Origin of the sequence: Hyphomicrobium zavarzinii ATCC 27496 (genome assembly GCF_000383415.1) — a bacterium.
Lineage (GTDB): Bacteria > Pseudomonadota > Alphaproteobacteria > Rhizobiales > Hyphomicrobiaceae > Hyphomicrobium_C > Hyphomicrobium_C zavarzinii.
This window is the reverse complement of sequence record NZ_KB911258.1, coordinates 144267-255597: the sequence shown is the minus strand read 5'-3', so window position 1 is coordinate 255597 and position 111331 is coordinate 144267. Positions and strand designations below refer to the sequence as shown.

Here is a 111331-nt window from a genome sequence, read left to right as displayed (position 1 = left end):
CGCTGGTTCCGAGCCACAACGATCCGGTTCCGGAGAACTTCATCAACACGCCGAGCAAGCTCTATCTGCTGGATTGGGAGTTCGCGGGCAGCAACGATCCCATGTGGGATCTCGGGGACCTCTCCGTCGAAGCCTACTTCGACGAGGCGCAGGATCGCGCCATGCTCACCGCCTACAACAAGGGCGAATTCTCCGACAAGCTCTACAGCCGCATGATCCTGCAGAAGGCCATGGTGTTTCTGCTGTGGACCCTTTGGGGCGCGCTGCAGGTGGCCAACAAGAACCCGCTCAAGCCCTCCGACATCCACTATCCCTTCGACGACTTCTGGCAGTACACGATGGACCGCTTCAACCGGTGCAAAGAAATCATGGAAAGTCCTGATTTCGGCAAGCACATCGACCGCGTTCGCGGGTAGGCGCTCGGGGGCGCTCCGCCGGTCGGCCGGGACATATCTGCGATCGTCCCGGCCGACTGCCTCTTTCCGCTCGCGGCCACAACAGATCGTCAGCTCAGCGCGACGATGACCTGGGCAGCGCGCCCCGAGTAGTATATCTCCCGTCGAGAAGCGACACACACGGGAGCTCGAGTTTGACCAGTGAGGTACAATCCGTTCCGATCATCAAGGTGATCTGCGACGACATCGCAGGCCAGATCAGATCCGGTGCGCTTGCGCCCGGCACGCGGTTGCCTTCGGAGCGCGAACTCGGCGATGTGCGCAACATCAGCCGCATGACCGCGCGGCGCATCTACGAGCGGCTCGAAAGCGAAGGGCTCGTCTCGCGCTCGCACCGGCGCGGCTGGTTCGTCTCGGAAGCGCGCCTGCAATTCGCGCTCATGAAATCGGTGAGCTTCATCAACAGCGCGGCCGTGCGCGGCAAAGAGGCCGGCTCTGTGCTGCTGCACGCCGAGAAGGTCATTCCGCCGGAGTTCGCCCGCGAGCCCTTGAAGCTCAGGAGAAACGAGGACGCCTATTTCGTGCGCCGCCTGCTGCAGCTTGGCGGCAAGCCTGCGGCCATCGAAACGATGTATCTCGGATGCGCGCGCTTTCCCGATTTCTTCTCTCACACGCTCACCGGATCGATCCTCTCGCTGTGGGAGGATACGTACGGCATCTCCGTAGGCCACGCCGATGCCACGCTGCGGGGCGCGTTTCTCTCCGATGAGGATGCGAGCGTGCTCGGTGTCGCCAAGGGCTCGCCGAACATCGCGCTCACGCAGACGATGTTCGACGCGGACGGCGAGCCCTTCGCCTACGACAGGCAGGACTGGCGCTTCGAGCTGGCCGAGTTTCTCATCTCGGCCGACTTCGCGTGAGCCAGCCTGCCTTCGCGCGCTAGCCTCGGAATTTTTCGTTTTCCGGATCGTAGGCGGCGCCGATCACGAGCGTCGCGGGAATGCGCTCGCCCGCCACCTCGAGCTCGTACTTGCCGCTCCGCAGATCGTCGTCGGTGACACCCGCAGCATTGCGAACGTAGCCGAGGCCGAGCGGCTTGCCGATGGCATGGCCGTAACCTCCGCTCGTGAGCCAGCCCACCGGCCGGCCGTCCCGGTAGATCGTTTCGCGGCCAAGCAGAATTGCGCCCGGTGCCTCGGCGATCAAAGTCGCGAGGCGTTTCGTCGGAGCAGTGCCGCGTTGAGCAATGAGCGCGTCGCGTCCCCTGAAGGGCATGGGCTTGTCGAAGGCCACGGCGAAACCGAGCCCCGCTTCGAGCGGCGTGTTGTCGGGGCCGACCTCGGCACCCCAGACACACAGTCCTTTTTCCAGGCGCAAGGAGTCGATCGCGCGATAGCCCGCGTCGCGGAGGCCGAATTTCTCACCGGCCTTCTTGAGCGCGTCGTAAACCGTGAGCATGTACTCGGTCGGAATGTGCAGCTCCCAGCCCAACTCACCTACGAACGTCATGCGCAGGGCCCGCACGGGTGCGCCCGCGACGATGATGTCGCGACAGTGCCCGAACGGGAATGCCTCGGAGGAGAGGTCGGCTTCTGCGATCTCCGCCAGGATCGCGCGTGAATTCGGCCCCATCAGCCCCAGCACGCCGAAGGCAGACGTGACGTCCACGCAATAGGCGTTCTCGCCCTGTCCGATGTGCCTCTCGATGTAGCTTCGGTCGTGCTCACCCACCGCTGTTCCGGTGACGACGTAGTAGCTGTCCCGAGACAAACGGGTCACGGTGAGATCGCATTCGATGCCGCCGCGATCGTTCAGCATCTGTGCATAGATGATCCGGCCCGGCTCCTGGCTCATATCGGCCGCCGCGATGCGCTGCAAAACGCGCTCGGCATCCTGGCCGATCAGCATGAACTTCGAGAACGAGGACTGGTCGAATACGACCGCCTGCTCGCGGCAGGCGCGATGCTCCGCGCCCACGTGCTCGAACCAGTTCGGCCGGCCGAAGGTGTAGACATCCTTGGCTTCGACACCTGGAGGCGCGAACCAGTTCGGCCGCTCCCATCCGGCCTTGCTACCGAAGCACGCCCGTTGCTGACCGAGGCGATCGTAGAGTGCGCTGCGCCTCAGCGGACGGCCCGCCTCGAACTCGTAGTGGGGCCAATGCATCGCATAGTGATGGCCCTGCCCTTCGAGCGAGCGCACAAGCACGCCGCGGTCGGAAGCGTGGAAAGCCGAGAAGCGGCGGATGTCGACGGGCCAGAGATCGAACGGCGGCTCGCCGTGGACGACCCAGTGCGCAAGCGCCATGCCCGCCCCGCCGCCGGCCGCGATCCCCATGGCGTTGAAGCCGCAGGCGACGAAGAAGCCTTTCAGCTCAGGCGCCTCGCCGATGACGAAGTTCGTATCCTCGGTGAAGGACTCGAGGCCGTTGTACCACTTCTTGATGCCGACGCCCGAGAGCGCTGGAAAGCGCTTCATCATGGCGGGCAGGAACTGCTCGAAGTGATCCATGAACTCGGGGAAGAGCTTGAACTGCTCATCGTCGAGCCCAGGCCTCGGCGCATAGCCGATGGGATTGGCTTCATATCCGCCGGCGATGAGACCGCCGACCTCCTCCTTGAAATAGGTCTTGTTGTCGGGGTCTCTGATGGACGGCATGTCGCGCCGCAGGCCGTCCATGGTCTCGGTGACGAAGTACTGATGATGCGCCGGCTGGATCGGCAGGCGCACGCCGACGCTGCGCGCCAGCTCTCTCGACCAGATGCCGCCGCAGACCGCGACCGCCTCGCACGCGATCCGCCCGGCCGCGGTGATGACGGCGTCGACCTCGCCGTCGCGAACCTCGATGCCGGTGACGGGCGTGTCCTCGAAGATCCGCACACCCTTCATCCTGGCCCCCTTGGCGAGGGACTGAACGAGATCAGAGGGGTTGGCGACGCCGTCCGAGGCCACGAAGAGACCGCTATCCACATCCGATGTCACGATGCCCGGACAGAGCGCCTCGATCTCGCGCGGTGTCAGCAGGTCCATCTCCAGGCCGAAGGAGCGCGCCGTGGTGAGCTGGCGCAGGAACTCGATGCGCCGCTCCTTCGTGCAGCAGAGCCTTAGCGAGCCGTTGGCCTTCCATCCCGTGGCCAGTCCCGTCTCCTGCTCGAGGCTGCCATAGAGCTTGACCGAGTAGCGCAAGAGCTCGGTGATATTCGAGCTAGATCGAAGCTGCCCCACCATTCCCGCCGCGTGCCAGGTGGAACCCGACGTCAGCTTTCCCCGCTCCAGAACCACCACATCGGTCCACCCTAATTGGGCGAGGTGATAGGCCGTGGAACAGCCCGCGATCCCTCCCCCGATAATCACGACACGCGCTGTTTGCGGAACCGCACCCATAACTGAAGCCCCCGGATTCTGATAGCTTTATTGGTATATACCAAATGGTATATACCAGATTCCAAATGGCGTAAAGGTGCCCGCGAGCGAAGCCATGCGGGACCGCGGTCGCGGGGCAATGCGAGGCCATTTCGAGCGAGGGCGAGGGGGCGGGGATTGTCGCCGCGGGTTTTGGCCGGCCATCCAAACGATGGCGGCAGCGGGCGTGGGCCGGGAACGAACCCGGCGCTTGCCTTTGAGTTGGTCTGGATGGGCGGCGAGATTCACGCGAGATGCAGCACGGGCAGCGCGGCCTGTGCCACGCTGCCCGTCGAACGCGATACCGTCGCCTTACCAGCCGAACGAGAGCTTTCCGTAATAGAGGGACGGGCTCGGCTCCGTGCTCACCGTCGTGCTGTCGACGGCCCCGCTCGCATCGCGGATGACGAGGGTGCGCACGTCGTCGGGACGCAACAGGTTGCTCGCGGTGAGCGTCAGCACGACCTCTTTGTCGAGCGAGATTCTCACCGAGGCGTCGAGGCGATCGAGGTCCGAGAAGCTGGTCTGCTGTCTTGTTCCGTCCACCATCAGGATGTCCTGGTCGTAGGCGTAGGTGCGGTTGTAACCAAGCCCGAACGTCGTGGCCAAGGCCGGGACGTAGTAGTCGAACCCGATGTTGGTGACGAATTCCGGCTGCTCGTCGAACGGCCTCGTCTGGCCGGTCAGCCGATCGGTCAGCTCGGATTTCATCGCCGTGGCATTGCCCCACAGCGTGAGATCGGGAAGCCCGATGAAAACGAAGGGAACGCGCGCTTCGAGTTCCACGCCGTAAAGCTCGCCGTCACCTGCGTTGCGCAAGGTGTCGACCCAATCGCCGCCTTCCAGCGACAAGGAACCCTCGATTTTATCCTGGAACGAGCGTGCGAAAAAATTCGCCGACAGAAGGCCAGTGCGATTGAACAGGAAGTAGTCGCCACCGACGTCGAGCCCCCAAATCTTCTCGGGCGTGAGGTTGGGGTTGCCACGCGTATGGGGCGCAGAGAGCGTGCCGTCCTCCTCGACCAGCGTCGGCGTCAGGTCGCCGAGATCAGGGCGTCGCAGCGTCCGCGCCACGCCGAAGCGGAAATCGAGGTCGGACGTCGCGGAGAGCCGGTAGTTGATGGTGGGATTGAGGTCCGTGCTGTCCTGCTCCGTGCCTGTTTTGGTCACGTCGACAGTCTCGGTCATGCTGTGCTCGAGGCGCAGGCCGATCGTCAGGAGATCGTTGCCGATGAGCGATACGCTATCGCTGATGTAGGCGTGGTAGATGTCCTCGGTCACCTCGTACGTCCGCTCGGGCACGGGCCGTGGCGTGAAGCCGATGATGGCGTTCTCCTCATGGCCCCTCTGTGCCCAGCCGAAGCCGGTTTCAAGGGTGTGGCGGCCGAGGCGGGCCTTGAGGTCGGCGCCGGTGGCGATCCGGTCCAGATCGATCGGGACATAGCGGGGCTCCTGAACTGTCGGGCCGCTCGTGATGACGCCGGACGAATTGTAGCTCGTGCGGGTCGTGGCGCGCGTCGTGTCCTCCCTGCCCTGCTGGTAGTCGAAGAAGACGCGGGAGGCGATCTGGTTGCCGAAGTCATGCTGCCATTCGACATTCGCGCCGTACGTCTCGCGGATGCGCTCGCGAACTTCATGCGTGTCCCGGTTCACGTAAGTCTGAGCACCGTTGAGGCGCAGCGAGTGCTGATCGCGATCCTCTGTCGTCTTGAGGTAGCTCGGCGAGAACACGATCGTGTTCGCCGGATCGATGGCGAGCTCGAAACGCGACAGGAACGTGTACTCGTCGAATTCCCGTTGCTGCGGAACACGCTGGCCGCCGTCTGGTCCGCCCGCTCCATCGAAGACGTACTCGGTCTTGCTTTCCTGCACGAGGCGCCGCTGGTACCCGCCGCCCAGGAAATACCGCAGCGGCCCCGCCTCTCCGCCTTGCCACCCGGACAGCTCGCCCGGGGTGCCGTTTCCTTCGAGGTGTCCGCCACCGACCGTGACCTGACCTCCGGAGGGTCCGAATGCGCGGCGCGTGATGATGTTGACCGTTCCGGCCGCGCCCTGCGACTCCATGCTTGCGAGCGGCGTGCGCGTGATCTCGATGCGCTCGACGAGCGAGGCGGGAATGCGATCCACCTCCATGTTGCGGCTCGTGTCGCCATCAAGGAGAGGGCGGCCGTCCAGCAGAACCTGAGTATACTCCTTGCCAATACCGCGGAGCTTGATGTCACGCGAGCGGTTCACACCGGGGAACGTCACGCCCGGCAACCGGCGGACCACATCGCCGATGCTCAAATTGTTGTACTGCTGGAGCTGCGCACCCTCCATGACGACCGTTGCGTTGGGCGCGTTCGAGCGAACCTGCAGCGCGCTCACTCCCGATGCGCCGATGGCATTTCCGCCATCTTTCGACGCCGTGCCCTGAGGCGGTGCCTCGGGTTCGAAACTCGGCGCAGGAGGCGCAGCGGCCGGCACCAGCTCGGGAGACTGCTTCTTGACGGCCGCCTTCTTGGCGGGCTTGGCCTTCGGAGTTGTCGTGACGTTTACGGGAGGCAGCGGCGTGGCGGCTTGCTGTTCTTGAGCTTTCGCGAGCGATCCAAGCCCAACCAATACGAGAACTGAGCATGCCGTGCGTGCGCTTGTCTTAACCGCCATCCATATCCCCTTTCAAGACTACGGAGGGTACTCTATCGAGGGATGTTACACTCGCAAGATTGTATACTTTTTTTTGAAGCATTATGCGCGTTGAAGCGGCACAATTGCCACACGGCAGCCTGCGCGCCGCAAAGTATCGCTGCGCACGGACACCGCACCTCAACTATTATCTGTTGACTGAAAACTGTTGCGCGGCATGCTTTCGCCTTCGCAACCTTCTGCCGCTCCAAATCGCGATTCCGGTTCCGAGCAGCAGCATCTGCACACATACGATCGCTGCGTTGCCGACAGCAGACCAGACGCCCGCCCAATTGCCTTCATGAAGCAGCTTCGGCCAGTTGCGCGGCTTCTCGACGAGACCGGCAGCCGTCACCTCATAGGAGCGATGCTCGCCGTCCACGAGGAGCCGTGCCTCCGCTCTCCCCTTGCGCTGCCGGAGAGACAGAAGGCTCCCCACGTCTTTCTCGCGCGCAACGATGCGTAGCGCCTCGGCGAGCGATTGCACTGGCGCCTCGGGCGTGCGCGTGGGCTCAACCGAAACGAACGTCACTTTATAGAGCATGAGCAGCCCGGTGACCGGCGGCATGATGATCAGCGGCAAGGCCATCCACGCAGCGCCCGTGTGCCACCCGCTCAAGGAGTTGCGGAACGGCCTCGGCCCCATCGCCAGGCCGAGTGCGACGAGCAGCAAGAGTACACCGGTGGACGCCGTGACGAAGACCTGCCCCTCGTCTACGAGCAGCGTCTCGTGAATCCGCCGCGTCTCCGCGAAGAGCGCGAGGAGGACGCTTGCCGAAGGGCGCGGCTCGCCCGTAGCGAGATCGATCTCGGTTCCGCCGCGTTTACCGAGCACGACCGTATCGATGTGGGAATGCAGGAACAGCCGCTCGAGTTTGCCGTCGGGGTCTTGCCTGGACAAAATTGCCTCGAGCTTCGACAGCTCTAAAGGCGTGCGCTCCCGGGGTGCTGCCTGCAGGAACGGCTCGAACGCGAGAATAAGCCCGGTCGCAAAAAGGGCGAGGAGCGGAAGCGCAAAAACCAGCGCCGCCCACCTGTGCAGACGTTGGATCCAGAATTTGTACATCGCAATCCATCACAGCTGCGCACGGCCCGCCCTGCGAGCGCGACACCGAGGCCCGGCGGCTCGCGGTCTCACGCAAGCGAGGGCGTGGGTATTGGAACAAAGCCGGGCGAGAATTCAGAACGGCGGCGAAGCCGAAATTCAGAACGGCGCCACGAAAGGCGGCTAAATACATCGATACAAGTGGTCGGGGCAGCGGGATTCGAACTCGCGACTTCTTGCTCCCAAAGCAAGCGCTCTACCAGGCTGAGCTATGCCCCGACGAATTTTGTTGCCCGTTTCTACGGGCATTTGCGCGTTGCGGTCAACGCCCGCTCAAGCGGTGCGACATTCGCAAGGGGCCCCGGCGCTCGCAGCCAGCGGCTTCAGCGCGCCGCCGCCGATCCGAAATAAGGATGGCGGACCTTGTCGCCGGGCTTCAACCCCATGCGCTCGGCGGCGCCGCCAGCGATCTCGAGCACTGCCGTCACCGGGCCTTCCGACGATATGATCCGCTCCGACAGCGGCTCCGTGCGCGCCTCGATGCGATGCACGGTGCCATCGGCGCGGATGAAAACCATATCGAGGGGAATGTAAGTGTTGCGCATCCACATCGTCAGCTCGCGCGGAGAGCTGTGCTGGAACAGCATGCCTTTCGTGTCGGGCAGGCTGGTGCGGTACATGAGGCCGAGCGCCTGCTTCTCTGGCGTCGCGGCGATCTCGACGTCGAGCGCGTGAACCCCGCTCTGGGTAACGAGCTCCAAGCGTTCCTCTTTGGCAGCAGCGGACTGGCCAGGGGCTTCTTTCGAGCCCCCTGGATCGGCCCGGAGGGCAGCCCCCATGCTCGTGCCAACAAGAACGAGAAGGGCCGCCCCGAAGGCAGCCCCTCTTCCATACCGTATCTCAATCATCGATGCATCCGTCCCCGAGGAGCTGACGAACCTGCAGTCCGCCAAAAGGCTGACCTCAAACTCCGCCCGCGCGCGGTAGACTAGCATCCGGCGATCCGGAAGGGCAGCGCCGAAGCGCTGCTCCCGGACCGAATGCCGGTCAGTGGGACGACGTGATGCCCGTGGTGGAGCCGTCGGGCTTCAGTTCGGCTGCCATGCAACCCTTGGAACCCATGCCCCAGCGGACCTGGACGGTCTGGCCAGGACGCAGCTCGGTGAAGCCGAAGCGGCGCAGCGTCTCCATATGGACGAAAATGTCCGGCGTGCCCTCGCCCTTGGTCAGGAAGCCGAAGCCCCGGACCCGGTTGAACCACTTTACGATCACGCGCTCCCAGTCGCTCTCTGGTTGTACGTGAACGTGAGTCCGCTGCGGAAGCAACGACGGATGAATGGCCGTCGACTCGTCCATCGAAAGAATGCGGAAAGCCTGCATGCCCTTCGGGCGGCGCAGAACCTGGCAATGGATCCGCGCACCTTCGTAGGCGGTCTGGTACCCGCCAGCCCGGAGGCATGTGACATGCAAAAGCACGTCCGTCAGCCCGTTGTCGGGAACGATGAAGCCATATCCCTTCGCTACGTCGAACCACTTAATGGTTCCAGCGATCTCGAATACTTCAAGACCACCCTCTTCCAGGCGCTCAAGATCGCCCTCAGCCAATACTCCGCCGCCCGGAAACTCCGGAGGTAGCTTGGAATCCCCCATAATTTTACCCCGCCTAACTTGGCCTACGTTGAACATTTATGCATCCCGGCCGCGGGAATACAGTCTTTGCCCTCAACATCGACTGCTCACGCGACTGGAACGAGCGAAGAATATCACCTGGGCTGTTCGAGGCTAGCCCCCCGTCCCATTGCGACACATCTGGAGGAGAGCCACTCACGGGGTGTCCACATGAGATCCTATCTGTAAACAACTGAGTTGATTAACCCTTTTTTAGTATTCCAATGCTGCAGAAAAAATCTTTCCGGGCTTTGACGGCTGCTATCCCGCAGCACTGCGGACGTGGAATAATCACTCCAAAGCGGCGCCGACCGGCGTGAGTGATTCGCGTCAGGAGGCCCGCCGATGGGGCATTGAACCCGCCCCCTGGGATGATTTGATGATGGGCTGGATGGTCGCCGCGGCCTGGGGATAAATTGCCCGAAACCAGGTCAGTCTCGAAATTCGAATGATCCTTATGACTTGCCGTGCTCAGCTCCGAACGTTCACCGGGTGTTCCCGTGGCCGTTACGCAACACAGGGAGATCGTCATGCGCTATCTTCATACGATGATCCGCGTCCGCAACCTGGACGAGAGCCTGGCGTTCTATTGCGGATTGCTCGGTCTGGTTGAAGTCCGCCGCATCGAGAACCGGGCCGGACGCTTCACACTGGTGTTTCTCGCCGCGCCCGCCGACCAGCCGAAGGCGGGTGCCGAGCGGGCGCCTCTCATCGAGCTCACATATAACTGGGACCCCGAGGATTACGGCTCGGCTCGGAACTTCGGGCATCTCGCCTTCGAGGTGGACGACATCTATGCCGCCTGCGCCAAGCTCGCAGCCGGCGGCGTCACCATCAACCGCCCACCGCGCGACGGTCGCATGGCGTTCGTGCGCTCGCCCGACCTCGTTTCCATCGAGCTTCTGCAGAAGGGCGCGGCGCTTCCGTCCGCCGAGCCCTGGGCCTCCATGGCCAACTCCGGCACCTGGTAACTCCCATCTTGGGAGGGCGAAAAGCGTATCGCGGTTCGCTCCCATGCTGCTCCGCAAGAAACCGTTCCCACGATGGCGCCCTGGAGAACAATTTTTCTGCATCTCATGCATACTGGAATGATATCCTATTTTTATTTCTCCATACCCCTTTATTTAAGAAACTCATTTTATTAGCTTCCGGCCATCGGAGGACTTCCATGTCTCAGTCACAAGTTCGGGCGCGCGCCGGTGGCATCGCCGGGGCGACGAAAGATCTTTCTGCCTTCAAAGACGAGGGCGAAGGGCGGGCGGCAGCCCTCAACGAGACGCTTGCGGCGATCGACAGCCTCGAAGGCCGTCTTCATGCCATCGCGGACGCTATCCCCGGACGGGTCACCTTCTCGACCAGCCTCGGCCTCGAGGACCAGGCGGTACTGCACGCAATCGCCGCCACGGGACGCCCCTTCGACGTTTTCACGCTCGATACCGGCCGCCATTTCCCCGAAACGCTCGAAACGCTCGACGCGAGCGAGCTGCGCTATGGCCTCAAGATCCGCGTCGTGTTTCCGGAAGCGAGCGATGTGGAGATGCTGGTGGCCCGCGACGGCATCATGGGGTTCCGCCAGTCCATCGAAGCTCGCAAGGCCTGCTGCGACGTGCGCAAGGTGAGACCGCTCAACAAGGCGCTGGCTGGCGCGGACGGCTGGCTGACCGGCCTCAGGCGCGATCAGTCGGCGGGCCGCGCGCTTGTGCCGTTCGCGGTCTGGGACGCCGAGCACAGCCTCGTGAAGCTCAACCCGATCGCCGACTGGAGCCTCGAGACGCTCGAAGCCTACATCGCCGAGAACGGGGTTCCGGTGAACCCGCTGCATGCGCGCGGATTTCCGTCCATCGGCTGTCAGCCGTGCACGCGCGCCATCCGCCCCGGCGAGGACATCCGCGCCGGCCGCTGGTGGTGGGAGAACGAGGACGGCAAGGAATGCGGGCTGCACAATCGCCCGAAATCGAAAGAGACGCAGGCATGACGCAGCCCATTTCCCATCTCGACCTGCTCGAGGCCGAGAGCATCCATATTTTCCGCGAAGCAGCGGCGCAGTTCCGCAAGCCGGTGCTTCTCTATTCCATCGGCAAGGACTCGACGGTTCTCCTGCATCTCGCCCGGAAGGCTTTCTGGCCGGGCAAGCTGCCCTTCCCGACGCTGCACATCGATACCGGCTGGAAGTTCCGGGACATGATCGCGTTCCGCGACAAGACAGCTCGTGACTTCGACCTCGATCTCATCGTGCACACCAACGAGGACGGAGCGGCCAAGGGCATCAATCCGATCGACTACGCGCCGTCCGTCTACACGGACGTGATGAAGACGGTGCCGCTCAAGCAGGCGCTCGACAAGTACGGCTTCGACGCCGCTTTCGGCGGGGCGCGCCGCGACGAGGAGGCGAGCCGCGCCAAGGAGCGCGTGTTCTCGTTCCGCGCGGAAGGTCATCGCTGGGATCCGCGCCGCCAGCGGCCGGAGATGTGGCGGCTGCTCAACGGCCGCCTCGGCGCAGGCGAGACGGTGCGCGTGTTTCCGCTCTCCAATTGGACCGAGCGCGACGTGTGGCGCTACATCCTGCGCGAGAAGCTCGACGTGGTGCCGCTCTATTTCGCCAAGGAGCGCCCGACCATCATCCGTAACGGCCAGCTCCTGATGCGCGACGACGATCGTCTCGCGGTGAAGCCCGGTGAGGCCATCGTAAACCGGCGCGTTCGCTTCCGCACGCTCGGCTGCTATCCGCTCACGGCAGCCGTCGAATCCGATGCCGACACCATCGAAAGCGTCGTCGCCGAAACGCTCGGCGCGCGCACGTCCGAACGGCAGGGCCGCCTCATCGACCACGATCAGGCCGGCGCCATGGAGAAGAAGAAGCAGGAAGGGTACTTTTGATGTCGGCACATCCCAACGCCCTTCAGGACGCGAAGGTCAAGAAATCGAAGACGCTCAAGGTCGTTTCCGACCAAGCCGCTCCCTCGTCTCCCCCTGCCGACCTGTCGCGCATCGCGCCCGAGCTTTCGGGCATGCTGCGCATCCTGACGTGCGGCTCCGTCGATGACGGCAAGTCGACGCTGATCGGCCGCCTCCTGTGGGACGCCACCGACCTTTACGACGACCAGCGCGAGACGCTCGCGCGCGGCAAGAAGGTGGATGGCGGCAATCCCGATTTCAGCCTGCTCATGGACGGCCTCGTGGCCGAGCGCGAGCAGGGCATCACCATCGATATCGCCTGGCGCTATTTCGACACCGCGCATCGCCGGTTCGTCGTGATCGACAGCCCGGGCCACGAGCAGTACACGCGCAACATGGCGTCGGGTGCCTCGCACGCCGATGTCGCCATTCTGCTGATCGACGCGCGCCACGGCATCAAGAAGCAGACGCGCCGTCACGCGGCTATCCTCGATCTCGTCGGCGTGAAGCGCGTGATCCTCGCCGTCAACAAGATGGATCTCGTCGGCTGGTCCGAGGACTCCTTCCGCAAGATCGAGGCCGACTTCCAGACGCTCTCCTGGCGCTTCGGCTTCTGGGAGGCGATCGCCATTCCGGCGGCCGCCGTTTCCGGCGACAACGTCGCGCGGGCTTCCGAGAACATGCCCTGGTACAAGGGGCCGACCCTTCTGCAGCATCTCGAGGAGCTGCCGAGCCGCGGCACCGAGCCCAAGGGCCCCTTCCGCTTTCCCGTGCAGACCGTGCTGCGCGACAGCCGCAACGATTTCCGTGGTCTTGCCGGCACCGTGAGCGCGGGCAGCGTGCGCGTGGGCGAGACGGTGGTCGACGCGCTTTCGAAGCGCAGCGCCAAGATCCTGCGCATCGCCACCATGGACGGCGATTTCGAGCAGGCCTCGCAAGGCCAAGCTGTCGCGATCCAGCTCGACACCGATATCGACGTGGCGCGCGGCGCCGTCCTCTCCAAAGCCGATGCGCGGCCCGTCGTGGCGCGCAGCCTCGAAACGCGCATGGTGTGGCTCAGCGAAACGCCGTATGATCCGCGCGGCTCCTATCTCTTGCGCACCGCAACAGATCTTACGCCGGTCTCCAACCTCAAGATCCGCGCGCTTCTCGATCTCGAGACACTCGCAACCACGCCTTCGGCGGAGTGCGGTGCAAACGACATCGCGATCGCCGACATCGCGCTCGGGCGGCCGGCGGCCATCGACACATTCGGCGAAGCGCCGGAAACCGGCAGCTTCATGCTGGTCGATGCCATCACTGGCGCTTCCATCGCAGGGGGCGTCGTCACCGAAGCGAAAGCGCAGGCGGCCGAAGCGGACGAGAACACCTTCGTGCTCACGCGCGCCATGCTGGAGCGCGGCCTCAACGCCGATCTCGGCGATCGTCCGGAGACGGAAGCCGAGTTCCGCAGACGCGCAAACGAGGTCGCACTAATCCTCAGAGCGGCCGGCATAAATGTCGAGATCGAGAGTGCTCCCGACTATTCGATCTGATCTAAATTTGCTATCAGTTGGCGGCAATAACGGAGACGCCGCCCATCATCATGGATGACATCCTTCTTTACGTCGCCATCGGCTTTGTCGCCCAGATGATCGACGGCGCAATCGGCATGGCTTACGGCGTAACGACGAGCTCTGTTCTGCTCGGCATGGGCGTTCCGCCAGCCACTGCGAGCGCGTGCGTGCATGCCGCCGAGACGTTCACCACGGGCGCCTCGGGCCTTGCGCACTGGAAGCTCGGAAACGTCGACCGGCGGCTGCTGTGGCGCCTCGCGGTGCCCGGAATGATCGGCGGCGCGATCGGTGCCTACGCGCTCTCCGAGTTTCCGGGCGACACGTTGAAGCCCTTCATCAGTGCCTACCTCCTGCTGCTCGGTCTCGTCATCATCTGGAAAGCTCTCGCGAGGAAACCTCTCGCCGCACCCGCTCCGCGCTCCGTCGCGCCGCTCGGCTTCTTCGGCGGCCTTCTTGATGCGATCGGCGGCGGCGGATGGGGACCGATCGTAACGTCGAGCCTGCTCGGACAGGGCGCGACGCCGCGCTACGCGATCGGCTCCGTCAATCTCGCGGAGTTCTTCGTCACCCTGACGATCTCGACGACTTTCTTCCTCACGGTGGGGCTCAGCCTCTGGCCTATCATTGCGGGGCTGATCGTCGGCGGCGTGATCGCGGCTCCGTTCGCCGCGCTCGCGGCCAAGCACGTGCCCGCCAAAGTGCTGATGCTGGTGGTCGGCTGCGTGGTCGTGCTGCTCTCCGTCCGAACGATCTACCTCACCCTCCAGTAGCTTACGAGCGACGTGACCCGATGTTCGATCCCTCCATCCTCGCTCAATGGCCGCATATCATCGCGGGCGGTTTCGGCGTGGGCTTCCTCGTCGGCATGACGGGGGTCGGCGCGGGCTCGCTCATGACGCCGTTTCTCATCACGCACGTCGGCGTGCAGCCCGCGCTCGCAGTCGGCACCGATCTTCTGTTCGCATCGATCACCAAGGCGTCGGCCGCCGCACCTCACCACAATTTCGGAAACGTGAACTGGCGCATCGTCCGCTGGCTCGCCGCGGGCAGCGTTCCCGGCGCGCTTGCGATGCTCGCGCTGATCGAATGGCTCGAGCCCAACCTCGAGGTGATGGCGCACGTCATCAAGAGCGCGCTGGTTACGGCACTCCTCATCAGTTCCATCGCCATCCTGATCTATCCGTTCATCACCCGCGGCAAGTGGAAGGAAGGCGCGGAGCTCAACCATCCGATCCGTCCGCTTCCGACGTTGCTGCTGGGCCTGCTGCTCGGCTCGATCGTGACGCTGACCTCGGTCGGCGCGGGCGCCATCGGCGTCGTGGTGCTGACGCTGCTCTATCCCGCGCTCAAGACCCGGCACCTGATCGGAACCGATATCGTGCACGCGGTTCCGCTCACGCTCGTCTCCGGGCTCGGCCACCTCGGCATGGGGAACACAAATTTCACCCTGCTCGGCCTGCTGCTGCTCGGCTCACTGCCCGGCATCGCGATCGGATCGCGCCTCACCGGCAAGCTGCCGGAGTGGTTCCTGCGCGCGTCCCTCGCAGCGATCCTCGTGTTCGCGGCGTCCCAACTCTACGCGAAGCTCTGAGCGCTGCTCAGCCGACCCCACATTGCCTTGTGCCTGGATCCCGGCCTCCGCCGGGATGACGTCCAGGTGTGGAAACGCGTGCACGGCCCGCTCCAACGGCAGACGGGCGCCTCTCCCGCACGGGAGAGGACGCTTCGTTGCTGGCCGCTAGTGAATAGTGCCGCTCAGACGAGCGTCACATCGCTGTGGAAGGTGTTGCCGCCGAGAGTGGCCTTCACGACACCGGCGCGGATCACGAAGTCGCCGAAGCGTTCGCCTTCCTGGCGCTCCTTTGCGTAGCGCAGAAACAACGGCTCCAGGAGCTCCACGATGCGGGCCTTGCCGACATCCTGCGCATAGAGCTTGTTGAGGCGTGTGCCTTCGTGCGCCGCGCCGAGGTAAAGGTTGTAAAGACCGGGCGCGCGGCCGACAAAGCCGATCTCCGCCATGTAGGGCCGGCCGCAGCCGTTCGGGCAACCGGTCATGCGGATGACGATATCGTCCTCGCGCAGGCCCGCCTTGTCGAGGCTGTCCTCGAGCGTCGTGATCAGCTCCGGCAGAAAGCGCTCGCTCTCGGCAAGCGCAAGCGCGCACGTCGGAAGCGCCACGCACGAGATCGAATTGCGGCGCAGGCCCGATGACGTCTTGATGTCGATGCCGTGCGCCTTGAGCGTAGCCTCGATCTTCGCCTTCTGCTTCGCACCGACGTTGCAGATAATGATGTTCTGGTTTCCGGTCAGCGAGAAGGTGATCCCGCCTGCCTGGGCGATTTCGCGGAGTGCCGTGCGCAGGTGCCGGTCTGGCGTATCCTTGATGCGGCCATTCTCGATGAAGAGACCCAGGTGCCACTTCTTGTCGGGACCCTGGTGCCAGCCGATGGGATCGCCCATGGATGTGAACTTGAATGGCCGCGCGTCACCGAGCTTGTAGCCGAGGCGCTTCTCGACCTCGGCGCGGTAGGCATCGGCTCCGAAGCGTTCGACCGTGTACTTCAAGCGGGCGTTCGCGCGGTTCTCGCGGTTGCCCCAATCGCGCTGCACGAGCATCACCTTCTCGGCCACGTCGATTGCCTGATCCGGCGTGCAGAAACCTATGACGTCGCCCGTGCGGGGGAAGGTTGCGGTATCGCCATGCGTCATGCCCATGCCGCCGCCTATGGAGACGTTCCAGCCCGCGAGCGCGCCCTTGGCATCGGTGATGGCGATGAAGCCCAGATCGTGCGCGAACACGTCCCCATCATTGTGCGGAGGCACGGCGATGACGATCTTGAACTTGCGCGGCAGGTAGTGGACGCCATAAAGCGGCTCGGTGTCGGGCACGGCGGGGCGCGACATGTCCGAGACCTTCTCACCTTCGAGCCAGATCTCGTGATACGCGCTGGTCTTCGGGAGCAGGTGATCGCTCACCTTGCGCGCGAAATCGCCAGCCGCTGCGTGCACGGGCGACATGAATGGATTGGCGACGCACATGACGTTGCGGTTCACGTCTCCGCACGCCGCGATGGTGTCGAGGCAGGCGTCGTTGATGGCCTGCATGGTGCGGCGCAGGTTCGACTTGATCACGCCGTGATACTGGAAGGTCGCGCGCGTGGTGAGGCGCAGCGTGCCGTTGGCGTAGTTCCCGGCGATATCGTCGAGCTTCAGCCACTGCTCGGGCGAGACGAGGCCGCCCGGCAGACGCAGGCGGATCATGAAGCTGTACGCCTTTTCGAGCTTCTTCTTCGCCCGCTCGCCGCGCACGTCCCGGTGGTCCTGCATGTAGGATCCGTGGAACTTGATGAGCTGCGTGTCGTCCTCGGCGATAGCGCCAGTCTCCACGTGCGAAAGACCATCGGCGATGGTTCCGCGGAGATAGTGGCTCTCTTCCTTGAGGAACTCGTTCTTCGAGCGTTTGTCGGTCATGGGGGTCCTGGGCAGTGAGACGGCAAGCGATGCGGCAGCAGGGAAGGAAAAAACGAAACCGCTAGTTCCATCCGCCTGCTGCGCGCTGCCTTAATATACGTCGCGTTGATAGCGGCCGGCCTTGGCGAGATCCTTGAGCTTGGCGCGCCCTGCTTCCTCGTCGCCATTGGCCGTTTCGGCAAGAATGCGCGCAAGCGTGACGTCGACATCCTTGGCCATGCCCTTCTCGTCGCCGCACACGTAAATGTGGGCGCCTTCGTCGAGCCATTTCTGAAGCTCCGCGCGGCGCTCCCACAGGCGCGTCTGGACGTAGATCTTCTCCGGCTGATCACGGGAGAAGGCCACATCGATGCGCGAAAGCGTACCGGAGGCGAGGTGGTCCTGCCATTCGAGCTGGTAGAGGAAATCGTTCGAGAAGTTGCGCTCACCGAAGAACAGCCAACTCTTGCCCTTGGCGCCGGTCTCGGCACGCTCCTCGATGAAGCCGCGGTAGGGCGCGACGCCGGTGCCGGCGCCGATCATGATGATCGGGCGGTCTCCGTCGGCGGGCAGGCCGAAGTGGCGGTTCGGCTTGACGTAGATGCGGGCCTTGCCGCCGACCTTGCAGCGGTCGGCGAGATAGGTGGAGGTCACGCCCTTGCGCGCCCTGCCGTGAGACGACCAGCGCACCGCGCCGACCAGAAGATGCGCTTCGCCGGGATGAGCCTTGAGGCTCGACGCCACGGAATAGAGACGGCCCGGGAGCGGACGCAGCAGCTTCAGGAATTGATCGCCTGCGAGCTTCTCCGGGAAGCTCTCGAACAGGTCGATCAACTGGCGATCGGCGGCGAAGCGCGCCAGTTCTCCCTCTTCCAGCAGCTTGGCGACGCCCTTGCTGCCGGTGAGCTTGGCATAGGCGTCCACCAATGGACGCGAGAGCGTGGTGATGTCGTAGCTCTCGACCAGCTTCTTCTTGAGAGCCGCGTCGCCTGCGAGGCCGACGGCCTTGAGCAGGTCTTCGGCCAGCTCCGGATCGTTCTCCGGGAAGAGGCCGATGGCATCGCCCGGCTTGTAGATGAAGCCCGGGTCCTCGACCGCAAACTCGGCGTGCCACGTCTCACGGGTGGAGCCGGTGCCGTTCAGGTTGATCAGCTCCGAGATCTCGGCCTCGGCGGGGTTCTCCGCGGTGAAGCGCGGCTCGTCGTCCTCGTCGGCGGCAACAGGCGTCTTGAAGTCAACATGCACGACCGTAGCCGATCCGGCGGGCTCGGCAGGCGCGATAGTCTCGAGCGCCTTGTCGGTCCAGGCAGCAGCGGCCTTCTGGAAGTCGAGGTCGAGGTCCACCCGGTCGGCCGCGCGGATGCCGCCCAGCGCTTCGAGCCGTTTGTCGACCTCGCGGCCGGTCTGGCAGAAGTTGACGTAGGCGGTGTCGCCAAGGGCGAGCACGGCAAAGCGCACCCCATCGAAGCGGGGTGCGTCCTCCGACAGGATCGCTTTATAGAAATCGGCCGCGCGCTGCGGCGGGTCGCCCTCGCCCCAGGTCGAGATATAGACGATGAGATTCTTGGCCTTCGCGAGCGTGGCGAGGTCGGCGTCGGCCATATCGACTACGCGCACGTCGAAATTCTGCTTTGCGGCCAGCTTCTTAGCCTTCAGCGCCAGGGTTTCCGCGTTGCCGGACTCGCTGCCATAGAGAATGGTGAGCGGCTGGCGCGGGCGGGGCGCCTGGGCAGCAGGGGCCACAGCGCCGACTGACTGTCCGTGGGCGGCATCCAGGCCGGCGAGGAACCCCGAAAGCCAGCTCCGCTGCAGCGGCGTCGAGCGCTGCACGAGTTGGTTCAGCACGTTGATATCCTCGGCCGCGAACGGCGCGTTCTTCGGCAAAAATGGAACCGCGGTCACCCGCTCCTCCTCCATCACCCCTGGGAAACCGGCGCTTCGAATTGGCCTCGCGCTGCCGGTCTGATCATCCTAGCGGCCATTCGTAAAATTCGATCTACGGAGCCGCCGGCATTTGATTGCCGGAGATACACCAACGTAGAAATTTTTTCCATGGCTTTAAGGTCGCGATGCCGTAATCGCAATGTCATTCCCCGTGATGCTTCTGTCTTAGACAATCATTGCGGACATATATCCGAAATCGTATCGCTTTTATGCCCCGGCCGCGGTTCGGGGCACAGGCTCACGAAGAGACCCGCCGACGCGCTCCTCATCCTTTGGTACGGCCAGGCCCCAGGGCCTCCTGCACGCCGTTAAGACCTCGCCCCGTCACACGAACTCGTGACGCACTGTTACTTTGCTCCGCAGGCGGCCTGTGGTTACTTACGGGCAAGGGGATCGTGCTTGACAAGCAAGGCTCGATCCGCAGACTGAGGCGGTCATAAAACGAAGACTGACGACCTCAGTGGGGGGCTCTTGGCGGAGCGCTCTTTCTGTAAAGCAGCTTGTCGCATTTTAAGGAGGAACCATCATGAAGACCTGGACCAAGCCCGCAGTTCGTGAGCAGGAAGTCGGCCTCGAAGTCACCAGCTACCTGCCGGCTGAGATCGACATCATCTAAATCGATCCGCTCGCAACGCGTTTGAGCAGTTCTGGCGCGGCGGTCGAACCCATCGGCCGCCGTAGTCATTTGGGGGCTTAGTCCGTTGAGGATCTAGTCTTTTCAAGGACTTTGGTCCTCCCCACTCTCACTCGCGTCCTCCGGCCGATGCTCTTCATTTGCGGCGCCGCTTTCGGCGAGGCACGCCGCCCAAAAAGCGAATAAGTCATGATCATCAGGATCCTGGGGGCGGCTGCTGGCGGCGGCTTTCCTCAGTGGAACTGTAACGGTCGCAACAGCGCTGCTGTCCGCGCTGGCAAACCGGGCTTCCGCCCGCGGACCCAGTGCTCGCTCGCGCTGTCTGCGAACGGCTCGGATTGGGTGTTGCTCAACGCCTCGCCCGATCTCCGCCAGCAGATCAACGAGACCCCAGCCCTCGGCGCCCGGGCGGACGGACCTTTGCGCAACAGCCCCATCACCGCCGTGGTTCTCACCGGCGCCGATGTGGACTTCATTGCAGGCCTCCTGAATCTCCGGGAACTGCAGCCGTTTTCGATCTACGGATCGTCCCGCGTTCTCGATACGCTGGCCTCCAACTCGATCTTCAACGTGCTCGACGCGTCGGTGGTCAAACGCAACGTGCTCTCTTTCGGCGAGCCGACGCCCATCACGGGCGCGGGCCGCGACACGGGGATCGTGGTCGAAGCCTTTCCGGTGCCCGGCAAGATCGCGCTCTATCTCGAGGCGGGAAGCTCAACAAACAACTACGGCAGCCGCGAAGGCGATGCGATCGGGCTCAAGATCACGGAAGCGAGCACGGGCAAGAACTTCTTCTTCGTGCCTGGATGCGCGATCGTGGACGAGGAGCTCGCCGGGCGGCTCAAAGGCGCGCCGCTCGTGTTCTTCGACGGCACGCTCTACACGGACGACGAGATGATCCGGCAGGGCCTGATGCAGAAGACAGGCGCGCGGATGGGGCACATGAGCATCTCGGGCTCCGAGGGCTCGATTGCCGCGTTCGAGCCGTTGAACGTCGCGCGCAAGATTTACGTCCATATCAACAATTCCAACCCGGTGCTCGACGACAACTCGCCCGAGCGCCGCGCAACGGAAGCGGCCGGCTGGGAGGTCGGCTATGACGGAATGGAGATCCACCTATGAGCGAGCGTCGCGCGGGCCCTGATACGCAAGCGCTGTGGAGCCCCGAGGAATTCGAAGCGGCCATTCAAGCCGTGGGCGCGGAGCGCTATCACGACAAGCATCCGTTCCATAAGCTTCTGCACGGTGGCAAGCTCAACAAGGGCCAGGTGGCGGCCTGGGCGCTCAATCGCTACTGCTACCAGTCGGCCGTGCCGCGCAAGGATGCGGCCCTCGTGAGCCGCGTTCTCGACCGGCAGCTCCGCCGCGACTGGATCCATCGCGTGCTCGAGCACGACGGTCACGGCGAGGATCCCGGCGGCATAGAGCGCTGGCTGGTTTTGACGGACGGGCTCGGCCTCGACCGCGACTACGTGCAGAGCATGGCCGGCGCGCTTCCCGCGACCCGGTTCGCCGTCGAAGCCTATGTGCGCTTCGTCTACGAGCAGCCGCTCACGGTTGCGGTCGCCTCCTCGCTCACCGAGCTTTTCGCGCCCAAGATCCACAAGGAGCGCATCGCGGGCATGCTCGAAAACTATGACTTCATCGACGACAAGGTGATGGCATACTTCAAGAAGCGGCTCGTGCAGGCGCCGTTCGATGCGGACTTCGCGCTCAATTACATCAAGACGCACGCGAAGACCCGCGAAGAGCAGGAAGCCTGCGTAGATGCCGTGCGCTTCAAATGCAACGTGCTTTGGGCGCAGCTCGATGCACTGCACCATGCTTACGTGACCCCGGGCTGGATTCCGCCCGGCGCTTTCAGGCCGGAGACGCTGAATGTCTGAGACGTCCGAGCCCCGCAGCATGCCGACCCGCCTGATCGTGGCGGGCGACACGAAACTCGTGCTGCCACGGCATATCAAGCTCCGGCACGATCCCGGCCGCGGCCGATGGATCATCCTGGCGCCGGAGCGCGTGTTCAACCCCGACGATACGGCCGTCGAAGTGCTCAAGCGCCTCGACGGACAACGTTCCGTGAGCGAGATCGCGGAAGCCTTGTCTCAAGAGTATCAGGCCCCACTTGAGGTGGTGACTGAAGACATTCTGGCCATGCTCCAAGACCTTACCGACAAGGGTGTGCTGGCCAAAGCCTAGTGCGTGGCCGGCTGAGAGAGGATAGCGACGCATGAACGAGATCGCACCGACCCACGTGACCGAGACGGCGATGCCCGTCTGCGCCCGCAACGCCGACGGGGCGCCGGTTGCCGATCCAGGTCCGGACCCTGCGCTTTGCGCCCGCGCGCCGATCGGCATGCTGTGCGAGCTGACGCATCGCTGCCCGCTCCAGTGCCCCTACTGCTCGAACCCGGTCGAGCTCGAGCGCGTGAACGCAGAGCTGACAACGGAGGAATGGCAGGATGTGATGCGCCAGGCCGCATCGCTCGGCGTGCTTCAGATCCATCTCTCCGGCGGTGAGCCGACGGCGCGGAAGGATCTCGAGGACATCGTGAAGGTGGCGGCCGAGGTGGGTCTCTATACCAACCTGATCACCGCCGGCGTGACGCTGACGCGCGACCGCCTCGCGAAGCTCGCGGAGGTGGGGCTCGATCACGTTCAGCTCTCCGTGCAGGACGTCGATCCGGACAACGCCGACCGCATCGCCGCCTACAAGGGCGGCATGGCGAAGAAGATCCAGGTGGCGGGATGGGTGCGCGAGCTCGGCCTGCCGCTGACGATCAACTGCCCGATCCATCGCCAGAACATCCACAACGTTCCGCGCATGATCGATTTTGCCGTCGAGATGGGCGCCGGGCGCGTGGAGATCGCGCACGTGCAGTATTATGCCTGGGCGCTCGTGAACCGCGCCGCCCTGATGCCCACGCGCGAAGCGTTCATGACGGCTGCCCGCCAGGTGGAAGAGGCGCGCGCCAAGTACAAGGGCATCATCGTCATCGATGCCATCGTGCCGGACTACTACGCCAAGTTCCCGAAGCCCTGCATGGGCGGCTGGGCGCGCGGCATCGTCAATATCACTCCCTCGGGACGAGTCCTTCCGTGTCACGCAGCCGAGTCGATCAAGGGGCTCGAGTTCGACAACATCAAGACGCGGCCGCTTGCCGACATCTGGCTCAATGGCGAGGCGTTCCAGAAGTACAGGGGCACCTCCTGGATGAAGGAGCCGTGCCGGAGCTGCCCGCGCAAGGAGATCGACTACGGCGGGTGCCGTTGCCAAGCGTTCGCCCTCACCGGCGATGCGGCCAATACCGATCCGGCCTGCTCTCTTTCTCCACTGCACGCACAGTGGCAAGCCGTTGCAGAGGTGGAGAGCCACAGCCCCAACGCTCCGGAGTTCATCTACCGGCGCGTGGGCGGTGCAGCAAAGAAACCGGAAACGCACAACGCATCTTGAGCCGCTGACTAGGGTCAAGTACAGCTAGTGGATGAGCCTGGGTGCGGCAACTTGTTCACTCCAGGTTCAGGCAAACTTTGCGAGTATGGGCCGCTTGCCAGGTAGTGCGGGAGGCCGCCCGGCAGGACGGTTAGAAGAAGGTTTCGGAGGATTCGGAAGATGCTCAAGTGGGTTATTGCGGCCGCCGCGCTCGTGGCTGCACCTGTCGCTGCGTCGGCGCAAGATGCAGAGGCGGGTGCCGCTGTATTCAAGAAGTGCGCTGCCTGCCATCAGATCGGCCCTGATGCGAAGAATGGCCTTGGCCCGGCACTCACCTGCGTTGCAGGTAAGGCTGCTGGCCATCATGAAGGTTTCAACTATTCCGACGCGGTGAAGAACTCGGGCATCACCTGGACGGACGAGAACCTGCTTGCATGGTTCGAGAAGGACGACGCCGTCGTCAAGGGCAACAAGATGATCTTCCCGGCCGGTATCAAGAACGAGGACGATCGCAAGAACCTGCTCGCCTACATCAAGTCGCAGTGCAAAGAGTAATCTGCACGCGCGCGAGCTGATCTAAGAAGACGCCGCGGATCTTGCATCCGCGGCGTTTTTCTTTTCAGAGGGGGGTGACGTCGCTCGCGTCGAGGTGCGTGAGCCAATGGGCGAGCGGATGGCCGGCGACAACGGCTTCGGGCGCGATCTCGGCCAAGGGCACCAGCACGAACGCGCGCTCCGTGATGCGCGGATGAGGCAAAACGAGATCGCTCTCGGCAAGCACCGCATCCCGGTAGATCAGCACGTCGACGTCGATGACGCGCGGTCCCCAGCGCCGCTCGCGGACACGCTTCATCTCCTCCTCGATGCCGAGGCAGCGGCGCAGCAGATCCTGCGGAGAAAGGTCCGTCTTGACCGCGATGCAGGCGTTGACGAACCAATCCTGATCGAGCACGCCCCACGGAGCCGTGCGGTAGAGGCGCGAAGCCCGCACGAGTGCGATATCGCCCTTCGCGGTCAGAAGGGCGATCGCCTGATGGATGTTCGCTTCCTTGTCGCCGACGTTGGATCCGAGCCCGATCAGGGCATCGAACGCGGGTGTTGCGTCAGAGGATGACGTTGTGGCGGGCGGCGTCATGGGCGGGCAGGACACTGCTTGCCGGCGCGTCTGGACACAGGCCGTCGCCCGCGCGACGAAGAGGCCGGGCTGCCGGTCCGAATCCCAGAGGCGTCATCCCGGCCAATGCCGGGATACGCCAGCCGCATCACGCGATCAGTCATACTTGATGTAAGAGAAGCGCATGTCGCCGGCCGGCGTGCCTTCGAGAACGCCCTCCTTGCCCGGCTGCCAATGGACGACCTCCTCGATCTTCTTGGCGAGGGCCAGGTCTTTCTCGGTGATGCCCTTGGCGGAATGCGTCACCAGCCGGACCTCGACCCAGGCGTAAGAAGCGGTGATGTCGGGATGGTGCCAGGCCGCCTCGGCGAGGTGGCCGACGGTGTTGATGACCATCAACGTGCCCTTCCAGCTCGACGTCTTGTATGTGCGGCGGATCCATCCGTCCTCGAGGCGCCATTCCGGTAGATTCTCGGCCAGCCACTTCGTGACCTCGCCATCAGAAAGTGCCTTGTCCCGGGGGCTGCTCATATTGCTCTCTCCTCGCCTTTCGTGGACTATTGCGCCTGCCCTGCGCGCGGGCCTGCTCGGGCGCCTTGGCTTTGGATACCGCTTGCCGCATTTTCCGCGACGAACCGGTTTCCACTTCGCGGCAAAATGCTCTAGAGCACGTCTGCCCTCAAGGGAATCCTGCCCTCGGGCGCAATCGGGCTCCCTCGTTCTTAATTTTGAGATTTACTCATGCTCTCGATGCGCGATGCCGCGCGCCTCGCTGAGACCAGGCTCCAACCCTCGCAGAGGCGAGATCCGGCGGCGAACGTCCCCCACCAAGGAAGCGCTCTCAGATGCACGACACACACCCGGTCAGAGGCTGCAGCGTCTCGGCACCCGCTCGGCTTCATCTGGGGTTTCTAGATCTGAACGGGGGGCTGGGGCGCCGCTACGGCTCGATCGGGCTTGCCCTCGACGCACCCAGCACGGACATCCGCGTGGAGCGGGCCGAGACCATGTCGGCCTCGGGCCCGGAGCGCGAGCGTGTCCTCACGGTGCTCGCCCGCTGTTCGGAGGCCTTGAAGCTCAAAGGGGCCTACCGCGTGGAAGTCGCCCGTGCGATTCCCGCCCATGCGGGGCTCGGCTCGGGCACGCAACTCGCGCTTGCCATCGGCCTTGCGCTCATGCGGCTCGAAGGGCTTTCGCTCTCGCCGCAGCAGATCGGTGACCTCGCCGGACGCGGCGCGCGCTCGGCCATCGGCATGGCGGCCTTCGAGGCCGGCGGCTTCATCGTGGATGGGGGACGCGGCGCCATCGACCAGCCGCCGCCGGTGCTGATCCAGAGCCCTTTTCCCGAGGACTGGCGGGTGCTGCTGGTGCTCGACCCCAAGGCGCAAGGGGCACATGGAGACCGCGAGACCAAAGCCTTCGCGGCCTTGCCTCCGTTCCCTGCCGAGCTTGCGGACCGGCTTTGCCGGCTCGTTCTCATGCAGCTTGCCCCGGGCCTGAAGGAAGCCGACATCGGCGCGTTCGGCGCGGCGTTAACCGAGATTCAGCGGATCGTGGGCGGCCATTTTGCGGCGGCACAGGGGGGCAGCCCCTGGACCTCGCCTCCTGTCGGAGCGCTGCTCAAAAAGGCGTCAGAGCTCGGTGCAACAGGTATCGGCCAGACCTCGTGGGGGCCGACCGGATTCGGGTTCGTACCCTCTCCGGATGTGGCAGACCGCCTCTATCATTCTTTAGTCGAAGACGCTAAAGCGATGGGCCTTGAAATCGCGGTGGTGCGAGGGCGCAATGCCGGAGCGACGATCGCGGCCGATTGAGACGAGCACGCCGACACTCAAGACAATGAGCGGCCAAGCCTTTTGTGAACGGGAGACGATTTTATGAGTGAAGCCACGCCGATTCTGCACATGCTCTCGCCGCAGAAGCACATGAGCCCGTTCGACGTGAACATGGCGGCCGACGCCGGTTACAAGGTGATCGTTCCCTACATCAACGTGACCCAGGAAGAGGTCACGGGTCTCGTTCAGGACGCGATCTTCTCGCGTCCGCCGGATTACGGCGTCCGCACCGGCTTCTTCGTCGGCGGCAAGGATGCGATCCTCGCTCTCGACTTCCTCGAAGCCGCGCGCAAGGCGCTGGTTCCCCCGTTCCAGCTTTCCGTGCTAGCCGATCCCGCCGGGTCGTTCACGACGGCGGCCGCGATGGTGGCTTGCGTCGAGCGCGTGCTGAAGCTCAAGTTCGGCCGCGGCTGGAAGGGCACCAAGGTCGCCGTGTTCGGCGCTACCGGCGTCGTCGGCTTCGCCTCCTCGATCATCGTCGCGCTCGAAGGCGCAGAGGTTAAGCTCGTCGCTCACCGCGGCGTCGATCGCGTCATCAAGTCGGCGCAAGTCTCGAAGGAGCGCTTCGGCGTCGACCTCGAGGCGGTGTCCGGTGAAACGGAAGATCAGAAGCGCGAGATCATCTCCAACGCCGAGGTCATCTTCGCGGCCGCAGCCGCCGGCGTGCAGGTGATCTCGAAGGAGCAGAAGGCCTACGCCGACAAGCTGCTCGTCGTCGCCGACGTCAACGCCGTGCCGCCCGCAGGCGTAGAAGGCATGGAGCTGTTCATGGACGGCGCCCCGCTTCCGGGCTGCAATGCCCTCGGCGTCGGCCCGCTCGCGATCGGCGACATCAAATACAAGACGGAGTCCGGCCTCTTCAAGCAGATGATCAACTCGCAGGAGGCCCTTTCTCTCGACTTCCGTCACGCCTTCGCGCTGGCCCGCCAGCTCGTGGCTTGACCGGCGAGACCGTCCTCATTGCCGCCTTTTCCGCGCGGGCGCTTGCGGCGTCCGCGCGGAGGGCTGGCTACGAGCCATTGGTCGTCGACTGCTTCGGCGACGAGGATACGGTGGCTCTCGCTGCCGCCTCGCGCTGCCTTCCTGCCCGCGTCCAGGTCGGCTTCACGGCGCGCCCCCTGATCGCAGCCCTCGAAAGCCTCGTGGCGGAGGCCTCATCCCCGCCGATCGGGCTCGTGCTCGGCTCGGGCTTCGAATGCAATCCGCGCCTCGTCTCTAAAATCGCAGCACGATTTCCTCTCATCGGCAACGATGCCGAGACCATCCAGCGCACGAAAGATCCTGCGCACTTCTTCAGAATTCTCGACGAGCTCGGCGTTCCCCATCCCGAGACGCGGCTCGATGCTCCGTCCGACACCGACGGCTGGCTGATGAAGCGGATTGGCGGCAGCGGCGGCCTTCACATCCACATCTGTCCCTCCGAGCCCCGTCGCGACGCGCGCCGCTATTTCCAGCGCCGCATCGCAGGCGAGGAGATCTCGCTCATGGGGCTCGTCTCCGAGAAAAGCGCCGCATTCGCGGCTAGCCGCCAGTGGACCAGCCCGCTTCCACGCCGTCCGTTCCGCTACGGCGGGGCCACCGGCTCGCTCCCGCTCGAGGAAGATCTCGAAGCGCGCCTCATCGAAATGTCTCTTGCGGTCTCCGAAGCGCTCTCGCTTCGCGGTATCGTCTCGTTCGACTATCTCGTACGCGACGGCGAGCCGTTCCTGCTCGAGGTCAATCCGCGCCCCGGCGCGACACTCGACGTGTTCGACGACGCTGCGGGCACGCTTTTCAAGGCTCATGTGGAAGCCTGCGGCGGCGGCGATCCCGCGGCTCTTCTCGCCTCCGGCTGGCATCCGCCCGTCGCGCGCGCCGCCGCCTTTCTCTATGCGGACAAGGGCCCTCTCTCCGTTTCCTCCATCGACTGGCCGGACTGGGCCTCTGACCGGCCACGCCCCGGCAGCGTGATCGGCGCGGGCCAGCCGCTTGCGACGGTGATCGCCGAAGGACTTTCGGTTGACGAGGTGCAGGCCGCGTGCGTTCAACGCTTGGGCGCCCTCGAAACTTTGCTGTATGACCATTCAAACAAAAAGGGAGCTCAACAATGAGCAGCACTCAGGGCTTCGCGCCGAGCGTCAACGCACGGGCGGGCATTCTGGTCGACGATCTGGCCGCGAACGCCCAGGCCTTGCGCGTGTCCGTCACCACCGGCGCGGCGGGTGAGCGGTGCATCGACCTGGGCTCAAACGTTCCGGGCGGCCTCGAAGCGGGCCGGCGGCTCGGAGAGATCTGCATGGGCGGCCTCGGAACGGTGACGCTCACCTCGTCCTCGGGTCTCGAGCGCTGGCCGCTCGGCGTCGTCGTGCACTCGTCCAACCCCGTCGTCGCGTGCCTCGGCAGCCAGTACGCAGGCTGGACCATCACGGACGACAGCGGCTTCTTCGCGCTCGGCTCGGGTCCGGCGCGCGCACTCTCGCGCGTCGAGGAGCTCTACAAGGAGCTCGGCTACATCGATCATCACAACAAGGGCGCGCTCGTGATCGAGGGCGACAAGGCGCCGCCGCCGGGCGTCGCCACCAAGGTTGCAGAGGCTTGCGGCATCAAGACCAGCGATCTCACGGTTCTCTACGCGCCGACGGGCAGCCTCGCGGGCACGGTGCAGATCGCCGCGCGCGTGCTCGAGGTGGCGCTTCACAAGGCGCACGCGCTCCATTTCGATCTCGGCAACATCGTCGACGGCTACGGCGTGGCGCCGATCGCGCCGCCGATCCCGGATTTCGTCAAGGCGATGGGCCGCACCAACGACGCCATCATCTACGGCGGGCGCATCCATCTCTTCGTGCGCGGCACCGACGAAGCCGCCAAGAAGCTCGCAGATGCGCTGCCCTCCAACACCTGCTCCATCTACGGCAAGCCGTTCGCGGAGATCTTCGCCAGCGTCAACGGCGACTTCTACAAGATCGACGCCTCGCTGTTCAGCCCCGCGGTCGTCACCGTGTCGAACCTCGACACGGGCTCCTCCTTCCACGCCGGCAAGCTCGCGCCCGACATCGTCGACGCGAGCTTCCGCTAAACTTCGGCCCTCTCCCGGCCAAGGGAGCGGGAAAGGCTCATGAACAAGCTCGTCACAGCTTCCGACCTCGACGACGCGGCCCCTCGCGGGCCGCGCATCGTGCTGTTCGTCGAGGACGGCTCCGGTGACTGGCACGCGCGCCGCCTCAAGCGCGCGATGGAGGCGCGCGGCGCGCAGGTAGTGACCACCACGCTGAGCGCCTGCGCCTTCGATACGTCTTGCCCGAGCGGCATCGAGATTCCGGGCTTCGACGGGCTGCTGCCGGACGGCGCTTTCGTCCGCTCGGTTTCAACCGGCACGCTCGAGCAGATCACCTTCCGGCTCGGCATTCTTCATGCGCTGCGCGAAAGCGGCATCCGCGTCTGGAACGACGCCCGTGCGATCGAGCGCTGCGTCGACAAATCGACCGCGACGTTCCTGTTCCAGAAGGCAGGCCTCGCCACACCGCCGACGCGCGTGGTGGAGACCCGAGCGCGCGCGCTCGCGCACGCGATGCGGGATCCGCGTCCGCTGGTGGTGAAGCCCTTGTTCGGAAGCCAGGGTAACGGCGTGCGCCGCGCGCAAGGTCCCGAGGAGCTGCCGCCGCCGGAGGACGTGGGCGACGTCTATTACATGCAGCACTATCTGAGACGGCCCGAAGCCACTCAGTTCGAGGATTGGCGCGTGTTCGTCTCGCAGGGGCGCATTCTCTCGGCCATGGTCCGGCGCGGCAAAAGCTGGATCACGAACGTGCATCAAGGCGCTGAGCCGGTGGCGCACGAGCCTTGCGACGAGATGCGCCAGCTCGCACTCGGTGCCGTCTCGACCATCGGCGCCGACTACGCCGGCGTGGATCTGATCCGCGACCAGGGCGGGCGCCTCATGGTGCTCGAAATCAATTCGAACCCGGCCTGGAAAGGCCTCCAGAGCGTGACATCGGTCGATATCGCCGACACCATCGCGGCGGATTTTCTATCGGCGGTGACGAAGGCCAAGGCGTGATGGCGTTCCCGCTCTCCCGCGACACGATCGAGGCCGCCTTTCTTTCGGCATGCCGTGCCGAGCTCACTGCGCTGAAGCCCGGCAACGTCCATATCCATGCGGCAGGGCATGGCATGGAGACGCTGCATTTCGAGCGCGCCGCGCTGGCAGCGGCCCCCTTCCTCGGCGATCCCGCACGCGGCGTCGGCGCGCGTATTCTAGGTGCCGTCGGCGCCAGCGTCGCGGCGGCGGGGTGCAACACCAATCTCGGGATCGTGCTGCTCTGCGCGCCTCTCGCGGTCGCTTCGGGCGGGCGAGAGGAGCCTTCCGACCTTCGAGACCGTCTCGGCCGCGTGCTCGATGGACTCGACCGGGCTGACGCGGATCAGGCGTTTCAGGCGATCGTCATCGCCAATCCTGCGGGACTTGGCCGCGCGGATGCGGGCGACGTTAACGGCCCTCCGAGCATGACGCTCAAGGACGCGATGGCCCTCGCCGCCGATCGGGACCGGATCGCGCGGGCCTACGTCACACGCTTCGATGACATCTTCTCCCACGCGCTGCCCGAACTTTATGCAGCCCGCCGCAGTGCCGAAAGCGAAAGCATGGCCATTACTGCACTGCACATGAGCCTGCTTGCGTCGTTCCCGGATAGTCATATTGCGCGCAAATATGGTGACGATGCCGCAGAGGCCGTGCGCAGGGAGGCGGCCGACTGCGCAGCCCTCTGGCGTCCCGCACCGCGGCAGGAGACCTGGCAGGCACTGCTCGATCTCGACAGCAGCCTCAAATCGCGCGGGCTAAACCCCGGAACGACCGCGGACTTCGTCGTCGCGACGCTTTTCGCAGATGCGCTCATCGCCGCAGGCCGAGAAACCATGTCCCCTTAGGTTGTGTCTCCCTTCGGGAGAAGCCGGCGGCGCTTTTCTTCTTTCCTTGTATTGCTGGGCGTCAGCGCCTCGGGGGCTTGTTCGTCCCCCTTCGAGGCGGGCTTTTTCCGATTGCACTCTAGCCCCTTGTCGAAGTCGCAATCCTAGGGCTATTAAGGGGCGGCTCGCGAAGCGTGCCGCTATCTGGCCAACCGGACCGGTGACCCACATCACCGTTCGCTGCAACTGGGATAGCTTCGGACTGCAGCCCTCGCACCCTGGGCAGGACGCTCCAAGCGAACGTCTCAGAATGGACGCTCGGGGCGCGTTGTTTTTCGTTCAATTGAAGGAAGGGAACCCCCTAATGGCCAAGATCAATCGCGTTATGGTCGGCGAGTCGCTCGTCGGCGACGGCAACGAAGTCGCACACATCGACCTCGTCATCGGACCGCGCGGCAGCGCTGCTGAGACGGCGTTCGTGAACGCGCTCTCCAACAACAAGGATGGCTTCACCACGCTCCTCGCCGTGATCGCGCCGAACCTGCCCTGCAAGCCGAACACGATCATGTTCAACAAGGTCACCATCAAGGACGCCCGCCAGGCCGTCCAGATGTTCGGACCGGCTCAGTACGGCGTTGCCAAGGCCGTTCAGGACTCGGTTGCCGAGGGCGTGATCCCCGCCAACGAAGCTGACGACCTCTATGTCCTCGTCGGCGTGTTCATCCACTGGGAAGCGGCCGACGACGCCAAGATCCAGGACTACAACTACCGCGCCACCAAGGAGGCTCTCGCCCGCGCCGTTGCTGGCAAGCCGACCGCTGCTGAAGCTACCGCTCAGCGCAACTCGGTCTCGCATCCGTTCGGTGCGAAGACTTGAAGCGGAAACCGTCCACAGCAGGATAATGCCCCTCCATTGAAGGGGGGTCTGCTGCAGCGATTGGGAAGACTACTCTCTGGCCGTTGGAACGGCTGATCTACACGGGTGGACCTTCACTATCCACTCGCAAAGTGGACTGAAACTTTAGAGCCTGGTTGCGATTTGAGCTTCGCAATCAGGCTCTAATTTTTTTGACCGGCGGTTCAGGCGATCGCTTCGATGTCGCGGCTCGTGATCGCGCCGCCATGGAGCGCTGTGGCTACGAGCGCGCCCGCGACGCCGATGTCTCGCAGGGACGCGAGATCAGCGACGCTCCGCACACCGCCCGCCGCATAAACCGCGCGATGTGCCGCGCGCGAGACGACCGCATCGAGGCGCGGAAGATCCGGCCCCTCGCCGCTGCCCACGCGGGCGAGCGTCATGACGATCACGCGGTCCGGCCAGAGCGCGGCATCTTCGAGCAGGCCGGGCGGGCCAATGAAGTCATCGCCACGGAAATCGAGCGACAGCGGCGCCGCCGGACCTGCTGCCTTTCGCGCGCGCTCGTAGTCATCGATCGAGCTGAGCGACTCCGATCCGAGCACGTGACTTTTGATGATGGCGGCTGGCGGGCCATTGTCGCCGAGCGGGGCTTGCGTGCCTGCTCCCCCGTCGTCGATCCAGAGCTCGGTGCCGGGCCAGGATGCGGCGAGCCGCTGCTGCATCCGGTAATCAGCTCCGCGCGCTTCGATCCCTTCGAGATCGGCGACATAGAGCTTCCGGAACGGAAACAGGCGCGAAAGCCCCAGCGCGACCGCGACCGGATCGGCGCTCCCGGCAAGCGGCGTCACGAGCGGGCGATAGTTCGCGCGGTCTCCGCGACTGGCTGCAACGGCGAGACCGCCACGCACGTCGATGACCGGGATGATCTCCATCAGCTCACTGCTCGCAGTTGGGGTCTAGACAGGATGGGCGAGGCATACTCTCCATGGCCCGGCGGGTGATGTACCACAGGCGGCGGCTGTGTGCCGCGCCACGCGAGCCCCTGCGCAGCCCATCTTCGCCGTGATAGGGAGGAGCGGGCAACGCGTAGTGTACGCCGAAGCGAGGAGCAGGTTTGGCATGGGCATGACGGCGGGTCTGGATGTGGGCGGCGCGCACCTCAAGGTGGCGCTGGTCGAGGCTGCGCGCACCGTTGCCGTGCGTCAGATCGCCTGCCCGCTCTGGCAAGGCCTCGACAAGCTCGACACCGCGCTGGCGGAGGCCCATGCCCTGATTTCCAGCGCACGCTCGGTTGCGATCACCATGACGGGTGAGCTGTCCGATCTCTTTCCCGACCGGGAGACCGGCGTCGCAACCCTCGTCGCGCGCCTGTCGCGGGAGTTCGGAGACAAGGCGCGATTCTGGATGGGGCCGCGCGGCTTCGGCCGTGCCGAAGAGGCATGCCATCATCCGGGCGACGTGGGCTCGACCAATTTTCTTGCGACGGCGGCCTTCATCGGCAGCAGCATGGCGGACGCGTTGCTGATCGATTTCGGATCGACGACGGCCGACATCATTCCGATCTCGTCCGGCTCACCGGCCCCGCGCGGCTTTACCGACGCCGAACGGCAGATTTCCGGAGAGCTTGTCTATACGGGCTTCACGCGGACGGCTGTAATGGGGGTTACGACCGAGGCACCGTTCCGCGGCGAGCGCGTTGGATTTGCGCGCGAGTATCTCGCGACCATGGCCGACGTGCGCCGCATCCTCGGTTACGACCTCACGGAGATCGACCAGCACGCGACGGCGGACGGAAAGGGCAAATCGCTCGAGGAGAGCGTTGCGCGGCTAGGGCGCATGCTGGGGCGGGATGCGCGAGACGGCAAGGCCGAGGACTGGCGCCAGACGGCGGCGTTCGTGCGCGAGTGTCAGCTCCGTTCGATTCATGACGGCGCGGCACGCGTTCTTTCCGCGGCACCTCTGCTTGCAACGGCTCCGATCGTAGCTGCAGGCATCGGCGCTGGAGAGATCGAGGAGATCGCCCGGCGGTTGGGACGGCCCGTCGTGCGCTTCGGCACGCTCGCCAATGCCGATCAATCGTGCGAGGCGTGGGCGACGGGATGCGCGCCTGCGGTGGCCGTGGCGCGGCTGCTCGGCGCCGCAACGCAATAAGACATCGTTGAACATAACTGCGGTGCATGCGCGCTTCGTGCCTGCGTGACTGCGGCTGCGCTGCAACTCCTTACAAAGGTCTTAAAAGTTTTCCTCTGATACATGCGGCCATCTGAAGCGGCCTCTAATGCGTTGCTGCTAGACTCAACCCATAATGAACAACAAGCCTCAATCGGGGAGAGGCCATGAAAACGGCGCTCACAATTCTTGCAGCTATCGTCATGCCGGGGGGCCTCATCGTTCTGGCCGTTGGCATCACGACGTTCCTGGTCGCACGTCACCGCGCACGCGCAAAAGCGGCGCAACTGGCTTCGGCTGTCTAAGCGCGGAAGGTTTTCTTTACTTTTTGCTCGCGGCTTCCGCATTGCCGCTGCGATAGGCGCGAATACGCTCCATCAGCCACTCCCAAGCCTCCATCTCGCGCGGGCCTGCGGTCTTCGAGATCGCGATCTCGAGATACTTCAGTTCGGCATCGATCTTTTCCGGCGGCAGCATGGACAGCCGGGTCGACAGCACCGCAAGCTCCAGAACGGCGGCTTCGGCCCTGTTGTAGCCGCTCCAAACGGAATGGCTTGCCGCGTGCACGATGCGGCAGTGAAACCGGGGCCGCACATCATCCTCGCTGATGCGCTCGACGGCCAGCTCCCAGTGGGAGACCGCATCCTTCAGACGTACGCCTTTGACCACGTCGGCCGGCACGGTGGGCCAATCCCTGCGGCCGGTGATGCAGCCCGCGAAAACCCGCACATCGCCCGTGTGGCTCGCCACCGCCGCCGGATTGGCCATGAGATTGTCGAGCGTGCGCGACGGCTTGAAGGGCGCGATGATCCAGCCCGCGCCATCCTCGATGAGGCCCAGAGGGGCGATGTGGGGCACCCCCGCGGCATTTGTCGTCGTGACGATGGCCTCGACGATGCGTGGCATTCGCGCCTCCCCTCGGCTTGGTGTCGTGCGGATTACTTCGGCCTGCCCGCTGCGGCCCTAGCACGGATGCCGCGCGCCGTCGATCTCAGCGCGCGGCGGCTGGGAGAAGGCGTGCGCGGCGCTCTCTGAGGAGCGACGTCGAGGAGGGCCGAGAGCGCGGCGTCCTCTCCCGGGCCGAGCACCCGCCAGGCCAGATCGGCCCGTTCCACGATGACGGGAAACACGGGATCGACGATGCCTTGGCGAGCGAGCGTTTTCGCCGCCATCGTGCGGCGCACCGTCCGCGATTTGACGAGGGCCACCTCGACGTTCCCCAAGCGCTCGGCGAGGCGCGCGGCCAAACCATCGGAGGTAATGCTCCAGTCGCGCGGAATGCGCCGGTCGCCCGCGCAGAGCTTCGCAGGCAGCCAGACCGGGATGCGCCTGCAGCGCCAGGCGCGCTCCATGCCAATCAGCGTGTCGGCCGCGACGAGGCGCGGCTCGATGGCGATCATCGCCTCCGCCATCTGGTGCATGGCGAGAAGCGCCATGTCGTGAGCCGCTTCGTCGGAGAACCGGAGAAGGGCCTGCGTCTCGCGTACGGCATCCGCGAACGGGCCGCCGCCCGGCACCACGACAACAGAGCGGCGCGCACGGCGCACCAGGCCCAAGAGCGCACGAAGCCGCCCGCTTTCCGCGAGGCTGCCTCCGATCTTGAGCACGAGCGCGGTCACGGCCCGGTCTACCTCGTTCGATAGATCTCGACGCCGCGCACAGGGCCGCGCTCCAGCTTCTCGATGCGGACGCGCATGGCCTCGATGCGGCGATCCTGGAGGCCGCGCTCGGCGATCTGCTCGGCGAATGTCTCGAGGAGATTGATGTGTCCGGCGCTCGTGATGTCGTTCACCGCATCGATGATGTCGGTGTAGGACGGCACCGTGTCCATGTCGTCCTCGGACGCGCGGACGGCGGGCGCAAGATAAGCATCGACAGTCAGGCGCACCTTCTGCGTGACGCCCTTCTCCTCGGCATAGACGCCGATGTTGCAGTCGATCACCCAATCCTTGAGGAAGATGCAGTCCCGCCCCAGCGCCTCGGACGCTTTTTGCGTGGGCGATGCCGTTGCGGCGCGTGCCGTCTCGATCGTAGTCACGGTGTGGTTTCCAACTCTAGGCCAGCCGATGGGCCGGCTGGATTCTTTGGTTGCGGGATGGCGCGGCGCACGGCGGCGAGCGCGGTGGCATCGAGGGCGGCACGACGGTCGGCCGCGCGGCAGAGCGCGCCCCGGAACCCGAGCACGTCTGGGCCGAGCGTCAACAGGACGGGAACCTGCGCGAGGCGAAGCGATCCGGCGAGACCAGCCATGAGCCCCGCGGCGCGGGCTTCCGCGATGAAGGCGGACAGCTCGGCGGGCGTGCGATGATCGAGCAGCGTGCGGCCGTCTTTCGTCGCGGTGTCGAGCATAACGCCCGCAAAGCCCGCCTCACCCAACGCCGACACGAGCCCCAGATCGAGCGGTGCATCCGCAAGGAGAACGGCCACGAGCGGTGTCGACGGCGCGAGATCGCGGCCAAGCGCGTCGATGGTCGCGCGCGCGTCGCCGCCCGGGAAGATGCCGATCTTGACGATGTCGCACCCCGTCGCGGCCATGGCGCGCGCGGCCTCCACCACGGGCGAAGGCTCCGGCGCGAGATCGCCGATGGTTGCGCTGACCGGCACATGGGCGGGCAGCGCCTTGCGGACCGCCGCCACAACCTCATGAGGAAGGGCGCCTAGCGCTCCAGCGGCCGGATCTTTGCAGTCGACGATGTCGGCGCCATGGGCGGCGGCGACCCGCGCCTCTGCCTCGGACGTCACGCTTGCAAGGAGGCGGACGAGCCGATGCTTCGTCGTCGTCATTTGGATGGGCTCACGTCTCGCGAAAAATGCGTCTTTGCTCGGCCAGCACCTTGTCCCGATCGGTCCGCTCGGACGGGGAGAGGCGCACGGTCTCGTCTTGGACAATAGTCGCATTTGTACCGGACATGCGCAAGATACGGGTGCCCAGCATCACGGATTCGGCGCGGTCGTGGGTGACAAAGATCACCGTGGTCGGGCGCCGGTTCCAGAGGCCGATCAGAAGCTCGCGCAGCCCCTGGGCCGTGGGATCGTCGAGGGAGACGAACGGCTCGTCCATCAGCAGCACGTCCGGCTCGGTAATAAAGCCTCTGGCGAGCGCGGCGCGCCTTTGCATACCGAGCGAAAGGCGTTCCGGATACTGGGAGGAGAAGCCTTCGAGACCGACCTGGCGCAGCATGTCCTCGATGCGGCCGTGACGGGCGTCACCATCCGGAAGCGCGAGCGCGATGTTTTCGTAAACGGTGCGCCAGGGCAGAAGCCGGGGCGACTGGAAGATGTAGCCGAGCCTGGTGTCGGGGCCGCCCAGCGCCACCTCGCCCTCGTACTCGCTGTCGAGCCCGGCAATGATGTTGAGGAGGGTCGACTTTCCGCAGCCCGAAGGTCCTGTGAGCACCACGAACGAGCGCGGCTCTATGTCGATTGCGATGTCCTTCAGCACCGGCTGCTCTGCGCGCACGCCGGAGGCGGGATAGATCTTGCGTTTCACGCGGATTTTCAGCGCGCCTGCCGGCGTGTCGTTCAGCGGCGCCATCTGTTCACCCGTGCGGCGATCGGCTGAAGAATGCCGAACTCGATGAGCTGGACGAGAATGATGAAGGCCAAGGCGTAGGCCAGGATCATCGAGACGTCGAACATCTGAAAGTAGGTGCCGAGCTGAAAGCCCACACCGTTGGAGCGCCCGAGCAGCTCGACGACGAGCACGATCTTCCAGACGAGAGAAAGACCGGTGCGGGCGGAGGCGAGGAAGAACGGCGCCAGCTGCGGAAGCGTGACGTGGCGCAGCGTCTTCCAGCGGCCGAAGCGATACATGTGCGCCATCTCTGCGAGATCGCGCGACAGACTGCGCGCGCCTTCTCGCACCGTGACGGCGACGTTCGGAATCTTATTCACGGCGACTGCGGTGATAGCGGCCACTTCCGTGCGGCCGAACCAGACGTAACAGAGAATGATGATGACGAGCGCCGGCAGGTTCAGAAACAGAATGAGCCAGCTATCGAAGAAGCGGTCGGCCCGCGCGTTGCGCCCGAGAAAAATACCGATGCTGGAGCCGATCAACATCGCCACCGCGAAGGCGATGACCACACGATAGAGCGTGACGCCGATATGATAGAGCAGCTCGCCGCTCGCAAGCTCGCGCATCATTGCGGAGAACACCACCGTGGGCGTCGGCAAATGGCGATGCTGGATGATCAGCGCCATCACCTCCCAGAACAGGAGGAAGCCCGCAATGGAGCCGAGCCCCCATGCGACCCGCACGAGGAGAGACTGATCGGATCGTGCGCGGGAGGCTGTGTTAAGTCGCTGCATGGTGGAAAAGCTTGGGATCGAATTCAGTACCGCGGCCCATCAGCTCGGCATCGCCGGCCTCGACCAGAACCTGCATGAGCCTCTCGGCCGCCTTCAGCTCCTCCAGGCCCCAGGGCTTCGGAATTCCCGCACGATAGGACGCGATGATGGAGCGGAACTCGCCTTCGGATGCGGGCTTCACCAGCGGACGCAACGGCTCCCAGGCCGCATCGTCGGTCGCGAGCACGTCGTTGGCCTGCTGCACCACCGAAAGAAGCTTCGTGATCTCGGCGCCGTGCGTCGCCTCGTAATCCTCCTTCCAGATAAAGCCAACGAGCGAGGGTACGGGATCGATGCCGAGATCCTTCATGATGTCGCTCACCGTGAGAAGTTGCTTGAAGCCGCTTCCGGTGAGACGCGCCGCGTAAGTCCAGAAATTCAGCACGGCGTCGATGCGGCCGGAGCGGATCTCCTCGGCCAGAAGAGGCGCGGCGCCGAACGACGGGTGCGCGTATTCTGCCATGTCGCGCCCGAGGCGCTTCTTCGAATAGGCCCTGAGAAGGAGCCAGCTCTTGTCGATGGCGGAGCCTGCAACGCCGAGCGCTTTGCCTTCGAGCCCCGAGATCCCGGAGATGTCGCTCTTCTCAGGGACGACGAGAGAGCCGAGAGCCGAGGAATAGGGAGAGAACTTGAGCTTCTCGCCGAGCGAGCGCTGGCGCATGGCCCAGGTCCAGTCGGAGACGATCACGTCGGCGCCGTCACCTAGAAGCGCGATGGGGCCGGCCTGGTTGGACGCGACGTCCACCACCTCGAACGACAGCCCCGCCTTCTTGTCCAACTCCAGAAGCTGGATCGTCTTGATGACCCAGGACAGCGATCCGTACTTGACGGAGGCGAGGCGCAAGGGATTGCCCGCAGCGAAGAGCGGCCACGGCGACACGGCGGCAACAAGGGCAACCCCCGTGCTGGCCAGAAGCCGGCGGCGATCGATCATCTGGGCTTTTCCTCTGCCAACAGTCGATTTTTCGTCAGCCACCGAACACCGTGCATCCACGCTTCGTCCGTATTGCCCTGAATGAGCACACTTGAATTGCTCACCAGCTTGCTTTTGGCAATGTCTACGATCGCGACAGTAAGGCTCAAGTGCGTTTCCGAGATCTTGTCGATGACGCCGGTCATGACGAGGTCCGCCTTGGACTTCGCCGCGATGTCGACCTCGCATCCGTTGCAGTTGTAGATCGGCTGCGCGGCGGTGATCTCGCTCGAGAGCGGCGCGATGTCTACGATCTCATAGCGCCCGCTCGCAGCCAGCAATTTCTGAAGCTCCGCGTGGGCTTGGTCCAGGCGCCGCTGCTCGTCAGGGCTGGGGCCGCGGGTTCCCAGGAAAAAATCGTCCTCGCTTCGCGGAAACGACATATCGATCGGGAAAATTGCCAACTTCTGGCCGGCCGCCGCGGCGCCGGAAAGCGCCACGCTCGTCACCATTGCCACCGCCAGCCAAGCCGCCACTCGACTTCGTGTCATCTCACCTTACCGTTCTCAACAAGCACGGAGTGCTTACACTATAACGTGCGTTTGATGACGACGGATTTGCAAGTGCTATGTCCCCGAGGCTGCCTTCACGGCGTGTAACAAAAGCGCGAGGGCCAAAGCCGGTGAGCTTGACAATTGGCAATACGATGCGATCTTCCCAGGGAACATGTTACAATATACCCGGCAATTCCGCATTGCCGGAGGGTCCGCCGGGAGGACAACGCATGAACGTTTCAACTGGGCCGCGGCCACGGCCCGCCCGGTCTGTTTTCTGCCGCCCGCACCGCCCCTTCCTTAGGGGTTTACCCTTCCTTGCCGCTGCGGCGGTCGCCTTGCTGATCTCGCCGCTCGCCGGCTATGCCCAAGAGGGCGCGCCTGCGGCCTCACCTGCAGAGGCGCCCGCGCAATCGCCCGCGGCTGCGCCGGCCGAGGTACCCAAGGCGGATGCCGCCGCCGATCCCTCGGTGCTGAAGATCCGCATCCTGATGGCACGCGAGATCCGGGAGGACCGGCTTCCGCCGCTGTCGCTGCTCGACATCCCGCCCCCCGATGACGGAGTGGCCGGCGCGAAGCTCGCGATTGCCGACAACAACACGACCGGCCGCTTCCTCAAGCAGGAGTTCGCGCTCGATATCGTGCAATCGGCCTCGCCGGACGAGTTGGTCGCCGAGGTGAAGAAGCGCGTCGACGAGGGCATCGCCTACGTCGTGGCAGACGCTTCGGCGGAGACGCTGCTCGCGCTCGCCGACGCTCTCAAAGACAAGGATGCCGTCATTTTCAACGCATCCGAGCCGGACGAGCCGCTTCGCGAGGAGCAGTGCCGCATCAACATCAAGCACACGGCTCCATCGCGCTCGATGCTCGCGGACGCGCTCGGCCAATACATGGCGTGGAAACAGTGGCGCAAATGGCTGCTGGTCGTCGGCCCTACTCCCGAGGACAAGGCCTACGCGGAGGCAATCCGGCGGACCGCCAAGCGCTTCGGGCACAAGATCGTCGAGGAGCGGGAGTTCAAGTACGATCCCGGCAGCCGACGCTCCGACGGCGGGTTCGAACAAATTCAGCAGCAGATTCCTGGCTTTATGCAGGGCGCCCCCGAGCATGACGTTGTCGTCGTGGCGGACGAGGGCGAGCTCTTTGGCGACTATTTCCCCTATCGCACATGGCAGGCGCGTCCGGTGATCGGAACCGCCGGCCTGTTCGCCACCACGTGGCATCCGGCTGTCGAGCTCTGGGGCGGAACGCAGTTCCAGAACCGCTTCAAACGGCTCGCCGGACGGCAGATGCGGCCGCTCGACTACAACGTCTGGATGGCCGTGCGGTCGGTGGGCGAAGCGGCGACGCGACGGAAGACGGCAGACCCCAAGGACCTCATCGCCTACATGCGCTCGCCCGAGTTCGAGCTTGCGGCCTTCAAGGGCCAGAAGCTCACCTACCGGGCTTGGAACGGGCAGCTTCGCCAGCCGATCCTGATCGCAACGGCCAAGATCCACGTAACAGTCTCGCCACAACCGGGCTTCCTGCATCAATTCACGGAGCTCGACACGCTGGGTGTCGATCAGCCGGAAACCAAGTGCACGGCCTTCAAGAAATAATGCGAGCGAACCACCAAGGAGCTTCGACGTGACAAGACAACGGAAAGGCCTCGTATTCGCGCTCGCCGCCTCGGCGCTGGCGTTCACGACCTCGAATGCGCTGGCCTACAAGGTGTTCGTCTCGAACGAGAAGGAAAACACCATCTCGGTGATCGACAGCGAGACGCTGCAGGTGGTGCACACGATCAAGACGGGCAACCGGCCGCGCGGCATCATTCTCGCCAACGAGGGCAAGTGGGTGATCGTGTGCGCGAGCGACGATCATAAGATGCAGGTGTTCGACACGAAGACCTTCGAATACGTCAAGGATCTTCCTTCGGGACCCGATCCCGAGCTGCCGATCCTTCACACCTCTGGAAACCCGCTCTACGTCTCCAACGAGGACGACAATCTCGTCACCGTCGTCGACGTGTTCAAAGGCACCATCATCACCGACGTGCCGGTGGGCGTGGAGCCGGAAGGCATGGGCATGAGCCCGGACGGAAAGGTGCTCGTCAACACCTCGGAAACCACCAACATGGCGCATTTCATCGATGCGCATACCTACAAGAACATCGACAACGTGCTGGTGGACAACCGTCCGCGCGTCGCCGAGTTCTCCTCCGACGGCAAGCAGGTGTGGGTCAGCGCCGAAATCGGCGGCACCGTGACCGTGATCGACGCGGAAACGCGAAAGGTCATCGGAAAGGTGAATTTCGAGATCCAGGGCATCACCAAGGATGCGATCCAGCCCGTCGGCGTGCGCATCACCAAGGACGGCAAGAAGGCCTTCGTGGCGCTCGGGCCGGCCAACCGCGTGGCCGTGGTGGATACGGCGACCCTCAAAGTCGAGAAGTATCTGCTCGTGGGACAGCGCGTCTGGAACCTCGGCTTCACGCCTGACGAGAAGCTGCTGTTCACGACCAACGGCACCTCGAACGACGTCTCGGTGATCGATGTCGAATCCCTCAAGGTGACTAAGTCAATCAAGGTCGGCCGCTATCCGTGGGGTGTCGTCGTCGCCCCGTAATGACGCGGCTCTTGCAAGGACCAGGGTTCGGCGCTCCCTAGTCCCTCCACCAACCGTCGCGGGCCAACTCGTGCCCGTCGACACGATGTGATCGTGCTTTCCCGCATCTCCGGAAGCACCTCAGATGGAGCGATCCGACATGGCGCGAAGACTTGCTTTTACGTTTGCCGCTCTTGCCGCAATTCCGCTTGCGACACACTCCGCCTCCGCCGAAGGCTACCTTGCAGGCAAGGCGGAGGCCCTTCCCGATCTCGAAATCGGCCTCGGAGATTCGGGGCTCGAGAAAAAGGGCGGGGACTATTCAATCGTGACGGGGAAAGGTTACTCGCTCAAGATCAAGTCGACTGGCAAGCACGAGTGCGCGATAGTCGCCCCGCAGTTTTTCGCAAACATTTACATCCGCAAGGTCGAGATCAACAAGGTCGAGGTCAAGCTCTCGGGACTGCACGAGATCGAGATGGAGGAAGAAGGCGAGGCCGAGCTATACTTCGTCGCCATCCGCCCCGGTGAATATACCTGGGCCTGCCGCGGCCTCGAAGCCAAGAACCTGACCGGGAAGTTCAGCATCAAGTGACGAGCAGCCAGACAGATCAGAACATGCCGGCAGCGTCCGGCGCGTCCGCTCCGGACGCGCTCGTCGTAAACGGCGTGAGCCATGCCTTCGGCGACAAAGTCGTCCTCGACAACGTCTCGCTCACGGTCCCGCGTGGCACGTTCGCCGTGCTCCTGGGCCTCAACGGCGCAGGCAAGTCGACGCTGTTCTCGCTGATCACGCGCCTCTACGACAACGTGTCGGGCGAGATCCGCATTCTCGGCCACGACGTTCGCAGGAAGCCGGGCGCCGCGCTGCAACGGCTTGGCGTCGTGTTCCAGTCGAAGACGCTCGACGCCGATCTCTCGCTGCAGCAGAACCTGCTCTATCACGCCGCGCTCCACGGCATCGGGCGATCGGAAGCCAAGCGCCGGGCCGTCGAGTCGCTGGAGACGGTCGGGCTTGCCGACCGGGCTCACGAGAAGGTGCGCAATCTTTCCGGCGGCCAGGCGCGGCGCGTAGAGATTGCCCGCTCGCTGATGCACCGCCCGGGATGCCTGCTGCTCGACGAGCCGACCGTCGGCCTCGATATCGGCTCGCGCGAGAGCGTGATCGGCATCGTGCGCGGCCTCGTGCAGAAGCAGGGGCTTGGCGTGCTCTGGGCCACGCACCTCATCGACGAGATCTCCGATACAGATCTCATTGTCGTGCTGCACAAAGGCAAAGTGCTGTTCACCGGGCGCCTGCCCGCATTTCTGGCCACAACGGGAGCCAATTCGGCCCGTGATGCGTTTCGCATTGTCACGGGCACCTCATCGACGGCGGAGGCCGCATGAACGTGAACATCGTGCGATCCGACGCCCCGCCGCAGGCGCAGGCTGTTCCTGATGTCGAGGCGCCGCGCCTCGGCCCCCTCGCCTATCTCGCCTGCTTCCGCGGAATCGTGTGGCGCGAGGTGCTGCGGTTCCTGCACCAGCGCGAGCGCTTCTTCTCCGCGCTTGTGCGGCCGCTCGTGTGGCTCTTCATCTTCGCGGCCGGGTTCCGGCAGGTGCTCGGCGTCTCGATCATTCCGCCTTACGAGTCCTACGTGCTCTACGAGACGTTCGTGACGCCCGGGCTCGTCGGCATGATCCTTCTGTTCAACGCCATGCAGTCGTCGCTCTCGATGGTGTACGATCGCGAGACGGGCGCCATGCGCACGCTTCTCGTCAGCCCGTTTCCGCGCTCGTTCCTGCTGCTCTCAAAACTCATCGGCGGCGTCGCGGTGGCGCTGCTGCAGGCCTATGCGTTCCTGGCGATCGCCTACTACTGGGAGATCGAGCCTCCCCTCATCGGCTATCTGACGGTGGCTCCGGCCCTCATCCTCGCGGGCCTGATGCTCGGCTCGCTGTCGCTCTTCATCTCGTCCGTCATCAAGCAGCTCGAGAATTTCGCGGGCGTGATGAACTTCGTGATCTTTCCGATGTTCTTTGCGTCATCCGCGCTTTATCCGCTGTGGCGCATTCGCGAGAGCAGCCCCCTGCTCTACGAGATCTGCCGGGTCAATCCGTTCACCTACGCGGTGGAGCTGATCCGCTTTGCGCTTTACGGACAGATCGGCCCGCGCCTGGAGGACGGCTCGCTGGACCTTACGAATTTGTATGTCGTGATCGGCTACACCGTGTTCTTCCTTGGTGCGGCGGTCTATGCCTATAACCCATCGAAAGGGCTCATTGCCCGGCGTGGCGGTCCCGGCGGCGGGGGCTGAGACGCGACGAGATTTCGGCGAACCTGGTGACACACGAGAGACAATAAAAAATGACCAGACCCGCTTACTGCATCCGCGTGCCGTTCCTGATCGGAGCGCTCGCGCTCACCTCTTCCGCTTTCGCGGGCGCGCCCGAGACGACGATCCAGGGTGAGGCGGAGGCGGCGCCTCCCCCCATCAACATGAACGTCGACTGGCCCTGCGTTCAGCGCAAGATCGAGAGCCTCACCGCATCACAGATGTGGGACGGGCCTTCGGTCGATGGCGTGAAGGGGTGGTACAAAGACAAGGCCATCTCAGACCTGATCGAGCTTTTGTCGAGCCGTCGCGTTCCCGTCGAGGAGGGCGAGGCTGCCATTCAGAAATTCGCCGAGGCGCAGCCCGAGGACAAGCGCGACGCGCAGCTCACACTGCTGTTCGCCGGTCTGTTCGACAAGATCAACAGCCAGCGGCGCGGCGTTCTCTCCGGCATCGAGAAGTATCAGAAATCGCAGAAGGAGCGCGCGAAGGAGCTCGAGCGGCAAAGCACCGAGATCGCGCGCCTCGAAGGCGAGGCCGGCTCGAACGAGAGTGTCGCGCTCGATCAGGCACGCGAGCATTACAATTGGGCGCAGCGCATTTTCCAGGAGCGCCAGTCGAGCATCCCTCTCGCTTGCGAGCTTCCGGTGCTGATGGAGGAGCGGCTGTACGCGTTCACCCGCTCGATCCGCGGCTTGATGAAGAGCTGACGGCGGGGCCGGTTTCGCGGGATTTTCCCTAAGGAACCGGCGTTGCCTTCACGAGGTCGAAGCCTGCCTGCTGCCAGGCGTCGGTGCCTTCCGGAAACCAGATGACATTGGTGTAGCCGAGGCTCAGCGCGCGCTTGCCGGCGTTCCACGACATCCAGCAATCCTTGAGGCAGAAGAACACGACGGGCCGCGTCTGATCGTTGCCCGTCAGCTCTGCCAAGCGCGACTTGAAATAGACCTCGAAATCCGCCGAGAGAACGCCGTAGCCGACGTTGGGGAGCCAGTGCGCGCCGTCGATGGTCATGTGCGTAGGATCGCGCCAGACGGTGCCCTCAGGCAAATTCGGCGGCTTCGGCGCACGCGGAAAGACATCGACGAAGACGGTCTTGCCGTCCTTGATCAGGACCTCGGCCTCATCGGCGCCGATGACCCGCGCGCCTTTCAACGTCTTCGGCACCGGCGAGCGATACTCGTCGATGCGGTACGCTTCGGGCTCCGCAACCTCGCCTTCCGCGCCGTAGGAGGCTGCCGTCCCGAGCACCAGACAAAGAGAAAGCGCGGCGCCGGGAAGCATCCCGTAACATACCGCGCTCCAAAACTTCGATGTCGTGAAATCCGATAGCCGCACGCCGTGCTTCCGTTGCTTGCCCTCGCCGGAGCATGATCCTAGCAAACCGAGGCGGATCAAGCTCCGGAATTTTCGGCGTCAGTTGGTGCCTTTCTCGGGCTTACGCGGCTCGGTGATGAGCTTGTTGTCCTCGTCGATGATCGGCACGCCGTAATCGAGGAGGATCTTGTCGATGTCGCCCTGGCGCTTGGCGATCACGTTGTTGATCTCGTGCTTCCAGGCCGTTTCGCCCGAGCGCACACCCATCGTGATGCGGTATTCGAGCCGGGGGAGGCCCGGCTGCTTTTCCTCGAGCATGGGAGACACGTGCAGCTTCTCGCCGCCGTGGGCCGCGTACCAGCCCGCGTGGGGTCCCCACAAGACGCCGACGTCGATCTCGCCGGACCGCACGTCGTTGGCCATGTCCTGCATGGGGTTCTGGTAGCGCGTATCAACGATGAAGAGATACGACTTGGCGTTCGGCATCAAGCCAGCCTTGGCCACGTAATCGCCTGCGGGAGCGCCGGCCTGAATGCCGACCTTCTTGCCCTTGAGCCTCGGGTCGAGGATGGACGTGATGCCTTCGAGTCCGGACCCGGGCTTCGTGATGAGCGCGTATGTGGTGCGATAATAGTGGTTCGTATTGAGCGTGAACTCGTCGGCCTGCACCGTACCCATGATGAGGTCGCAACGCTTCTCGGACAGCGTCTTGCGGACGAAGCCCAGACCTTGCGGGAACCACGTGTATTCGACCGAGGGACGCTTCAGCTCATCGGCGACGAGCTGGGCAATCTTGTTTTCAAAGCCCTCGCCCTTCTCGTCGGAATACGGAAGGTTGGCGGGCGTGGCGCAGACGCGGAGCACCTTTCGGTTCACCGCGTCCGCAAGATGGCCTTCGGCAGCCCCGGCGCCGCCAGGGGCGGCGAGGAGACTTCCGAGGATAAGAGCAAGTACGGCGCGCGTTCTCATGTCTTTTTCTCTCTCTTAGCAAGAGCAGCCGCCGAACTGCCGGCTGTCATCAGCCTCCGGTGCAGCTCTTCTCGTACTCCTGAGCCTCTTTCGGCTTCTCAGCACGCTGGTCGGCGCTCAAGCGGCCGCCCTGCAGCGCATCGGTCGAGCGAGCGCGGAGATACGTGTAAAGATCGTCGATGTAGCACATGACGTTCGGGTTATCGCCGAGCGCGGGCATGATGTATTTGGTGCCGGCGACGTCACGCTCCTGGCCGCTCGAGACGACCTGCAGGAACTTCTCGTAGGTCATGGTCTTGAGCGAGTCTTTCAAGGCCGGAGCGAAGGTCGAGCCTTCTGCGTTCGGGCCGTGGCAGACGTGGCACTCGGCGTGATAGCGGCGCCAGCCGGAGTAGGTGTACCAGTCGACCTGGATCACGTGGTCGGTGTTGGCAGGATCGCGCTTGACGTCATAGGTCGGCGTACCGTCGGGGAGAACCCACTTGCCGTCTACAAGCTTCTTGCCTTCCTGAAACTGTTTCTCGAAAGCCGGATCCGGGACGGGAGCCTTATCGTCGTTTGCAACCGCTGGGCTTACCGAGAGAGCCGCAAGGCTCAAGCCTGCGGCAACAACCAAACCAAAACCAATCCTGTCCACGCGCGTCCCCTTGTTCGTTGAAGTTCTGCCATATCCTCCGACCCGGGAAAAAACAACTCTCAAACCGGGAATATGGACCTCACAAAATGGTGCTTCATCCTAGCTCAATCTTCAAAATTTGGTGACGTTCCCCAGTCACGCAAGCTTTTTCGAAGATTACTTTCCAGCAACAAACCGGCGCGGGTTTCCCCGCGCCGGTCCGGTTTTCCTAACGACCCTGATTAGGGAAGCGAGTAGACCGTCAGCGTACCGCCGAGATCGGTGTACGACTTCAGGCCAGCGTAGTTACCGACTGCACCGAGGCCGTCCGTCGGCTTGTCGAGGCCAGCGGCGAGACCGATGCCGGCCCAGCCACCAACGCCCGAGTAGAGGCCGATGTACTGCTTGCCCTTGTGAGCGTAGGTGAAGACGTTACCGATCGAGCCGGAGGGCAGACGGTGCTTGAACAGCTCCGCGCCATCCTTCTGATCGCGGCACTTCACGTAACCCTCGAGGGTACCGTGGCAGGCAATGCCGCCAGCGGTCGTGAGCACGCCCGACCAAACCGAGAAGGGCTCGTCGATAGCCTTCACGATCTTGCCTTCGGATGCATCCCAGATGGTGAACTTGCCGGTGTTCGTCTGACCCTCAGGCGGGAACATCGACAGCGTCGCGCCAACGTACGGCTGGCCAGGCGTGTACGAAACCTTGAAGGGCTCGTAGTCCATGCAGACGTTGTTGGTCGGGATGTAGAAGTGGCCCGTCAGAGGCGAGTAGGCGGCCGGCTGCTGGTCCTTGAAGCCAAGCGCTGCAGGGCAGACGTTCTTGGTGTTCACGTCGGGACCGTTGAGGAACGTCGACTTCGAAGCGACGACGGTCGGACGACCGTAGTTGGGCTTCGACTTGTCGAGCTCAACGCCCGTCGACCAGTTGAGGGCCGTGTTGTAGGGCTCAGCAACGAGCGGCTCACCCGTCAGACGGTCAACCGTGTAGCCGAAGCCGTTACGGTCGAAGTGGACGAGAACCTTGCGGTCCGCACCCTTGACCTTCAGATCGGCGAGGATCGACTCGTTGACGCCGTCGTAGTCCCACTCATCGAACGGGGTCATCTGGTAAGCCCAGGCGGCCACGCCGGTGTCGGGGTTACGGGCGAACAGGGTCATCGACCACTTCTGGTCGATCTGCTTGCCGTCCGGTCCAGCGCGCTGAGCCGGGTTCCAGGTCGAGGGGTTGCCCGTGCCGTAGTAGAAGAGGTTGGCTTCCGTGTCATACGACGCGTAGCCCCACGTGGAGCCGCCACCGATCTTCCACTGGTCGCCGGTCCAGGTCTTCAGAGAGGAGTCCTTGCCGACCGGCTTGCCGAGCGACATGGTCTTCTCCGGGTCGACGAGGATGTCGGCGTCCGGACCCATGGAATAAGCGCGCCATGCACGCTTGCCGTCCTTGAGGTTGTAGGCGGTGACGTGGCAGCGAACGCCGAACTCGGCGCCCGAAGTGCCCATGATCACCTTGTCATTGACGATCAGGAGGAAGCCCGTGTGGGTCTCGCCCTTCTTGGGATCGCCGTTGACAGCCTTCCACTTCTCCTTACCGGTCGCGGTGTCGAGCGCGACGAGCGTGGTGTCGGCCTGGCCGAGGATCAGCGTGTCGCCTGCCACCTGAACGCCACGGTTAACCGTGTCGCAGCACATGACGGGGATGACCGACGGATCCTGCTTCGGAGAGTACTTCCAGAGGATCTTGTTGTCGTTGTCGAGGTCGAGAGCGAATACGTTGTTCGGGAATGCCGAATGGACGTACATGCGGTTGCCGATCACGATCGGCGAGCCCTCGTGACCGCGAAGAACGCCGGTCGAGAACTGCCAGGCAACCTTGAGATCCTTGACGTTCGACGTGTTGACCTGGTCGAGCTCAGAGTAACGCCATCCGGCGTAGTTACCCTGCTGCAGCGCCCAGTTATTCGGATCTGCCGACGCCTTCTTGACGTCCTCGTTCGCCAGGACCGGCGAACTCAGAGCGACAGTGGCGAGCAGCCCGCATGCGAGTGCACTTCTGCGCATCGCGCTTCCTCCTTAAAGTTCTTGCCACGCTTGCAAGCGGCAGCGAACGACAGCGTGTCACAGCCCAGTTTACGGTTTATCGGGATTTTTTCCCTTGTTGTTCCGCTGGCTTACGAATGTTGGCTCCCGCACTGAGGAGCCCTCTGAAGCCATCGCTACCGTGGCATCGTTTTAGACACTTTCTCGTGAGGTCCGCAAGACAATCCGTGAGACCATTTTTCTTGCAACACCGATAGGACAAGCATTCTGACCCATTTTTTGGGCCGTTTTATCGATGTTTTTTGCGCTGCGGCAGAAAATGGTGCGTCGCACGCCTAGATTTTCCCCGCACAAGATGGCCCGTTGACCTATTGACTTAAGATAATTTATGTGAATAATTTTTGCCCTCAATTTCATGCAAAATGCCATTTTCTCCCTTGTAAAGCGTTGAGTTTTGGGTATTTTTTCCTGAGCTAACTGAGACAAATGCCCGCGCGTCTGGTGCGCCCGCGGCAACCCGTCCAGCCGCTCTCTGGACCCCACGGCAAGCCATTTTCTTCAATGGGTTGAGCTCTGATGCCCCCGTCCCCTTCGGCTGATTTCGACCGCCGCACCCTGCTTCGGGCAGTCCCCGGCCTCTTGACGCTTTTTGCATCCTCTGTCAGCGCCGCTTGGCGTCCGGCGTTTGCGGACACGCGATCGGAGGTCTCTCCGGAGTCATTCGTCGCCGAAATCGCGCCCGGGGTTTATGCTCACAGAGGTCAGATTGCGCTCTACGCGCCGGCCAACGAGGGCGACATCTCGAACGCCGGCTTCATCGTCGGGCGGGAGGCCGTGGCGGTGATCGACACCGGCGGCAGCGCCCGTATCGGGGCCCGTCTTCACCAGGCCATCCGCTCGATCACGCCGCTGCCGATCCGCTACGTCATCAACACGCACATGCATCCGGACCACGTGTTCGGAAACGCGGCTTTCGAAGCCGATCAGCCGGCCTTCGTCGGCCATCACAAGCTTGCTCGCGGCCTCAGCGCACGGGCGGATCGGTACCTCTCGATCAACAAGGAAGCGCTTGGCGAGGAGGCTTTCGCCGGCACCAAGATCGTGCTTCCCACGCTCGCGATCAGCACGCCGACCGTGCTCGATCTCGGAGGGCGCGAGATCCTGCTCGAGCCGCAGAAGACCGCACATACGGACAACGATCTCATCGTGCGCGACCGCCAGACCGGCACGGTTTTTCTCGGCGATCTCCTGTTTTCAGAGCACGCGCCGACGCTCGATGGCTCGATTTTGGGCTGGATGGCGGTACTCGACACGCTCACCAAGGAGCCGATCCAGCGCGTCGTTCCGGGGCACGGAGGCCCGTCGATGCCGTGGCCGGATGCGGCGGCGCCGCTTCGTCACTATCTACAGGTCATCGCCGACGAGATCCGCGCGATGATCAAGGCCAATCGCACCCTCTCGGAGGCAACCGAAAGCGTCGGACTTTCCGAAAAGAGTGCGTGGAGCCTGTTCGAAGACTATCATGTCCGCAACGTCTCTGCGGCTTTCGCCGAACTCGAGTGGGAGTAGTCCCGCTCAACAAGAAGCAAGGCGCACCAAGCGCCAAAACGGAGGACGTACAATGGTTCACCGCGCTTTCACGACACGTCTCAGCAGTCTCAAGGTGCTCGTTGCCGCGGCACTCGTCGTTGCGGGCGGCTGGACCGGCGCCCTCGCCGCAGACGAGGAAGACATCTGGCCGGCACTTCAGAAGGACCTATTCGGCGCGCGCGAAGCGGTGGAAGACACCCGCGCCGTCACGCTCGAGGCGCCTTACCGGGCGGAGGATGCCGCTCTCGTTCCGCTTACGGTTCGCCTCCCCGCGGCAACGGCCGCGACGGCCAAGAAACTGATGCTCGTGATCGACAAGAACCCGGCTCCGCTGGTCGCCGATTTCACGTTCGGGCCTGCTGCGGGTGCGGGCGAGCGCGTGCTCGAAACGCGTGTGCGCATCGACATGTATTCGAACGTTCGAGCCATCGTCGAAACCAACGACGGCAAGCTTCTGATGGCAACGAAGTTCGTGAAGGCCGCGGGCGGATGCTCCGCGCCAGCTCTCAAGGACACCGACGCAGTGCTCGCGGAAGCCGGCAAAATGCAGATCAAGGTGCTCGCCAACACCGCAGACGGGCAGCGTGAAGGGCAGCTCAAAATCCGCCATCCGCAGTACTCGGGCCTGCAGCTCAACCAGGCGACCGGATACTACATTCCCGCGAAATTCCTGCGTGTGATCGAGGTGCAGCGCGGCGGCGAGCGCGTGTTCCGCATGGAAGGCGGCATCTCGCTTTCAGAGGATCCGAACATCCGCTTCACGTACGCTCCGGGCGGCGACGAAACACTGGTTGTTACGGCCGAGGACACCGACGGGCGCACCTTCAAGGGACAGGCGGGGCCGAAAGGCTCCTGATTGCGCGCATAGGCTCTGCGATCAAAAAAAGGGCGCCTCGAAGGGCGCCCTTTTTCATTCCGGCACGCGAGACCCGATCAGAAGCAGCGGATCTCACCCTCGACCTGCGCACGCTTCAGGTTCTTGATCTTCTCGAGCATGGCGGGCGCGTACATATAGGCCACGCTCTCGCCGCCGCGCTGGCGCACCGACATGATGGTCTCGGCCTCCTCGTATTCCTTGTAAGGAAGCGCGGAGGCAATCACGTCGATGGAGCAGGCGCACTTCTCGAGGATGTCGCGGCCCTGCCCGTTGACCATCATGCAGCCGTAGACGTAGTCGGCGCGGGCGAATGTCGGATAGTCGTTGACGAGGCTGCTGCTCGTCGTCTTCTCCGCGCATTCCTCGCCGATAGCGACGGCACCCGCCGCCACGATGCCGACGGTCGCAGCCGCGAGCGCAAGAGCGAACTTTCTCATCGTCATTTCTGCTCTCCCATTCCGACGACCTTGATCTGCTCGTCAAGCTTGGGGCCGGCCGCCTCGGTGCTGATGTAGCTCGCCTGGAGGTCGACAAAATAGCCGGGCACCTGCTCGCTGACGATCACGGTGAACCGCGAGTTCTCGAAGCCTTGCATCTTCTTGGCGTTGGCGTCGTCGGCGTAGGGTGCGATGGTGATCTTGTAGGCATCGACGGACTTTCCGTCGAAGTCATACTTGATCTCCTCGACCTTGGCCTTGTCGCGGAACGCTTCGCGGAACCTCGCCTTCAAGTACATCTGGTTGCCGCCCGCCAGCGTGTTGAAGGTGGCGACGGCGCGGTCGAGATACCAGATGAAGAGCGGGTTGATGGTGAGCTCAGGCCAGTTCTGCGGATCGCGGGCGTTCTCGCCCGTGAAAACGCGGAACACGACATCCCGGCTGCCCTTGTCATCCACCTTCGCGACGCCAAGACGAATGTCGTCCGCGTAGTTCTTGCCGACCAGGCGCTCGTCGGAGCCGCTCCTTTCGAAGCGGTAGGTGACCTCGCGGCCCTTTTCGATGAGATCGAGCTGGCGGGTCTCGAAGAGAATGTCCACTGCCTTGTGCTCTCCGGCAGCGAGCGTGACGGACGGCAGCAACGTCAGGCAGAGAAGCGCCGACACGCGAACGAAATTCAACATGGTCCCGTTTTCCTCCTTTTGGGCGCCATTCTGGCAGCCTTCTTGGGAGTTCTTCTAACGCCGGCAGCCACATCCCGGCAATCTTCCCGAACATGAAATCTCGGAAAGGCTGTCTTTTCGGGCGGCCTGGAGGCGCCTGCCCGAGGTTCGGGCAGCCCGTCCAAACGGGGCTATCTCAGGAACAAGCCGAAGGCGCGGGGGCCGTCCCCGACCGGAATCCGGGCCGTTACCTCCAGAGTTGCCGTATCAATCCGTTCGAGCGTGTTGGACTCCCAACAAGCGACGTAGACCGCCGCACCGCTCGGGTCGGCCTCGATGCCTTCCGGGTAGTCTCCGACCTCGATGGTCTTGAGGACAGCCAGCGTCTCGAGATCGAATACGGTGACCGTGGAGCCGTACTGGTCGGTCACGAACCCGCGTCCCCCGGCCAGAGCGACCGCGTAGGGGCGGCGACCGACCTTGACCGTGCCCACGACCTTGCCGGCCACGAGATCCACCACGCTGACGTTGTCACTTCCCACATTTGCGGTGTAGGCCCGCTTGCCCTCGCGATCCACGGTGACGCCGAAGGGGCGCTCGCCGACGGTCACGTGTCCTGTCCGGGTGAAGGTCTCCGCGTCGATCAGGGATATCTCGTTGCTGTCGCGATCGGCCGTCACGATGCGCGCGCCATCCGCGGTGACGGCGACGCCCGATGGCGACTGCCCCACCTCGACGCTCGCCTTGATCTTTCCGGCCGCGGGATCGACGGCGTAAAGCTTGTGCTCGTACCAGTCTGCGACGAACACGCGATCGCCCGCGGGATGGACGGCGATGCCGAGAGGCCCCTGCCCGACGGGCACGCGCCGCACGAGCGTGCGCGCATCGGCATCGACGACGACGAGCTCCTTGCTGTCTGGAGAGGTGAGGTAGGCGAAACGCCCATCGGGCGACATGGCAACGCCCGCCGGCTTACCTCCGATATGAATTGCCGGGGCCGCCTTCTCGGCCGCGAGGTCGACCACCGAGAGCGAATCGCCCGTCTGGTTGGTGACGAAAGCCTCTCGGGCCTTGACCGGGTCAGCGGCCGCGCCGGCCGCTTGGGTGATCTGCATCAGCGCCGTTACGAGAGCGGCGATAACCAGACGCCGGGCAGGACCCGGCGTCTGGCTCGTTTCGTCGCTTGCTCCGCTCCGGCTGGCCGGCATCAGCCGCCTTCCAGCTTCTTCTTGAGCCCGGCAAGGCCGCCCTGGAACACGCCGGTGATGGCCTTAACAGCGGCCTCGTCGTTGAGCTCCGGCGGCGGGTCGTTGTTCACGTAACCGCGGTAGAATGCGCTCTTCCACTCCACCTTCGACTTGTCGCCATCGGGCGTGACGGTGAGATGCGCGGCGTAGTTCGAAACCGGCAGAACCTTCGTGTCGACCTCGGTGATCTCGTAAGAGAGCGTCTTGCCTTCGGCGCTGTATTTTGTGAGCTTCTCGAAGATCTGCCCGCCACCATCGAGCGTCAGGGTCCGAGTCGCGCCGACATCGTTGCCGCCCTTGCCCTCGGTCTTTTTGACAGCCGGATGCCAGCTCATGTCCTGAAAGTTGCCGACGACGGCCCAGACCTTGTCCGCGGGCGCGTTGATCTCGATCTGCTCGACGACTTTCTGTCGCGAGGGTCCGTGCGCCATTGCAGCTAGCGGCATGAGGCTTACAAGTGCCAGGAATGAAGCAAACAATCTAACCATCAGCAGTCCTCCGGGATTCCGTCTTGGGCTGGCGATCGCGCGCCGGCGCCGGACAATAGGGAAGAGAATGATCCTACGCAATCGATGCGCGCATTCGCCACCCCGCAACGCAGCATTTTCCGATGTTGTTTTGAGCGGCCGTCCATGCTTTTGTTCCGCGCCAAATCAAATCACGAGACCTCAACAATGACGAATTGGACCCAAGCCAAGGGCCCGGGCGACAGCCCGAAGTCCAACGCGATTACGGACGTCGCTTGCCCCTTCTGTGGTCTCGTCTGTGACGATCTCGAGATGGTACGCGACGAGACCGGCTTAAAGGTGGCGAAGAACGGCTGCGAAAAGGCCGTCGCCGGCTTCGAGCGCAAAGTCGACGGTGCACGTCCCCAGGTCGACGGACGGGATGTCGATATCGAGACCGCGATCCGGGCGGCAACCGACCTGATCCGCAAATCCTCGCTGCCGCTATACGGCGGTCTCGGAACCGACGTGGATGGCATCCGCGCGGTGATGGCGCTGGCCGACAAGTCCGGCGGCGTCGTCGATCACGCCCTCTCCGAGGGCCAGTACCGGAACTTCCGGGTGCTCCAGACGACCGGCTGGATCATGACGACGCTCACCGAGACGCGGAACCGCGCCGACGTCATCATCGTCGTGGGAAGCGACATCCAGAAGCTTCACCCGCGCTTCTTCGAGCGCATCGTCAACGTGGAGCAGTCGCTGCTCACGGAAACGCCGGCCAAGCGCACGGTCTACTTCATCGGCAAGGGGCTCGATCAGTCGGGCGTGAAGGGTCCGCGCATCGGCGAGGTCATCACGCTTCCCTGCGAGCTCGAGCGCATCGACGAGGTCGTATCCGCACTCGCTGCCGAGATCAAAGGCACCCCAGTCGGCGCCGACAGCGTCGCAGGTGTGCCGACTGCGGATATCCGCGCGCTCTCCGAGCGCTGCAAGGCTTCCGCTTATCCCGTGTTCGTCTGGGCTCCGCCGAGCCTCGCGTTCCCCAACGCCGACCTCGTCGTCAACACCGTCTCGGACCTCGTCAAGGATCTCAACGTCAAGGGCCGTGCGGCGGGCCTCGCGCTCGGCGGCAACGAGGGCGCGATCTCGGCCGGCGCCGTCTGCTCGTGGCAGAGCGGCTATCCGCTTCGCGTGAGCTTCTCGAGCGGCAAGCCCGACTACGATTTCACGCGCTATGCGATCCCGAAGATGCTGGCCGGCGGCGAAGGCGATCTTCTGGTGTGGCTCGCCTCGTTCACGCCGGATCTCGGCCCCCCGCCCGCGAGCATCCCGACCATCGTGCTCGGCACGCCCGGCATCAAGCTCAACGGCACACCGGCCGTGTACATTCCCATCGGCACGCCCGGCGTGGACCATGGCGGGCGCATCATCCGCGTGGACAACGTCGTTTCGCTGCCGCTGCGCGACCTCGGCCGTTCGAGCCTGCCCAAGGCTGCGGACGTTCTCGCAGCCATCGAACTCGCCCTTTAGACATCCCGCCTCGAGGACCTAAAAAGATGCTTATCAAGTTCACCGGCGGAACCGTGTACGACCCCGCGAACGGGGTCAACGGCGAGGTCCGGGACATCTACGCCCGCGACGGACGCATCGTCGCCGCTCCGCCGCCCGGCACCAAGATCGACCAGGAGTATTCGCTCCAGGGCCGCACGGTGATGGCTGGCGCCATCGATCCGCACAGCCATATCGGCGGCGGCAAGGTCACCATCGGGCGCATGCTGCTCCCCGAGGATCATCAGGGCCACGAAGTCGCGCGCACCGATCTCACGCGCTCCGGCTGCGGCCATGCGGTTCCCTCGACGATGACTACGGGCTACCGCTACGCGGAAATGGGCTACACGGCGGCGTTCGAGCCCGCGATGCTGCCCGCCAACGCGCGCCAGGCGCACCTCGAGATGGGCGACACGCCCATGATCGACAAAGGCGCGTTCGTGATGCTCGGCAACGACGACTTCTTCCTGCGCTCGCTCGCGCAGAAGAAGGACTTCTCGTTCATCAAGGACTATATCGCTTTCACGATGCACGCAGCGCAGGCGCTGGCAGTCAAGATCGTGAACCCGGGCGGCATCAGCGCCTTCAAGTTCAACCAGCGCCAGCTCGACCTCGACGAGCGTCACCAGTTCTACGGCCTCACCCCGCGCGACATCATCCTCACGCTGGCGCGCGGCATGAAGGAGCTCGGCGTTCCCCATCCCATTCACATCCACGGCTGCAACCTCGGCGTTCCGGGCAGCATGCACTCGACGCTGGCGACGATCCGGGCCGCGGAAGGTCTGCCGCTCCACCTCACGCATATCCAGTTCCACAGCTACGGCACGGAAGGGGATATGAAGTTCTCGTCGGGCGCGCCGCAGATCGCGGAGCTTCTGAACCAGCACAGCAACGTCTCCATCGACATCGGCCAGATCATGTTCGGCCAGACGTGCACCGCATCCGGCGACAGCATGCGCCAGTACGGCAACACGAAGTCCGCCGACCCCAAGAAGTGGGTGGTGATGGACATCGAGTGCGACAATGGCTGCGGCGTCGTGCCGATGACCTATCGCGACAAGAGCTACGTCAACGCGCTGCAGTGGGCGATCGGCCTCGAGCTGTTCCTCCTCGTCAACGACCCGTGGCGCATCTTCCTCACGACGGACCATCCGAACGGCGCGCCGTTCTACTACTATCCGCACCTCATCCGGCTTTTGATGGACCGCACCTTCCGCAACGAGATGCTGGAGAAGCTGCATCCGGGCGCACAGGCGGCGACCATCCTCAAGTCGCTCGACCGCGAATACTCGCTCTACGAGATCGCGATCATGACGCGCGCGGGTCCGGCGCGGAGCCTCGGCTTGCGGGACCGCGGACACCTGGGCGCCGGCGCCACCGCCGACATCACGGTGTACGAGGACCTCGCCGACCGCGAGGCCATGTTCAAGACGCCGCTGTTCGTGTTCAAGAACGGTGAGCTGATCGTGCGCAACGGACAGGTTGTAAAGGTCGTGGCGGGCGCCACCCACGTGGCGCGGCCCGAGTACGACCGCGCCATCGAGAAGCCGCTGCGTGAGTATTTCGAACGCTATCATACCGTGAAGCTCGACAACTTCCGTCTTTCCGACCAGGAGATCGTCGACAGCAACTGCGGCCATACCGGTGGGGAATGCGGCTGCGTCATCGTTCAGCCGTGCGGACCGAGGACCTCCTGACAATGAGCGCCATGACAAGAAACGGCGTCACGATCGACGACACCTTCGCCGAAGCTTTCGGCATGAGCGGACTCGGACTCGTGATCACGGCGGATACGCCGAAGTGGGCGATGATCTCCGCCCAGGTAATGACCGGGTTCGGCACCTCGGTCATCGGTTGCGGCGCGGAATGCGGCATCGACCGCGAGCTGTCGCCCTCGGAGACGCCTGACGGGCGGCCCGGCGTGCGGGTGCTGATGTTCGGCTTCTCGCCGGACGCGCTCGTCCCGCAGCTTCTGAACCGCGTCGGCCAGTGCGTGCTGACCAGCCCCGGCTCGGCCTGCTACAACGGTCTCGAAAGCAAGACCAAGATGGGCCTCGCCTCCGGTCCGCGCTTCTTCGGCGACGGCTGGCAGACGGCGAAGAAGCTCGGCAAGCGGCGCTTCTGGCGCGTTCCCGTCATGGACGGCGAGTTCGTGATCGAGGACAAGTGCGGCGTGACGACGGAAGCCGTCGGCGGCGGCAATCTGCTGATCCTCGGCCGCGACCGGGCCGGACTTCTCGAGGCGACAGAGGCGGCCGTTGCCGCGATTGCCAAGGTGGACGATGTGATCACGCCGTTCCCCGGCGGCATCGTGCGCTCGGGCTCCAAGGTGGGGTCGAAGTACAAGGGCGCCATCGCTTCCACCAACGACGCCTTCTGCCCCACGCTCAAGGGCGCGGTGAAGACGGAGTGCAGCCCCGATACCATCGCGGTGCTCGAGATCGTCATCGATGGCCTCACCTCGAAGTCTGTCGCCGACGCGATGCGCGCCGGTCTCAAGACCATCATCGAAATCGGCGCCGCCAAGGGCGTCACGCGGGTCTCCGCCGGCAACTACGGCGGCAAGCTCGGACAGCATCACTATCACCTGAAGGATCTGCTGCCATGAGCACGCTGAGCTTCACCCTGCTCTCCGCACCGAAGCAGGCGGTCAACCTCTCCGCGCTCATTCCGAGCAAGCTCGCGGGGCTTTCGAACGGCGCTATCGAGCAGATCGTGCTCGGCGACGGCGCGCACGCACCGCGTGTCGGCGATCTCTTCACCGTTTCCGGCACGCCGGGCGACGAGATTGCGATCTCGGGCGCCTCGCCTCTGCTCGACTATGTGGGTGCGGGCCTCGACGCCGGAACGATCACGGTCGAAGGCAACGTCGGCAATCATGCCGGACGCGGCATGAAGGGCGGCAAGATCGTCATCGCGGGCGATGCGGGCAGCTACCTCGCGTCCACGGCCACGGGCGGTCTCGTCCACGTGAAGGGCTCCGCCGGAGACTTCCTCGGCGGCACGCGCCCGGGCGATCGTTTCGGCCTCCTCGGGGGTACGGTCGTGGTCGAGGGCAACATCGGCCAGCGCGCCGGTGAGCGGATGCGGCGCGGCATGGTGGTGACGCGCGGGAAGTTCGGCCCGGCTGCCGGCTCGCGCATGGTGGGCGGCACGCTCTGGACGGAGGCAGGCTTCGGTCCCCGTCCCGGCCCGCTGCTGCGGCGTGGCACGCTGATCGGCCCTTCGGTCGACGAACTGCTTCCGACGTTCGCCGACTGCGGGCGCATCGACCCCGTGATCCTGCGCATTCTCTCGCGCTATGTGGCGGAGACGCTGGGCGCGCTCGCTCCCAAGGCTCTGCCGCCGATGGTGCGCAAGCTCGCCGGCGACCGCGCGACGATCGGCAAGGGCGAGATCCTGCTCACGGCCTAGGCCGCGCTCAACATTCTGTTTCCAGGTTCGGGCGGGCGCCTTTTCGGTCCCCGCCCGAAATATTTGTGCGCCATCCGATCCGTGGCGGCGGGCGGCGCGTATTCTCCGGGAGCGGATCGGACCCGCCGGGCTCAACCGGCGGCCTCTTTCAACCGGCCCGTCCCAGAGGAAATCAAAGCATGATCAGCATCATACTCTCTGCCTGCCTCGTGGCCGATCCGGGCCAGTGCCGGGACTTCAAGATCCCGCTCGACGTGGACATGGACACGCTTCAGTGCGCGATGGCCGCTCCGCCGTATTTCGCGCAGTGGATGGAGGAGCACCCGCAGTGGCAGGTGCGGCGCTGGAAATGCCAGCCCGCTGGTTTGAATGACACCTGATCAAGGCACAGCGCCCGGAGAGCACATGCAAGCTCCCCGGCGCGTCAGTGCGCGAGATGCGCTTCCTTGCGGGGGAACTGGCCGCTTATCTCGATCATGAACTTCTGGCGGATGGCGCGGCCGAAATCGCCGAACCCGTTGGCCGGCAGAATGAACGAGCCCGGCCCTCCCATGACGTTCTCGCGATACCAGCCTTCGAGCGTGGCCCCTTCGTCGCCTTCCAGAATCGGCAGGCCATTGATGGTCACGCCGGAGGCGGCCAGCTCATCCCGCACGCTCGCAGGCGGCTCGTCCGGGTTGCAGTTCTCGCGGCCGTCTCCCGAGACGTCGACGACGATGCGCAGGGCCTTGGCGGGAATTTGCGGAACGACCTTGTCGGAGATCGTGCGCAGCATGCCCGAAAGACATGTGAACTCACCTGTCTGACGAGGGAGCGCCCGCACCTTGGCCGCGACGGCGGCCGCATCGGCAGCATTCGAGATGCGCTGCCAGGGGAGCGCGAGGCGGGGCTTGTCGGCCCAGGTGACCATCGAGACGAGAATGCCGCCCTGAGGGCCGTTTAGTATGGCCTTCAGCACCTCGGGATCCTCGAGCGCCTTGGCGATGCCTTCCATCTGCAGCTTGTAGCGATGCTCATCCACCGAATTGGAGACGTCGACCGACACGATGAGCGCGGTGTCGACCTCTGCCGGCATGTCGGCGAGTTGTGCATGTGCGAGAGACATGCCCGCGAGCGCAGCAGCGGCAAATCCCAGCCAAAGCCGGGCCGATCTCCATGACGTCATCGCATTCTTCTCATCTTGCTCAGATCATCTTTCTTTCATCATAGCCTTGCTCTGCACCAGCCCGCCAGTCTCCCTGGTGCCGACATGGCGCCGACACGGGGCCGCTTCCCTGTGGCTTTGGAAACACGCGTAGTTGGTACGTGCGTAATTCGGTCGCTTGCCAAGGTAGGGCTTGGCCCTTACCGTGACCCGGCTCGCCCTAAGGCTCACTTCCGACGGCGAGATGGAAAGGCTTCGCTACGTGCTTACTCGCGCGCCGATAACCGTGTTTCTGCTGTTGGTGGTGGCTCTGCGCAGCCTGCTGCCGATGGGCTTCATGGTGCAGGCCGCAAGCGCCGATGGCTCGCTCGAGATCGTGATTTGCACGAGCGCGGGCCAGAAGCTCTTGAGCGTGGATCACGACGAGCCTTCATCTCCGCAGAAGCCGCAGCACGTTGAGAACGGGATTTGCCCGTTCGCCTCCACAGGCGCCGCAGCGCTCGCTGAAGCCGCATCGCAAAGCCTTGCGAGCGAGGCCGAGTATGCCGCGATCACCTACACGCTCGCGGTCGCGCTTTTCTCCGAAACGCCGAAACCTGGCGCGACATCCGCGCGTGGTCCTCCCTCCGTCTTGATCTGATCCCGCTCGCTAGAGCGTCCGACAGTGGTTCGCGTTGCGTCCGTTTCCGGTGCACGACGACCTCTCCTCGCAGATTCAATTCGGACTTAGTGTCATGACATCGCCGTTCCGCCCGCTGGCTTCGTCCCGGCTTTTCGTTTCCGTTCCCACGGCCTGCTCTCTCGCGGCGCTTTCGGCTGCTGCGTTCTGCACGCCAGCCGTGGCTCAGCAAACCGCCAAGCCTGTCACCGAACTTCCTGCCGTGACAGTGACGACCTCTCAGGGCAGCGCCAAGAAGGCGGCGAAGGCCAAGCCGCAGCAGGCACCTGCCCCCATCCAGCAGACCTCCGCCAGCGCGCCGCCGACGGATTCGGCCTCACTCCCGGCACCCGGCACCCGCTCGGGCAGTCTCAGCTCGCCCACGACCGCGGAAGCCACCGCCGACATTCAGCTCACGCCGGGCGCGGTCGAGGTTGTGCCCGACACCGCATTCAAGACGTCCACTCCAGCCGTCACGATCAAAGACGCGCTCGACTATGTTCCCGGCGTGTGGGTGCAGCCCAAGTGGGGCGAGGACAGCCGCATCTCGATCCGTGGCTCGAGCCTTTCGCGCAACTTCCATCTGCGCGGCATCCAGCTCTTCATGGACGGCATTCCGATCAACACGGCGGATGGCTACGGCGATTTCCAGGAGATCGATCCCACGGCCTATCGCTACATCGAGGTGTTCAAGGGCGCCAATGCGATGCGCTTCGGCGCTAACTCGCTCGGCGGCGCCATCAACTTCGTGATGCCGACTGGCTATGATTCCGATCTGTTCGGCGCGCGCATCGACGTCGGCAGTTTCGGCTTCCACAAGCTCTCTGTGAGCTCCGGCGGGGTGTACGGCGCAGCGGACTACTTCATCACCGGCACGTGGCAGGAGCAGGATGGCTTCCGCGACCACAGCGACGGAGAGAGCGTGCGCGGGGCCATGAACGTGGGCTACCGCCTGTCGCAAAACGTGGAGACCCGCTTCTACGTCAACGCCACCAGCGTGGACCAGCGCATTCCGGGCAGCGTGACGAGAGAGGAAGCTCTCACCAATCCCAAGGGGGCATTCGTCAGGCCGGGCTTCGGGTTCGATGGCAACGGCAATGACAACGTCGATCGCGACTATCAGCGCAACATCGACACCGTGCGCATCGCAAACAAGACAGCCATCCGGCTCGCGCCCGGCACCCTTCTCGAACTCGGCGCTTTCAACGTCGACCGCCACCTCATGCATCCCATCTTCCAGTGGCTCGACTATCGCTATGACGACTACGGCGGGTTTGCCCGGCTGACCGACGAGAGCACCATCGGCGGTTACAAAAACCGGCTCATCGCGGGCGTCAACCTGCACAACGGAACGATCGATACCAAGCAGTACGTGAACGTGCTGGGCCGGAAAGGCGCCCTCGCTGTCGACGCCGACGACACGGCGCGCAACTTCAGTGCCTACCTCGAGAACCACTTCTACGTGCAGCCTAACGTTGCGCTCATCGCAGGAACCCAGTTCCTGCATGCCGAACGGGATCGCGATGCGCATCTCGGCGCGGTCAGCGGATCGACGGAGTTCAATCTCTGGAGCCCCAAGGGTGGCATCGTGTGGGATGTCACGCGTCAATGGCAGGTGTTCGGCAATATCTCGCGCAGTGCGGAGGTCCCGAGCTTCGGCGAGAGCGTGAACGTCGGACCGACGGTCATTCCGTTCTATGACATCCGGGCGCAGCGGGCCACGACGTATGAAATCGGCACGCGCGGTGCGACAGAGGACTATAGCTGGGATGTCGCGCTCTACCGGGCCAACATCGACAACGAGCTCATGTGCTTCTACAGCGCATTCGGAAATTGCAACGTGAGCAACGCCGACAAAACCGTTCATCAGGGCATCGAGCTCGGCCTGGGCCTCGCCGTGATGAAGTCGCTCTTCGTTGACGGCAGCAATCCGGACAAGCTGTGGCTGAACACGGCTTATACGTTCAACGATTTCTTCTTCGACAACGATGCAACGTTCGGCGACAACGAGCTGCCGGGCGCGCCGCGCCACTACCTGCGCGCGGAGCTGCTCTACAAGCATCCGTCGGGCGTCTACTTCGGACCCAACGTGGAATGGGTGCCCGAGGCTTACTACGTCGACAGCGCCAACACGCTCGAAACGGAGGCTTACGCCATCTGGGGCGCCAAGCTCGGCTTCGACAACGGCGGACCGATCACGGCTTACATCGAAGGCCGTAACCTGTCGGACGAAGCCTACATCGCCAGCGCGAGCATCATCGATCAGGCGAACGCAGCGTCAACGCTGTTCGAGCCCGGAACGGGACGCGCGATTTACGGCGGCGTGCAGGTCAAGTGGTGAGAGATATGCGCTTTCAGCGTCACGACCTCTCCTCCCGATCGTTCGCGGCGCTGATTGTGCGTACGTGGATGGCGCTGATTCTCCCGGTTCTCGGCGCCATCCACAGCCCCTTGCCGGCTCTCGCGCACGACGATGCGCACGAGATCCGTTCTCTTATCGGATCAACCTGGGATAAACCCGACAGCAAAGTGGTTACCGATCCCATCGCCATTTCCGGCGATCATGCGGTGGCGAGCTGGACACAAGGCGAGCGAGGCGGACGCGCCCTGCTCCGGCGCGAAGCCAAAAGGTGGACTGTCGTTCTCTGCAGCGGTGATCCGCTGAAGGCGGCATCCACGCTCGAGGAAGCGGGTGTTCCTCACATGGACGCCCAGCGCATCGCGGACGATCTGGCGGAGGCCGAAGCGCGCGTGCCAGCGGCAAGGCGCGCTCAATTTTCCCTGTTCGAGGGCCTAGCCACGATCAATGACATGGGTGAAGGCAAAGACCATCATGGGCCGACATCACCCGGTCACGAGATGCACAAGCACCATACCCCTAGAAAGTCGGAAGGTCACCATGTCATTGAAAACGTCTCTTTTCTCCACGGCCGCGACGGCCCTGCTCGCGGTTCCGCTCGTCAGCGGCGCGGCCAATGCGCATGTGAGCCTCGAGCGGAGCGAGGCGGCTCGCGGCACTTCGTACAAAGCCGTGCTCAAGATCCCGCATGGCTGCGACGGCGCGTCCACCCATACCGTTCGGGTCGAGATCCCCGAGGGATTCATCAGCGTCAAGCCGATGCCGAAGGCGGGCTGGAAGATCGACACCGTGAGCGGCCCTTACGCGAAGACGTATGCCTTCTATCATGGAAAGTCGCTGAAGGAGGGCGTGAAGGAAATCCAGTGGTCGGGCGGCGACCTGCCTGACGCCTACTACGACGAGTTCGTCGCCTCGGGATTCGTCGCCAAGGAGCTCGATCCCGGTTCCTCGCTCTATTTCAAGGTCACTCAGCTCTGCGCCAAGGGCGAGCTCAAGTGGGTCGAGGTTCCGGGCCCCGGCGTCGATGCGCATGACCTCGAAGCCCCCGCCGCGGTGCTGAAGATCGCGGGCGACGCCAAGAGCGCGGCGACGGGCGGCGCCGACACGGGCTCGGCAACCGCCGGCTCGCTGGCCGTCGAGGACGGCTGGTCACGGGCAACCGCAGACGGTGCGAAGGTCGCGGCCGGCTATCTGACGATCAAGAACAGCGGGAGCGCTGCCGATACGCTCGTCTCCGTCGAGACGCCCGTGTCCGACAAGGGCGAGATTCACGACATGACCATGACGGACGGCGTCATGCGTATGCGGCGGCTCGCCGAGGGACTCGAGATTCCGGCTGGCGGCAGCGCGGAGCTGAAGCCGGGCGGGATGCACCTCATGTTCATCGATCTCAAGAAACAGCTCGTGGCGGGCGAGACGGTACCGGTGAAGCTGACGTTCAAGAGCGGTGCGGTGATAGAGCTCAAGCTGCCGATCCGCGCGCTCGGTAGCAGCAGCGGCAGCTCCACTGGACACAGCCATCACTGATCGATTGACGCGCCACGATCCTCCGATGCGCGCTTCGGCGCGCATCGGATTTGTGTTGCACACGGCAGAATGTGAAATCAGAAAGCGCGATCAGAGCGAGACGTCGCGCATCATTGTTTCCTTGAGGCCCGTATCGTTGCCTCTCCAGCGCGCCACGGCTCTGCGGCGAAGCTCAAGCTCTTCTGTCCAAGGATAGCGGATCGGAGTCAGCTCGACCGGGTTCTGGGACCGATCGCGTTTCGGCAGGTACGTGACGGTTGCGACTGCCTTGGAAAGAGCGGCTGAGTTTTTCATGAGGCGATTACTCCGTTACGCTTCATTTGCTCAGTTGCCCGGCCGGAACGTTCAAGCTCAATGCCGGCCCCCTCGACTTCGTTTCCCCTTTTCCTGCTTCTCTGTGTCTGCCCCACGCCGGTTGAGTTAATACCCGGTGCGACGCAAGGCAAAGTGAAAATAACTGCTATAGTGTTCACATCCCTGTCATGGCGCAGAGCACCATAATCGCGACGTGCCTGCTCACGGGATTCGAAGCAAATCGAACACTGTTCGGTGGCTCGCTCATTGCTCGTCGAGATCTGCCCGCGCCGGCCTGGAGACCAGAAAAAATGACTGAGTTTGTGCGCCTCTCCGCGCTCGGATCAGGCGAGCTCGAGGACTGGGGGCCGATGCCCAGCGCAGATCTGATCTCGGGAACAGGGCAACAATACGGCTACCTCTGGCTCGATGATGCGGCCACGGGATTGATGATCGGTGTTTGGCAATGCTCGCCGATGACGGGCCGCATGGGACCGTGGTCCACCAACGAAGTGATGATCCTGCTCGAAGGCGCAGTGAGCATCGATCACGCCGACGGCAGCACGCTCGATGTGGCAGCCGGAGAGGCGTTCTTCATACCCAAGGGAACTGTCTGCTCCTGGCGTCAGGAGGGCGACCTTAAGAAGTTCTTTGCCATCCACAACGACAGCTCGGGATTGACGAGCGCGGCCCCTTCTTCACTCCGCGCGCGCAAGATCGAGCGAACAACACCGTTCACTCCCGCCGACGGCCCGGACCCCGCGCTTCTCGCCGGACCGGCGCCCTCCTGCAAGGAAGCGCTCGCCTTCACCGATCTCACCGGACAGCTCACGGCCGGGCTCTGGTCCGCGACGCCCTATCGGCGCAAAACCGTTCCTTTCGCGCGTCACGAGCTGATGCACATCATCGAAGGAAGCGTGACGCTCGATGACGGGAGGGGGCGCAAGGAAACCTTCGTTGCGGGTGACACCTGTTTCGTGCCGCTCGGCGCGAGCGCGGGATGGGAGAGCCAGGAGCCTGTGACCAAGCTCTTCTGCAGCCTCACCCCCAGCGGATGAGCGCACGCTCGTCAGGGCTTCCCCAAAACAAAGCGGCGGCCGCTTCCGCGACCGCCGCACGTTCAATGCAGGGCGTATTCGACGCCGTGAGCTTAGATCAGGTCGATCTCAGCCGGCAGATACGAGGTGACCTCGAGGCCAACTTCCTGCTCGCGAACCGAGGGCTTCATCCAGGTCTTCATGTTGTGATCTCCTTGGGTTGGGGGCGGGTTCCTCTGCCGCCGGTCTTCTGAGCTTGAAGGTAGCGAAGCGCCCCGGTTCCGGCCAATCGTATTTTCCGTGAGGCCCAATAAGTGGCCCTGATGCTATGGTGTAACAGTTCTATCGTCGAAATCAGGCTCAATACGGATGGTTCAAGACGCGGTCGCGCCAGCCCTGCGCGGCACCACGAGACGCGCCGTCATGATCTGCACGACCTCGTCTCGCTGATTGAGCGTCTCGGTCCTCACCGTCACCATTCCCCGCTCCGGGCGCGAGGCGGATGCCTTCGCAGCGACCACCTCGCAGACGGCTCTCAACTCATCTCCCGGCTTGGTGGCCCGGGGCCACTGCACCTCGCCGCCCGCGCCGATCACACCGCCTGCGATGGGCAGCCCGCTCGTCACCAGAAGCCGCATGGTGAGCGCGGCAGTGTGCCAGCCGCTGGCGACAAGACCACCGAAGAAGCTCTTCTTGGCGGCTTCCTCATCGAGGTGAAACGGCTGCGGATCGAAGCTCGCCGCGAACGCCTTGATGGCCTCGAGGTCGAGACGCACGCTCGCGGTGATGAAGCGCCGCCCGACGGGGAGGTCCTCGAAATGGAGCGGAGGACCGGGAGACTCGCTGCTCATGCCGGATCTGTCTTTCTTCGATAGTCAGTTCTGATAGCCCGGCGGAGCCTTGTGCCAGGAGTAGCCGGCGGCGCCCTTGCGATAACCGAACTCGAACAGGGTGTTCATGTAGGTTTTGTCGAACGGCCCCACATAAGGAACTCCGAACTCGTCGTCCAGATAGGCGAGATTGAACTCCACCCCATCGCGCTGTGTCGTGAGATAGATGCGATAGAGATCGTTGACGCCGTTCGAGGCCGTCATAGTGGCGATGGCCTGCCCCGCGATGGCCAGCGTCTGTCGCTTGACCTGCTCCTCTGGCCGGAACAGGCGCCCGTTGCGGATCACGTAAGCGATGTCTTTGTGCTTCGCCGTGCCGACCACCCGCTCGACGGACTTGAGCCTCAGCGAGGGCGGATAGAGGAACGCCTGCGTCATGGCACCGCCGTCGACGTGCATTTCCTCGTAGCGCTTGCCGTTCACCGTCACGTCCAGCATGACCGGCGGGAAAGCGCCCGGGATGGACGCGGACGCACGCAGCACCTCGATGATGAGATCGCGCGCGCGCGGGTCCGGACTTTTTGCGATGGCTCCGATGTTCCAGATCACCGAGCGGGCCTGATCCAGATTGGTCGTGGCGACCAGGAGCAGACGCCCTTTGTCATACTCCTCGGCAATGCGCCGGATCATCTGCTGGTCGACGTGCCTGGCGATGAGCTGCCTCAGAGGCGTGGAGTCGGTCACCGCATCGCCCGAGAGGATGCTCAGGATGGGCTCCTTGTTGAAGATGTCGGCCGAGCTGGTCTCGGTGTAGACGCTCTTCAACTTGTCGTCGTACTCGGGGCCCAGGAAGGCGAACGGAGCCGACAGCGCGCCGGTGCTGATGCCGGTGACGACGCTGAACTGCGGACGGTCTCCCCGGGCGGTCCATCCCACGAGCAGGCCCGCGCCGAATGCGCCGTCGTCGCCGCCGCCCGATATGGCGAGAAACGTGGTGGTGGTCGAAGCGTCCGGCTTCTGTCCGGCGGCGGCGCGGGCCGCACGCGCCTTCGACACTACCTCGAACGCGAGAGCACGGAACTGCGCGGGATCGCCGTCGGCGTAGAAACGCGCATAGGGAATGTCGAGGGGTCGTATCTCGGACGCGAGCGCGAGCGGAACGGCAGGCAGGCGCTCGAGCGTCGCGCACGCGGAGAGCAGCGCGGCAACGACGAGCCCCGCGAGCGCGAGGCAGACGTGCTTGCACCGGCTCCCGCTTCGCGCGCGGCTACCCGCCGCGCGGACTGAGCCGCCCGGGCGCGCTCCCTTCTGATCCTCACGCTGCAACATCGAGGGCTGATCTCATTTGGTCCACCCGGCGAACACATAGCGGACCTTATGTCATTGTAATGACTTGCGGGAGCCTAAGTGGCCGTCCGCAGGCGGGTCATTGCGCCGCTCAGGTTGCATCGCCCATTGGTCCGCCCCAGTTACCCAAGCGGCACATTTGGCCGTCTTTTCACGGGCCTGCCGATCCGCTATCTCGCCCTGCATTGCCTCCAGCCTCCTGATGAATGGATCGGAATCCGGCATGTGGCGTCACGATGAGACACGGGTATTCACCGTGGAGCGTGTCTCGCTCCAGGTGTCGGAGGGACCGTGGGCCTTCGCGGAGAGCCATGCCGCGGACATCAATGCCCACTGGCAGCGCCGGCTTCACGAAAGCCCGAACTTCTTCAACGGCACCGTCCATATCCTGGCCGACTACACCCTCTCCGGCCGCGCCCTTCTGACCGGCCGGTTCCTACGGACCGATTTCAAGAGCTTCCTCTACTGGCGCGAGACCGGCTGGCAGGATCGCAGCGTGATGGACGCTTTCGGATCCGCGCTGATCCTCTCGGCCGAGGGGGATGTGCTGCTTGGGCGGCAACGCGCGGGCAACCTCAACGCGGGGCTCTGCTATCCGCCGGGTGGCTTCATCGATCCCCGCGACGTGGGGCCGGACGGGGTGATCGACATCGAGGGCAGCGTTCTGAGAGAGATCACCGAGGAAACGGGGCTCGATGCTCGCGTGCTCCGCCGCAGCGGCGGCTATGTTGTTACACTCGCGGGTCCCTCTATCTCGATCGCGGTGCCGTGGCAGTCCCACCTGTCCGGACCCGCCCTTCTCGATGAGGTAAGCCGCTTCATCGCGGCGGATCCCGACGGGGAGCTTTCGAGCGTCGTGCTCACCGCGCCTGGCGAGGCTTCTGCCGCACTCGCCATGCCGGACTATGCGCGGGCGTTGCTTCGGGACCTTCCGGACTTGAAAACTTCCGCCTAGGTGCTCTCGCCGCTTGGAGCGGAGCATTGGATGAGGCAGAGTGCGCGCGCTCTCACGTGCCCAGTGCCCTCCCAAGGCGGCGCCGGGTTTCCGCGGCTCTCAGGAAGGCTCCATGGCGCTCAAGTTCTATACGCTCGATGTGTTCACCGACCGCCGTTTCGGTGGCAATCCGCTGGCGGTCGTGCTCGACGCGGATGGGCTTTCCGGCGAGCAGATGCAGGCCATCGCGGGCGAGTTCAACCTGTCCGAGACGGTGTTCGTGCAGGCCTCCGAGCGGCCGGCCCATTCCGCCAAGATCCGCATCTTCACCCCGCGCAGCGAGGTGCCCTTCGCGGGGCATCCCACCATCGGTACGGCGACGCTGCTGGCCGAGCTCAAGGCGCCGATCCACAACGGCGAGCAGGACGCGCTCATCGTGCTGGAACAGGGTATCGGCACGGTGCGCGTGGGCGCGCGGGTGCGCGCGGGGTCACCGGCCTTCGCCGAGTTCGATGCGCCGAAGCTGCCCGCCGAGGCCGGCGTGCTGCCGCCCGACGATGTGCTGGCGGCCGGCCTTGGCCTCATCCCGAGCGAGATCGGCTTCGAAAATCACAGGCCGCTCTGCTTCGCGGCGGGCAACACGTTCGCCTTCGTCCCCGTGGCTTCCATCGAGGCGATACGGCGCGCGCGCGTCAACGGCGCGCACTGGGAGCGCGGGTTCGAGCAGCAGGGGATCGTGGGCGTCTACCTCTACACGCGCCAATGCGAGCACACGGCGAGCGCCTTCCACTCCCGCATGTTCGCCCCGCAGGTCGGAATTCCTGAGGATCCCGCTACCGGGTCTGCGGCCGTTGGGCTCGCGGGCATCGTCCATCATTTCGACCGCCTGCCGGACGGTACGCACAGGCGGATCGTGGAGCAGGGCTACGAGATGGGCCGGCCGAGCCAGATCGTGCTGACGCTGGTGGTGGACGGCGGCAAGCTCACCACCGTCCGTATCGGAGGCTCCTCCGTGCGCGTGTCGGAGGGGACGATCGAAATCTAAGCATTACCATCACGGTTCTGGCCGATTTCAAGCTAGATCGGGACGCCTGCTGGACGACGACGGAACAAGCGCGCTCTAGTGCGCAAATTCCGTTCTCGCCGGTTCCTAACTCGTACCCACCCGAACTCACGCCACTACAGATGTATCCGGCCGCCGCCCGGCGCGCATCGAATCCGTTCAACTCCTACGAGCGATCGCGGCGGTTATGGTGGTGGCATTCCATATCTGGGCCACGGCCGCCGAGCAGGGATACGAAACCCTCTACTCGATTTTCCGGCACGGCGAAGCGGGCGTCGATCTGTTCTTCGTCATCAGCGGGTTCATCATCTATTACACGTCGGCAACGCGGAAAAACCTCACGGCCCGCACTTTTGCCGTCTCGCGCTTCTTGCGCATTTTCCCAACCTACTGGGCCGTGCTCGGACTCTATCTCGGGATCTGGCTCCTAAATGCCCTCGGCAAGCTCTCGGTCCCGGTCTCGTTCGAGGTCACCCCGCTCAGTGCCCTCTCGTCGATCGCACTCTTCCCCTTTCCCAACCAGATCATTCCAGTTGCCTGGACGCTCACGATCGAAGTGCTGTTCTACGCGGTCTTCTGCGCGACGTTCTTCCGGTTCGGCGCGCGTGGGTTTTTCCTGGCAATGATTGCGTGGGCGGCGGCGGCACAGCTCTACGCCCTGACGGGCGCGGCCCATAGCCCGTGGCTTTCATTCACTCTCTACGGCGGTGTCGTAGAATTCCTTTTTGGTGCCATCATCGCCCGCCTGTTCTTGCGCGGCCAACATGCGTTCCATGTACCCTTGCTTGCGGCTGGTCTGGGATTGATGTTCTTGTGGCTCGCGGGTGCGCAGGAGCTGTCCGGCAGCGCAATCAACAGGAATGGGGCGCAGGCGTAGCCAGCGCCCTCATTCTGTACGGCTTGCTCGGCTTCGCGATCTCGCTGCCGGCGCCGCTTCTCCTGCTCGCGGAGGCCAGCTACGTTATCTATCTCACGCACCTCCTGCTGATTTCGGTGGCGTTGCGCGTGTTTGGGAAAATGACGGGAGCCTCGCCGTTCGGCTCCTTCTGGATGACCAGCGTCGTGTTCGTGGCCGTCGTGGCGGCCGGGTGCCTCATCCATCTCTGGCTGGAGCGCCCGTTCCAGCGACAGCAAAAGAAGTGGCTCGCGACCTGACACCCGGCAGCAATGCGTCAGGCGCTCGGCCGCAGCGGGAGCATCCGCGCGAGCGTGTTGTCGCGGACGACGTAGTGGTGAAAGAGAGCGGCGGCCGCGTGTACGCCGATGAGCCCATAGCCGATCCGTGCGATGGTCTCGTGCGCCTCCTCGAAGCCTTCGGCGAGCGACTTGTCCACGCCGATGAGGGCAGGAAGCTCGAGCCCGAAGTAGGAGACGGGCACGCCTTCGGCGCTCAAGATCAGCCATCCGAGCAGCGGGAGCACGATCATCAGGGCGAAGAGCGCGAGGTGCACGGCGCGCGAGGTTACCTTCTGCCACGCCGGCAAGGGGGGCGTGATCGGCGGCGTCCGGACCATGAAGCGGGCCGCGATGCGAACGGCGACGAGCGCCAGGATCGTGATCCCTATCACGTAGTGCGTGCTTTTCATCAGATCGCGCGGGACGCTGCCGCGCGGGAAGATGTCACGAAACTCCATCGTGACATACGCGGCTGCCATCAACAGAAGCGTCATCCAGTGCAGCGCGATTATCGTAAACGGGTATTTTTCCGAGTGTGCCGATCCAGTCATGGGGTACCCCTTCGCAAGTTGCCGACCCCGCCACAGAGCGGCCGCCATCACGCGGCGGCTGGCCCAGCGCAGCCGGAAGGCCATAAAGGGCCTTTCCGAAGAGAACTTACGCGCCTCGCGCTGACAGCGGCCTTACAGGGGGTGCCTTGCCCTTGCGGCACTGCCGCGCTTGCATTTTTGTCGCGATTTGGCTTATTCGTGAGATCGGACAAATTTTGTGGATGTTGCGAAGGCTCATGCGCCCATTCGCTGCGAGCATTGATCTGATGGCTGCCGGCACCGGAAACGGGTGCGGGCGCATCGTGATGCGCGCGTCCTCTCTCCTGACCCTCCCCCTTATCAGCCCCTGAGAACCGGGGGCCTGGCGCGCTGCCGGGCAGGTGCTCAGGGGATCGCCGACCGCACGCTGATAGGATTCCGCCAGCGACCGGACCACCGGCCTGGCCCCGAGGAAGGACCGATTTTCTCATGACCACCACACCGCAAGACGCATCCGGCGACCGCGTCGTCATCTTCGACACCACCTTGCGCGACGGCGAGCAGTGCCCCGGCGCCACCATGACCTTCGAGGAGAAGCTCGAGGTCGCGGACTGCCTCGACACCATGGGCGTCGACATCATCGAGGCCGGCTTCCCCATCGCCTCCGAAGGCGACTTCGAGGCCGTGACCGCAATCGCAAAGCGGGTAAAGCGGGCGACGGTCGCCGGGCTCGCGCGCGCCATCAACGCCGATATCGACCGCGCGGGCGAAGCCGTGCGCCACGCCAAGCGCGGGCGCATCCACACCTTCGTTTCGACCTCCCCCATCCACCTCGCGCATCAGATGCGGAAGTCGGAAGCGGAGGTGCTGGAGATCATCACGGCTACGGTGTCGCGCGCCCGCAACCTCGTCGAGGACGTGGAGTGGAGCGCGATGGACGCGACGCGCACCGGCATCGACTATCTCTGCCAGTGCGTGGACGCGGCAATCAAGGCAGGCGCCACCACCATCAACCTGCCCGACACCGTCGGCTACGCCACGCCCGAGGAATACTACGAGATGTTCCGGGCGGTGCGCGAGCGCGTGGCGAACGCCGACAAGGCGGTGTTCTCGACCCACTGTCACAACGATCTCGGCCTCGCGGTCGCGAACTCGCTCGCGGCGCTGAAGGCGGGTGCGCGGCAGATCGAGTGCACCATCAACGGCATCGGCGAGCGCGCGGGCAATGCGGCGCTCGAAGAGATCGTGATGGCCATCAAGACGCGCGGCGACGCACTGCCTTATCGCTCCGGCATCGAAAGCACGATGCTGGCACGCGCTTCCAAGCTCGTCTCTGCGGTCACCAACTTCCCGGTGCAGTACAACAAGGCCATCGTCGGCCGGAACGCGTTCGCGCACGAGAGCGGCATCCATCAGGACGGCATCCTCAAGCACCAGCAGACCTACGAGATCATGACGCCGGAATCGGTGGGCGTCGGCAAGACGTCGCTGGTGATGGGCAAGCATTCGGGTCGCAACGCGTTCCGCACCAAGCTGAAAGAGCTCGGCTACGAGCTCGGCGAGAATGCGTTCGAGGATGCGTTCAACCGCTTCAAGGCGCTCGCCGACCGCAAGAAGCACGTCTACGACGAGGACATTGAGGCGCTGGTGGACGAGGAGATCGCGCACGCGCACGACCGGATGCGGGTCGTGGCGCTGCAGGTGATCGCCGGCACGAGCGGCCCGCAGTCCGCGACGCTGACGCTCGACGTCGACGGCAACCAGCAGACGGTACACGCGAACGGCAACGGCCCGGTGGACGCGATCTTCGCCGCCATCCACATGCTGGTGCCGCATACCGCCAAGCTCGAACTCTACCAGGTGCACGCCGTGACCGAGGGCACCGACGCCCAGGCTGAGGTTTCGGTGCGCCTCGCCGAGGATGGGCGCGTGGTGACCGGCCGCGGAGCCGATACCGACACCATGGTTGCATCGGCGCGTGCCTATGTGGCGGCCCTCAACAAGCTCATGCTCAAGCGGCAGAAAACCGCCAAAGCCGAGCAGGTTGGCTGATCAGACGCGGCCCTGCCGTGTTTGCGGCAAGAAAAGCTGTCTCTGCCCGGACATCAGGCCAGAGCTTCCGATCCGGTCCAATCGGACCAGAAGCTCTAGCCTTTTGTTTTGGCGCATTTTCTAACGACGAACCCGGCATCCACTTAGTCCGAAAATGCTCTGGACAGGGGGTGCGGCTGGTGATAGATGAACCGGCATTGGGGCCCTTCCTCTGTGTAGGCCAATGATTTACGCGTCAGACCGACAGGATCTGACACGATCATGGCCCGGCACAATCGTTCAGGGTCCCTTTGCCGTCCTATATGAGGCCTTCGGGCTCCAAGACGGCGCCGCGTCGACACCAAACGACGTTCGGTCTCAAGAAGATGGGTGATTAGCTCAGTTGGTAGAGCAGCTGACTCTTAATCAGCGGGTCCACAGTTCGAGCCTGTGATCACCCACCATTCTTCTCCTTAAAGCCCTTCCCTCATCTCTGCGCTGCGCAATCTGCTGCGGAACGCGCGGTTGGCTTGTGCGTTGGCTTTCTCGGACATCGGCTCGTGCCCACTGCATTCGGGGCCAGCCGCACAGCACCGGAGATCGCGCTATGGCCGACAGGAAATCCAAAAAGCACGTGGGTTATGGGGAAGGGCCGCGCGCGGATTACGGAGAAGGTTACGGGTACCGCAAGGAAGACCGCTCGAAAGGAGCGGATATCGTGAACGACTTGGGCGGCTTTGCCGGAGGAAAGCGGCCCAAGAAGCCACTCCCCGATCCTCACGAACCCGAAGGGGATTAAACGCATACTCAGTTGAACGTGCGACGATGAGGCAAGCCCCGGATCCAGTTGGGCCAAGGGCTTGCTGAGGGCTATTTCGAGCGTGATCCGCTCACCGAGCGCGAGCCGGATTCGCCGCTCGATGTGCCGGAGCTGGCCGAGCGGTCGGCATCCTGCCAATGTGCGGGACCCTGAACCACAGGCTTGCCTTGGAAGGTGCCGTCAGGGTTCTGCATCCTGTTCGCGTTCTCCAGGCTTGATTGGCTCTGGCTCTTCATCGGCTTTGATGTGTCCTTGGCCATTGCGACGGGTGCAGCACCAAGCAGAGCTGCGAGCGCAATGCCCATCATCACGGTCTTCATGAGCATTCTCCTCTGTCGCTCCGCCACCCTCTACCGATGTAAAGAGAACAGCCGCTCGGCGGCGCGGTTCCTCTCATGACAAAACCGTAAGCGCGACACCGGCGTGTGCTGCAAGGCAGCCATGATGGATCGGCGTCTGCCTGCCGCGGCAGTCCCTTCCCTCGGCCTCACGCGCGGCGTTTGGAGAGCGCTCTCGCATCTCCGCCGATCCCGCTCTAGCCTTTGGCGATGGATGATTCGGATCTGAAGATCGGCACGGCCACGACGTCACACGGCGCGCTGTATTTCCTCATGGATCGCGATCCTAGGACGTTCACGCGGCCGATTGTGATCATCCTGCACGGCGCCTTGCGCAACTCCGACAACCTGCGCGGCTGGTATCCGGTGCTGTCGAAGCACTTCGACCTGCTGTTCGTCGATCTTCCGGGTCACGGACGAACACCGGCGGACGGCGAACCGACGATCCGCGCCTTCACGGACCGTGTGCGTGAGATGATCCTGCGGCATTTCTCGGATCGCGAGATCGTCGCCGTGGGGGAATCCGTGGGCGGGCTCGTCGCGCTCGGCCTTGCGAACGGGCGCACGCCGGGCCTCAAGGCCGTGATCGCCGCCGATCCGCCGCTCTCGACCGCGAAGCAGTGGCCCATCTACGGCAACTTCACGCGCCGCGCGCGGGAGAACCCGATCGGCGACTATCTCATGACCTTCATGTTCAACACCTTCGGCTATACGCCCCAGGGCATCGACGGAGACCGCGTCTACTACTCGATGGTTTCGGCCGTCAAAATCCCGGCCCGCATCCTGACCGGCGACAGCCCTCTGTTTCCGGTGCGCTCGCAGCCCGTCATTCCCTGCCTGATGGACGAGGTCGACCGCTTCCTCATCCGCTCGCTCAAGAACCCCCATGTGTCGATGGACATCATCCCGGGCAAAGGGCACCTGTGCCTCGATGCGGATCACGAGCCGGCCCGCCGCGCGGTGTCCACCTTCTGCGCCGAGCACCTTCTGACGCAGACTGCAGGTGCCGAGAGCTGAAGCGCCGTCAGGACGCAGCCGCGCTGAGGCGCTCGTTCTCCGCCTCTAATTCCGCAATGCGCGCTTCGAGAGCGCTCACGTGCTCCTCGACATCCTCGGCCGCCAACAGGCGGGGGATGTGCTGCTTGCAATTGCGATCCCAGGCCTCGACCCGAAACAGAATGCACCGCTCGGGCGGCGCGCTGGTGATACGGCTCACCTGCCGCAGCAGCGCATCGTCATTCTCGACGACGCGTGCCGTACCCCACAACTTGATGCGGAGGCGGCTTGCATAGTCCATCAGGAAGATGAACGCCTGCGGGTTCTCGGCAAGGTTGCCGATGGTGATGTACTGCCGGTTGCCGCGATAGTCGGCAAAGCCAAGCGTCTTCTCATCCAGCACGCAGAGAAAGCCGGGCAGCCCTCCGCGATGCTGGATGTAGGGCTGGCCGGAAGCGCTCGCCGTTCCGAGGTAGAACGAGCGTACCGTTCCGATGAAGGCCGCGAGATCGGGTGTGATCCGGTCCGGCCAGCCATGCCCCTCCTCGACGCGGCGATACTGCTCGCGCGAGCCGAGCCGCTCCTGCTCGGCCTTGACGGCCGGGCTGAACGCAAAGTCTGACGGAAGACGGGTCATGGAGAAACCTCGCGGCGCTTCGAGCCGGCGCAGCGTTCACGCCGGAAACGGAACAAAACCCGGGATGGATTTGATGCGATCGAGCCAGGCGGAAACGGCCGGATAGGGCTCGAGCGAAATGCCGCCTTCGTAGCTCATGGCCACATAAGGCGCGCAGGCGATGTCCGCGATGGTGGGGCGCCCCAGCGCGAGCCACTGCGTCTTGGAGAGATGCGTATTCATCAGGCCCAGGATACGCGCCGCCTTCTCCCGCGCGGCCGCGACGTCGAGCTTGTAGCCAAACTTGTCATGCAGGCGTGCATCGTTGGGGCCGCGCGCGATCTCGTTCTCGGCCACCATCAGCCATTCGACGACCTCGGCCATCTTGGCCGGCTCGCTCGGCAGCCAGCTTTCGCCGCCCCACTTGCGCGCGAGGTAGACCAGGATCGCCTGGCTGTCGCGCAGCACCACGTCGCCATCGACGAAAATCGGGATCTCGCCGAAGGGGTTCATGTCAATCAGGGGGCTTTTCTTGTGCGCGCCCGCCATGAAATCCACGGGCACGATGTCGAGCGGCACGCCGAGAACGGCAGACATCAGACGCACCTTGTAGCAATTGCCCGAAGGCTCGAGGTCGTAAAGTTTCGGCACGGGGGCGGCTCCTCTCCAGATCGCGTTGCATTGGCTCTATGGAAGCATGTCTGGACAGCTCTGCGACAGACGGTAAAATCGGAAATCATCCTACCGTTTTTCAGGATAATGATTTGGACCGCCTTCACGCCATGCGGGTCTTCATAACGGTCGCCGAAACCGGGAGCCTATCTGCGGCGGCGCGCCACCTCGGCTTGCCGCTGACGACGGTGAGCCGGCAACTGGCGAGCCTCGAAGCGCATGTGGGCGCAAACCTGATCGCGCGGACGACGCGGCGCCTTTCCGTGACGGAGGAAGGCCGCACGTACCTCGAAATCTGCCGCCGCGTGCTCGACGAGCTCGATGGAGCGGAACGCCGTCTCGCGCGGCGCGACGACACGCTGGATGGCGAGATCGTCGTGACGGCACCGGTGGTGTTCGGACGCCTCTACGTGCTGCCGCTCATTACGCGCTTCCTCGCGCTTCATCCGGGCCTCAATGCGCGGCTTCACCTCGCAGACCGGGTTGTCGATCTCACAGAGGAAGGCCTCGACGTCGCGCTCAGGATCGGGGCGCTGCCGGCCTCATCGCTGATCGCCACGAAAGTCGGCGCGCTGCGTCTCCTCACCTGCGCGTCGCCCGCCTATATCCGAAAGCACGGCGAGCCGAAGACGCCCGACGGCCTCGTCAATCACGATTGCATCGTGTTCTCCGGCCTTCCTCGGGAGGGACGCTGGAGTTTCAGGAGCGCAGCCCATGGGCGGTATGCCGTCCGCATCCGGGCGCGGCTTGCGGTGAATACGGCGGAGGCGGCCGTCGACGCGGCCGTCGCGGGGCTCGGCCTTACGCGCATTCTCTCCTATCAGGCGGAGGCGTCGCTTGCCCGCAAACGTCTCAAGACCGTGCTCGCGGCTTTCGACGATACGGAAGTGCCGGTGCATCTGGTGCGCCGGCCCGTGCGCATGCCCAAGCCGCAGGTGCGCCAGTTCGTCGAGTTCGCGGCGCGCGAGCTTCGCGGCCGGCTCGGTAAAGCGGGTAACCCGCGAGGCTGAGCGTTCGGATCTCGAAAGGGCGGGCTGGGGCTTACTCGGCGTTGGCCCCGAAGCTGGTGTAGATCATTTCCATGCGCGGATCGCGGGCGATGCTCGCCGGCGTCACCAGCGTCTGCTCCATGATGAGGCCATAGCACGCCTTGAAGCTTCCGGCGGATTTGGCCTTGCAGAGGGGGTGGGCTTTCCAGCGCTGCTTGATGAGGCCTTGTGCAGCGGCGGTGTCGATCTTGAGGTCGCGGACCTTTTGCTGCTCGCCGACCGAGATCTTCGGCCCTTCCTTGAAGGCGAGGTGAATGAGCTCGCTGCAATAAATCTGATCGTGGGATTCGTAGAAGAAATGATCGTAGGGGCGGCCGAGATAGTAGCGGGCGCGCTGTGTCGCCTGCTTGGCGGCCTTTTCATCCAAGCCCTTGAGGCGCTTCACTGTTACGCGCTTGTCCCTACCGTTCGCAATCCACTGATCGAGGGGAACGACGCGCACCGGCCCCACCGCCTCGATCACGTGGGGCTTGCCCGCCTTGTCGAGCTCGACGATGCCGACGTGGGTATATTGCGTACCGGACGCGAGCATGATGGCGTCGCTGGCGCTGGTTTCCGTCTTCTGGAACACGATGTCGCCGGTCTTGAGCGGCGGCAGATCGGAGGCGTGCGCGGGCGCGGCGAGCAAGGCAAGGGCGAGGAGCGCCGCAAGTTTTTCAATCATGTGTCTCATCATGGGCTGAAGATCTGGTGCTGGAAGACGGCGGCATCGTGGCAAGTTGCGCCGATTGGCGGCCCTTCGCGCGAGGTTCTTGTGCGTCGCGTATCCCGCCGTTCGCGCTATTCTGGGTGCGGCGACTCATACCATGGAGTCCGGCCCTTTGGGACCAAGCCATTAGGCGGCCGGGCCCTGTGCCGAACCGATCCTTTTTTGTCCGCATTCGTAGTAGGGTTCGGCGCAGATACGGGATTCAGGGAGCACCTTTCGGATGCTTGACGGCGTCTATGATCTAGCGATCGTCGGAGGCGGCATCAACGGTGCAGGCGTCGCGGCTGATGCGTCGGGACGTGGCCTCAAGGTCGTTCTGTTCGAAAAGGCGGATCTGGCGAGCGGGACCTCCTCGGCCAGCTCGAAGCTCATCCATGGCGGCTTGCGCTATCTCGAGCACTGGGAGTTCCGCCTGGTGCGGGAGGCGCTGGCGGAGCGGGAGGTGCTGCTCGAACGGGCGCCCCATCTGATACGGCCGTTGCGTTTCGTCATCCCGGATGCGCCTGGCATGCGCCCGCGCGTCCTCATGCGCCTCGGGCTGTTTCTCTACGACCACCTCGCGAAACGGCGCCGGATCCCGGGCTCCGGCTCGGTCGACCTCACGCGCGATCCGATGGGGCGCCCCTTGAAGCCCGAGTTCCGGGCGGGCTTTTCCTACTACGATTGCTGGGTGGACGATGCGCGTCTCGTCGTACTCGCGGCTCTCGATGCGGCCGAGCGCGGCGCCACCATCCTGACGCGCACGCCCGTCACGCACCTCGCGCGGCGCGGCGGCCTGTGGGAGGTGACGGCCCAGACGGCATCCGGGATGCGCACCATCGCCGCGAGGGCGCTCGTCAATGCGGCCGGGCCCTGGTGCAGCGAGGTCGCGCGGCTCGCGAGCCCTGCCGGACAGGCACCGGCTCTGCGGCTGGTGCGCGGCTCGCACATCGTGGTGCCGCGTCTTTCCGGCGCGGACGACGCCTACCTGTTGCAGAACACGGATGGGCGCGTCGTCTTTGCGCTGCCGTTCGAGCAGAGCTTTACGCTCATCGGCACGACAGAGGTGACAGCCCCTTCGCCTGAGGACGGCGCGAAACCCAGTGCAGAGGAGGAGGCGTACCTGCTCGCTGCCGCGGGACGGTTCTTCTCGCGCGCCCTCACGCGCGAGGACATCGCGTGGCGTTTCGCCGGCGTGCGCCCTCTGGTGGAGGATGGGGCCGCGAACGCGTCCGCTGTTTCGCGGGATTATCGCTTCGATCTCATTCACGGCGACGGGGAAGCTCCGCTCCTCAATGTCGTCGGCGGCAAGATCACGACCTATCGTTGTCTCGCGGAAGCGGCGATGGAACGCCTCGCGCCGTTCTTTCCCGGCCTTCCGCCGCCCTGGACCGCGACGCAGCCCCTGCCCGGCGGGAATTTCAGTTCGAACGGCTTTTCAGCCTATCGCCAAAGTCTCGAACGCCGCCATCCCGGCCTTGCACCGGCCACGCTCTCGCGCCTCGCTTCGCTCTACGGAACACGCGCCGAACTCGTGCTCGGCGGCGCGTTGCATGAGAACGATCTCGGCGCCGCCCTCGGCGGCGGCCTTACCGAACGGGAGGTTATCTACCTGCGCGATCACGAATGGGCGCGAACGGCCGAGGATGTGCTCTGGCGTCGCACGAAGGCGGGGCTTCACATGGCGGATGCGGAGCGGGCTCGCGCGGAAGCCGCGATCAAGAGCCTGCTCGCGACGGCACCGTCCCAGGCGTAACCGCCCTCTCGCCCTAACCGGCACGGTCCGTATCGAGCGCGGCGATCTCCAGGATGCGCTGCTTCTTGCGGAGGCGGCTCGCATCGAGCAGCATCTGCCCGGCCCAGCGGTAGACGTTGCGGGTGCTGACGTAGGCCCTCATCAGCCTCATGCGCTCGTGCTGCTCCGTCTCCGGCATGACGAGCGCGCTATGGAGCACCTCTCCCGTCGCGTGGGCATCGTAGGGATTGATGATGAGCGCTTCGGCCAACTCGCGCGAGGCGCCCGCGAAGTGCGATAGCATCAGAACGCCACGCTCGTCGTCGCGCGCTGCGATGAACTCCTTGGCGACGAGGTTCATGCCGTCGTGCAGGCTCGAGACGATGCAAACGTCGGCTGCGCGGAACAGCTCGAACACCTCACTCGGCTCATGATGGCGGATGATCAGCCTGATGGGTTGCGGCGACACATCGGCATACTTCGCATTGATCTCCTCGGCGAGCGCCATCGCCTCGTCCTGCAGCCCCTTGTAAGTCTGCAGCTTGCTGCGGGTGGGCGCGGCCGCCTGCACCAGAACGAAGCGCCCACGCCATTCGGGGTGCGTTTCGAGAAGCGTATCCACGGCGCGAATGCGATCGAGCACGCCCTTCGTATAGTCGAAACGCTCGATGCCGACCGCGATCTTCGTCTCGGGCGGCAGATCGAGCCGCTTGCGCACCGCGTCCCGGCAGTCCTGGATGCTCTTCTGGTTCGCAAGCGCAGCCGGGGGCCAGTCGATGGAGATGGGATAGGGACGTATGAAGGTCTCGTGCCCCTTGAGCGTCACCGACTCCTGCTCGCGATCGATGCGGCTCTCGACGAAGCGATCCACCGTCTCCAGGAAGTTGTTGCAGTGGAATTGCGTGTGGAAGCCAATGATCGAGCTTCCCAGCAGGCCGTGGATGATCTCCTCCTTCCACGGGAAGATGCCGAAGGTCTCCGCGTTCGGCCAGGGTATGTGCCAGAAGGTGATGATGGTGGCGTCGGGGATGCGCTCGCGTACCATCTGCGGCAACAGGGCGAAGTGATAGTCCTGGATCAGAACGATGGGCGAGGATGTCTTGGCTTCGGCGGCAACCGCATCGGCGAAGCGCTCGTTCACGGCGCGGTAGGTCCGCCAATCGGATTCGCGAAAGACGGGTCGCGTGAAGGCGATGTGGCAAAGGGGCCAAAGCCCCTCGTTGGCGAGACCGTAGTAGTAGCCGTCCTGCTCCTCCTCCGAAATCCAGATTCGGCGCAGCGTGTACTCGGGGCTTCTCGGCGGTACGCCGATGCAGTCGTTGGCGTCGACCGTCTCGCGGTCGGCCGTTCCGCTTCCGTGGGCGATCCATGTGCCGCCGCATGCGCGCATGACCGGCTCGACAGCCGACACGAGTCCGCTCGCCGGGGTCTGCAGCTCGATGCCACCGGGGCCATGATTGTGGATGTAGGGCTCGCGATTGGCTACGACGAGAACTTCCACGCCCGGTAGCTCGGCCAGCATGATGTCGCGCAGGGTTTCCTTGCTCCAGTTCGCCTGGTCGCGATCAATGGCGGACTGGCTCATCTCGAGCTGGCGAAGGACTTGGCGCACCTCCTTATCCAAGGGGCCGTAGCTGGCAGCTGCATTCCTCACGCCTGGCGATGTCGCGCTCGTCACCGCCTGCTTGAACGTGCGCAGCCAGTTGCGGATCAGGTAGAGCACGAGGCCGATGGCCAACGCCCCGCTTGCGAGGATGATGCCGCCCAGCATGAGCGTGAGATAGTTGCGCGCTTCCTGCCCGCGATGCTCCGCGAAGCTGAGGTCGTGCACGATGATGAAGTGTCCCTCTATCTCGCGCGAGGGATCTGTCCGCGAAACGATGGGGTAGGCGCCGATGAGCATACGCCGCCCGTTGACGATGACGGAGGAGAAGCTCTCGGTATCCGATCGCGCGATCTTCTCGCAGGAAATGGATGAGGGCATCAGTTTCGTGGCGTGTGCGGGCTCCTTCCCGTCTCTACAGACGGCGACGGCAACGATGCGGGAGTCCGTCGCGACGCGCTCGAACAGCTCGTTGATATGATCGGTCTGCCCGTTCTCAAGCATTGCGGACAGCGGGCCGCTCACGGAATTAAATACGAGAGTTGCGCGCAACTCGACATCTCGGCGCGACCAGTCATCGACGAGGGAGGTGACGAGCGGACCCAGGAGCGTCAGCGCGAAGAGCGCGACGGCGCACGCGATCATGCCGTAGCGCGCCGCGAGCTTCGCGGAATGACCCGTAGCAGATTTCAGAAACGGCCGGCGTAGCCATGGGCGCGATAGAAAATTGGCTTGAAGCGATATCTCGCTAACCTCCTCTTGCGTCCGGCCAGAGCAAAAGGGCCGGATTTACGATCAAAGCGCGCACCTCAACGCGCGCGCATGCTGCGCGCTGTGTCCCATGAGGTCAACCCTCGGCGGGCTACGCAGCCAACCGAGCTTGACATGGCGTCTCAAATCTAAATCCCCACAAACCGGCAAAAAATCAGGGCTGCCTGTTCGCAGCCCTGAGGAGTTCGAAAACGCTTCTTGTTTTCTTATTCTCTTAGTCTCAACGCTGCTGGTCGCGGCGCTGATCCTGAGCCTGACGCTGGTCGCCGCTCCGGTCATCCTGATCGCCCGGCTGCGGGTCGCGGCTGCGCTGCTGATCCTGCCCGGGCTTCGCGGGGTTGCCGGGATTGTTGCGCTGGTTCTGGCGCTCTTTGTCGCGATCCTGCTGTGCTTGCTGCTGATCGCGCTGAGACTGCCCGCCCTGCTGGCCGGGATTCCGATTCTCGTTAGACATTGGGACGCCTCCACTCTGGAGATGGATTTTTCAGGGATGGTGTCCGTTTGAAACGCGCGTGGCGGCCATAGGGTTCCGGCGCGACCATGCTCATGCCCGGCGTTCAGCAGCTCTCGCGTTCAATTGCGAGGTGCGCTCGTGCCTGCATCATCGCCACGAGGATCCGCAGGATGCTGCCTCGTCGCGCGGTTGATGAACACCGTGACAAGCCAGAGCGCAACGCCGATGAGCAGAAGAGCGCCCGCAATTTTATATTGAACCGGATCGCGGCCCGTCCACGGTCCGGCGAGGAACATGCAGCTCACCGCGCCAGCCATCGGTATGACCGTCGGTGTTCGAAAGTGATCGTGCTCGACGGCGTCCTTTCGCAAAACGAGCACGGCGACGTTGACGATGGCGAAGACACAGATGAGCAGAAGCGCTGTCGTGCCGCCAAGCGCCGGCACCTCGCCCACGAACGTGATCAGTGCAATCGCGATCGCCGTCGTAAACGCGATGGCGACGTAAGGCGTGCGCCTCCTCGGATGAACCTTCCCGAGGATCGGCGGCAGGACATGCTCGCGGCTCATGCCGTAGACGAGACGGCTAGCCATCAGCATATTGATCAGCGCGCTGTTGGCGACCGCGAACATGGTGATGAAGCCGAACAGCTCGATTGGAAAATTCGGCGCACCCGCCTCGACCACCTTGAGAAGCGGCGTTTCCCCCTCGCCGAGCTCGGCAGGCGGCACGAGCGTGATGGCGGATATGGACACGAGCAGATAGATCACGCCGGTGATCGCGATGCCGAGCAGAAGCACCTTGGGGAAGGTGCGGACAGGATCCTTGGTCTCCTCCGCCATGTTCACGCTGTCCTCGAAGCCCACCATGGCGAAGAAAGCGAGCGTGGTCGCGGCCACGGCAGACCACAGCATGCTTCCGCTGTCCTCCGTCTTGAACTCCAGCACGCGGGAGACGTCGCCTTGTCCGGCACCGATGGCCCAGAACCCGATGACGATGACGATGAGGAGGCCACTGAGTTCGACGCAGGTCAGCAGCACATTGAGCTTCACGCTTTCGCCGACGCCCCGCAGGTTCACGATAGCGACGGCGGCCATGAACAGAAGCGCCACGACGGTGATGCCGATCCCGCCCGCAAGCCCCAGCCCGAATGCGTCGGAGAAGTTGGCGGCGAAGGCGCGCGATGCGGTGGATGCCGAGGTGATGCCGGACGACATCACGGCGAAAGCGACCAGGAAGGTCACGAAATGAATGCCAAACGCTTTATGCGTGTAGAGGGCGGCTCCGGCGGCGCGCGGGTATTTCGTCACGAGTTCCAGATAGCTGAACGCCGTGAGAAGCGCGACGACGAAGGCGAGCAGGAACGGGAGCCAGACGGCGCCGCCGACCAGGTTCGCGACCTTTCCCGTCAGCGCGTAGATGCCTGTTCCCAGAATGTCGCCGACGATGAAGAGCAGCAGGAGCCAGGGTCCCATCACCCTGTGTAGGCTCGTTTCACCTGGGGGCGGGCCTGAGGACGGGGATGCAGCCTCCGCCAGCTTGCCTGCCTCAGTCATACTGATCCCCCTTAACCATTTCCCACCTGCTGAAGACCGTCGCAAGGGTCTGGATCGAGGTCAACAGCCGAAGCAGCGCGTAAGAAACCTTTCACCGCCTCTTGCGTTCGGCGCAAAGTGGAACGAAGCTTCTCCGTGCGCATTGTTTGTGCATAGAGCGTGAGAGTGTTGCGTCATGCCCAAGTCTGCACGTGCCTATTGGAAGGGATTCCTCAGGCTCTCCCTGGTCACCATTGGCGTTGAAATCTACAACGCGGTGGAATCGAAAGCCGACATCACGTTCCGCCAGATCCACAAGCCCTCCGGCAGGCGCGTGAGCTATGAAAAGACGGTCGCCGGCGTCGGCAAGATCCAAAGCTCCGACATCGTGAAGGGCTACGAGGTAGACAAGGACACCTACGTCACCCTCGATCCCGAGGAGATCGACGCAGTCAAGCTCGAGAGCAAGAAAACGATCGACCTCGTTCAGTTCGTCGACGCCAAGGACATCGACTACCGCTACTTCGAGCGTCCCTATTTCATCACGCCGACGGATTCTCTTTCGGGCGAGGGGTACGTCGTGATCCGCGACGCATTGCGGAAGACTGGCAAGGTAGGCCTCGCGCAGATCACCATCTCGGGGCGCGAGTGGCTTGTCGCCATCGCTCCCTTGGACGATGGGCTCGTGATGGAAATGCTCCGCTACGAGGAGGAGCTGCGTAAGCCCGTCGATTTCTTCGACGAGGTTCCGACCGCGAAGCCGGACAAGGAAATGGTGGATCTCGCCGTGCAGCTCATCGGAAAGAAGACCGCCGCCTTCCGCCCCGAGAAGTTCGAAGACCACTACGCCACGGCGCTCAAGGCCCTCATTCAGGACAAGCTCAAAGGGCGCAAGATTGTGGCGCACGAGGAGGACCGACCCAAGGGCGGCAACATCGTCGACCTCATGGAAGCACTCAAGAAGAGCGTTGCTTCACCCTCCGGGGGCAAGCCCAAGACGCCGCGTGCAACCAAAAAACGCGCTTGAGATGTGACGGGGCGCGAGGTCTTCGATGGCGAAGGGAAAGAAGCAACTCTCACAGTATCGCGCGAAACGTGACTTTACGAAAACCGAGGAACCCCAGGGTCAGCAGACGATCCGCGCGGCAGACTACCCGCGCTTCGTAATCCAGAAGCACGACGCGACGCGGCTGCACTACGATCTGCGGCTCGAGGTCGACGGGGTTTTCAAATCGTGGGCCGTCACGCGCGGTCCCTCGCTCGACCCGGCGGACAAGCGGCTCGCCGTCGAGGTGGAAGACCATCCGCTCGACTATGGCGATTTCGAAGGCACAATTCCGGAAGGCGAATATGGGGGCGGCACCGTGATGGTGTGGGACCGCGGCTTCTGGATGCCCGAGGGCGACAAGCCCGCGAGAGAAGCCCTGCGGAACGGGGAACTCAAATTCCTGCTGGCCGGCACGAAGCTCAAGGGAAGCTGGGTGCTGGTGCGCATGAAGCGGGACAGGTCTGGCCGGAGCCGGACGAACTGGCTTCTCATTAAGCATCGTGATGCCTATGCCCGCCCCGGGGACAAGGACGCGCTGCTGAAGAAGGACCGGTCCGTCGCTTCCGGGCGAAGCATGAGCGCGATCGCCTCGGGACGCGGAAACGACCCGAGCACGTTCATGCTGGATACGCCCAGCGCACACGGATCCGACGCGGTGTGGCATTCCTCCGCAGCGGGCGGAAATACCGTGCTCGGCGTCGCGATTTCGAGCCCTGACAAAGCGCTGTGGCCTGCGCACGACGGAGAAGCGGCTCTCACGAAGATGGATCTCGCGCGCTATCTCGAGGCTGTGGGGGAGCGGATGCTCGCCCATATCGCGGGACGCCCCTGCTCCGTCGTGCGCGGGCCCGACGGCATCGAGGGCGAGACGTTCTTCCAGCGCCACGCCATGCGCGGCACCTCCGATCTCGTCACGATGGTGCGCGTCAGCGGGGACCGCCAGCCCTACATTCAGATCGATAGCATGGAGGGACTGATCGCGATGGCGCAGGTCGCCGCGCTCGAATTCCATCCGTGGAACTCGATGCCGAACGAGCCTGCGATTCCGGGACGGCTGGTGTTCGATCTCGATCCGGCGCCGGATCTCGCCTTCGACGACGTCGTCGCCGCCGCCAACGAGTTGCGCAGGCGGCTCGAAGCGCTCGGCCTCGTGCCCTTCTGCAAGACGACGGGAGGCAAGGGTTTGCATGTGGTGACGCCGCTCAAAGCCGGGCGCGGGAACGACCTCGGCTGGAAGGAAGCCAAGATGTTCGCGGAGGCGGTGTGCCAGGAGATGGCTCACGACAGCCCAGGCCTCTACCTGACCACCATGACCAAGAAGCTTCGCCGGGGCCGCATCTTCCTCGACTATCTCCGCAACGACCGGATGGCGACCGCCGTGGCACCGCTCTCGCCGCGGGCACGGCCGGGCGCTCCGGTCTCCATGCCGCTCACCTGGGCGCAGGTGCGCAAGGGGCTCGACCCCATGCGCTTCACGATGCGCACCGTGCCGGCACTGCTCGCGACCACGAAAGCCTGGGCTGACTACGACAGCGCAGGCCAGCCGCTCAAGCAGGCGATCCGGCGGCTGGTCGCGGCCGCGCGCTGAGAGGCATCAACGGCCGCGCCACAGCCAGATCGTGAGCGCGGCTCCGATTATGGCGGTCACATAGAGAAGAACCGACGGAAGAAGACCAAGGATCACGCCGATATGAAAGCCCATGAAGGATCCGGCGATGCCGACGAGACTGTAGGTGACGTCGCCTGCGCCGGTCGCGTCCGCCACCTGACGGCCAAGCCAGCTCCGGCCACGCCGATTGAAGAGCAGTCCGACGACGATGCCGATGAGGATCAGCAGTATGAACGTCATGATGGCGGTGGTGATGATCGGCATTGGGCTCTCCTCGTTGGCGCAGAACGCGCCGTGCGTGCGGCGCTGACCGGCCGCTCGTACAGGGCGAATGCAGAGCGATGAGCAAGAGTTCCGTACAAACGCCGGAAAGGAAAGGCGCGCGCAGGGGAAAGACGACGCGTACCCGGGGCGGCGATGCCCTCCCCGCTTTCGTCGCCCCGTGTCTCGCAACCCTCACGGACGCACCGCCCGCCGGTGAGTTGTGGCTGCACGAGATCAAGCTCGACGGATACCGCCTGCAGGCACGCATCACGGGCGGAAAAACCCAACTGCTCACACGCAGCGGCCTCGATTGGACGGCGCGCTTCTCCTCCCTCGCAAAGTCCCTTTCCGAGCTTCCTGTCCAATCCGCTCTCGTCGAGGGCGAAGCCGTCGTTCTGACGGAGAAGGGCGTCTCGAGCTTTTCCGCGCTGGTTCAGGCGCTCGAGCAGGGCCGATCCGGCGATATGACGTTCGTCGCTTTCGACCTGCTCTATCTCGACGGCGTCGATATGCGCCGCGCGCCTCTCATCGAGCGGAAGGATCTCCTCAAGGCGGTGCTCGAGCGGGCAGCCGATCCGGAACGGCTGCGCTTCAGCGCCCATATTTCCGGCAGCGGGGTGGCCGTCCTCAAAAACGCGTGCAAGCTCGGGCTGGAAGGTATCGTCTCGAAGCGCGCGGATCTTCCGTACCGCTCGGGACGGATTGGAGACTGGCTCAAGTCCAAGTGCATCCAGACGGACGAGTTCGTGATCGGCGGCTACGTGGTGTCGAGCGTCGATGCAACGGCGATCGGCGCGCTCGTGCTCGGTACGTTCGAGGCCGGGCGCTTCGTCTATGCGGGCCGTGTCGGCACGGGTTTCTCGCACGAGACCGCGCGCGCACTCTGGAGAAAGCTGCAGCCACTCAAGCGCAAGACGTCTGCGTTCGGGGACTCGCTTACGGCGGCGCAACGGCGCGGCGTCGTCTGGGCCGGGCCAAAGCTCGTGGCGCAGATCGATTATCGCGCCTGGACCCGCGACGGCTTGCTGCGTCACGCGTCCTTCAAAGGACTGCGCGAGGACAAACCGGCCGCCGAGGTGGCAAGGCCGGCCGTCAAACATTGAGCGCGTCCCCTCCCTGCGTTGCAGGGAGGGGAGCCCGCTCTACTCCGCGGCGCCGCGGATGTCTCCCAACTGACGCTCGAACAGATGACGATAGCGTCCGTCGGGGCGGCGCATCAGCTCGGCATGTGTGCCGTCCTCGGCGATGCGGCCGCGATCGAACACGAGGATCCGATCGAGGCTTCTCACCGTCGAGAGGCGGTGCGCGATCACGATCGCCGTTCGTCCCCGCAGCAGGCGCTCGACCGCCGCCTGGATGAGCTGCTCCGATTCCGAGTCGAGGCTCGATGTGGCCTCGTCCAGGATCAGGATCGGTGCATCCGCCAGGAACGCGCGCGCAAGCGCGATGCGCTGGCGCTCGCCGCCCGAGAGCTTCACGCCGCGCTCACCCACGAGCGTCTGATAGCCCTTCGGCAGGCGGGCGATGAACTCATGCGCATTGGCGAGGCGTGCCGCACGCTCGATCTCCGCCTGCGAGGCGCCCGGCCGGCCGTAGCCGATGTTCTCGGCGAGCGTCCGGTGGAACAGGATCGGCTCCTGCGGAACGATGGCGATCTGCGAGCGCAGCGACTGCTGCGTCACGCGCTTCACATCCTGGCCGTCGATCAGGATCTGCCCGCCCGTGACGTCGTAAAGGCGCTGGATCAGCTTGACGAACGTCGTCTTGCCCGAACCAGAGTGCCCCACGAGGCCAACGCGCTGGCCGCCTCGGATCGTGACCGAGAGGTCGCGATAGAGCGGCGTCTCGTGCGCGCCGTAGTGGAACGCCACGTTGTCGAAGCGCACCTCGCCCGCCGTGATCCGCATGGGAACGGCACCCTTCCGATCCTCGATTCCGATCGGCGCGTCATGAAGCTCGACCAGCTCCTCCATCTCGTTCACCGAGCGCTGGAGATTGTGCACGTGCATGCCCACGTCGCGCAGATAGCCGTGCACGACGAAGTACGTCGTGAGCATGTACGTCACGTCGCCGGGCGTCGCCTTGCCGTTCCACCACAGCCACAGACCAACGCCAGCCAGCGTCGAGCGAATGGTGAGGAGTACGACGTGCTGGCTCGTGCCGGCCAGCGTGTGGCGCGACCAGGTGCGCGCGCTGCGCTTGCGCCATCTGCCGACGACGTCGATCAGCCGCGCGTCCTCGCGGTGCTCAGCGCCATAGGCCTTCACGACGGCATTGCATCCGAGCGCATCGGCCAGCGTGCCACCGATGCGCGTATCCCACGCGTTCGAGAGCTTGGCGGCGGGCGCGATGTAGTACATCGCGAGCGACACCGTCATCGCAACGTAGGCCACTGCGCCCAGCGCCACGACGAGACCCATCAGCGGCCACTGCACCGCGAGCAGGATCGTGGTGCTCGCGAGCACGAATGCCGACGGCAACAACGCCAGCAGCAGCGTGTCGTTCAACTGGTCGACGGCCCACATGCCGCGCGTGACCTTGCGCATCACCGAGCCCGAGAAGCTGTTGGCGTGCCAATCGGTGGAGAAGCGCTGCACGCGCGCGAACGTCTCCTCTGCAATGTCCGACATCATGCCGAGCGACAGCGGGATGACGCGCATCCATCCAAAGTGACGGAGGGCGACCATTCCGGCGCCGAGCGCGACCATGACGGCGAACGCTTCGAGGGCGCGAGACAGCGCGACGTCGCGCGTCTCGCCGGCCAGCAGAAGCGCATCGACCAGCCGGCCCGAGAACAAGGGTATCAATACGTCGGCGAACGTTGCGAGCAGGATCGCGCCCGCGATCTGAGCCAACAGGAGCCTGCGTCGCCGCCAATGGCGCGCGGTGTAGGCGAACACGGCTTTCATGGCCGCTCGCCCGCTATTGCGGTGCTGCGCTGTCATTTCCATTCCGGCGCAGGACCGCGCCGTCTCCATGCATTATCGACCGCGACGACTGCCTTTTTGCGCGAGGAAAAACGCGCGCAGATCGGGCGTCAGTGGCCAGAACCAGATTTTGGGAATTGCCTCGAACGATCGAGGAAGCCGCACATGCGGCCAGCGGATTGCCGACTCAAACGTGCCGGACGATCCAAACCGGGCGAAGAAGCGAGCGTGTGGTTGTCATGCAGCCCTCCCCGGCTGAGTTGAACATAGGCGCCGTATAACAGCTCGCCCTGCACATGGCAAGCCGTGCGGCGGCCCAGTGCGCTTTGGCCGCTGCACGCTCGCATCGTTTAAGCCAATAAAACCGGGCTTCAGAACACGGTGCGGACGAGGCCGCCTTCGGCGCGGATGCACGAGCCGTTTATGGCGGAGGCGCGATCAGAGCAGACAAAAGCAACCGTATCGCCAATCTCCTTCGGATCGATCAGGCGTCCAATCAACGAGGTCGGACGATTGTCGGCGATGAACTTGCGCTCCGCGTCGGCTTGGCTCAATCCCGGATAGATGCCGCCGATGAACTCCTCGACGCCCGGGGTGCGCGTGGGGCCGGGCAGCACGGAATTGACGGTGACGTTGGTGTTTTTCGTCAGCTCCGCAAGCGAGCGCGAGATGCTGAGCTGCGTGGTCTTGGTGGCGCTGTAGTGGGCCATCTCAGGCGCGGGGCTCACGCCGGATTCGCTCGAGATAAAGACGACGCGGCCTTTGCCGCGATCGAGCATCCCGCGCAGGTAATGCCGCGTGAGGCGGACGCCGCTCATCACGTTCACCTCGAACAAGCGCTGCCAGTCCGCATCCGTCTCTTCGAAGAAGCCGACTGCTTCGTAGATGCCGAGGTTGTTGACCAGAATATCGACGGAAGGAATTGCCGCGATGGTCGCGGTGCATCCTTCCGCAGTGCCGTTGTCAGTGGCAAGGGGCACCAGGTCGGCCTTGGGCAGCCCGGCACGGATGTCGGCTATCGCCTTGTCGACGCTCGCCTGGGTGCGCCCGTTGATCACGACGCGCGCGCCCTCAGCGGCGAGAGAGCGGGCAATCTCGAGCCCGATGCCGCCGGACGACGCGGTGACCAGGGCTACCTTATTCGCGAGATCGAAGTTCATGTGTCGCTCCTAAATTCAGCCCGATCCGAGGCCATGTCAGGTGTTTGCAGGTGCCTTGCGCCGGGCCCGGAGCGGTGTGTCCCTGCCCCGCAGATCGAACTCCTCGCGCAGGACGGACGCCAGCTCCGTCGCCATGTCGTTCTGGGTGTTGCGTGGCAGGTAGAGATTGACATGGCACAGCGGCAATTTGGGGAGGCCGGCCGCTGCACTCAAGATCACGAGCCCCTTGGGCACGGCGCAGGTGAGCATCGGCGCCACAGCAAGATCAGCTTCGAGGGTGGCGACCATGGGCTCGAGACTGTTCGACTCGCTGACAGGCCGCCAGCCGCGATGCCACTTGGCCAAGGCCGCCAGCGCATAAGGGCGAAAGGCGCACGTCTCGGCGCCGAGCGAAACCGGAAGCGGGTCCCTGAGCCAGGCGTCTCCTCCGGCCGCTCCGACCCAGACCAGCCGGTCGACGAGCAGGCTTTCCGCCCGTGCCGGGCGCGAGGCTTCTGTCGCGAGCGCGAGGTCGAGCTCGCCCCGGCCCAAGGCATCCAGCAACAGGCGCGACGTGCTGGTTATCAGCGACACGCGGACATTGGGAAAGCGTTTATCGAAGCGGCGAAGCACTTTCGGCAGGAAGCGCGCCACCAGATCGTAGGGCACGCCAAGGCGCACCTCTCCGTCGAACGCGGGTGCCGCCATCGCCCGCCACGTCTCGTCGTTGAGAGCAATCAGCTTCTGGGCGAGGGGAAGAAGCTGATCGCCTTCGGGCGTGAGCACCAGCCTGCGCCGCTTGCGCGCAAACAAAGGCTTATCGAACAAGTCCTCGAGACGCTTGATCTGCTGGCTGACGGCGGCTTGCGTGAGACTCAACGCGGCGGCCGCCTTGGTGACGGAGCCGGTTTCCACAACGGTGGTGAAGGCTCTCAGCAGCCCCGTGTCGATGTTGCGAACCACAGCACCCGCCCATCATAACGATACGTTATAATTCTCATGAAATACATTTTCTTCTCTAATGCCATCTCCTGCCCTAGAAAACGCTCCCATTCAAGCCCGGGAGCGATCTCATGGCCCAATCCTCGCACATCTTGCACTCCCTTGCTCCGAGAGCGAGCTACAAACAGCGTGCGCTGCTGGCCTTTCTCGTCATCGAGCGCGTATTCCGAACGCTTCGAGAGCGGAGAGCCTTGATGCAGCTCGACGAGCGCGCGCTCAAGGACATCGGCCTCAGCAGGGCCGATGCGCACGGCGAATGGAGCCGCTCGTTCTGGGATCTTCCGCGCGAAAGATGATGGTGCTCATGAAAAACTGGAACGCTGGTCCTTGATGGACGCGGCGCATATGTGGGCCATAGGCTATAGTGCGCAGATAACCGACCTCGGGGTTTGCATGTCGTCCGATCTTCTGATCGCGCTCATCGGGTTCGCGATCGTATCGTCCATTTCGCCCGGTCCGAACAATCTGCTCGTGATGACGTCAGGGCTCAACTACGGCGTGCCGCGCTCGCTGCCTCTGGTTACCGGCATCACGCTGGGATTCGTCGTCATGCTGATTGCGATCGGGATCGGCCTTGGACCCATGATCCAGTCGAGCTCATGGGTCCATACCGGCGTGAAAATCCTCGGGCTCGCCTACATGCTCTGGCTCGCGTGGAAAGTAGCCGTCAGCGATGCGACACCGGCCGCCCTCGATAACGATGCGTGCGGGCGCCCGCTTTCGGCGCTCGACGGGGCAGCCTTCCAGTGGGTGAACCCGAAAGCCTGGGCGGTGGCGCTTTCCGCAACGGCGGTTTTCACCGTTCCGGACACGGCGACGGGAAGCCTTGCGCTGATCTCGCTCGTGTTCACCGCGGTGGCGTTCGTCTGCCTCTCTGCGTGGGCCGCGTTCGGCACGTTCATGCGCCGCCTCGTCGACACGCCGTCAAAGACACGTGTTTTCAACGTGGCGATGGCGTTGCTGCTGGTCGCAAGCGCCGCGCCCGTCGCCTATGACCTGATCCAAGCCGTTTGAACGTTCGCAGGACGCAGCCTCCGCCATGAGCCTCCCCCAACTCGATTTCTGGTTCGACTTCGGATCGACGTATTCCTATCCGGCCTCGCAACGCATTCAGGCGCTCGCCGCGGAACAGCACGTTTACGTGCGGTTTCGCCCGTTCATGCTTGGGGCGATCTTCAAAGCGCAGGGCTGGAACACGTCGCCTTTCAATCTCTATCCGGCCAAGGGCGCCTATATGTGGCGCGACCTTCAGCGTGTTTGCGACGAGCTCGGGCTCGCCCTGGTGCGGCCGGATCCTTTTCCGCAAAACAGTCTCATCGCCGCGCGCGTGGCGGTTGCGGTCTCAGAGGAAAGCTGGGCCGGCGACTATTGTGCGCAGGTGTTCCGCGAGGAGTTCGCCCACGGGCGCCAGATTGCCGATCCCGCCGTGATCCGCTCTGTTCTGGATCATTTCTCCAGCGATGCGGACGGGATCCTCGAGCGTGCGCAAAGCCCCGAAATCAAAGAACAACTGCGGAGCGAGACCGAAATGGCGGCGAAGCTCGGACTGTTCGGAGCGCCGAGTTTTGTAACAGAAGATTTCGAAGTCTTTTGGGGGAACGACCGTCTGGAGAGCGCGCTCGCGTGGACACATCGGGCAGAAAAAATTCGCACGCGCTGATCGCACGACGTCGGATCAGCGCGATCAAAAGCACGAATTTCCCTGCGAGAACCGAGCCCTGGCTCTATACAGCTACGCGTTTGCCGCCGTGTCCGGCGCACATCTCCCTCCTCTCGGCTTTTTCATCTCGGCTCGCCTAGACAGAAGTGCCGTACTAAACTTGCATTCCTCGGCGTTTCTTCCTAGGCCAAGCAGAATCGCTTAGGCTGGCGTCGTTCATATCTCCTCCGACGGATTTATCCGGACGGAGGCGTTCCTATTAAGCGGCTCTTTGATGCGGGATTCGGCACCCGCAGCGGTGAGCAGTGTCACACTGCAATGCCAATAGATCCTCCGTGCCTATACGGATCGGCGATCTGAATCTGCGTGTTTTCGGCCGTAAGCTCGACTTATGGTCTACTTTATCACATGTTCGGATGACGCCATAAGTTGTAGGTGTGGGGCGTAATTGCGCATCACTTTCCGTATCGCTCGACAAAGTGTCTCCTCATGATTTCATTCCGAGACTTGTCCTCGACCCAGCGCGGTTTGTTGGCCGCTGGGGGAGTGATTTTTGGCGCGATTCTCGTGGCTCTCCTGGCTGCGTCGGATCTTGATCTCTCGCCTCTTCGCACCCTGCGTGCCGAGCGCATGGGCGGAGGCGCTGTCCTCGAAACGCAATACAATCCGCTCGGCATCCTCGGCATATCCGCCATCGGCTTCGCGGTCATCGCCGGCTTCGGTCTGCTCGTGTCGTGGCTCGGGCCGAAGCTCGCCGCTGGTTTCTCGGGCGGCAAGTCCGGCGTTTCTGCCGAGAAGATCGCAAAGGCGAGCCAGACGCTCGACCGCGAGTTGTCAAAAGTTCTCGGCCTGATCCGCGCGCACATCACGACCAACGACAGCTATGCCAAGTCGCTTGCAAACGCGCAGGCGCGCTTGTCCGGTCTGACGGAAGCCGAGCAGGTTCGCGTGATCGTGAGCCTGCTCGTCGCTGAGAACGAGCGCATGCGCCAGGACAGCACCGAGCTCAAATCCAAGCTCGAGGATTCGCGCAAACAGATCGAGGCGCTTCGGTCCAGCCTGAGCGAAGCGGAGGAAGTGGTTCTCAAGGATCCGCTGACGGGCGTCGGGAACCGGCGCTGCTTCGACGTGACGATGGAAAAGGCGATCCTCGACTGCAAGCAGAAGAAGTCGTCGCTTTCGCTCGTCATGTGCGACATCGATCACTTCAAGCGCGTCAACGATGCATTCGGACATCAAGTCGGCGACGAGATCATCCGCATGTTCTCGCGCGTCATCGAGGCCGGCGTCCGCGAGGGCGATACAGTCATCCGCTACGGCGGCGAGGAGTTCGCCATCATCCTGCCGATGGCAGAGCTGGATGCGGCGAAGTCGATCGCGGAGCGCATCCGCCGACAGTTCGAAAGCAAGAAGCTCACGATCCGTGAAACCAATCAAAAGATCGGCCAATTGACCGCGTCATTCGGCGTAGCGCAGTTCAGGCAGGGCGACGACGCGGAGATGCTCGTGCAGAGGGCGGACTCCAAGCTCTACGACGCCAAATCAGCCGGACGCAATCGCGTGGCCGCGTTTGGGAGCAACGACTGAGAGCATGTCACCGCCACGGCGCGGCGGTGCAACCACGACGGCCGGACGCTCCGGCTCCTGGGGTGGAGTGGCCTGCGAGGCCTCTTCCTCGACACCCGTGATGTCGGAATAGGCTCCAATCGGCAACGGCTTGCCGATCAGATACCCTTGCACCTCGTTGCAACCCTGGACCTGCAGAAGATCCAGCTGATCGCGCGTTTCCACGCCTTCGGCGACAACAGGGCGGCCCAAGGCGCGCCCCAGCCCCATGATGGAGTTGACGATCGCCGCGGCGTCCGCGTTCGTCACCATGTCGAAAATGAAGCTGCGATCGATCTTGATGCGATCGAACGGGAACGCGCGCAACGTGCTCAACGACGAATAGCCCGTGCCGAAATCGTCCATGGCCACGCTTACGCCGAGTGCCTTGACCCGTTGCAGCGTGTTGAGGGCCGCGCCTGCGTCGTAGATGAATAGGCTCTCGGTGACCTCGATCTCGAGACGCCCGGGATCGACGCCGGTCTCCGCCAGCAGGCCTTCGACATGCTTGGCGAAGTCCGCACGGATGATCTGGGCGGGCGAGACGTTTACGGCCACGCGCAGGTTCTTCCGCCACTTCGCGGCTTGCAGCAGGGCCTCGCGCAGGACGAACGTGCCGATGTCCTCGATGGCGCCGCAGGCTTCGGCGGCGGGAATGAACTTGGCCGGCGAGACGAAGCCGTGGATCGGATGGTTCCAGCGCAGCAGCGCCTCGAAACCGCGCACGGCGCACGAGTGCGCATCGGCCTGCGGCTGGAAGACGAGAGAAAGCTGACCTGCCTTGACTGCGGCGGAGACGTCGCGCTCGAATGCGCGGCGCGCCCGCTTCTCCGCGTCCATGCGAGCCGTGTAGAATGCGTGTCCAGCCCGGCCGCCACTCTTCACGCGCGAGAGCGCCGTATCGGCATGCCCCATCAGGGCATCGAGATCCTCGCCGTCATCGGGGAAGCACGCCACGCCGACGGACGCGGCGGCCCTCACCTCGAGGCCAGCCTCCAGCACATAGCGATCACGCAGCGCGTCGGTCAGCTCGACAGCCATGGCCTCGAACTCGGCGCGGCTCTCGCGCGCTGTACGCACGATCAGAAACTCATCGGCGCCCAGCCGCGCGATGAGATCGGCGTCGGCTGCCACATTGCGGATGCGGCGTGAGATGTTAGTCAGAAGCTGGTCGCCGATCTTGTGGCCCTGCTGGGCGTTGATGGTGCGGAAGCCATCGATGTCGACGTAGAAGACCGCGACCTCCTTGCCCCGGCTCCTGGCGCGCTCGAGAATTGTCGGAAACTTCTCGACCAGAAGCGCGCGGTTTCCGAGCCCGGTCAGCGGATCACGGAAAGCGAGGCGGCGAATTCTGTTCTGTGCAGCCCAATGCTGGATGGCGAGCGTGCAGAGATGCGCGCACCGCTCGACGATGCGCTTTTCGAGCTTGCTGGCGCGACGGGTGGTGCGGAAATAGAAAGCGAACGTTCCGATGACGCGATCGTCGTGAGACTTGATCGGGCTCGACCAGCAGGCCTTGAGGCCGAGGGCAAGCGCCGGCTCTCTGTAGACGGCCCAGCGCGGGTCCGTCTTGATGCTGGTAACCTCGACCGGCTCACCATAATAGGCGGCGCTGCCGCACGAGCCCACCATCGGGCCGATCTCCACGCCTTCGATGCCCTGGGAATAGGCGTCGGGCAGCGAGGGCGCCGCAAGCGGGCGCAGGCGGCCGCTGGAATCCACGCGCAGGATGGAGCAAATCGCGTTGGGAGCAATCTTTTCGGCGCGCTTGCACAGAAGCGCCATGACCTCCGGCAGCGGCTTTCCGGATGCAACGGCAATCAGGATCTCGTGCTGAATGTCTTTCAGCCGGTCTTCGACCGTCCGGCTCCGCGATACTTTCCTGACACCCACCGCTTCCTCCTTTGCCCCCTCAGCCAATCGCCTGGGCTTTCTCTTTCCCGAGAGCGAATTTCCCAGACCCTGCCTTTTGGTCTCAGAGGACATCGTTTGGGATTTTTATCCCATATGAACAGTTGCTGAATTTATAACTTCACTGACCAAACAAAGTGCAAGCTCCGCCTGGCACTTCCTTTTGGGCGGTGCACATGTCCTCAAATTTGATCAGTCAACTTCATCAGACTGCCTACAAATTCAGCAACCCATTGGCCTAATGATCTTTTCTATTTATGCTGCGGATGCCACTCCTGTTTCAGAGGGCCATTAACCCGCCATTCACATTGAGAATGCGATGACGGAATGCCGGCGTTTTGCAGCGCAAAACTCCGGACGGTCGTCCTCTTTTTCTATGCGTAACGGGGGTTGCGATGCCGCTTTTTCTACGCCTTGCCTACTACGGACAAGCCGTCGGATCGCGGCTCCTCGCTGGACGACGCAGGCCGGGCCCGGACGGGCCGCCGGCGGGGCGTGGCGAGCGCTCACGCGCGCATGTGGCGGACCAAACGGCCACGAGCGCGCTTTCGCTGCGCCGTGACCGCAGGCAGAGCGTTCAGCTCGACCGTCTGGAGCTCTAGAGGCAGCCCAGTCCGGGATAGCCGCAGACGTAAAGGTTCAAGGACTTGTTCACGCAGCAAGCCTGATCCTGGCCGCAGCGCCATGTCTTTGTCTTTCCGGTCGAAAGTTTCGATTTGCAGGTCTTATAGCCCTTCGCCGCAATTGCCGCGCCCTGCTCCGGACCTCTCATGGCATCGAAAGCAATGGTGCCGGCCAAAGCAACGATCGCTGCAAACCCCACAGTCAGGATAGTCCGCTTCATTGTTCTGCGCTCCCTGTTACTTGCATGCGCAATCGCACGATGCGCCTGATCGGGGCGCCTTTCCAGAGTTGACGCTGCAAACGCAGCAGCCCGCCTTCCGGGCGCGGCATTCGCGCAACAAAAGGCGGGCTGCTGACAGGTCGGCGGTTAAGCCAAGGGCGCGCTTAGTTGCGGCCCTTGTCGACCAGCTTGTTCTTCGAGATCCAGGGCATCATGGCGCGCAGCTTGGCGCCCACTTCCTCGATCTGGTGGCTGTCGTTCAGGCGGCGCGTGGCCTTGAAGCTCGGCTGGCCAGCTTTGCACTCGAGCATCCAGTCGCGCGTGAAGCGGCCGGTCTGGATGTCGGTGAGCACGCGCTTCATCTCTGCCTTCGTCTCGGGCGTGATCACGCGCGGGCCGGTGACATACTCTCCGTATTCGGCCGTGTTGGAGATCGAGTAGTTCATGTTGGCGATACCGCCTTCGTAGATGAGATCCACGATCAGCTTCACCTCGTGCAGGCACTCAAAGTAGGCCATCTCGGGCGCGTAGCCTGCTTCGACCAGCGTTTCGAAGCCGGCGCGGATCAGCTCGACCAGACCGCCGCAAAGCACGGCCTGCTCACCGAAGAGGTCGGTCTCGCATTCCTCCTTGAAGGTCGTCTCGATGACGCCCGAGCGGCCGCCGCCGATGGCCGACGCATAGGAGAGGAACAGGTCGTGGGCGTTGCCGCTCTTGTCCTGGTGCACGGCGATCAGGCACGGAACGCCGCCGCCCTTCTGATACTCGCCGCGAACGGTATGGCCGGGGCCCTTGGGAGCGACCATGCCGACGTCGAGATCGGCGCGCGGCTCGATCAGGTTGAAATGCACGTTGAGGCCGTGGGCGAACAGAAGAGCTGCGCCCTGCTTCATGTTGGGGCCGAGGTGCTCCTTGTAGATGTCGCCCTGGAGCTCGTCGGGGGTGAGCATCATGATGACGTCGGCCCACTTCGCCGCTTCCGCGACCTCAAGAACCTTCAGCCCTTCCTTCTCGGCCTTCTGAGCGGAGGCGGAGCCCTTGCGGAGCGCAATCGCCACGTCCTTGACGCCGGAGTCGCGCAGGTTGAGCGCGTGCGCGTGGCCCTGGCTGCCGTAGCCGACAACGGCAACCTTCTTCGACTTGATCAGATTGATGTCGGCATCTCGATCGTAATAAACGCGCATCGTTCTCTCTTGCGGTTTGTGATTATCGGAGGGTGAAGGTGACGGGACGAACGCCCCGGAAGGAGTGGAAACCGGGCATCCCCGAAAGGTCGCCGGACGTTACACCGCCGCTCGGCGCCGTTTCAACGGCCAAGACGGAGATGGGCGGATTTGCGCCGCGGGAGGCCGAAAACGGCTGCCGCGACGTGATTAACAGATCCGAAAGAGGTGGGACAGCAGAATGGCCTGTCGTCTTCTGGCCGGAAGCTGCAAACCCATGCGTACCCTTGTATTTGCCCGCGTCATCGCCCTTTTCGGTTTCGCCGCCCTGCTCGGCGGCTGCGGCAACGCCAACACCACCTCTGCCGACGCGCCCCAGTCTCCCGCCATGCGCGGCGTGATCGCGAGCGCCTCCGACTGCGTGTCGTTCGGACAGGAGGCGGTGACGGCCTGCGCGGCGGCGATCGAGCGCGCGGTGACGCGCCATGAAGCCTCGTCCCAGACCTATTCCAACATCGAAGCCTGCGAGAAGGCGGTCGGCGCCAACAAGTGCGAGCGCGCGGCCTCCGGCAAATACCGGCAGAAGCTCTCGGCCTTCATGGTGTCGCTCGGCTCCTCGCCGCGCGCCGAGCCGCTCTATCCCGCAAAGGATGGCGCCGTCGGCTTCCAATCGTCCGACAAGAGCACCTATCTCGCGAGCGATCAGAGCGTGACCTTCTCGCGGCTCGCGCTTTCGGTCGCGGAGATGCAAGCGTCGCCCAAGAAGGGCGGACGGCGTCCGAGCCTCTAAGGCGCCCCGCTCTCCGCGGCACTCTTTCGCTTCGGCTCTCATCGTCACATCGCAGCCGCGCCGCGCCCGATGGCGGCGATGCCGGTGCGCGAAACCTCGACGAGCCCGAGCTCGGTCATGAGGCCGATGAAGGTGTCGATCTTGCCGGGCTTTCCGGTGATCTCGAAAACGAAGTGCTCGAGCGAGGTGTCTACGACCTGCGCGCGGAAGATCTCGGCGATACGCATGGCCTCGATGCGCTTCTCGCCCTTGCCCGCGACCTTGACCAACGCCAGCTCGCGTTCGAGGGAAATGCCTTCGAAGGTGAGATCGCGCACGCGATGGACGGGCACCAGACGCTCGAGCTGATGCTTGATCTGCTCCAGAACGGCGGGCGTCCCGCGGGTGATGACGGTGATGCGCGAGAGATGCTTCTCGTGCTCCGTCTCAGTCACGGTGAGGCTATCGATGTTGTAGCCGCGGCCTGAGAACAACCCGATGACGCGTGCGAGAACGCCCGGCTCGTTGTCGACCAGCACGGACAGCGTGCGCGTTTCGACCTCCTGGCGAAGGGCCGGGCCTGCGTAGTGAGTCTGAGGATTGGTGTTGATCATCGCCGCTTACTTCTTCTCTTTAGCTTTCTTATCCTCGATCGCTTTCACCGCTTCGGGAAAGACGATCGCGAAGAACACCGGAGCGCCATGCGTATCGACGAGCCGTCTTACCTCGTCCGCATAGGCCTGGGATTTCTTATACCGCTGGAACGCCGCCGAGATCCGCTGGCCCATGCTATCGGCAAGCTCCTGCGGCGAGGGAACGCCGAGCTTGTGAAGGGCTTCCGGCGGCATGCGCGAGTAGACCTGGATCAGCGTTCGCGTCTCCAGATAGTCCTGGGCGATGCAGGCTTCGAACCCTTCGCCGTAGGTGGAGGCGAGGCTGTGGGTCTTGTAGCAGTTGTCGATCAGCTCGTAGGCCGCCTTGGCGCCGCGCGCCCGGTGCAGACGGCCGAGCCTCTCGGCGGCACCGCGGATGCTCGCCACCTGATCCCAGGTCGCGGCCTCCGATGCCGCCTGATTTGCGGTCCCGTCCGGCTTCTCCGGCTCCGTGCCCGTGGCATGGGCCATCGGCGCTCCGGCTGCGCATAGAAGCACAGCCGCCGCGACCGAGAGAGCAGCGAAGCGAAGACCGCCGGTGAGCGTCACACGAGCACCTTTCCTTCCTTGCCGATAGCCTTCGAGACCTCCTCGTCGGAAACGTTCTCGCCGAGGAGCATCTCGTTGTGGGCCTTGCCCGAGGGTATCATGGGGAAGCAGTTAGCCAGCTTTGCGACGCGGCAATCGAAGATCACCGGACCCTTAGTGTTGATCATCTCGCGAATCGCGTCATCGAGATCGGCCGGATGATCGCAGCGCATGCCGGTCCAGCCGTAAGCCTCGGCGAGCTTCACGAAATCGGGCAGCGCCTCGGTGTAGCTCTCCGACAGGCGGTTGCCGTGCAGGAGCTGCTGCCACTGGCGCACCATGCCCATGTACTCATTGTTCAGAATGAACACCTTCACGGGCAGGCGGTACTGCACCGCCGTCGAGCACTCCTGGATGTTCATGAGGATCGAGGCGTCGCCCGCCACGTCGATGACCAGCGACTTGGGGTGGGCCAACTGCACGCCGATGGCGGCGGGAAGGCCGTAGCCCATGGTGCCGAGGCCGCCGGAGGTCATCCAGCGGTTCGGCTCCTCGAAATTGATGAACTGCGCGGCCCACATCTGGTGCTGACCGACCTCGGTCGTGATGTAAGTGTCGCGATCCTTGGTCAGCTCGTAGAGACGCTGGCAGGCGTACTGCGGCATGATGTATTCGGTCGAGTTGGTGTAGGCGAGCGACTTCCTGGCCCGCCAGCTGTCGATCTCCTTCCACCACGACTTCAGCGCGATCTTGTCGATCTGCGGAGCCTTGGCCTTCCAGACGCGCAGCATCTCCTCGAGCACATAGGCGCAATCGCCGATGATCGGAATGTCGGCGCGGATGTTCTTGTTGATCGAGGAGGGATCAATGTCGACGTGGATCTTCTTCGAGCCCGGCGAGAAGGCATCGATGCGGCCGGTGATGCGGTCGTCGAAGCGCGCGCCGATGTTGATCATGACGTCGCAGTCATGCATCGCGAGGTTGGCTTCGTAGGTGCCGTGCATGCCGAGCATGCCGAGCCACTGCCTGTCGGATGCGGGATAAGCGCCGAGACCCATCAGCGTGGACGTGATCGGGAAGCCCGTGAGACGCACGAACTCGCGCAGGAGCTGGCTCGCTTTCGGGCCCGAGTTGACCACGCCGCCGCCGGTGTAGAACACGGGGCGCTTGGCGGACGCGATGAGGTCCACCGCGTCGCGGACGGCGGTCGGCTCCGGCTTCACGCGCGGCTTGTAGGTCTTGTGCGCGATGTTCGAGGGACCGACGTAGTTGCCGGTTGCGAACTGCACGTCCTTCGGAATGTCGATGACAACCGGACCGGGCCGGCCTGCCTTGGCGATGTAGAACGCCTCGTGAATGATGCGCGCGAGGTCGTTGACGTTCTTCACGAGCCAATTGTGCTTCGTGCACGGGCGCGTGATGCCAACCGTATCGCATTCCTGGAACGCGTCGTTGCCGATCAGGTGGGTGGGCACCTGGCCGGTGATGCAGACGAGCGGGATCGAATCCATCAGCGCGTCGGTGAGGCCGGTGACTGCGTTGGTGGCGCCGGGTCCCGAGGTAACGAGCGCAACGCCGACCTTGCCGGTCGAGCGCGCATAGCCTTCCGCAGCGTGCAGCGCGCCGCCTTCCTGGCGCACCAGGATGTGCTTCACCTTCTCCTGCTGGAACAGCTCATCGTAGATCGGGAGAACAGCGCCGCCCGGATAGCCGAAAATATGCTCGACGCCCTGATCCTGGAGCGCCTTCATCACGATTTCGGCGCCCGTCATCGTCCGTGCCATTCAAACCTCCGCGTGCCCCTTTGCGCCTCGCCCGGCCGCGCTTCCTTTCGGAAGCCGGGTTCCCACTCTTCCGCAGCACTCAAAGGGGGCCTTACCCCGGGTCGATCCCCGGGGATGTCATCACAAGTGTCGTGGGTTCCGGCGGCACCCTAAGGGCCACACCCTGCAGGGTCAAGCTTTAGAATTAATAAAATCTCTGATTTCTGTCGCAAAACTTTTCATTTCTTGCGCTAGCATCCATTTCCACGTAATCATATTGCGACGAAGCCACGTAACCTGCCTTTTTGCATACTGGCGGGTCTCGGCTTTGGCGGCCTCGGCGGCCTCCTCCTTCGCCATCCGCCCGGCAAGAAGCTCGGCCAGCGGCTTCACGCCGAGCGCGCGCATGGCCGGCAGATCCGGATCGAGACCCAGGCCGACGAGCGCGCGAACCTCATCGAGCGCGCCTTCCGCCAGCATGGCATCGAAGCGGGCGTCTATGCGGCGCCTCATCTCCTCTCGCGACGGCGCCACGACGAACGCGCGCCCTTCCCCGATCGTGATCGCCGGCTCGCCGGGGATCTCCTGCCAGCGCGCCAGCGAGCGGCCGGTCGCCTCCAGCACCTCGAGCGCCCGGACGATACGCTGCGGGTCCGTGGGACGCAGGCGCGCAGCCATCTCAGGATCGCGTTCGGCAAGAACGGCGTGCAGGGCGGCAGCCCCCTCCTCTCCGGCCGCTTGGCGCCAGCGTGCCCGGATCTCGTCCGGAATCTGAGGAATTGGCGACAGGCCCTCAGTCAGCGCCTTGAAGTAGAGCCCCGTGCCACCGACGATGATCGGCACGCGGCCGGTCTCGATAACGTCGTCGATGGCGCGGCGGGCTTCGCTGGCGTAACGCGCGGCCGAATAGGCATCGGCCGCCGCGACGTGCCCGTAGAGCAGATGCGGCGCGCGGCGCGTATCGGCGTCGGACGGGCGCGCGGTGAGCACGCGCAGCTCGCGATAGACCTGCATGGCATCGGCATTGATGATCGTGCCGCCGACCTTTTCCGCGAGCGCAAGCGCGAACGCGGACTTGCCCGAGGCAGTCGGCCCAGCGATCAGTATGGGGGCGGGGATCGTCATCCTTCCTTCCAAGCCGTTGGCGCCTTGTCCCCGGCACCTTGCCTCATCCGAACGTGCTCTCATCCAAACGTACAATGCCACGAAGGCCGCAGCGGGCGGATCTTCTGCTTCCATGTACCGGTGTGCACTCCTACCCTGGCCGGCGCACGCAGCACCAGCGCTCATTCCTCATCGCGCATCTCGCTCCGGGCTTGCCGTCCCGCGCGATCCAGGCGATGTGGGGCGGCTCGACCTCGCATTTTACGGACAGACCGGCTCATGACCGCAGCTCACATCGCGACGCTCACTCTGACGGCGAAGCCGGGATCGGCAGCGATCACGGAGGCCGTGACGCGCTCCGCCCTCGAAGCGCTATCCGCGGTCTCGGCCACGGGACACTGGCTTTCACGCGGGGACGCCTGGGAGGCGAGCTTCGAGCTAGCGGACGCCGGTCTGGCCTCCGGGCTCCGCACTGCGGCCGCTGATGCCCTGGCGGCCGCCTCGATCGACATCAACCTCCTGACGGAGGCATCAGGGCCGCGCCGGAAGCGTCTCCTCTGCGCCGACATGGAAAGCACGATCATAGAGCAGGAGCTGATCGACGAGATCGCAAAGCTCGCAGGGCGGCATGACGAGATCGCCGCCATCACCACCGCCGCGATGCAGGGCAAGCTCGACTTCGCGTCCTCTCTCGTGCGTCGCGTCGCATTGTTCGAGGGCCTCGCCGTCGAGCGGCTGGACGCCATCCTCGAACGCGCCACCTTGATGCCCGGCGCCGAAACGCTCGTACACACGATGCGCACCAATGGCGCCAGGACAGCGCTGATCTCCGGCGGCTTCACGCTGTTTGCGGAGCGCATCGGCGCGCGTCTCGGCTTCGACCACGTCGTCGCCAACGTGCTCGAAATCGAGAACGGACGCCTCACAGGGCGTGTGCGCGAGCCGATCCTCGGGCCGCAGGGCAAAGCAGATGCCCTCGCGCGGCTTGCGCGCGAGCATGGCCTTGCTCTCTCAGAGACGATCGCGGTGGGAGACGGCGCGAACGATCTCACCATGCTGGCCTCAGCAGGGCTCGGCGTTGCCTTCCGTGCCAAGCCGATCCTGCGGGATGCCGCGCAGGCTTCGCCGACGGGGGCCGTGGTCACGCATGGCGACCTCACGGCGCTGCTTTATCTCCAAGGCTATGCCGATGCGGATGTGCGGCGTGCGCTCGGCCAGCGAGCCGCGCTTTCGCCACCTGCTTAAGATCGTCTTCCGAGGTCATGTCCGCCCGATGGCGCGCCTGAAGGCGAGACGCACACGCTCGACCAGCGGCTCGATGCGCGGCCTCAGCCGTTGCCACGCCTGCTTCACTTCCAAACGCACGCGGTTCTTGAGCATCCGTCCATAGCGCCAGGCCCACGAGGCACGGATCTTGGCGAACAGCGCCTCCTTCCACGGCATGATCCAGTCGTGGAGCACGGCGAACCAGCCGATGCGCATCAGGGCGGGCTTGGTCAGCAGAAAGAGGCGCGCGATGAGCGCAGTGGACGCGATCTTCGCGCCGACGAACAGCAGGCCCGCGGCGAAGAACTGCCCGTTGCTCAAGAGATAGATGGAGAGCAGCTTCAGCGGAAAGAGAATGGACGTGGGAAGCGCCAATGCCGCGAGGGCCGCATAAGGAGGCAACCCGGCGATGAACAGCTCGAGGCGCGCCCACACCTTGAAGCGCGAGAGCCACTCCAGCGCCGCGACGAGCGGGCGCCAGCCCCACTCCTCGAACAGCAGGATGAGCGCCAGAACGACTTGAAGCGCAAAGCCGAGCGGCGGGCTCACAGCGGACCACAGGGCACGCAGCGCGAGGCGAACGCGCACGGCAGCGCGGCGGAGACGCGGCCGCATCTCCTCCCACAAGGCCCTGATCTCGTCCGGGAGTTGCCCCGACATCGCGTTCCTGGTCCCGATCCTGCTCCGGGACCGAGATTACCGGCATCCGCTTAACGCGTCATTCCCGCGACCCCGCCTCGTGACTGGGATGACATCTTCCGTATGCGCGACATTTTAGCCAAGCATGGCGGCGGAGGGCCACGTTTGACAGCCGCGAATATATTCTATACTAAATTCTTCAAGAATTGAAGAAACCTCAAAAGGTAGGGAACATGACATCACGTTTCGCTCTGATTGCTGCTGCCTCGCTGCTGCTCGGCTCGGTCACAGGCTCCGCCTCCGCCGAGGAGCACGTGGTCAAGATGCTCAACAACAACGGCAAGGGGAAGTTCATGCTCTTCGAGCCGGACTTCGTGAAAGCTTCGGTCGGCGACACCGTGAAGTTCGTGCCCACCAACAAGGGGCACAACGCGGAGACCATTCCCAACATCTGGCCCGAAGGCGCCACGGAGTTCAAAGGCGACCTCAACCAGGAAGTCGTGCTCACGATCGAGAAGCCGGGCGTCTACGGCGTCAAGTGCCTGCCCCACTATCCGATGGGTATGATCGCGCTGATCGTGGCGGGCGAGCCGACCAACAAAGCCCAGCTCGACAGCTACAAGCCTGCGGGCACGGCGCAGAAGCGCTTTGACGAACTCAAGGCGCAAATGCCCTGAGATTACGTCAGGCCGCGCCGAAGGGCGTGGGCTCATCCAACGGGGGTGCGATTGCCCGGGACGCGGTCTCGGGCAATTTCTTTTCGCCGGGCAACGGGGACGCGCTCGCGCCGCCTGCTTCGAGCGCGGCGGCCAGCTCCTCTCTTGCCCGCTCCGCCTGACGCTGGCGGTTCCACAGGCTGGCGTAGAGCCCGCCCTTGGCGATCAACTCGGCATGAGTGCCCTGCTCGACGAGACGGCCCTTCTCGAGCACGATGATGTTGTCCGCATGCACGATGGTCGAGAGGCGGTGAGCGATCACCAGTGTCGTGCGGTTGCGCGACACGCGATCCAGAGCGTCCTGGATCTCCTTCTCGGTGTGGCTGTCGAGCGCGCTCGTCGCCTCGTCCAGCATCAGGATGGGCGGCCCCTTGAGCAGTGTCCGCGCAATGGCGACGCGCTGCTTCTCACCGCCCGAAAGCTTGAGCCCGCGCTCCCCCACCATGGTTGCATAACCCTGAGGAAGGGTCGCGATGAAGCCGTCGATCTGCGCGAGGCGCGCGGCCTCGTGTACCTCCGCGTCCGTGGCGTCGGGCCGGCCATAGCGGATGTTGTAGAGGATGGTGTCGTTGAACAGCACCGTATCCTGCGGCACCACGCCGATGGCCCGGCGCAGAGACTGCTGGGTGACATCGCGAATGTCCTGTCCGTCGATGGTCACGCGTCCGGAGTTGATGTCGTAGAAGCGGAACAGAATGCGGGAGATCGTCGATTTGCCTGCACCCGACGGGCCGACGATCGCTACCATCTTTCCGGCCGGAACCTCGAACGAGATGTCGTGCAGGATCTCGCGATCCTTGTCATAGGAGAACGAGACGTTCTCGAAGCGGACGGTACCTTCCCGCACATCGAGCGGCTTGGCGTCCGGCTTGTCGAGTACCTCGGGCTTCTCGCCGAGAAGCGCGAACATGGTTTCGAGGTCGACGAGACCCTGCTTGATCTCGCGATACACCATGCCCATGAAGTTCAGCGGAATGTAGAGCTGGATCATCACCGCGTTGATCAGCACGAAGTCGCCTACCGTGTGGGTGCCCGCGATCACGCCGCGCGCGGCAAGCCACATGACCAGCGTCATGCCGACGGTGTAGATGAGGGCCTGGCCGGAGTTCAGCACGCCGAGCGAGTAATAGGTCTTCACCGCGGCCTTCTCGTAGCGCGCCATGGAGGCATCGTAGCGGCGCGCCTCGGCGTCCTCGTTGCCGAAGTACTTCACGGTCTCGTAGTTCAGGAGGCTGTCGATGGCCTTGGTATTGGCCTCGGTGTCGCTCTCGTTCATCTCACGGCGAATGGCGATGCGCCGCTCGGAGGCCGAGAACGTGAACCACATGTAGATCACGATGGTCCCAAGCAGGATCAGTACGTAGATCCAGCTGAAATAGTAGACGAGAAGGCCTGCGACGAGCACCAGCTCGATGATCGTGGGGGCAAGCTGCATCACGCCCATGCGCACGATGAGATCGATGCCGCGCGTGCCGCGCTCTATCACACGCGACAAGCCGCCGGTCCGCCTTTCGAGGTGGAAGCGCAGGGAGAGCCTGTGCAGGTGACGGAATGTGCGGTTGTTGAGCTCGCGGATGGCGTGCTGGCCAACGCGCGTGAACAGCACGTCGCGTACCTGGTTCAGCACCATCATGAGAACGCGCCCGGTGCCGTAGGCGACGATCAGCATCGCGACGCCGAGCGCGAGGCTCTTTGTAGCGGCCACGGCGGGATTCGCGAGATCCGACGCCAGCCAGTCGGTCGCGGCCTTGAATGCCACAGGGACGGCGACAGTCACGATCTTGGCGATGACGAGAACCGCGAACGCGCCTACCACCTCGACGCGCAAGTCCCTCCGGCCCGCCGGCCAAATGAACGGCAGCAGGCTTTTCAGCACTATCCAATGGCTGGTGTCGGCTGAAAGGCCCAACAAATCCGGCCGCTCGCTGCGGCTCGCCGAGGAAGTCGCGATGTTTCTTGGTCTCATGTCTCTTTCAGACATACGAAAGCGAGAGCGTTTCCGATCACTCGCCCGCAGGTGCGGGGTGGATCGAGGCAGGCGGGACACTTACCCGGTTTATGCGCGGGTGGCCAGCCGCCCGCCCCTCGCCGGCCATCAGGTGCGCGGAAGGCGCAGCTTCTGGCAGGGATAGACGCGATGAGGGTGGCGTATACGCTTGCCGTTCGAGCCCACGATCGAGGCGTATCGCGAGCCCTTCTTCAGGGCGCGACGCGAGATGCTCCAGAGCGTCTCGCCGCGCTTGACGACGTAGAGCCGCTTCTTTCGCGATCGCGCCGAATTCTTGCCTTTACACTTGTGAGTTACCGCGTAGCGGCGCGACTGGCGGACGCCTGCCCGCTCGCTTTTGCGCGCCGGGCGGACATTCGTTTTGTGCGAAGCGGCCTTACGGCGCGGCAAGACATTGGCAACGCGGGCTTCGGCAAATTTCGAACGGGTGGAAGGCTCTGACGTTGTTGGGGCCGAGCGGCCCGTCTCACTCCTCGTGTGCTGCTCCGCTGCGATCCTGGCGTCGGCGATGCGCTTTTCCTCCGCAGCCTTCGCCTCCGCTGCTTTGCGTTCTGCTTCTTTGCGTGCGTCCTCGGCTTGCTGCGCTTCCTCGGCCTTGCGGGCCTCTTCCGCGCGCGCCTTCTCGGCGGCGGCGGCCTCGGCGAGACGCTTCTCCTCGGCAGCCTTCCGCTCGGCT

The 111331-nt window shown here is 64.0% G+C and carries 113 protein-coding genes, 2 tRNA genes and 1 pseudogene (1 of these 116 running past the window's edge); 63 read left to right on the top strand and 53 right to left on the bottom strand.

Features of this window, described 5'->3' with window-relative positions; translation table 11 throughout:
* Both F812_RS0112360 and F812_RS0112355 read left to right on the top strand, forming a co-directional pair.
* Positions 1-416 carry the 3' portion of a choline kinase family protein gene (locus F812_RS0112360; protein ID WP_020086295.1) on the top strand. 538 nt of this gene lie to the left of the window's left edge, so the window shows 416 of its 954 coding nt (coding positions 539-954); its start codon lies off the left edge, out of view; its stop codon occupies positions 414-416.
* 173 nt (positions 417-589) lie between these two features.
* Positions 590-1315 carry a GntR family transcriptional regulator gene (locus F812_RS0112355; protein WP_020086294.1) on the top strand — a complete coding sequence of 242 codons (726 nt, stop codon included), beginning with the start codon at positions 590-592 and terminating at the stop codon, positions 1313-1315.
* 19 nt (positions 1316-1334) lie between these two features.
* On the opposite strand, the gene F812_RS0112350 is transcribed toward F812_RS0112355, so the two are convergent.
* The 6 genes from F812_RS0112350 to F812_RS0112325 form a co-directional block, all read right to left on the bottom strand.
* Positions 1335-3779 carry a GcvT family protein gene (locus tag F812_RS0112350; RefSeq protein WP_026868091.1) on the bottom strand — a complete coding sequence of 815 codons (2445 nt, stop codon included), beginning with the start codon at positions 3777-3779 and terminating at the stop codon, positions 1335-1337.
* Between the two features lie 330 nt (positions 3780-4109).
* On the bottom strand, positions 4110-6443 hold the full coding sequence (locus F812_RS0112345; RefSeq protein WP_020086292.1) for a TonB-dependent receptor plug domain-containing protein: 2334 nt from the start codon (positions 6441-6443) through the stop codon (positions 4110-4112).
* 166 nt (positions 6444-6609) lie between these two features.
* Positions 6610-7527 carry a PepSY-associated TM helix domain-containing protein gene (locus F812_RS0112340; RefSeq protein WP_020086291.1) on the bottom strand — a complete coding sequence of 306 codons (918 nt, stop codon included), beginning with the start codon at positions 7525-7527 and terminating at the stop codon, positions 6610-6612.
* 181 nt (positions 7528-7708) lie between these two features.
* Positions 7709-7785, bottom strand: a tRNA-Pro gene (locus F812_RS0112335).
* Between the two features lie 104 nt (positions 7786-7889).
* Positions 7890-8267: a DUF192 domain-containing protein gene (locus F812_RS23735; protein WP_020086290.1), complete on the bottom strand. Its 378-nt coding sequence runs from the start codon at positions 8265-8267 to the stop codon at positions 7890-7892.
* 286 nt (positions 8268-8553) lie between these two features.
* Complete coding sequence (locus F812_RS0112325) at positions 8554-9156, bottom strand: cold-shock protein (protein WP_026868089.1); 603 nt, start codon at positions 9154-9156, stop codon at positions 8554-8556.
* 548 nt (positions 9157-9704) lie between these two features.
* Between F812_RS0112325 and F812_RS0112320 the strand changes: the two genes are divergently transcribed.
* The 6 genes from F812_RS0112320 to F812_RS0112295 all read left to right on the top strand — a co-directional run bounded on the left by F812_RS0112320 (position 9705) and on the right by F812_RS0112295 (position 15216).
* The gene (locus tag F812_RS0112320) at positions 9705-10145 is read left to right on the top strand and encodes a VOC family protein (protein ID WP_020086288.1); all 441 of its coding nucleotides are present in this window, start codon (positions 9705-9707) and stop codon (positions 10143-10145) included.
* Positions 10146-10342: 197 nt separating this feature from the next.
* Positions 10343-11149 carry a phosphoadenylyl-sulfate reductase gene (locus tag F812_RS0112315; RefSeq protein WP_020086287.1) on the top strand — a complete coding sequence of 269 codons (807 nt, stop codon included), beginning with the start codon at positions 10343-10345 and terminating at the stop codon, positions 11147-11149.
* Positions 11146-12051 carry a sulfate adenylyltransferase subunit CysD gene (cysD, locus tag F812_RS0112310; protein ID WP_020086286.1) on the top strand — a complete coding sequence of 302 codons (906 nt, stop codon included), beginning with the start codon at positions 11146-11148 and terminating at the stop codon, positions 12049-12051. Before F812_RS0112315 ends, cysD begins: the two co-directional genes overlap by 4 nt.
* Positions 12051-13604, top strand: a complete 1554-nt coding sequence (locus F812_RS0112305) for a sulfate adenylyltransferase subunit 1 (protein ID WP_020086285.1) — start codon at positions 12051-12053, stop codon at positions 13602-13604. The genes cysD and F812_RS0112305 overlap by 1 nt, the downstream gene beginning before the upstream one ends.
* Positions 13605-13654: 50 nt before the next feature.
* Entirely contained in the window at positions 13655-14395 is a 741-nt protein-coding gene (locus F812_RS0112300) for a sulfite exporter TauE/SafE family protein (protein ID WP_020086284.1), read from the top strand.
* A gap of 20 nt (positions 14396-14415) precedes the next feature.
* Positions 14416-15216 (top strand): sulfite exporter TauE/SafE family protein, encoded by an 801-nt coding sequence (locus F812_RS0112295; RefSeq protein WP_020086283.1) that lies wholly within the window; start codon positions 14416-14418, stop codon positions 15214-15216.
* Between the two features lie 164 nt (positions 15217-15380).
* On the opposite strand, the gene F812_RS0112290 is transcribed toward F812_RS0112295, so the two are convergent.
* A complete protein-coding gene (locus tag F812_RS0112290; protein ID WP_020086282.1) occupies positions 15381-17096 on the bottom strand; it encodes an NADPH-dependent assimilatory sulfite reductase hemoprotein subunit in 1716 nt (571 codons plus the stop codon).
* Between the two features lie 90 nt (positions 17097-17186).
* Positions 17187-18977, bottom strand: a complete 1791-nt coding sequence (locus F812_RS0112285; protein ID WP_026868087.1) for a diflavin oxidoreductase — start codon at positions 18975-18977, stop codon at positions 17187-17189.
* Positions 18978-19545: 568 nt separating this feature from the next.
* Here F812_RS0112285 and pqqA (F812_RS23730) point away from each other — a divergent pair.
* From pqqA (F812_RS23730) to F812_RS0112255, 6 genes are all read left to right on the top strand, one after another.
* Entirely contained in the window at positions 19546-19635 is a 90-nt protein-coding gene (gene pqqA, locus F812_RS23730) for a pyrroloquinoline quinone precursor peptide PqqA (protein ID WP_020086280.1), read from the top strand.
* A 207-nt stretch (positions 19636-19842) separates the two neighbouring features.
* Positions 19843-20775, top strand: a complete 933-nt coding sequence (pqqB, locus tag F812_RS0112275; protein WP_020086279.1) for a pyrroloquinoline quinone biosynthesis protein PqqB — start codon at positions 19843-19845, stop codon at positions 20773-20775.
* The gene (pqqC, locus tag F812_RS0112270; protein ID WP_020086278.1) at positions 20772-21539 is read left to right on the top strand and encodes a pyrroloquinoline-quinone synthase PqqC; all 768 of its coding nucleotides are present in this window, start codon (positions 20772-20774) and stop codon (positions 21537-21539) included. The genes pqqB and pqqC overlap by 4 nt, the downstream gene beginning before the upstream one ends.
* Complete coding sequence (gene pqqD, locus F812_RS0112265) at positions 21532-21849, top strand: pyrroloquinoline quinone biosynthesis peptide chaperone PqqD (RefSeq protein WP_020086277.1); 318 nt, start codon at positions 21532-21534, stop codon at positions 21847-21849. Before pqqC ends, pqqD begins: the two co-directional genes overlap by 8 nt.
* Before the next feature lie 31 nt (positions 21850-21880).
* The gene (pqqE, locus tag F812_RS0112260) at positions 21881-23104 is read left to right on the top strand and encodes a pyrroloquinoline quinone biosynthesis protein PqqE (RefSeq protein WP_020086276.1); all 1224 of its coding nucleotides are present in this window, start codon (positions 21881-21883) and stop codon (positions 23102-23104) included.
* A gap of 159 nt (positions 23105-23263) precedes the next feature.
* Positions 23264-23638, top strand: a complete 375-nt coding sequence (locus F812_RS0112255) for a c-type cytochrome (RefSeq protein WP_020086275.1) — start codon at positions 23264-23266, stop codon at positions 23636-23638.
* 64 nt (positions 23639-23702) lie between these two features.
* Here F812_RS0112255 and folK read toward each other — a convergent pair whose 3' ends face one another.
* Entirely contained in the window at positions 23703-24218 is a 516-nt protein-coding gene (gene folK, locus F812_RS0112250; protein ID WP_020086274.1) for a 2-amino-4-hydroxy-6-hydroxymethyldihydropteridine diphosphokinase, read from the bottom strand.
* 135 nt (positions 24219-24353) lie between these two features.
* Entirely contained in the window at positions 24354-24728 is a 375-nt protein-coding gene (locus tag F812_RS0112245; RefSeq protein WP_020086273.1) for a 4a-hydroxytetrahydrobiopterin dehydratase, read from the bottom strand.
* Positions 24729-25042: 314 nt separating this feature from the next.
* Here F812_RS0112245 and F812_RS0112240 point away from each other — a divergent pair, with 314 nt between their 5' ends.
* From F812_RS0112240 to fae, 7 genes are all read left to right on the top strand, one after another.
* Positions 25043-26011 carry a beta-ribofuranosylaminobenzene 5'-phosphate synthase family protein gene (locus F812_RS0112240; protein ID WP_020086272.1) on the top strand — a complete coding sequence of 323 codons (969 nt, stop codon included), beginning with the start codon at positions 25043-25045 and terminating at the stop codon, positions 26009-26011.
* Between the two features lie 63 nt (positions 26012-26074).
* The gene (locus tag F812_RS0112235; RefSeq protein WP_020086271.1) at positions 26075-26974 is read left to right on the top strand and encodes an NAD(P)-dependent methylenetetrahydromethanopterin dehydrogenase; all 900 of its coding nucleotides are present in this window, start codon (positions 26075-26077) and stop codon (positions 26972-26974) included.
* Positions 26971-28122, top strand: coding sequence for an ATP-grasp domain-containing protein (locus tag F812_RS0112230; RefSeq protein WP_020086270.1), 1152 nt, complete (start codon positions 26971-26973; stop codon positions 28120-28122). The genes F812_RS0112235 and F812_RS0112230 overlap by 4 nt, the downstream gene beginning before the upstream one ends.
* Positions 28119-29087: a methenyltetrahydromethanopterin cyclohydrolase gene (gene mch / locus F812_RS0112225; protein WP_020086269.1), complete on the top strand. Its 969-nt coding sequence runs from the start codon at positions 28119-28121 to the stop codon at positions 29085-29087. The genes F812_RS0112230 and mch overlap by 4 nt, the downstream gene beginning before the upstream one ends.
* Before the next feature lie 39 nt (positions 29088-29126).
* Positions 29127-30068: an ATP-grasp domain-containing protein gene (locus F812_RS0112220; RefSeq protein WP_020086268.1), complete on the top strand. Its 942-nt coding sequence runs from the start codon at positions 29127-29129 to the stop codon at positions 30066-30068.
* The gene (locus F812_RS0112215; protein ID WP_020086267.1) at positions 30068-30937 is read left to right on the top strand and encodes a triphosphoribosyl-dephospho-CoA synthase; all 870 of its coding nucleotides are present in this window, start codon (positions 30068-30070) and stop codon (positions 30935-30937) included. The genes F812_RS0112220 and F812_RS0112215 overlap by 1 nt, the downstream gene beginning before the upstream one ends.
* 343 nt (positions 30938-31280) lie before the next feature.
* Positions 31281-31793 carry a formaldehyde-activating enzyme gene (fae, locus tag F812_RS0112210; RefSeq protein ID WP_020086266.1) on the top strand — a complete coding sequence of 171 codons (513 nt, stop codon included), beginning with the start codon at positions 31281-31283 and terminating at the stop codon, positions 31791-31793.
* A 203-nt stretch (positions 31794-31996) separates the two neighbouring features.
* Here the strand turns inward: fae and F812_RS0112205 are convergent, their stop codons facing one another.
* Positions 31997-32707, bottom strand: coding sequence for a HisA/HisF-related TIM barrel protein (locus F812_RS0112205; protein ID WP_020086265.1), 711 nt, complete (start codon positions 32705-32707; stop codon positions 31997-31999).
* A 187-nt stretch (positions 32708-32894) separates the two neighbouring features.
* Between F812_RS0112205 and F812_RS0112200 the strand changes: the two genes are divergently transcribed.
* Positions 32895-33926, top strand: a complete 1032-nt coding sequence (locus tag F812_RS0112200) for a hydantoinase/oxoprolinase family protein (protein ID WP_020086264.1) — start codon at positions 32895-32897, stop codon at positions 33924-33926.
* 185 nt (positions 33927-34111) lie between these two features.
* Positions 34112-34249 (top strand): hypothetical protein, encoded by a 138-nt coding sequence (locus F812_RS26545; RefSeq protein WP_020086263.1) that lies wholly within the window; start codon positions 34112-34114, stop codon positions 34247-34249.
* A gap of 16 nt (positions 34250-34265) precedes the next feature.
* On the opposite strand, the gene F812_RS0112190 is transcribed toward F812_RS26545, so the two are convergent.
* Genes F812_RS0112190 through F812_RS0112155 form a run of 8 tightly spaced genes read right to left on the bottom strand, consistent with a single transcriptional unit; the run spans position 34266 to position 39758 of the window.
* Positions 34266-34850 (bottom strand): DUF447 domain-containing protein, encoded by a 585-nt coding sequence (locus tag F812_RS0112190; RefSeq protein ID WP_020086262.1) that lies wholly within the window; start codon positions 34848-34850, stop codon positions 34266-34268.
* A 32-nt stretch (positions 34851-34882) separates the two neighbouring features.
* On the bottom strand, positions 34883-35563 hold the full coding sequence (locus tag F812_RS23725) for an amino acid kinase family protein (protein WP_020086261.1): 681 nt from the start codon (positions 35561-35563) through the stop codon (positions 34883-34885).
* A gap of 8 nt (positions 35564-35571) precedes the next feature.
* Positions 35572-35982 carry a dihydroneopterin aldolase gene (locus F812_RS0112180; RefSeq protein ID WP_020086260.1) on the bottom strand — a complete coding sequence of 137 codons (411 nt, stop codon included), beginning with the start codon at positions 35980-35982 and terminating at the stop codon, positions 35572-35574.
* Positions 35979-36728, bottom strand: a complete 750-nt coding sequence (locus tag F812_RS23720) for a (5-formylfuran-3-yl)methyl phosphate synthase (RefSeq protein ID WP_020086259.1) — start codon at positions 36726-36728, stop codon at positions 35979-35981. Before F812_RS23720 ends, F812_RS0112180 begins: the two co-directional genes overlap by 4 nt.
* Positions 36729-36738: 10 nt before the next feature.
* Positions 36739-37479 (bottom strand): ABC transporter ATP-binding protein, encoded by a 741-nt coding sequence (locus F812_RS0112170; RefSeq protein WP_020086258.1) that lies wholly within the window; start codon positions 37477-37479, stop codon positions 36739-36741.
* Positions 37467-38255, bottom strand: coding sequence for an ABC transporter permease (locus F812_RS0112165; protein WP_083929177.1), 789 nt, complete (start codon positions 38253-38255; stop codon positions 37467-37469). Before F812_RS0112165 ends, F812_RS0112170 begins: the two co-directional genes overlap by 13 nt.
* The gene (locus tag F812_RS0112160; protein ID WP_020086256.1) at positions 38242-39228 is read right to left on the bottom strand and encodes an ABC transporter substrate-binding protein; all 987 of its coding nucleotides are present in this window, start codon (positions 39226-39228) and stop codon (positions 38242-38244) included. The genes F812_RS0112165 and F812_RS0112160 overlap by 14 nt, the downstream gene beginning before the upstream one ends.
* Positions 39225-39758 carry a DUF3280 domain-containing protein gene (locus F812_RS0112155; RefSeq protein WP_083929176.1) on the bottom strand — a complete coding sequence of 178 codons (534 nt, stop codon included), beginning with the start codon at positions 39756-39758 and terminating at the stop codon, positions 39225-39227. The genes F812_RS0112160 and F812_RS0112155 overlap by 4 nt, the downstream gene beginning before the upstream one ends.
* A 341-nt stretch (positions 39759-40099) precedes the next feature.
* Between F812_RS0112155 and F812_RS0112150 the strand changes: the two genes are divergently transcribed.
* The 6 genes from F812_RS0112150 to F812_RS0112125 all read left to right on the top strand — a co-directional run bounded on the left by F812_RS0112150 (position 40100) and on the right by F812_RS0112125 (position 45378).
* Positions 40100-41362, top strand: a complete 1263-nt coding sequence (locus tag F812_RS0112150; RefSeq protein WP_020086254.1) for an ABC transporter substrate-binding protein — start codon at positions 40100-40102, stop codon at positions 41360-41362.
* 28 nt (positions 41363-41390) lie between these two features.
* Positions 41391-42371 carry a PQQ-dependent catabolism-associated beta-propeller protein gene (locus F812_RS0112145; protein WP_020086253.1) on the top strand — a complete coding sequence of 327 codons (981 nt, stop codon included), beginning with the start codon at positions 41391-41393 and terminating at the stop codon, positions 42369-42371.
* A gap of 139 nt (positions 42372-42510) precedes the next feature.
* The gene (locus F812_RS0112140; RefSeq protein WP_026868084.1) at positions 42511-42945 is read left to right on the top strand and encodes a cupredoxin domain-containing protein; all 435 of its coding nucleotides are present in this window, start codon (positions 42511-42513) and stop codon (positions 42943-42945) included.
* Between the two features lie 23 nt (positions 42946-42968).
* Positions 42969-43739, top strand: a complete 771-nt coding sequence (locus F812_RS0112135) for an ABC transporter ATP-binding protein (RefSeq protein WP_040498368.1) — start codon at positions 42969-42971, stop codon at positions 43737-43739.
* Positions 43736-44650, top strand: a complete 915-nt coding sequence (locus tag F812_RS0112130; RefSeq protein ID WP_020086250.1) for an ABC transporter permease — start codon at positions 43736-43738, stop codon at positions 44648-44650. The genes F812_RS0112135 and F812_RS0112130 overlap by 4 nt, the downstream gene beginning before the upstream one ends.
* Positions 44651-44700: 50 nt before the next feature.
* On the top strand, positions 44701-45378 hold the full coding sequence (locus tag F812_RS0112125; protein WP_020086249.1) for a hypothetical protein: 678 nt from the start codon (positions 44701-44703) through the stop codon (positions 45376-45378).
* Between the two features lie 28 nt (positions 45379-45406).
* Here the strand turns inward: F812_RS0112125 and F812_RS0112120 are convergent, their stop codons facing one another.
* The 4 genes from F812_RS0112120 to F812_RS0112105 form a co-directional block, all read right to left on the bottom strand.
* Complete coding sequence (locus F812_RS0112120) at positions 45407-45952, bottom strand: PQQ-dependent catabolism-associated CXXCW motif protein (RefSeq protein ID WP_020086248.1); 546 nt, start codon at positions 45950-45952, stop codon at positions 45407-45409.
* 132 nt (positions 45953-46084) lie between these two features.
* On the bottom strand, positions 46085-46954 hold the full coding sequence (locus F812_RS0112115) for a substrate-binding domain-containing protein (protein ID WP_020086247.1): 870 nt from the start codon (positions 46952-46954) through the stop codon (positions 46085-46087).
* 49 nt (positions 46955-47003) lie between these two features.
* On the bottom strand, positions 47004-47591 hold the full coding sequence (locus F812_RS0112110; protein WP_040498255.1) for a c-type cytochrome, methanol metabolism-related: 588 nt from the start codon (positions 47589-47591) through the stop codon (positions 47004-47006).
* A gap of 221 nt (positions 47592-47812) precedes the next feature.
* Entirely contained in the window at positions 47813-49630 is a 1818-nt protein-coding gene (locus tag F812_RS0112105) for a PQQ-dependent dehydrogenase, methanol/ethanol family (protein WP_020086245.1), read from the bottom strand.
* Between the two features lie 555 nt (positions 49631-50185).
* On the opposite strand from F812_RS0112105, the gene F812_RS0112100 reads away from it, so the two are divergent.
* The gene (locus F812_RS0112100; protein WP_020086244.1) at positions 50186-51178 is read left to right on the top strand and encodes a quinoprotein relay system zinc metallohydrolase 2; all 993 of its coding nucleotides are present in this window, start codon (positions 50186-50188) and stop codon (positions 51176-51178) included.
* A 52-nt stretch (positions 51179-51230) separates the two neighbouring features.
* Positions 51231-52055, top strand: coding sequence for a quinoprotein dehydrogenase-associated SoxYZ-like carrier (locus tag F812_RS0112095; RefSeq protein WP_020086243.1), 825 nt, complete (start codon positions 51231-51233; stop codon positions 52053-52055).
* 77 nt (positions 52056-52132) lie between these two features.
* Here the strand turns inward: F812_RS0112095 and F812_RS0112090 are convergent, their stop codons facing one another.
* From F812_RS0112090 to F812_RS0112075, 4 genes are all read right to left on the bottom strand, one after another.
* Positions 52133-52519 (bottom strand): hypothetical protein, encoded by a 387-nt coding sequence (locus F812_RS0112090; RefSeq protein WP_020086242.1) that lies wholly within the window; start codon positions 52517-52519, stop codon positions 52133-52135.
* Complete coding sequence (locus F812_RS0112085) at positions 52516-53196, bottom strand: hypothetical protein (RefSeq protein ID WP_020086241.1); 681 nt, start codon at positions 53194-53196, stop codon at positions 52516-52518. The genes F812_RS0112090 and F812_RS0112085 overlap by 4 nt, the downstream gene beginning before the upstream one ends.
* Before the next feature lie 170 nt (positions 53197-53366).
* Positions 53367-54383 (bottom strand): beta-propeller fold lactonase family protein, encoded by a 1017-nt coding sequence (locus F812_RS0112080; protein ID WP_020086240.1) that lies wholly within the window; start codon positions 54381-54383, stop codon positions 53367-53369.
* Positions 54383-54913, bottom strand: coding sequence for an SRPBCC family protein (locus F812_RS0112075; RefSeq protein WP_026868079.1), 531 nt, complete (start codon positions 54911-54913; stop codon positions 54383-54385). The genes F812_RS0112080 and F812_RS0112075 overlap by 1 nt, the downstream gene beginning before the upstream one ends.
* 183 nt (positions 54914-55096) lie before the next feature.
* Between F812_RS0112075 and F812_RS0112070 the strand changes: the two genes are divergently transcribed.
* The 5 genes from F812_RS0112070 to F812_RS0112050 all read left to right on the top strand — a co-directional run bounded on the left by F812_RS0112070 (position 55097) and on the right by F812_RS0112050 (position 60210).
* On the top strand, positions 55097-56398 hold the full coding sequence (locus F812_RS0112070; protein WP_020086238.1) for a hypothetical protein: 1302 nt from the start codon (positions 55097-55099) through the stop codon (positions 56396-56398).
* Positions 56399-56424: 26 nt separating this feature from the next.
* A complete protein-coding gene (locus F812_RS0112065) occupies positions 56425-58113 on the top strand; it encodes a formylmethanofuran dehydrogenase subunit A (protein ID WP_020086237.1) in 1689 nt (562 codons plus the stop codon).
* 2 nt (positions 58114-58115) lie between these two features.
* Positions 58116-59024 (top strand): formylmethanofuran--tetrahydromethanopterin N-formyltransferase, encoded by a 909-nt coding sequence (fhcD, locus tag F812_RS0112060; protein WP_020086236.1) that lies wholly within the window; start codon positions 58116-58118, stop codon positions 59022-59024.
* Positions 59021-59830: a formylmethanofuran dehydrogenase subunit C gene (locus tag F812_RS0112055; RefSeq protein WP_020086235.1), complete on the top strand. Its 810-nt coding sequence runs from the start codon at positions 59021-59023 to the stop codon at positions 59828-59830. The genes fhcD and F812_RS0112055 overlap by 4 nt, the downstream gene beginning before the upstream one ends.
* Before the next feature lie 179 nt (positions 59831-60009).
* Positions 60010-60210 carry a hypothetical protein gene (locus tag F812_RS0112050; RefSeq protein WP_020086234.1) on the top strand — a complete coding sequence of 67 codons (201 nt, stop codon included), beginning with the start codon at positions 60010-60012 and terminating at the stop codon, positions 60208-60210.
* A gap of 44 nt (positions 60211-60254) precedes the next feature.
* Here the strand turns inward: F812_RS0112050 and F812_RS0112045 are convergent, their stop codons facing one another.
* Positions 60255-60995 (bottom strand): DUF1194 domain-containing protein, encoded by a 741-nt coding sequence (locus F812_RS0112045; protein WP_020086233.1) that lies wholly within the window; start codon positions 60993-60995, stop codon positions 60255-60257.
* Between the two features lie 223 nt (positions 60996-61218).
* Between F812_RS0112045 and F812_RS0112040 the strand changes: the two genes are divergently transcribed.
* From F812_RS0112040 to F812_RS0112030, 4 genes and pseudogenes are all read left to right on the top strand, one after another.
* The gene (locus F812_RS0112040) at positions 61219-61614 is read left to right on the top strand and encodes a DUF2946 family protein (protein WP_020086232.1); all 396 of its coding nucleotides are present in this window, start codon (positions 61219-61221) and stop codon (positions 61612-61614) included.
* A gap of 94 nt (positions 61615-61708) precedes the next feature.
* Entirely contained in the window at positions 61709-63973 is a 2265-nt protein-coding gene (locus tag F812_RS0112035; protein ID WP_020086231.1) for a TonB-dependent receptor family protein, read from the top strand.
* Positions 63974-63978: 5 nt separating this feature from the next.
* Positions 63979-64413, top strand: a pseudogene (locus F812_RS27295) (copper uptake system-associated protein); the annotation flags it as partial.
* Positions 64414-64531: 118 nt separating this feature from the next.
* Positions 64532-65518: a DUF1775 domain-containing protein gene (locus F812_RS0112030; protein WP_020086230.1), complete on the top strand. Its 987-nt coding sequence runs from the start codon at positions 64532-64534 to the stop codon at positions 65516-65518.
* Between the two features lie 90 nt (positions 65519-65608).
* On the opposite strand, the gene F812_RS0112025 is transcribed toward F812_RS0112030, so the two are convergent.
* Entirely contained in the window at positions 65609-65812 is a 204-nt protein-coding gene (locus tag F812_RS0112025) for a hypothetical protein (protein WP_020086229.1), read from the bottom strand.
* A 311-nt stretch (positions 65813-66123) separates the two neighbouring features.
* Here F812_RS0112025 and F812_RS25505 point away from each other — a divergent pair, with 311 nt between their 5' ends.
* Positions 66124-66870: a cupin domain-containing protein gene (locus F812_RS25505; protein ID WP_020086228.1), complete on the top strand. Its 747-nt coding sequence runs from the start codon at positions 66124-66126 to the stop codon at positions 66868-66870.
* Positions 66871-66962: 92 nt separating this feature from the next.
* On the opposite strand, the gene pqqA (F812_RS23710) is transcribed toward F812_RS25505, so the two are convergent.
* The 3 genes from pqqA (F812_RS23710) to F812_RS23705 form a co-directional block, all read right to left on the bottom strand.
* Positions 66963-67052: a pyrroloquinoline quinone precursor peptide PqqA gene (gene pqqA, locus F812_RS23710; RefSeq protein WP_020086227.1), complete on the bottom strand. Its 90-nt coding sequence runs from the start codon at positions 67050-67052 to the stop codon at positions 66963-66965.
* Between the two features lie 171 nt (positions 67053-67223).
* Complete coding sequence (locus F812_RS0112010) at positions 67224-67700, bottom strand: MaoC family dehydratase (RefSeq protein WP_020086226.1); 477 nt, start codon at positions 67698-67700, stop codon at positions 67224-67226.
* A gap of 24 nt (positions 67701-67724) precedes the next feature.
* Positions 67725-69008: a patatin-like phospholipase family protein gene (locus tag F812_RS23705; protein ID WP_020086225.1), complete on the bottom strand. Its 1284-nt coding sequence runs from the start codon at positions 69006-69008 to the stop codon at positions 67725-67727.
* Positions 69009-69249: 241 nt separating this feature from the next.
* Here F812_RS23705 and F812_RS23700 point away from each other — a divergent pair, with 241 nt between their 5' ends.
* The 4 genes from F812_RS23700 to F812_RS0111985 all read left to right on the top strand — a co-directional run bounded on the left by F812_RS23700 (position 69250) and on the right by F812_RS0111985 (position 72178).
* On the top strand, positions 69250-69981 hold the full coding sequence (locus tag F812_RS23700; RefSeq protein WP_198011190.1) for an NUDIX hydrolase: 732 nt from the start codon (positions 69250-69252) through the stop codon (positions 69979-69981).
* Positions 69982-70093: 112 nt separating this feature from the next.
* Positions 70094-71005, top strand: coding sequence for a PhzF family phenazine biosynthesis protein (locus tag F812_RS0111995; RefSeq protein WP_020086223.1), 912 nt, complete (start codon positions 70094-70096; stop codon positions 71003-71005).
* 205 nt (positions 71006-71210) lie between these two features.
* A complete protein-coding gene (locus tag F812_RS25500; RefSeq protein ID WP_020086222.1) occupies positions 71211-71900 on the top strand; it encodes an acyltransferase family protein in 690 nt (229 codons plus the stop codon).
* Positions 71837-72178: a hypothetical protein gene (locus F812_RS0111985; RefSeq protein WP_156827397.1), complete on the top strand. Its 342-nt coding sequence runs from the start codon at positions 71837-71839 to the stop codon at positions 72176-72178. Before F812_RS25500 ends, F812_RS0111985 begins: the two co-directional genes overlap by 64 nt.
* 17 nt (positions 72179-72195) lie before the next feature.
* On the opposite strand, the gene F812_RS0111980 is transcribed toward F812_RS0111985, so the two are convergent.
* Positions 72196-72750 (bottom strand): cytochrome b, encoded by a 555-nt coding sequence (locus F812_RS0111980; RefSeq protein ID WP_026868076.1) that lies wholly within the window; start codon positions 72748-72750, stop codon positions 72196-72198.
* 468 nt (positions 72751-73218) lie between these two features.
* On the opposite strand from F812_RS0111980, the gene F812_RS0111975 reads away from it, so the two are divergent.
* From F812_RS0111975 to F812_RS0111965, 3 genes are all read left to right on the top strand, one after another.
* Entirely contained in the window at positions 73219-74781 is a 1563-nt protein-coding gene (locus F812_RS0111975) for a 2-isopropylmalate synthase (protein ID WP_020086219.1), read from the top strand.
* A 367-nt stretch (positions 74782-75148) separates the two neighbouring features.
* Positions 75149-75224, top strand: a tRNA-Lys gene (locus F812_RS0111970).
* 143 nt (positions 75225-75367) lie between these two features.
* Positions 75368-75559, top strand: coding sequence for a hypothetical protein (locus F812_RS0111965; RefSeq protein ID WP_020086218.1), 192 nt, complete (start codon positions 75368-75370; stop codon positions 75557-75559).
* A gap of 71 nt (positions 75560-75630) precedes the next feature.
* Here F812_RS0111965 and F812_RS0111960 read toward each other — a convergent pair whose 3' ends face one another.
* Positions 75631-75900 (bottom strand): hypothetical protein, encoded by a 270-nt coding sequence (locus tag F812_RS0111960; protein ID WP_020086217.1) that lies wholly within the window; start codon positions 75898-75900, stop codon positions 75631-75633.
* Positions 75901-76128: 228 nt separating this feature from the next.
* Between F812_RS0111960 and F812_RS25495 the strand changes: the two genes are divergently transcribed.
* Positions 76129-76935 (top strand): alpha/beta fold hydrolase, encoded by an 807-nt coding sequence (locus tag F812_RS25495; RefSeq protein ID WP_156827396.1) that lies wholly within the window; start codon positions 76129-76131, stop codon positions 76933-76935.
* Positions 76936-76942: 7 nt separating this feature from the next.
* Here the strand turns inward: F812_RS25495 and F812_RS0111950 are convergent, their stop codons facing one another.
* Positions 76943-77551: a pyridoxamine 5'-phosphate oxidase family protein gene (locus F812_RS0111950; protein WP_020086215.1), complete on the bottom strand. Its 609-nt coding sequence runs from the start codon at positions 77549-77551 to the stop codon at positions 76943-76945.
* Positions 77552-77587: 36 nt separating this feature from the next.
* Positions 77588-78181 (bottom strand): glutathione S-transferase family protein, encoded by a 594-nt coding sequence (locus F812_RS0111945; protein WP_020086214.1) that lies wholly within the window; start codon positions 78179-78181, stop codon positions 77588-77590.
* A 113-nt stretch (positions 78182-78294) separates the two neighbouring features.
* Between F812_RS0111945 and F812_RS0111940 the strand changes: the two genes are divergently transcribed.
* Positions 78295-79212, top strand: coding sequence for a LysR family transcriptional regulator (locus F812_RS0111940; RefSeq protein ID WP_020086213.1), 918 nt, complete (start codon positions 78295-78297; stop codon positions 79210-79212).
* Positions 79213-79243: 31 nt separating this feature from the next.
* Here F812_RS0111940 and F812_RS23685 read toward each other — a convergent pair whose 3' ends face one another.
* The gene (locus F812_RS23685; protein ID WP_020086212.1) at positions 79244-79915 is read right to left on the bottom strand and encodes a YiiX/YebB-like N1pC/P60 family cysteine hydrolase; all 672 of its coding nucleotides are present in this window, start codon (positions 79913-79915) and stop codon (positions 79244-79246) included.
* Positions 79916-80180: 265 nt separating this feature from the next.
* Here F812_RS23685 and F812_RS0111930 point away from each other — a divergent pair, with 265 nt between their 5' ends.
* Positions 80181-81695 carry a glycerol-3-phosphate dehydrogenase gene (locus F812_RS0111930; protein ID WP_020086211.1) on the top strand — a complete coding sequence of 505 codons (1515 nt, stop codon included), beginning with the start codon at positions 80181-80183 and terminating at the stop codon, positions 81693-81695.
* A 13-nt stretch (positions 81696-81708) separates the two neighbouring features.
* On the opposite strand, the gene F812_RS0111925 is transcribed toward F812_RS0111930, so the two are convergent.
* Positions 81709-83922 (bottom strand): alpha,alpha-trehalose-phosphate synthase (UDP-forming), encoded by a 2214-nt coding sequence (locus tag F812_RS0111925; RefSeq protein WP_020086210.1) that lies wholly within the window; start codon positions 83920-83922, stop codon positions 81709-81711.
* A gap of 196 nt (positions 83923-84118) precedes the next feature.
* Between F812_RS0111925 and F812_RS26535 the strand changes: the two genes are divergently transcribed.
* Entirely contained in the window at positions 84119-84553 is a 435-nt protein-coding gene (locus F812_RS26535) for a hypothetical protein (RefSeq protein ID WP_156827394.1), read from the top strand.
* Positions 84554-84621: 68 nt separating this feature from the next.
* Here the strand turns inward: F812_RS26535 and F812_RS23680 are convergent, their stop codons facing one another.
* The gene (locus F812_RS23680) at positions 84622-85977 is read right to left on the bottom strand and encodes an APC family permease (RefSeq protein ID WP_020086208.1); all 1356 of its coding nucleotides are present in this window, start codon (positions 85975-85977) and stop codon (positions 84622-84624) included.
* Between the two features lie 256 nt (positions 85978-86233).
* Between F812_RS23680 and ku the strand changes: the two genes are divergently transcribed.
* A complete protein-coding gene (ku, locus tag F812_RS0111910) occupies positions 86234-87064 on the top strand; it encodes a non-homologous end joining protein Ku (protein ID WP_020086207.1) in 831 nt (276 codons plus the stop codon).
* Positions 87065-87089: 25 nt separating this feature from the next.
* Complete coding sequence (gene ligD / locus F812_RS0111905; protein ID WP_020086206.1) at positions 87090-88673, top strand: non-homologous end-joining DNA ligase; 1584 nt, start codon at positions 87090-87092, stop codon at positions 88671-88673.
* A 6-nt stretch (positions 88674-88679) separates the two neighbouring features.
* On the opposite strand, the gene F812_RS0111900 is transcribed toward ligD (F812_RS0111905), so the two are convergent.
* Positions 88680-88958: a hypothetical protein gene (locus F812_RS0111900; RefSeq protein ID WP_020086205.1), complete on the bottom strand. Its 279-nt coding sequence runs from the start codon at positions 88956-88958 to the stop codon at positions 88680-88682.
* Between the two features lie 77 nt (positions 88959-89035).
* Here F812_RS0111900 and ligD (F812_RS0111895) point away from each other — a divergent pair, with 77 nt between their 5' ends.
* The gene (gene ligD, locus F812_RS0111895) at positions 89036-90061 is read left to right on the top strand and encodes a non-homologous end-joining DNA ligase (protein ID WP_020086204.1); all 1026 of its coding nucleotides are present in this window, start codon (positions 89036-89038) and stop codon (positions 90059-90061) included.
* Positions 90062-90100: 39 nt separating this feature from the next.
* Here the strand turns inward: ligD (F812_RS0111895) and F812_RS0111890 are convergent, their stop codons facing one another.
* The 3 genes from F812_RS0111890 to F812_RS23675 all read right to left on the bottom strand — a co-directional run bounded on the left by F812_RS0111890 (position 90101) and on the right by F812_RS23675 (position 93987).
* Positions 90101-91867 carry an ABC transporter ATP-binding protein gene (locus F812_RS0111890; protein WP_020086203.1) on the bottom strand — a complete coding sequence of 589 codons (1767 nt, stop codon included), beginning with the start codon at positions 91865-91867 and terminating at the stop codon, positions 90101-90103.
* A gap of 389 nt (positions 91868-92256) precedes the next feature.
* Complete coding sequence (locus tag F812_RS0111885; protein ID WP_020086202.1) at positions 92257-93045, bottom strand: SDR family NAD(P)-dependent oxidoreductase; 789 nt, start codon at positions 93043-93045, stop codon at positions 92257-92259.
* Between the two features lie 36 nt (positions 93046-93081).
* Positions 93082-93987: a LysR family transcriptional regulator gene (locus F812_RS23675; RefSeq protein ID WP_020086201.1), complete on the bottom strand. Its 906-nt coding sequence runs from the start codon at positions 93985-93987 to the stop codon at positions 93082-93084.
* A 110-nt stretch (positions 93988-94097) separates the two neighbouring features.
* On the opposite strand from F812_RS23675, the gene F812_RS0111875 reads away from it, so the two are divergent.
* The 4 genes from F812_RS0111875 to F812_RS23670 all read left to right on the top strand — a co-directional run bounded on the left by F812_RS0111875 (position 94098) and on the right by F812_RS23670 (position 97273).
* Positions 94098-94322, top strand: coding sequence for a DUF1127 domain-containing protein (locus F812_RS0111875; RefSeq protein ID WP_020086200.1), 225 nt, complete (start codon positions 94098-94100; stop codon positions 94320-94322).
* 97 nt (positions 94323-94419) lie between these two features.
* Positions 94420-95040 (top strand): LysE family translocator, encoded by a 621-nt coding sequence (locus tag F812_RS0111870; protein WP_026868072.1) that lies wholly within the window; start codon positions 94420-94422, stop codon positions 95038-95040.
* Positions 95041-95065: 25 nt separating this feature from the next.
* Positions 95066-95686: a 2-hydroxychromene-2-carboxylate isomerase gene (locus F812_RS0111865; protein ID WP_020086198.1), complete on the top strand. Its 621-nt coding sequence runs from the start codon at positions 95066-95068 to the stop codon at positions 95684-95686.
* Positions 95687-96253: 567 nt separating this feature from the next.
* Positions 96254-97273, top strand: a complete 1020-nt coding sequence (locus F812_RS23670) for a diguanylate cyclase (RefSeq protein ID WP_198011189.1) — start codon at positions 96254-96256, stop codon at positions 97271-97273.
* On the opposite strand, the gene F812_RS0111855 is transcribed toward F812_RS23670, so the two are convergent.
* Positions 97229-99184, bottom strand: coding sequence for a putative bifunctional diguanylate cyclase/phosphodiesterase (locus F812_RS0111855; protein ID WP_245257673.1), 1956 nt, complete (start codon positions 99182-99184; stop codon positions 97229-97231). The two genes, F812_RS23670 and F812_RS0111855, sit on opposite strands and share 45 nt — an antisense overlap.
* A gap of 413 nt (positions 99185-99597) precedes the next feature.
* Between F812_RS0111855 and F812_RS26530 the strand changes: the two genes are divergently transcribed.
* Positions 99598-99804: a hypothetical protein gene (locus F812_RS26530; protein ID WP_156827392.1), complete on the top strand. Its 207-nt coding sequence runs from the start codon at positions 99598-99600 to the stop codon at positions 99802-99804.
* Here the strand turns inward: F812_RS26530 and F812_RS0111850 are convergent.
* Both F812_RS0111850 and ilvC read right to left on the bottom strand, forming a co-directional pair.
* Positions 99801-100046, bottom strand: coding sequence for a hypothetical protein (locus F812_RS0111850; RefSeq protein ID WP_020086195.1), 246 nt, complete (start codon positions 100044-100046; stop codon positions 99801-99803). The genes F812_RS26530 and F812_RS0111850 overlap by 4 nt on opposite strands.
* Positions 100047-100210: 164 nt before the next feature.
* Complete coding sequence (ilvC, locus tag F812_RS0111845) at positions 100211-101230, bottom strand: ketol-acid reductoisomerase (RefSeq protein WP_020086194.1); 1020 nt, start codon at positions 101228-101230, stop codon at positions 100211-100213.
* 220 nt (positions 101231-101450) lie between these two features.
* Between ilvC and F812_RS0111840 the strand changes: the two genes are divergently transcribed.
* Positions 101451-101999, top strand: coding sequence for a DUF1190 domain-containing protein (locus F812_RS0111840; protein WP_083929171.1), 549 nt, complete (start codon positions 101451-101453; stop codon positions 101997-101999).
* Positions 102000-102043: 44 nt separating this feature from the next.
* Here F812_RS0111840 and ilvN read toward each other — a convergent pair whose 3' ends face one another.
* The 4 genes from ilvN to miaA all read right to left on the bottom strand — a co-directional run bounded on the left by ilvN (position 102044) and on the right by miaA (position 106047).
* Positions 102044-102592: an acetolactate synthase small subunit gene (gene ilvN / locus F812_RS0111835; RefSeq protein ID WP_020086192.1), complete on the bottom strand. Its 549-nt coding sequence runs from the start codon at positions 102590-102592 to the stop codon at positions 102044-102046.
* A 6-nt stretch (positions 102593-102598) separates the two neighbouring features.
* Positions 102599-103102 carry a hypothetical protein gene (locus F812_RS23665; RefSeq protein ID WP_156827391.1) on the bottom strand — a complete coding sequence of 168 codons (504 nt, stop codon included), beginning with the start codon at positions 103100-103102 and terminating at the stop codon, positions 102599-102601.
* A 74-nt stretch (positions 103103-103176) separates the two neighbouring features.
* On the bottom strand, positions 103177-104943 hold the full coding sequence (locus tag F812_RS0111825) for an acetolactate synthase 3 large subunit (protein WP_020086190.1): 1767 nt from the start codon (positions 104941-104943) through the stop codon (positions 103177-103179).
* A 171-nt stretch (positions 104944-105114) separates the two neighbouring features.
* Positions 105115-106047, bottom strand: coding sequence for a tRNA (adenosine(37)-N6)-dimethylallyltransferase MiaA (gene miaA / locus F812_RS23660; protein WP_020086189.1), 933 nt, complete (start codon positions 106045-106047; stop codon positions 105115-105117).
* Between the two features lie 258 nt (positions 106048-106305).
* Here miaA and serB point away from each other — a divergent pair, with 258 nt between their 5' ends.
* Positions 106306-107271: a phosphoserine phosphatase SerB gene (gene serB, locus F812_RS23655; RefSeq protein ID WP_020086188.1), complete on the top strand. Its 966-nt coding sequence runs from the start codon at positions 106306-106308 to the stop codon at positions 107269-107271.
* A 15-nt stretch (positions 107272-107286) separates the two neighbouring features.
* On the opposite strand, the gene F812_RS23650 is transcribed toward serB, so the two are convergent.
* Positions 107287-107952 carry a hypothetical protein gene (locus F812_RS23650; protein WP_020665377.1) on the bottom strand — a complete coding sequence of 222 codons (666 nt, stop codon included), beginning with the start codon at positions 107950-107952 and terminating at the stop codon, positions 107287-107289.
* A gap of 212 nt (positions 107953-108164) precedes the next feature.
* On the opposite strand from F812_RS23650, the gene F812_RS0111800 reads away from it, so the two are divergent.
* Positions 108165-108608 carry a pseudoazurin gene (locus F812_RS0111800; RefSeq protein ID WP_020086186.1) on the top strand — a complete coding sequence of 148 codons (444 nt, stop codon included), beginning with the start codon at positions 108165-108167 and terminating at the stop codon, positions 108606-108608.
* 7 nt (positions 108609-108615) lie between these two features.
* Here the strand turns inward: F812_RS0111800 and F812_RS0111795 are convergent, their stop codons facing one another.
* Positions 108616-110613: an ABCB family ABC transporter ATP-binding protein/permease gene (locus F812_RS0111795; protein WP_020086185.1), complete on the bottom strand. Its 1998-nt coding sequence runs from the start codon at positions 110611-110613 to the stop codon at positions 108616-108618.
* Positions 110614-110742: 129 nt separating this feature from the next.
* Positions 110743-111331 (bottom strand): LysM peptidoglycan-binding domain-containing protein (locus F812_RS0111790; protein WP_198011188.1); only part of this gene is annotated, 589 nt, incomplete at its 5' end.

Bases quoted from the DNA above. Each gene is read 5' to 3' on its own strand.
- F812_RS0111980 (WP_026868076.1), bottom strand. From the start codon at position 72,750: ATGACTGGATCGGCACACTCGGAAAAATACCCGTTTACGATAATCGCG.
- F812_RS0111825 (WP_020086190.1), bottom strand. From the start codon at position 104,943: ATGGCACGGACGATGACGGGCGCCGAAATCGTGATGAAGGCGCTCCAG.
- F812_RS0112325 (WP_026868089.1), bottom strand. From the start codon at position 9,156: ATGGGGGATTCCAAGCTACCTCCGGAGTTTCCGGGCGGCGGAGTATTG.
- F812_RS0112135 (WP_040498368.1), top strand. From the start codon at position 42,969: ATGCCGGCAGCGTCCGGCGCGTCCGCTCCGGACGCGCTCGTCGTAAAC.
- F812_RS0112290 (WP_020086282.1), bottom strand. From the start codon at position 17,096: ATGACCGACAAACGCTCGAAGAACGAGTTCCTCAAGGAAGAGAGCCAC.
- F812_RS0112115 (WP_020086247.1), bottom strand. From the start codon at position 46,954: ATGAGAACGCGCGCCGTACTTGCTCTTATCCTCGGAAGTCTCCTCGCC.
- F812_RS0112215 (WP_020086267.1), top strand. From the start codon at position 30,068: ATGGCGTTCCCGCTCTCCCGCGACACGATCGAGGCCGCCTTTCTTTCG.
- cysD (WP_020086286.1), top strand. From the start codon at position 11,146: ATGACGCAGCCCATTTCCCATCTCGACCTGCTCGAGGCCGAGAGCATC.
- ligD (WP_020086206.1), top strand. From the start codon at position 87,090: ATGGCGAAGGGAAAGAAGCAACTCTCACAGTATCGCGCGAAACGTGAC.
- F812_RS0112050 (WP_020086234.1), top strand. From the start codon at position 60,010: ATGATCAGCATCATACTCTCTGCCTGCCTCGTGGCCGATCCGGGCCAG.
- F812_RS0112130 (WP_020086250.1), top strand. From the start codon at position 43,736: ATGAACGTGAACATCGTGCGATCCGACGCCCCGCCGCAGGCGCAGGCT.
- F812_RS25500 (WP_020086222.1), top strand. From the start codon at position 71,211: ATGGTGGTGGCATTCCATATCTGGGCCACGGCCGCCGAGCAGGGATAC.
- F812_RS0112105 (WP_020086245.1), bottom strand. From the start codon at position 49,630: ATGCGCAGAAGTGCACTCGCATGCGGGCTGCTCGCCACTGTCGCTCTG.
- F812_RS0112070 (WP_020086238.1), top strand. From the start codon at position 55,097: ATGACGAATTGGACCCAAGCCAAGGGCCCGGGCGACAGCCCGAAGTCC.
- F812_RS23680 (WP_020086208.1), bottom strand. From the start codon at position 85,977: ATGGGACCCTGGCTCCTGCTGCTCTTCATCGTCGGCGACATTCTGGGA.
- F812_RS0111795 (WP_020086185.1), bottom strand. From the start codon at position 110,613: ATGAGACCAAGAAACATCGCGACTTCCTCGGCGAGCCGCAGCGAGCGG.
- F812_RS25505 (WP_020086228.1), top strand. From the start codon at position 66,124: ATGACTGAGTTTGTGCGCCTCTCCGCGCTCGGATCAGGCGAGCTCGAG.
- F812_RS0112170 (WP_020086258.1), bottom strand. From the start codon at position 37,479: ATGGCGCCGCTGAACGACACGCCGGCAGGCGCGCTGAAAATCCGCGTG.
- F812_RS0112160 (WP_020086256.1), bottom strand. From the start codon at position 39,228: ATGATCGATCGCCGCCGGCTTCTGGCCAGCACGGGGGTTGCCCTTGTT.
- F812_RS0111925 (WP_020086210.1), bottom strand. From the start codon at position 83,922: ATGATCGCGTGCGCCGTCGCGCTCTTCGCGCTGACGCTCCTGGGTCCG.
- pqqD (WP_020086277.1), top strand. From the start codon at position 21,532: ATGTCTGAGACGTCCGAGCCCCGCAGCATGCCGACCCGCCTGATCGTG.
- F812_RS23650 (WP_020665377.1), bottom strand. From the start codon at position 107,952: ATGTCGGGGCAACTCCCGGACGAGATCAGGGCCTTGTGGGAGGAGATG.
- F812_RS0112030 (WP_020086230.1), top strand. From the start codon at position 64,532: ATGTCATTGAAAACGTCTCTTTTCTCCACGGCCGCGACGGCCCTGCTC.
- F812_RS0112120 (WP_020086248.1), bottom strand. From the start codon at position 45,952: ATGCTTCCCGGCGCCGCGCTTTCTCTTTGTCTGGTGCTCGGGACGGCA.
- fhcD (WP_020086236.1), top strand. From the start codon at position 58,116: ATGAGCGCCATGACAAGAAACGGCGTCACGATCGACGACACCTTCGCC.
- pqqC (WP_020086278.1), top strand. From the start codon at position 20,772: ATGAGCGAGCGTCGCGCGGGCCCTGATACGCAAGCGCTGTGGAGCCCC.
- F812_RS0112315 (WP_020086287.1), top strand. From the start codon at position 10,343: ATGTCTCAGTCACAAGTTCGGGCGCGCGCCGGTGGCATCGCCGGGGCG.
- miaA (WP_020086189.1), bottom strand. From the start codon at position 106,047: ATGACGATCCCCGCCCCCATACTGATCGCTGGGCCGACTGCCTCGGGC.
- F812_RS0112350 (WP_026868091.1), bottom strand. From the start codon at position 3,779: ATGGGTGCGGTTCCGCAAACAGCGCGTGTCGTGATTATCGGGGGAGGG.
- ilvN (WP_020086192.1), bottom strand. From the start codon at position 102,592: ATGATCAACACCAATCCTCAGACTCACTACGCAGGCCCGGCCCTTCGC.
- F812_RS0111975 (WP_020086219.1), top strand. From the start codon at position 73,219: ATGACCACCACACCGCAAGACGCATCCGGCGACCGCGTCGTCATCTTC.
- F812_RS23665 (WP_156827391.1), bottom strand. From the start codon at position 103,102: ATGGCCCATGCCACGGGCACGGAGCCGGAGAAGCCGGACGGGACCGCA.
- F812_RS0112025 (WP_020086229.1), bottom strand. From the start codon at position 65,812: ATGAAAAACTCAGCCGCTCTTTCCAAGGCAGTCGCAACCGTCACGTAC.
- F812_RS0112035 (WP_020086231.1), top strand. From the start codon at position 61,709: ATGACATCGCCGTTCCGCCCGCTGGCTTCGTCCCGGCTTTTCGTTTCC.
- F812_RS0111870 (WP_026868072.1), top strand. From the start codon at position 94,420: ATGTCGTCCGATCTTCTGATCGCGCTCATCGGGTTCGCGATCGTATCG.
- F812_RS0112140 (WP_026868084.1), top strand. From the start codon at position 42,511: ATGGCGCGAAGACTTGCTTTTACGTTTGCCGCTCTTGCCGCAATTCCG.
- F812_RS0112095 (WP_020086243.1), top strand. From the start codon at position 51,231: ATGGTTCACCGCGCTTTCACGACACGTCTCAGCAGTCTCAAGGTGCTC.
- pqqE (WP_020086276.1), top strand. From the start codon at position 21,881: ATGAACGAGATCGCACCGACCCACGTGACCGAGACGGCGATGCCCGTC.
- pqqA (WP_020086227.1), bottom strand. From the start codon at position 67,052: ATGAAGACCTGGATGAAGCCCTCGGTTCGCGAGCAGGAAGTTGGCCTC.
- mch (WP_020086269.1), top strand. From the start codon at position 28,119: ATGAGCAGCACTCAGGGCTTCGCGCCGAGCGTCAACGCACGGGCGGGC.
- pqqA (WP_020086280.1), top strand. From the start codon at position 19,546: ATGAAGACCTGGACCAAGCCCGCAGTTCGTGAGCAGGAAGTCGGCCTC.
- F812_RS0112100 (WP_020086244.1), top strand. From the start codon at position 50,186: ATGCCCCCGTCCCCTTCGGCTGATTTCGACCGCCGCACCCTGCTTCGG.
- F812_RS0111960 (WP_020086217.1), bottom strand. From the start codon at position 75,900: ATGAAGACCGTGATGATGGGCATTGCGCTCGCAGCTCTGCTTGGTGCT.
- pqqB (WP_020086279.1), top strand. From the start codon at position 19,843: ATGATCATCAGGATCCTGGGGGCGGCTGCTGGCGGCGGCTTTCCTCAG.
- F812_RS0111930 (WP_020086211.1), top strand. From the start codon at position 80,181: ATGCTTGACGGCGTCTATGATCTAGCGATCGTCGGAGGCGGCATCAAC.
- F812_RS0111890 (WP_020086203.1), bottom strand. From the start codon at position 91,867: ATGAAAGCCGTGTTCGCCTACACCGCGCGCCATTGGCGGCGACGCAGG.
- F812_RS0111800 (WP_020086186.1), top strand. From the start codon at position 108,165: ATGACATCACGTTTCGCTCTGATTGCTGCTGCCTCGCTGCTGCTCGGC.
- F812_RS0112125 (WP_020086249.1), top strand. From the start codon at position 44,701: ATGACCAGACCCGCTTACTGCATCCGCGTGCCGTTCCTGATCGGAGCG.
- F812_RS0112045 (WP_020086233.1), bottom strand. From the start codon at position 60,995: ATGACGTCATGGAGATCGGCCCGGCTTTGGCTGGGATTTGCCGCTGCT.
- folK (WP_020086274.1), bottom strand. From the start codon at position 24,218: ATGACGCCGCCCGCCACAACGTCATCCTCTGACGCAACACCCGCGTTC.
- F812_RS0112080 (WP_020086240.1), bottom strand. From the start codon at position 54,383: ATGCCGGCCAGCCGGAGCGGAGCAAGCGACGAAACGAGCCAGACGCCG.
- F812_RS0112055 (WP_020086235.1), top strand. From the start codon at position 59,021: ATGAGCACGCTGAGCTTCACCCTGCTCTCCGCACCGAAGCAGGCGGTC.
- F812_RS0112155 (WP_083929176.1), bottom strand. From the start codon at position 39,758: ATGACACGAAGTCGAGTGGCGGCTTGGCTGGCGGTGGCAATGGTGACG.
- ligD (WP_020086204.1), top strand. From the start codon at position 89,036: ATGAGCAAGAGTTCCGTACAAACGCCGGAAAGGAAAGGCGCGCGCAGG.
- F812_RS0112295 (WP_020086283.1), top strand. From the start codon at position 14,416: ATGTTCGATCCCTCCATCCTCGCTCAATGGCCGCATATCATCGCGGGC.
- F812_RS0112255 (WP_020086275.1), top strand. From the start codon at position 23,264: ATGCTCAAGTGGGTTATTGCGGCCGCCGCGCTCGTGGCTGCACCTGTC.
- F812_RS26535 (WP_156827394.1), top strand. From the start codon at position 84,119: ATGAGGTCAACCCTCGGCGGGCTACGCAGCCAACCGAGCTTGACATGG.
- F812_RS25495 (WP_156827396.1), top strand. From the start codon at position 76,129: ATGGATGATTCGGATCTGAAGATCGGCACGGCCACGACGTCACACGGC.
- F812_RS23685 (WP_020086212.1), bottom strand. From the start codon at position 79,915: ATGATTGAAAAACTTGCGGCGCTCCTCGCCCTTGCCTTGCTCGCCGCG.
- F812_RS26545 (WP_020086263.1), top strand. From the start codon at position 34,112: ATGAAAACGGCGCTCACAATTCTTGCAGCTATCGTCATGCCGGGGGGC.
- F812_RS0111885 (WP_020086202.1), bottom strand. From the start codon at position 93,045: ATGAACTTCGATCTCGCGAATAAGGTAGCCCTGGTCACCGCGTCGTCC.
- F812_RS0112305 (WP_020086285.1), top strand. From the start codon at position 12,051: ATGTCGGCACATCCCAACGCCCTTCAGGACGCGAAGGTCAAGAAATCG.
- F812_RS0112245 (WP_020086273.1), bottom strand. From the start codon at position 24,728: ATGAGCAGCCCCCGGGACAAGGCACTTTCTGATGGCGAGGTCACGAAG.
- F812_RS0112010 (WP_020086226.1), bottom strand. From the start codon at position 67,700: ATGAGCAGCGAGTCTCCCGGTCCTCCGCTCCATTTCGAGGACCTCCCC.
- F812_RS0112065 (WP_020086237.1), top strand. From the start codon at position 56,425: ATGCTTATCAAGTTCACCGGCGGAACCGTGTACGACCCCGCGAACGGG.
- ku (WP_020086207.1), top strand. From the start codon at position 86,234: ATGCCCAAGTCTGCACGTGCCTATTGGAAGGGATTCCTCAGGCTCTCC.
- F812_RS0111950 (WP_020086215.1), bottom strand. From the start codon at position 77,551: ATGACCCGTCTTCCGTCAGACTTTGCGTTCAGCCCGGCCGTCAAGGCC.
- F812_RS0111865 (WP_020086198.1), top strand. From the start codon at position 95,066: ATGAGCCTCCCCCAACTCGATTTCTGGTTCGACTTCGGATCGACGTAT.
- F812_RS0112235 (WP_020086271.1), top strand. From the start codon at position 26,075: ATGAGTGAAGCCACGCCGATTCTGCACATGCTCTCGCCGCAGAAGCAC.
- F812_RS0112340 (WP_020086291.1), bottom strand. From the start codon at position 7,527: ATGTACAAATTCTGGATCCAACGTCTGCACAGGTGGGCGGCGCTGGTT.
- F812_RS0112040 (WP_020086232.1), top strand. From the start codon at position 61,219: ATGGAAAGGCTTCGCTACGTGCTTACTCGCGCGCCGATAACCGTGTTT.
- F812_RS0112345 (WP_020086292.1), bottom strand. From the start codon at position 6,443: ATGGCGGTTAAGACAAGCGCACGCACGGCATGCTCAGTTCTCGTATTG.
- F812_RS23705 (WP_020086225.1), bottom strand. From the start codon at position 69,008: ATGTTGCAGCGTGAGGATCAGAAGGGAGCGCGCCCGGGCGGCTCAGTC.
- fae (WP_020086266.1), top strand. From the start codon at position 31,281: ATGGCCAAGATCAATCGCGTTATGGTCGGCGAGTCGCTCGTCGGCGAC.
- F812_RS0112090 (WP_020086242.1), bottom strand. From the start codon at position 52,519: ATGACGATGAGAAAGTTCGCTCTTGCGCTCGCGGCTGCGACCGTCGGC.
- F812_RS0112205 (WP_020086265.1), bottom strand. From the start codon at position 32,707: ATGGAGATCATCCCGGTCATCGACGTGCGTGGCGGTCTCGCCGTTGCA.
- F812_RS0111840 (WP_083929171.1), top strand. From the start codon at position 101,451: ATGGCCTGTCGTCTTCTGGCCGGAAGCTGCAAACCCATGCGTACCCTT.
- F812_RS0112085 (WP_020086241.1), bottom strand. From the start codon at position 53,196: ATGTTGAATTTCGTTCGCGTGTCGGCGCTTCTCTGCCTGACGTTGCTG.
- F812_RS23720 (WP_020086259.1), bottom strand. From the start codon at position 36,728: ATGACGACGACGAAGCATCGGCTCGTCCGCCTCCTTGCAAGCGTGACG.
- F812_RS0112300 (WP_020086284.1), top strand. From the start codon at position 13,655: ATGGATGACATCCTTCTTTACGTCGCCATCGGCTTTGTCGCCCAGATG.
- ilvC (WP_020086194.1), bottom strand. From the start codon at position 101,230: ATGCGCGTTTATTACGATCGAGATGCCGACATCAATCTGATCAAGTCG.
- F812_RS26530 (WP_156827392.1), top strand. From the start codon at position 99,598: ATGCCGCTTTTTCTACGCCTTGCCTACTACGGACAAGCCGTCGGATCG.
- F812_RS0112320 (WP_020086288.1), top strand. From the start codon at position 9,705: ATGCGCTATCTTCATACGATGATCCGCGTCCGCAACCTGGACGAGAGC.
- F812_RS0112165 (WP_083929177.1), bottom strand. From the start codon at position 38,255: ATGCAGCGACTTAACACAGCCTCCCGCGCACGATCCGATCAGTCTCTC.
- F812_RS0111900 (WP_020086205.1), bottom strand. From the start codon at position 88,958: ATGCCGATCATCACCACCGCCATCATGACGTTCATACTGCTGATCCTC.
- F812_RS0112200 (WP_020086264.1), top strand. From the start codon at position 32,895: ATGGGCATGACGGCGGGTCTGGATGTGGGCGGCGCGCACCTCAAGGTG.
- F812_RS23700 (WP_198011190.1), top strand. From the start codon at position 69,250: ATGTGGCGTCACGATGAGACACGGGTATTCACCGTGGAGCGTGTCTCG.
- F812_RS0112240 (WP_020086272.1), top strand. From the start codon at position 25,043: ATGCACGACACACACCCGGTCAGAGGCTGCAGCGTCTCGGCACCCGCT.
- F812_RS0112190 (WP_020086262.1), bottom strand. From the start codon at position 34,850: ATGCCACGCATCGTCGAGGCCATCGTCACGACGACAAATGCCGCGGGG.
- serB (WP_020086188.1), top strand. From the start codon at position 106,306: ATGACCGCAGCTCACATCGCGACGCTCACTCTGACGGCGAAGCCGGGA.
- F812_RS0111850 (WP_020086195.1), bottom strand. From the start codon at position 100,046: ATGAAGCGGACTATCCTGACTGTGGGGTTTGCAGCGATCGTTGCTTTG.
- F812_RS0112220 (WP_020086268.1), top strand. From the start codon at position 29,127: ATGAACAAGCTCGTCACAGCTTCCGACCTCGACGACGCGGCCCCTCGC.
- F812_RS0111965 (WP_020086218.1), top strand. From the start codon at position 75,368: ATGGCCGACAGGAAATCCAAAAAGCACGTGGGTTATGGGGAAGGGCCG.
- F812_RS0111875 (WP_020086200.1), top strand. From the start codon at position 94,098: ATGGCCCAATCCTCGCACATCTTGCACTCCCTTGCTCCGAGAGCGAGC.
- F812_RS0111995 (WP_020086223.1), top strand. From the start codon at position 70,094: ATGGCGCTCAAGTTCTATACGCTCGATGTGTTCACCGACCGCCGTTTC.